This is a genomic window from Oceanobacillus damuensis, assembly GCF_001618145.1.
Taxonomy (GTDB): Bacteria; Bacillota; Bacilli; order Bacillales; family Amphibacillaceae; genus Oceanobacillus; species Oceanobacillus damuensis.
In genome coordinates this window covers 1-82,529 of sequence record NZ_LQNF01000019.1, presented here as the reverse complement: position 1 = coordinate 82,529, position 82,529 = coordinate 1, and the positions used below count along the sequence as shown (strand labels likewise).

The window sequence follows — 82,529 nt, the reverse complement described above, 5'->3', positions numbered from 1 at the left end:
AGGGGACTTTTTTTATTCAATCCTCATTTTGCTTTGTTACAGGAATGCTTTCTTATCCTCCGAAATAAAGCTGCTATCTCCCAATCAGCAGGGTTAATAGCAGCTCGTCATGTTAATTATTTGGTTCCGAAAAGGCGGTCGCCGGCATCGCCCAGGCCAGGAACGATGTAACCATGGTCGTCCAGTTTTTCATCCATTGCAGCTAAGTAAATGTCTACGTCCGGATGTGCTTTTTTGATTACTTCAACGCCTTCTGGTGCCGCAATCAGGCACATGAGCCGAATATTTTTCGCTCCGCGTTTTTTCAGGGAGGCAATTGCATCATTTGCCGATCCGCCTGTCGCAAGCATTGGGTCGATCACAATCAGTTCACGTTCCTCGATGTCAGAAGGTAACTTGATATAGTACTCCACTGGTTTCAATGTCTCCGGGTCACGATATAGCCCAACATGTCCCACTTTTGCAGCGGGGATCAGTTTGCGCACACCGTCCACCATTCCAAGTCCGGCGCGTAAAATTGGAACGAGGCCAATTTTCTTCCCTGCCAGCTGTTTTGATTTGGATACCATTACTGGTGTTTCCACATCAACTTCTTGCAATGGCAGGTCCCTCGTAATTTCAAAGGCCATCAGCATTGCCACTTCGTCCACAAGTTCACGAAATTCTTTTGTCCCTGTATTTTTATCTCTTATGTACGTTAATTTATGTTGAATTAACGGATGATCGAATACGAATACGTTTCCCATTGTCAAATCACTCCTTCAGATTTGTCATATCTTTAAAATTGTACTGAAAAAAAGGCGAGTTTTCAAGTTTAGACAAAACTTGTTAGGAAAACGTAATAAGGATGCCCCCTATAAATGGGACATCCTCAGGTGTTTATGCATATAATGGAAATTTTTCAGTTAAAGCAATGACACGTTTTGCTGCTTCTTCCAATTTCGCTTCATCTTCATGGTTATGAAGTGTCAGGAAAATAATTGCTGCAATTTCCTTCATTTCTTGTTCACCGAAACCACGCGTGGTGACGGCTGCTGTACCGATTCGGATGCCGCTCGTCACGAAAGGACTTTCCGTATCAAATGGGATTGTATTTTTGTTTGTTGTAATGCCGATGTCATCCAAAGCCTTTTCCGCAACTTTTCCAGTCAGGTTCAGTGGCGTTACATCCAGCAATAGGAGGTGATTGTCTGTGCCGCCAGAAACAATGCGGACACCTTCTTTCGTTAGTGCCTCACCGAGAACTTTTGCATTGTGGACAATGTTTTTTGCGTACGTTTTAAAATCATCCGATAATGCCTCTTTAAATGACACTGCCTTTGCAGCGATCACATGCATTAATGGACCACCTTGGATTCCAGGGAAAATGGATTTGTCAATTTGCTTTGCATATTGTTCTTTGCAAAGAATCATTCCACCACGCGGCCCACGCAATGTTTTATGTGTCGTTGTTGTCACAAAGTCAGCATATGGCACTGGATTTGGGTGTTCACCAGTTGCAACAAGTCCGGCAATATGCGCCATGTCAACCATCAGATACGCATCCACGGCGTCAGCGATTTCGCGGAATTTGGCAAAATCGATGGTGCGGGAATACGCGCTTGCACCAGCAACAATCAATTTCGGTTGTACTTCTTTTGCCTTTGCAAGCACAGCTTCATAATCAAGCTGTTCTGTTTCTTTATCCACCCCATAGTCAACAAAGTTATAAAGTTTTCCACTGAAGTTGACAGGGCTGCCATGTGTTAGATGTCCACCATGGTTCAGGTTCATACCAAGTACTGTATCACCAGGCGCAAGCACGGAGAAATAGACCGCCATATTCGCCTGTGCACCGGAGTGTGGCTGCACATTGGCATGATCTGCACCGAATAGTTCCTTGGCGCGATCGCGGGCAAGGTTCTCTACGACATCGACATGTTCGCAACCACCATAATATCTTTTTGCCGGATATCCTTCTGCATATTTATTCGTTAAAATGGACCCCATTGCCTGCATAACTGCTTCTGACACAAAATTTTCCGATGCAATCAATTCGATTTTGTCCTGTTGACGCGTCTTTTCTGCCTGCATTGCATTGAATACTTCTAAATCTGCTTGTTGTACATGTTCCATTCGGAAATCCCCCTATGTATGAATGTTTGACAATAAGATATTTGATGGGACGATGTATGTCGGCCCAGAGTTCATTTAGTTACATGTGTCATTCAAACGTGTATCTTCATAATTTGCGCGACTCCCGCCAATCAGTTTTGGACGGGTACGTGCTGCAGCCAATCGGGCATTGCCTATATTCCGTTGTTTAAAACGAAGCGGAACCGCCACATGCTTCAGATGCATGCCTATCATTGTTTCACCGATATCCATCCCAGCATGTGCCCGGGATTGAATCGTTTCTACTACTACCGGATCTGTCATCTGCTTATATGCGTATGAAGCCATCGAACCACCTGCTTTAGGGACCGGTATGACGGATACCTCGTCAAGCATATATTCAGCAGCCGTTTCCCGTTCGACGACAAGTGCACGGTTTAAATGTTCACAGCATTGAAAGGCAAGCTGAACACCTGATTTTTCCTGTAATACTTTCATTTCATTAAAAATCACTGCAGCAATTTGTTCGCTGCCGGATGTCCCTATATGCTTGCCTGCAACTTCACTTGTCGAACAGCCTAGCACAAACAGTTCACCTTCCCGTAAATAGTCGCTCGACATCCATTGCTCTACAACCTGTTTCATATCGTGCTGTATAGTTTCATATGACATTATTTTTTCACCTGTCCTTGTATGATGTCAAGATTCTTTAGACCTACATTACATGAGAAGTGGGCATTTTTGCGAAATTCGGATATATATTCTAAATTTTAAATCGATTGATTTGTTTATTCAAGTTTTGTGCCTGTTCTTCCATTTTCTGTGCCAGCCTGTCCACCTGCTCCATCGTTGATACCTGCTCCTGGATGGCTGCATTTACCTCTTCTGTGCCAGCAGAAGTATGACTACTTCCCCCAGCTACTTCTTTATTTTTCTAATTAACAGATCGATGTTTTCGTCCAGCTCATCGAGTGATTCCTGGTAGGTTTCTAGATTTCCGCCAAACGGGTCGGAAATATCATAATTGATCAGGTCGGACTCAAGCCTTTGAATCACGGACAGATCTTCGCCCAAATGAAGTTCAAGCTGCTTGTGCAGTTCGGCAGCATCCAATTCTGACTGGTTTTCCCGAATGAAGGTCGAGCGTTTCACTTCATAATCTGCATAGGCTTTCCGTAATTCCTGCCACACTTTTTTATCTGATTCCGAAACAAATTCCTTAAGTGTATAATACTTTTCCTGATAATCCGGAAAATTGACAATCAGTGATTGCTTATGCTGTGTCGTCATTGTAAGCACAACATCAGCCCACTGCAGCAAGCCGGAAGTTACCGGCTGGGATTGATGTTCGATTTTTATTCCACGTTCTTGAAGTACCTGAATAGCTTTTTCATTTGCACGGAGATTTTTGCTTGCATATATTCCGGCTGATTGCACGTTGGCCTCAGGCATTTTTTTCTTTAATAAAGCCTCTGCCATCGGGCTTCTGCACGTGTTCCCTGTACAAACAAATAAAATATTCATGATGAAACCTCCGATTTTTAATTATGTGACAAATATACCATATTCATTGAAAGAAAAGAAAGAAATTTCCGGTCGAACCGGAAATCTCCTCACCCAAACAGGATATATAATCCAAACCCGCATAATATGCTTCCACCGAGCAATTCACTGTATGTTCCAAGATAGCCCTGTACCTTCCTCCCGATCAGCATGGCCGTACAAGTGAGAAAGCAGCTTACTGCGCCAAACATCATCAACACGAGAAATGTTTTAACACCGGAAATTCCAAGGCTCAATCCGACGGTAAAGCTGTCTATGCTCACACTGAAGGCAATCAGAAGCAGACCGGCACCTACCGGAGATACCCTGCTTTTGACCTCATGATTAAATGCGGAGAAAAACATCTGGGCACCTAGAACGAACAGCAGGGCACCACCGACAAGTGACGTTAAATTCCCAATTTGGGACGAGATTGCCGTCCCGATCAATATCCCGGCAAGCGGCATCGCAATATGAAAAATCCCTACCGTCATTCCGATAAGTGCAATCCTTTTTAGACGCAGCTTGAGCATTCCCAATCCGAGACTTACAGAAAAAGCATCCATCCCAAGTGCTATCGCCAAAAATAATATAGATATAAATTCACCAGAAAAAGACATCCATTATCCCCCTTGGACATGCTTATTAACTATATGCATGTGGATTGGGACATATGAATGCCATTTTAAAGTCGTTAAATATTGATGGAATCCTTAAACAATATACTCTGCAGCCTTTTTCAACCGGTTCATTACAGCCTGGCCGATTCCTTCTTCTGAAAAAGATTCACAGATAATCAGGTCGACGTCACCTTGCTTAAATTTTCTCAGGCCATCATAGAGATGGGTTGCGATTTCACCAATATTTTCACCAAGTGCGATAATTTCATCTGCCTGTATCTTTCCCGCAGTAGTATTGCTTGCCAGGACACCGATACGATTCCCGTTAGTCTTTTCCCTGTCTATAATGGCTTGTATGTTTTCCGCTCGTCCTGCAACAAGCCATAAGGGGACTTCAGGAGAATAATGCCTATATTTCATTCCGGGTGATTTTGGCTTTTCCTTTTTATTTGCAAGCCCCGGATCAAGCATAACTGTACCGACAACTTCTTCCAGCTGCTCCTTTGTGATTCCGCCTGGTCTTAAAATAATGGGAATTTCCTGGGTACAATCAATTACCGTCGATTCCAGTCCGACGCCTGTTGCTCCACCGTCCAGCAGCCCTGCGATTTTTCCTTGGAGATCCTCCCAAACATGATCGGCAGCCGTTGGACTCGGCTTACCGGAAAGATTGGCACTTGGCGCGGCAACAGGTACATCTGCTGCCTTCAATAAAGCCTGTGCAACCGGATGGTCTGGAATCCGGACGCCAATGCTGGATAATCCGGCAGTGACATTGGCTGAGCATGTTCCATTGCTTGGCAATACAAGCGTCAATGGACCTGGTGAAAATGCCTGCAGTAATTTTTCTGCATAGGCCGGTAAGTTATCCACAAGCCGCCTCAGCTGATCGATAGTTGCAACATGGGCAATCAGCGGATTGTCCTGGGGGCGCCCCTTCGCCTGAAAAATCTTAGCAACCGCAGCACCATCTGTTGCATCCGCCCCAAGCCCATAAACTGTCTCGGTAGGAAACGCAACAGTCTCCCCCCGCTTTATTAGTTGTGCCGCTTCATAGATTGCCTGATTATTATAGGTTTCATCATTTTGTATGTTCCAGCGTTTCGTATCTGTCATTATTGCTACCTCATTTCTATCCTATATTTTAGAGGATAGAAACGATTTACGCAAAATGTGGATAACCATCATTTTTCCGTCCTGTTCATTCACAGAAAGATGAAGGTTATCCACATTTTGTTGATTTTATTAACATCTTATCCCGATTTATACACAGCTTATTGTGTATAATGTTAGTAACTTTTATGAAACGTTGTATGCCCACCAGCTCCCCTTTGTTACCGGATATTTATCCTCAAACATTTTTTCCTTTTGTGGGTGGAATTGCAATGCCTCAAGCAAAATATCCACAACCGGCTGGTGACTGTGCACATAGACACTTTTTGCTTTGCGCTGTTTGGCCAAGGTTAAAATTGCTTCCAGCAGAAATGGAAGCCTGCCTGCCTCAGACTGGGTAATATAAAGCTGCTTCAGCCAAAAATTATCATTCTCCACCTGATCCAGTATAAAGCACCCTTCAATTTCCCCTTTAATTTCCACTACATAGCCATTATGATAGACACTCTGCTTATCCACATTCCTATTTTTCCTGAAAAACCCTTCAAGCTGAACGTAGGACGCTTCTTTCGCAACCATTATTTTCATTGGATTCACCTCTATTAGTGACTTTGATAGAAATATGATGCACCTTTTCTTTTATCCTATGCATTTAGGAGAGAAACTATGACCATCCGAACCATTCAAAAAGGAAAAATTTTACTTCTGTTTCTTCGCCTTCTTCTGGGGTTTCCATCTCATCCTCGACAGTATCGGCTTCCGCTACCGAGGTACCGTTAAAAAAATCAAGGAAACATAATGGCGGAAACAGGACACACCACCAGTTTGCACCTTTGCCCTCCCCAATGGTAATCAAGATTGCCTCATATTCACCTGCCGGGTATAAAAAAGAACCATAAAGCTTTGTAGGAAATGTCACGTTTTTGCCGTATTCCACATTGTATTCATTATCCCTGCCAGCTTTCTCAATCGTTTCCTCTACAATCACTTCCAGTTCATCTATTCGGGACTCTATCAATTTCCTGGCTTCCTCGATATCCGTTATATGCTGCACCCATTCGGTGACCTGTTCATTGACATTGTCACGGACCATACGCTTCAATTCCTGATCGGCTTCATCATCACTATTTGCCAATATTCTCAGACGAATTGCTTCGTCAGGAATAACCTGATAATCTGCCTCGGTTGACAGTTGCTTCCCCACTCCATTTGTCGGCATCGCTAAAAATAAGATAAAAAATACAAGTACAATAAATAATAGCTTTCTCATTAAAAATTCCCCTTTCCAACTGTTTAATTGCCAGTATGGACAGGAGAATTTATTTTTAAACTAGTATTCTAGCAATTTATCATTTTTCTTGGCAGTTAGGAAAGTATAAACTTGCCAGCCTGCATAAGTGCAACTGAGGTTGGTACTGAAATGCTTAGTGATAGCCAAGTTTTCTTATAGTCCAGTTGGGCATGATTGAGCGGGCGGATTGTGTGATCCGGCCGGCCCGCCGCATAGCTAATGCTTGAATCGGAGCTTCTCATTTCCATGACGAAAGATTTTCATTGCTTCGGAAAAGCCAATTTATCACATCCAACCGGCGGGAAGTTTGCTGCAATACGTTAAATTTTCACTGACACGATGCGATTCTTTTTATGGATATCCTTAATCGTTTTAACGTTGCTATCCGGAAAGGTTTGATGGATGATTGCGTGCAGTGCTTCACTTTGCTTATGCCCAATTTCAAATGCGAGCAGTGCCTTTGGCTGTAGGGCTGCTGGTGCCTGGTCAACTATTTTCTCATAAGCAGCCAAACCATTGTTCTCGGCAAATAGCGCAAGCTCCGGATCGAAATCTTTCACCGTATCTGATATGGACAGAGCTTCTGATTTGGCAATGTAAGGTGGATTGGATACGATGATATGCGCCCTGATTTTTTCATCGATTACCGGCTGCAGAAAATCCCCCTTTAGAAATGTAACATCTGCATGTAATTGCGCGGCATTTTGTCTGGCAACTGCAAGCGCATCATCGGAAATGTCTGTTGCATACACCTGTGAATAAGGCAATTCCAGTGCAAGTGTAATAGCGATGATCCCGCTGCCCGTCCCAATATCCACGATTGTCAATTGTTCGGCTTCGATATCCTTAGCAGACTCGATCACATGCAGGACAAGCTCCTCGGTTTCTGGTCTTGGGATCAGCACATGCTTATTCACGGTAAAATCCCTGCCATAAAATGTTTCATACCCCATTAGATGCTGGACAGGAACACCTGTCAGCACGTGTGCTTCAATATCCTTTTTGAATCGGTCGGCAACATCCGTCGGGACCTGATCCTGCATAAGCATGAAAAATTGCGATCGCGAAACGCCGAGGTGATGCTGCAGAAGGATTTCCGCAACCCTCGATTCGCGATCATGTTTTTCTAAAAAAAGAGAAGCCCAGCGAAGGACTTCGAATTGTTTTTGTTCGGCCATCTTATTCACCAATCTGTTCGAGTTTTTTAGCCTGCTCTTCCATAATTAATGCATCCACAAATTCATCCAATTTTCCTTGCATGATTTGATCAAGCTTTTGAATGGTCAAGCCAATGCGGTGATCCGTTACACGGTTTTGCGGGTAGTTGTACGTACGGATACGCTCTGATCGATCCCCTGTGCCTACCGCTGATTTTCTGTTCTCATCATATTCGGCCTGCGCTTCTTGCTGAAACTTATCATACACACGGGCACGTAAGACCTTCATTGCTTTTTCCTTATTTTTGATCTGGGATTTTTCATCCTGAATGGACACAACCGTTCCTGTCGGTTCGTGTGTTAGACGGACTGCAGACATTGTCGTGTTTACACTTTGCCCGCCAGGTCCACTGGAGGCGAATGTATCCACCCGAATATCTTTTTCATGGATGTCAACTTCCACCTCTTCTGCTTCAGGCAATACGGCAACCGTTGCAGTAGACGTATGAATCCGGCCGCCCGACTCTGTTTCCGGTACACGTTGCACACGATGCGCCCCATTTTCATATTTCAGTTTGGAATACACATCACTTCCGTTGATCATAAAGATGATTTCCTTATAGCCACCGACACCTGTTGAGCTTGCTTCCATCACTTCAATTTTCCAGCCCTGTTGCTCTGCATACCTGGAGTACATACGATAAAGGTCACCGGCAAATAGAGCAGCCTCATCTCCACCAGCTGCACCGCGTATTTCCATAATGACATTCTTATCATCGTTAGGATCTTTCGGAAGCAGGAGGATCCTCATTCGTTCTTCCAATTCCTTTTTGGATTCGGTAAGCTCCTCGATTTCAAGCTTCACCATTTCCTGCATTTCTGAATCCAATTTATCGTTCAGCATTTCCTTTGCATCTTTTAACTGGCCAGTTACATCTTTATATTCACGATAAGCCTGAACCACGTCCTCCAAGCCGGACTGTTCCTTCGAGTATTCACGCAATTTTTTTGTATCACTGATAATTTCAGGGTCACTCAGCATCTCATTCAATTTATTGTAACGATCTTCCAATGTTTGTAAACGATCTAACATCACGTACACCTCTTTCTGATTAACAGTCTAATTATAGTATATAGGGGGTGCGGTGGTCAATGCGTGGTTCGGGAGCTGGGTGCGTGTTTGAGTGCTGGTCTGCAGGGTGCGGGCGTGTGGAGCGGGGGCGGTCCGTAAGATGGGCGTGGTGCTTACAGGAGCATAATATGCACGAGGACTGCGGGCGGCAAAGCGAGCGCGGAACAAGGACGCGGGTCCGTGCACAGCTATTGCGCAGTTTATCGGCGGTTTTGTTAATTTTATCGGCGATTCCCGCTTATTTATCGGCGCTATTTCAGTTTTAACGGCGAATTCGGGTTTTTATCGGCGAATCGGTAAATCCTGCCTTTTTTATTGCCAATTTGGATCAGATTTTCACTTTGTAAGATTCTTTTTGCAGCATATGGTGACTCCACCAATAAAAATTCCCGTGCCTGCTTATTTGTAATCGTATTTCCAATTAACAACTGATAATCCTCGAGTGCAGCGCGGTGGGCGCATCGGGAAAAAGCTCCGCATTTGGTGCAGGTCCATTTATACTTAGACCTTATCATCGGTATGAACTGGCATTCCGGGCAGAAAACACCTTTTATTAATTCCGAATGGTCGAGCCTATATTTTTGGAGAAGGTTACTCTTAGTGGGTGTATGCTGTTCTAATAATTTTTGTGCCACTTCACGAAGGATGGCGATGGAAGTTTGGTGGTTGTATGGCTTTTTTTCCAATTCCAGTATTTTGAAATGGATTTGATTGTTAAGGATTACTTGTTCGGGGATCCGGGTCCCAGGATGTGCAGATTTAACAATTGTACTGGGAAAGGCGATGACGATGAAGGATTCGATTTCCATTTCGGGGAAGCTGTGTTTCCTTAACCATTTTCGGAGGCGGAATGTTTGGGTTTTCACTTGGGGAATTGGGTTTGGAAAACCTTCTTCCTCCTCGTTACTGCGTTTGCGGATAACCTGGCCGTTGTCATCGAATATGACTGTTCCTTGCCAATTTTTCACTTCAAGTATCAAATAAAATTTCGAAGCAAGCACCAATGTATCAATTTGAAAATAGCCATTCTCATCCTTAAGCCTAATATTGTGAAGGATAAGATACTTCTCCGAATCAAGAAAACCAAGTGGGTAGTCCAGTTCTTTTTCGCCAGCTACTTCGGATTTTTTCTTTTTAAGATCACGTACTACCATTTCTTTTTTTGGGTGGTGGGTCGGGACTCGGCTTTCTAATGCCTTAAGACGCATTACCTCTATTTGCTTATCGTATAGCTTAAAAAACATCTTATCATATCACACTCCTTTTGTTTCATTATTATTTCTATCACGCATGACAATTTCCCTTCTTTTTTGCCAATTTTTTTAGAAAACTTGGTTGTCACTAAGCCTTTCGGTTACAGCCTTAGTTGCACTTATGCAGATACAAAAGTATCTGCCAAAAAGAAGCACCCCCTGTTGGATGCTTCTTTTTATTTTACGGTATTAATTAAATTATTGATCACATTGCTGGCTGGTTTATTCGGCACCTCATGATGATGGCGGCATCTTGGTTCATAGGATTCGGATGCACCGACAAGGATAATTGGATCATCATAGGATGCTGGTTCTCCGTTGATCAAGCGCTGTGTACGGCTTGCGGGGGAGCCGCATACCGGGCAGATTGCGTTCAGTTTAGTTACAGATTCACTGAGTGCCATTAGTTTTGGCATTGGTCCGAATGGTTCTCCGCGAAAATCGGTATCCAGTCCTGCAGCAATGACACGGATGCCTCTGTTTGCGAGTTCTTCTGCGATTTCAACTACATCTTCATCGAAAAATTGAACTTCATCTATTCCGACAATGTCTACATTGTTATCGATATGTTCAAGAATTTCTACGGATTTATTAATTGGTCGGGCAATCGTGGACGAGCCGTTGTGGGAGACGACGGCTGTATCATCATAGCGGTCATCGATGGCCGGCTTGAAGACGCGAACCGACAAATTGGCATAGGTTGCCCTGCGCACGCGGCGAATGAGTTCTTCTGATTTTCCGGAAAACATGCTGCCGCATATCACTTCCACCCAGCCGCTTTGTTTCATTACATACATGTTGTAAACCCCTCTCGTCGCGGATAATTAATCATTATGTATAGTGATTAGTTTACCACTAATTTCGACATAATTAACATGTTTTATCATTATATTAGAAAGCTTTACTGTCACCAAGCATTGCGTCCACAGCCTTAGCTGTACTTATGCAGTTCGGTTGGTTTATGCTCCTGCCGGCTTAGAAAACTCGGCATTCGTGATCAGCTGCATTTATGTTTTAAAAAAACATGGATCTTTACTGCAAAGTAAAAAAACAGGCAAAATATAGACATTTTGCCTGTCCTTTTTAAGTTGATCAAACGTTTGATCAAGAGAGCGAAGTCGCCCAGCTGCGCGGTCATAAGCAGTAGACACTCCGAGTGGGAAAACCACGCACTCTACGGTCGCCTGCTTATGCATCCGCTCCTAACCGGTCGACTCCACTTTCTTACATAGTCCAGCTTCGGCTCCTAGAAGCTGCGGTCATAAGCAATTCACACTACAACGCCAAAACCTTAGCGTTTCCGGTGCCTTGCTTATGCCGCCGCTTCTGGTCAGTCGCCTCAGCCTTCTTATTTCATATTATATTTTTTCTTGAATCGGTCTACACGGCCGCCGACTTTGTCTGCTTTTTGTTTACCTGTGTAGAATGGGTGTGAATCAGAGCTGATCTCAACTTTGATCAATGGGTATGTGTTACCATCTTCCCATTCGATTGTTTCGTTGGATCCTCTAGTTGATCCGCTCAAGAATTTGTAATCTGAACTAGTATCAAGAAAAACTACTTTTCTGTACTCCGGATGAATATCCTTTTTCATGTTCTTCCACTCCTTTTTGCCCTGAGTCCTGAGAAACAGAGTTATTGTAAGAGCCGTCATAGGTGATGATCACCTTATCTAAACTCACATAGAAAGATTATAACAGTCTGGTGTTGCGAATGCAATAGGGGGCAAACTTATTTTCCCAAAAGTTAAGGGTAATGGTTTGTTTTTGCTCGTCCCTATTTGGACATGCCTTTGCGCTTCATTTCCTCATCCATTGCCTGCAAAAATTCTTCGTTGCTCTTTGAAGCCTTCAAACGTTTCAGGAAACGTTCGAGGAAGTCGTGGGAATCCTGCATCGTTTTGCGGATGGCCCACATTTTGTCCAAATGTCCCTTGTCAACAAGCAATTCTTCTTTTCGAGTTCCAGAACGTAAAATGTCGATTGCAGGGAAAATTCTTCGTTCCGCCAGGCTGCGGGCCAAATGCAGTTCCATATTCCCTGTACCCTTGAATTCCTCGTAAATAACGTCATCCATTCGTGATCCTGTTTCAATCAATGCTGTTGCCAAAATCGTGAAGCTTCCGCCTTCTTCAATGTTTCTTGCTGCCCCGAAGAAGCGTTTCGGACGATGGAATGCAGCTGGGTCAATACCACCGGAGAGCGTACGTCCACTTGGTGGGATGACCAGGTTATATGCACGGGCCAGGCGTGTAATACTGTCCATCAGCACGATCACGTCACGCTTATGTTCAACAAGGCGCATCGCGCGTTCGAGTACAAGCTCGGACACTTTAATATGGCTTTCCGGCACCTCATCAAAAGTCGAGCTGACTACATCAACATCAGGTGCAACAGAACGCTCGATATCCGTTACTTCTTCCGGACGCTCATCAACAAGCAGGATGATCAGCTTTGCCTCCGGATGGTTTTTTGAAATGCTGTTTGCAATTTCTTTAATCAGCATTGTTTTACCAGCTTTTGGTGGCGCAACGATAAGTCCACGCTGGCCAAAACCGACCGGTGTCATCAGATCCATAATTCTGGTTGAAAGCTTGTTTGCTTCTGTTTCCAGTTTAATTGCACGGTCTGGATATAGAGCCGTCAATCCAGGAAAATGCACACGTTCCTTGGAGGAATCGGGGTCCTCATCGTTAACTGCATCGACATGCAATAAACCGTAATAGCGTTCATTTTCTTTAGGTGGACGTACTTTACCGGATACTTTATCCCCATTTCTTAAATCGAAACGGCGGATTTGGGAAGCGGAAATGTATATATCTTCAGCACTTGGTGAATAGTTGATCGGTCTCAGAAAACCGAAGCCCTCCGAGGGAATGATTTCCAGCACTCCATTCATAAACAGGAAGCCATCCTTTTCTGCCTGTGCTTTTAAAATTGCAAAGATTAGTTCTTTTTTAGTCAGTTTAGAATAATAGGATACTTTATATTCTTTTGCCAACGCATAGATTTCTTTTAATGTCATTGTCTCTAAGTTCGAGATTGTTAATGTCTCCACTCAATCACCACGCCTATTCCTTATAATCTTTTGTCAGGTAGGTTTAATTTATTGCGGAAAAAATTGCTGTGTGGCTATTTATTACCGCCTAATTAACCAGATTTAATAAGTATAAAATTTTAAAAAATTGCTGTATATTGATTTGATAATGCCACTTCTTATGGAAGGGTGTCCTCGAAGAAATGCAGAGTTTAACAGAAGCTATAGATAGAAGTCTTAAGATCCTCTTTGCCGTCATTTGTATGGTTTTTCCCGTGTACAAACAGATTAGCCAAGATATGCCTTTATTAAACATATATTATATTACTCTTTTAGAAGGTATTATTCAATATCATTTTTATAATTAGCGAATATTATTGCTGTATCCATGTTACATTAAACTTTTTCATAGTATAATATAATGCTAGAAAAGGAAGCCAAGTTATATTTGGCTTCCTTTATTCATTTAGCTTAAGACTTTATAACAAGGTTCGGTTTTTTCTTCAGGCTGTGTTCTCCGTCAACAAATCTGACAGTCCCACTTTTTGCACGCATGACAAGTGACTGTGTAGTCGCTTTGGAGCCTTTGAATTGGACCCCTTTTAAAAGCTCCCCATCGGTCACTCCTGTAGCGGCGAAAATTGCATCATCACCACTGCAGAAATCATCCATATAAAACACTTTATTCAAGTCAGTGATGCCCATTTTTTCACAACGCTCTGTTTCCTCTTCATTGGATGGCAATAGCTTCCCCTGAAGTTCACCACCGAGACACTTAAGTGCCGCTGCTGCAATAACCCCTTCAGGAGCGCCACCGGAGCCTAGTAAAATGTCAACACCGGTATTTTCGAATGCTGTATTGATAGCAGCTGCCACGTCTCCCGCAGGAATCAATTTGATTCTCGCTCCTGAATTGCGGATCTCTGCGATTAATTTAGCATGACGAGGCCGATCAAGTACTGTAGCAACAACATCTTCTATATTTTTGTTTTTTGCTTTCGCAACTGCTCTCAGATTATCGATGACAGGGGCATTAATATCTATCATACCGACTGCTTCCGGGCCGACCGCAATTTTGTCCATATACATGTCGGGTGCATGAAGCAGCGTACCTTTGTCGGCAATCGCTATAACGGTCAATGCATTCCATGTCCCCTGTGCAACAATTTCAGTTCCTTCGAGCGGATCTACTGCTACGTCAACTCCCGGACCATCACCAGTTCCCAGTTCTTCACCGATATACAGCATTGGGGCTTCATCCATTTCGCCCTCACCAATTACAACTGTACCCTTCATCGGGATAGTGTCAAAGACGGAGCGCATTGCAGTCGTTGCTGCATCATCCGCTTCGTCTTTGACACCTCTTCCCATCCATCGGGCTGATTCCAATGCCGCTGCCTCTGTTACACGTACCAATTCCATTGATAAACTTCTTTCCATGTTTTCCATCTCCTTTTAAAAAATATACTCATCCCAAAAGAATATATTTATAAGAGCTGGTCATGGTTATAAAAGTCATTTCCCCAAACGGTCGAATCGCTTCGTCAGGAGTTTTGGAACTGTATGATTTCCTGTTCGGTCATTTCTTCGCGCCAGATATTGGCTCCGAGGTTTGTCAGTTTCTCTGTAATCTTTTCATAACCCCGGTCAATATGCTCAAGGCCGGTAACTTCCGTAATCCCGTTGGCAATCAGTCCGGCAATGACCAGTGCTGCACCAGCGCGGAGGTCGGAAGCTTTCACTCTTGCTCCTTCCAATTGCGTTGGTCCAGAAACAATCACAGAACCGCCTTCCACCTTGATTACTGCATTCATTCTTCGTAATTCATCGATATGCTTCAAACGAGCGGAATAGATTGTATCCGTAATGACGCCTGTACCGGTTGCCTTCGTTAGCAAGGAAGTGAATGGCTGCTGAAGGTCTGTCGCAAACCCTGGATAAACCAGTGTCTTTACATCAACGCTTTTTAAAGGACCTTTTCTGGCGATGTAAAGCTGTTCATCACTTTCCTCCACAGTGACATTCATTTCCCGTAATTTCGCGATAAGTGACTCCAGATGCTGGGAAATAACATTATCAATAATAACTTCTTTCCCTTGGGCTGCTGCTGCAATGGCATATGTTCCAGCCTCGATACGATCGGGAATGATTGTATGCTTGCAGCCGTGCAATGCCGAAACACCCTCGATACGGATCACATCTGTCCCGACACCTTTAATCTTTGCTCCCATATTGGTGAGCAATGTGGCAACATCGATTATTTCCGGCTCTTTCGCCGCATTCTCAATTACCGTTTTACCCTTTGCCTTAACAGCCGCAAGCATGATATTGATCGTTGCACCGACACTGACAACATCCAAATAAATTCTGGCACCTCTCAGCTCTTTTGCACGCAGGTATATGGCGCCTTGTTCATTTGTAACTTCAGCTCCAAGTGCTTCAAATCCTTTAATATGCTGATCGATAGGACGCGGACCGAGATAGCAGCCCCCCGGGAGTCCAATAACAGCCTTGTTGAACTTACCAAGCATTGCTCCCATAAAATAATAGGAAGCGCGCAGCTTTTTCACCTTTCCATTTGGCAATGGCATTGCTACCATGTTTTCAGGATTGATGGTCATATCCCGGCCCTTTAAGGAGACACTGCCACCTATTTCCTCCAGCAGATCACCTAGTGTCTGAACATCTGAAATTTCCGGTAGTCCTTCAATGGTAACTTCTGAATCCGCCAGTATAGATGCCGGAAGCAATGCTACAGCACTGTTCTTTGCTCCGCTGATACGAACCTCGCCATTCAGTTCATGGCCACCTTCAACTAACAATTTCTGCATTTGAATACCTCGTTCCTGAGAGGTTGTCCAAAAAATAATTGAACACACAGTGTTTCCTGTTGTATTTTTTGGCCCTGATAATACCAAAACCTCTTTAATAATCAAGTAATTTCGCTGTTATTATTACTTTCCTATTTTACCAATTTCATGCAATTATTATTGATTGTTCCAGTCTGCCAGGAATTTTTCAATACCTTGGTCTGTCAATGGGTGTTTTACAAGAGAGGACAACACCTTATAAGGAATGGTTGCAATATGTGCTCCATTCACAGCTGCATCCGTTACATGTAATGGATGGCGGATTGATGCTGCAATAATTTCTGTGCTGACGTTGTGACGGTCGAAAATTTCAGCAATGGTTGCGATCAACGTCATTCCATCCTGTCCGATATCATCCAGACGTCCAAGGAATGGAGAGACATATGTCGCGCCGGCACGTGCAGCAAGCAATGCCTGATTAGCGTTGAAAATCAAGGTAACATTTGTTTTGATATTCAGGTCGCTGAAGGCTTTAACTGCTTTCAGCCCTTCCAATGTCATCGGTACCTTTACTGTGATGTTTGGGGCGATTGCAGCCAGTTCCTTACCTTCTTCAATCATGCCTTGTGCATCTTCAGCGATAACTTCTGCACTTACGGAGCCTTCTGTTACTTCCGCAGTAATCTCGCGAAGACGGTCATGAAAAGATACTCCTTCTTTCACTACAAGACTTGGGTTTGTCGTAACTCCTGCCAATACGCCCAGTTCATTTGCCTGACGGATTTCCTCTATGTTTGCTGTATCGATAAAAAATTTCATTAAATGTACACCTTCACTTTCCATGTCTTTTTCTCTGGCGAAAAGCTGAACCAGCAGGAACAGCTTTTCTGTTGTAATATTTCCTCTTTATTTATTGCGCTTGTTGGGATGAACCGAATTCGCGCATTTTACCTTTTACAGTTTCTTTGATCGCTTCTGTACCAGGTCCTAAGTATTTACGTGGATCATAAAGCTTTGGTTTTGCGTCCAGTGTTTCACGAACTGCTTTTGTTTGTGCAAGTTGGTTTTCTGTGTTTACATTGATTTTAGCAGTTCCTAGTGAAATTGCTTTTTGAATGTCTTTTGTCGGGATTCCCGTACCACCATGAAGCACAAGAGGAACTTGGACAAGATTCAGGATTTCTTCCATTTCTGCAAATCCCAGGTTTGGTTCTCCATCATATTCGCCATGAACAGACCCTAATGCCGGTGCAAGACAGTCAATGCCAGCTTCTGTAACGAGCTGTTTACATTCATCTTTATCTGCATACATTACGCCACCGATTACTCCGTCTTCTTCTCCACCTACTGTTCCAACTTCGGCTTCAACAGATACACCATGAATATGTGCAAGTTCTACAACCTTTTTCGTCAATGCAACATTTTCTTCTATCGGTGAATGTGAAGCATCAATCATTACAGAAGTGAATCCTGCATGAATAGCTTGTGCACATTTTTCAAAACTTGAACCATGATCTAGATGGATTGCAACCGGCACTGTTGTACCATAGGATTCCATCAATGATTTTACCATTGCAACGACAACGTTAAAACCACCCATATATTTGCCTGCACCTTCAGAAACACCTAGAATAACTGGTGACTTTTCTTCTTCGGCAGCTTGCAGGATCGCCTGAATATATTCGAGGTTGTTGATGTTGAACTGTCCTACTGCATATCCATTTCCTTTACCTTTTTCAAGCATTTCTTTCATAGACACTAATGGCATTAAAAATCCTCCTTCTTGCTTTTCTATAAACAAGTATTTATGCTGATTTTACTTACAGTATAAGAATACCAACTACAACTGATTGGCGCAACAAGTAAGGAATGCCCAAACAAGCTGCTTACAGGAGAATTTCTTCAACATGTGCACAAAAATCCTTTATATTAAAAGGCTTTGCGATTATTCTCCTTACCATTTTTATTTTTTCAATTTCTTGTTTAATATTTTCGGCCATACCACTCATTAATATGACTGAGATATCTCTTTCTTCTTTTTCCAATATTTCCAATATCTCTTTGCCGTCAACGATCGGCAGTTTATAATCCAGAATGATTAAATCGTATGATTCCTTATTAATTTTATCTAACGCTTCCTTGCCTGTACTTGCTAAGGAAACATGATAGCCTTCGCTGGTCAAAATATCTGTCAAAAGCAAACGGATTCCAGGCTGATCATCTACAACTAATATCTCCTTTGGCATAAGTTCTAATTTCCCCCCTTATTCAATTCTATAAATCTTTACATAATCCTTCTTTATTTTAAAAAAGTGCCTGTCACTCCCCGAATTTTGTCGAAATATCTGGGTATTTTGCGTTGCTCGGAAATGCCGTCAATTCAACGTTTGCAAGCAAAAAACCACTCTGTGATTTTAGTCAGAGTGGTTTTAAATTAAAATTAGTTCATTTCGCTTTTCTGCTCGATAGATGCACCGATAAAGCCTTTAAATAAGCTTTGTGCTCTTGTTGGACGTGATGTGAATTCTGGATGAAATTGGCAGGCTACAAACCAAGGATGATTTTCAATCTCGATTGTTTCAACCAATCTGCCGTCAGGGCTTGTACCTGAGAAGATAAAACCTTGCTCAGCCATTTGTTCACGGTAATCATTGTTAAATTCATAACGGTGACGATGGCGTTCTTCAATTGTATCTGCCCCGTTGTAAGCTGCTTTCGTTTTTGTTCCATCCTTTAATTTGCAAGGGTATGATCCAAGTCTCAATGTACCGCCAAGATCTTCAATATCTTTTTGTTCAGGCAGCAAATCAATGATTGGATGTGGTGTTTTCGGATCAATTTCTGCTGAATGCGCACCATCCAATCCTACCACATTACGGGCAAATTCTACAGATGCAAGCTGCATGCCAAGGCAAATTCCGAAGAAAGGAATATTATTTTCGCGTGCATAACGGATGGCTTCAATTTTACCTTCAATACCACGATCACCAAATCCGCCTGGAACGAGGATTCCATCCACCTGTGAAAGTTCTGCTTCAATGGCTGTTTTATCCAGAGATTCGGAATTGATCCAATGGATATTGATATCTGCATCGAAATCATATCCGGCATGTTTCAATGATTCCACAACAGATAAATATGCATCCGGCAATTCTACGTATTTACCTACTAAACCGATGTCGACTGTTTTGGAAAGATTTCTCACCTTGGAGACGAGTTTTTTCCATTCTTTCATGTCCGCTTCTCCGCAATCCAAACCAAAATGATCACAGGTCAATTGGTCAAGCTTTTGCTCCTGAAGGGCGATTGGCACTTGATACAATGTGTCTGCATCACGCATTTCAATAACCGCTTTTTCGTTGATATCACAGAACAATGCAATTTTCTCTTTTGACTCTTTACTGATGGGGAGTTCTGTTCGCAACACAATTACATCCGGCTGAATGCCCAATGAACGCAGCTCTTTTACACTGTGCTGGGTAGGTTTTGTTTTCATTTCGCCTGCTACTTTAATATACGGTACAAGTGTACAATGCACATACAGCACACTATCGCGGCCTACATCGCTCTTGATCTGACGAATTGCTTCCAGGAATGGCAATGATTCAATATCACCAACTGTACCACCGATCTCCGTAATAACGACATCTGCCCCTGTCGCTTCACCTGCACGAAAAACCTGATCCTTAATCTCATTTGTGATATGCGGAATAACCTGTACGGTACCGCCAAGATAGTCTCCGCGTCGCTCTTTTCTGATCACACTGGAATAAACTTTTCCTGTTGTGATATTGCTGAACTTATTTAAATTGATGTCGATAAAACGTTCATAATGGCCTAAGTCCAGATCTGTTTCTGCCCCATCAGTCGTAACAAAAACTTCTCCATGCTGATACGGACTCATCGTGCCTGGATCCACGTTGATATATGGGTCAAATTTCTGGATTGTAACTTTTAAGCCTCGATTTTTTAATAAACGACCAAGTGAAGCAGCTGTAATCCCCTTACCTAAAGAAGACACTACTCCACCGGTGACAAAGATATATTTAGTCACTATTCTTCCTTCTTTCTATCCAATTTCTTAAATGATGTTCAATCAGCCGATAAAAAGGACAAAATCGATATTTCCAGCTGTATATACAGTCTGCACCAGCCCGTCACTCAAAGATATACTTCCTTAAAATGTATGAGCTGAGAGAATATGCCAGTTATATGATCGTGCTGCGCAAAGTTTATCGATGGAGCTATTAACCGCAGCTCCAGGACGTTGCACTTAGCCCACTGTCCTTTTTATCCTCCTGTTAAACCCGCATTTATCTTATTATGCTTAATTTGAAAAAAATAAGAAAAGCGTTTCCCCAGTATTGCCCGGGGAAACGCTTTGTTTTTAAATTCAAAGAGCCCAATAAAAATTGTACTCATACTCCATTAAAAAGTCAAGCAACCCTTTTAATTCTTTTCCTCATCCAAATCTTCATCGACATCTTCATCCAGATCTTCTTCAATGTCGTCATCAAAGTCATCATCGAAACCGTCATCTTCCAGATCATCGTCAAGATCATCAAAGTCATCGACCACATCAGCAATATCATCATCAACGATATCAAGTGCTTCGACATCTTCCACAACTGCTTTTTTCTTCTTTTTGACTTTCTTCTTTTTCGGTACTTCTGTAATCTCTTCTTCAGCTTGTTCCACAGGATACCAGCGTTTGAGACCCCACATGCCGGAACCTAGTGTCAGAAACCGTCCGTCCACATTCATATCTGTATAAAACTGGGAAATATTGTCTTCCTTCTGTTTTTTGGAAAAACCTTTAATCTCTGCGATTTTATCAAATAGTTCTCTGTAATTGATTGCTTTCTTTTCTTCAAATAAAATTTTACTTGCGACTTCAATCATCGACATATCCTGTATTTCTTCGTGGCTAAAATTTTCCAAGCTCACGGTCATGCACTCCCTTTACTAAAATATTGAAGGCTTTTCTAAGGCCAATTTATAATCATCCATTTTCACGTACTTAAAATACATAATTAACTATACCATTTTATTTAGAATAAACATATATTACATTATAATCAATGATATATGCAAGACACCAGAATAAAAACATTGTTCAAGAAGTCCGGAAAAGATGATACGCCGTATTTTGAAAGGGAATGCTTGGATTTTGCGGCTTGAAAAAGAATGCACTTTTCTCGTTTGCTCTCGCTAAAACAATCAGGGAACTTTTACATTAAACGGCAGACCCCGTGGACAACGCAGCAGTGACCACAGTCTTAGGAATCCGGTAAGGGGACTGCGCCGCCTCGAACTGTTATCCTCCTTTTTGCACAATCAATAAAAGCATGAAAAAGTTGAGAATGCATTCATTCATCAATCTTCCATGCTTTTTTATTGCTTCGTGGCCGCATCCGTTTTCCGATCAGCAGCTCCAGCGGGTACGGTGTTCAGCTTTCCCGATTACATATTTCTTCGGTACTGACCTCCAACTTCATAAAGGGCCGTTGTAATCTGACCGAGACTTGCCACCTTAACGGTTTCCAGAAGCTCTGCGAAAATGTTTCCACCGGTTGCCGCAACATGCTTCAACCGTTTCAGCGCTTCCTCGGTTTTATCTTTATGCAAATTCTGGAACTTCCGCAATTCCGTTATCTGATGTTCTTTTTCTTCCTTTGATGCACGTGCCAGTTCCATCGAATCTATTTTTTCATCAGAAGGCGGGTTTGGGTTTAAGTACGTATTGACACCGACAATCGGTAGCTCTCCTGAATGCTTTTTCCCTTCATAGTAGAGGGATTCTTCCTGAATTTTCCCCCGCTGGTATTGCCGCTCCATCGCACCGAGCACCCCACCGCGGTCATTCATTTTCTCAAATTCCTGTAAGACTGCTTCCTCCACCAGATCTGTAAGTTCATCGACAATGAACGATCCTTGCAGGGAATTTTCGTTTTTGGTGAGCCCAAATTCTTTGTTAATGATCATTTGGATGGCCATTGCGCGCCGGACCGATTCCTCCGTCGGCGTCGTAATTGCTTCATCGTATGCATTGGTATGCAGGGAGTTCGTGTTATCCTGTATGGCCAATAATGCCTGCAATGTTGTACGGATATCATTGAAATCGATTTCCTGTGCATGCAGGGAACGGCCGGATGTCTGTACATGGTATTTCAGCTTCTGGCTGCGTTCGTTCGCACCGTATTTATCCCGCATTGTAATTGCCCAAATCCGTCTTGCCACCCGGCCAATAACCGTATATTCCGGATCAAGTCCATTGGAAAAGAAGAAGGAAAGGTTCTGTGCAAATTTGTTTACGTCCATCCCCCTGCTCAAATAGTACTCGACATACGTAAATCCGTTAGCCAATGTGAAGGCAAGCTGTGTGATCGGATTCGCCCCCGCTTCGGCAATATGATAGCCCGAGATGGAAACGGAATAATAATTACGGACATTTTTCTCAATAAAGTATTCCTGAATATCGCCCATCATGCGCAACGCGAATTCCGTTGAGAAGATACACGTATTTTGCCCCTGATCCTCTTTTAAAATATCTGCCTGTACGGTTCCGCGAATGACAGCTATTGTTTTGTCCTTCAAATCGTTATATTCCTCTTCGTTTGGCTCGCGGCTGTTTTCGGCCTTGAATTTCTCGACCTGCTGATCAATTGCCGTGTTGAAATACATCGCCAAAATAATTGGTGCCGGTCCATTGATTGTCATGGAAACCGATGTAAGCGGATCCGTCAGATCAAAGCCTGCATACAGTTTTTTCATATCCTCCAATGTACAGATGTTCACACCACTTTCACCGACTTTCCCGTAGATATCCGGCCGTTCAGCAGGATCCTCACCATACAGTGTTACCGAGTCAAATGCCGTTGAAAGCCTTTTGGCCTCATCATTTTTAGACAGATAGTGAAAACGGCGATTCGTCCGCTCTGGCGTTCCTTCTCCAGCAAATTGTCTTGTCGGATCCTCGCCTTTTCTCTTAAATGGAAAAACACCTGCTGTAAATGGAAATGCTCCAGGCACATTTTCCTTCATCAGCCATGCCAGTTGCTCGCCCCAATCCCGATATTTCGGGAAGGCCACTTTTGGAATTTTTAGGCCTGCCAATGATTCTGTCGTAATATCCATTTCGATTTCCTTATCCCTGACTGTAAACGTAATCGTGTCCCCGCTATAGCTTTCTTTGAGTGATTCCCAGGAATGAAGGAGTTTTTTGGCTACTGGTTCGAGCTGATCCTGGTATTGATCAATCGTTTGATCAATACTTTGAACTACCTCAGCATCCTCAAGAACTTCCTTTGTCCCTTCAAGCTGGTATAGCTTTGTTGCGATAGTGCTCTGTTTCTCGACACGCTGATGATAGCTGCGAATATGGCCGGCAATTTCCCTGAGATAATGTCTGCGGTCATTTGTAATGATGCTGTTCTGTTTTTCTGAAATAATATTGCGGTCAAAGGTTATTTCTTCATTCCAGCTGTATTTCTCGTTCAATGTGTCGATCAGCGATGCAAACAATGCATTTGTCCCTGCATCATTAAACTGACTTGCAATTGTTCCGAACACAGGAAATTTACTTTTGTCCTCATGAAAGAGCATATGGCTTCTCTCATATTGTTTCCGCACCTGATTCAATGCGTCCTCTGAACCTTTTTGTTCAAATTTATTTATGACGATGAAGTCTGCGTAGTCAATCATATCGATTTTTTCCAGCTGTGTCGGTGCACCGAATTCCGCTGTCATGATATACATGGAAAGGTCCGTGATTTCCGTGATTGCCGCATCCCCCTGACCAATCCCGCTTGTTTCGACAATAATGAAATCATATCCGGAGGCACGCACGACATCGATCACTTCCTGAATCGCTTTCGACAGCTCCGACCGTGAGTCCCTTGTTGCCATAGACCGCATGTATACCCGGTCTGAGAAAATCGCATTCATGCGAATACGGTCACCAAGCAGGGCGCCACCTGTTTTCTTTTTCGTCGGGTCAATCGAAATGATCGCTATTTTCCTCTCTGAAATTTCATTCATAAAACGACGGATCAGCTCATCTGTCAGAGAGCTTTTCCCGGCCCCGCCTGTCCCTGTGATGCCGAGCACAGGAATATCTTTATTGCCGCTGTCACGAAGAGCTTTTATCACCTTTTGCTTATCATCCGGATTGGTTTGATCACTTTCAACAAAAGTTATAAACTTCGCGATTGCTGTCCGGTCGCCTTGGCTGAGCTTTTCCAGGTCTTTTTCCAGATTGATCGGAGGGATATAATCACATTGCTCAAGCATCCGGTTAATCATTCCTTGCAGACCGTATTTCCGACCGTCCTCCGGTGAAAAAATCCATGCTACCCCATAGTCATGAAGTTCCTTGATTTCACGAGGAATAATTGTTCCGCCCCCGCCGCCGAATACTTTGATGTGCCCTGCACCTAATTCCTTCAGCAGATCGACCATGTATTTAAAATATTCCACATGGCCGCCTTGATAGGATGACATCGCGATACCCTGGACGTCTTCCTGAATTGCCGCGTGGACAACTTCCTCCACAGATCTGTTGTGTCCCAAATGAATGACCTCTGCACCACTTGCCTGCAGGATTCTTCGCATTATGTTGATGGATGCATCATGTCCATCAAACAAACTGGATGCCGTCACAAACCGGACCGGATTTTTCGGTGAATAGATTTCAACCTGTTCCATCACTTATCCTCCTCTCGGGAATTCAAACGATTCTACTTTTTAACCGCATAATTAATCAGGTTCATCTGCATGTCAACATATTCTTCTAGAGAAAACTGCTTTTGCAAAATCCATCTGCGAAAGCCCCACATATGCCCTCCAACAACAATGTTATTTGCCAGCAATTTAACCTCTTTATCTTGGAGTTTATCTTTCAGGCAGGCTGTAATAACACTTTCGACAAGCCCGACCATCTCCCGCTCTTTTTGGAGGACATAATCCCTTGTTTCCTTTTTCAGTGATTTTACTTCCTGATAGAGAATGACAATCCCGTCCTGCATTTCATCCATTAAGTAAAAAAAGGAACGGATAGCCTTTTGCATATTTGGAATGGAAGGATATGCCAGATCCACAGCCCGTGCAATCCGCTCCCGCACTTGTTCATGGATGGAATCGCAGACAAGAAATAATACATCTTCCTTCGTCCGAATATATTCATAGAGCGTTCCGATACTGAATCCGGATTCTTTTGCTATTTCTCTTGTTGTTGTACGATGAAATCCCTTCTCTTTAAAAAGCTTGATTGCACCCTTGATAATTTGATCCCTCCGTATTTTCACCAGTTCACGGTCTTTGACGGAGGAGAGAATTTTCTCCTCGCTCATTCTGCAATCCCACCTTCCTTTTTCCATTTTACAAACACGTCTTTTGCCAGCTGATATGGGTCTGTATTTGCTTCAATTGCTGGAAGGTCATCTCGTTTTTCGATAAAGGTTTTTACGTCCCGCCATATTTCCTCGCGTATTAGCTCGTATACTTCAAGTTCCAGTTGCTTGGCACGCTGCTTTTTTCCAGATTGTGTTGTATACAAATAGTCATGATGTTCGTTAATTTTTTCCCACAGTTCCTCGGTTCCTTTGTTTTCGGTCGTAATCGTCTTTATGATCGGTGTCATATGATCCTCTGTTGCCGACATCATTACAAGCTCCCGTAAAAGTGCCTTCAGCTTTCCGACACCATGAAGATCTGCTTTATTGATGACAAAGAGATCTGCGATTTCCATTATGCCCGCCTTGAAAATCTGAAGAACGTCCCCACTGTTCGGTGTCAGTATAACCGCTGTCGTGTCGACCACTTTCATAATGTCGAGCTCAGACTGTCCGACGCCTACCGTTTCAACAATTACGACATCAAAACCATAAGCATCACAAATTCTGATTGCATCCTTTGTTGCACGGGAGAGCCCGCCGAGACTTCCCCTTGTTGCCATGCTTCGAATGTAGACGCCATCATCGGTGAAATGCTGATTCATACGCACGCGGTCGCCAAGCAACGCTCCACCGCTGAATGGACTGGTGGGATCAACGGCAAGGACTGCAACGGTTTTACCCGCTTCACGTATATGGGTAATCAGCCGGTTGACGAGCGAACTTTTCCCGGCACCGGGGGATCCGGTCAGCCCGACATAGATGGCATGTTTATCCAACGAAAATACATCACTGAGCAGTTCAAGCTTATCGGGGTGGTCGTTCTCAACCATCGTTATTGCCCTTGCCAGAGCACGTACATCCTTCCGTTTCATCCGTTCAACGATTTCATGCATATGGTACTTCCTTTCTGTGAGTTGCTGCTATTACATGTATGTTCTTTTATTAGCGAATGCTGGTTTGCGAATGCTGGTTTGTTATCGGTGGTTTTTTATCGGCGGTTTTCCTGGATTTAACGGCGATATTTTCTATTTATCGGCGACTTTCTGGATTTAACGGCGATATATTTTGTTTATCAGCGATTTCCCCAAATTTATCGGCGAATCACCTTTTTGGTTCTATTTCGTCAGCATTCTGCCTATAACAAGGCGCTGTATTTCATTTGTTCCTTCGTAAATCTGTGTAATTTTTGCATCGCGCATGTAGCGTTCTACGGGGTAGTCTTTCGTATAGCCATAGCCGCCAAACACTTGGACCGCTTCCACCGTGATGCGCATCGCTGCGTCACCTGCGTACAGTTTGGACATTGCCGATGCTTTTCCATATGGGAGGCCTTCTGATTCAAGCCATGCAGCCTGATAGGTTAATAGCCGGGCCGCTTCAATTTCCGTTGCCATGTCTGCCAGTTTGAAAGAGATTCCTTGATTAGTTGCGATTGGCTTACCGAATTGCTCGCGTCCTTTCGCATATTCCACCGCAGCATCCAATGCACCCTGTGCAATACCGAGTGCTTGTGCAGCGATTCCGTTCCTGCCTCCATCTAATGTTGTCATGGCGACTTTAAAACCTTCCCCTTCGTTACCAAGCATGTTTTCTTTCGGAATGCGGCAGTTTTCAAAGATTAATTCTGTTGTTGGTGAGGAGCGAATTCCGAGTTTCTTTTCCTTTTTACCAAAAGAGAATCCTTCCGTGCCTTTTTCCACAATGAATGCACTGATTCCCTTATGCTTTGCATCGGCATCAGTTTTGGCGAACACAATATAGATATCCGCAACGCCGCCGTTTGTGATCCATACTTTGTTCCCGTTAAGGATATAACGGTCGCCATCCTCCTTGGCCGTTGTTTTCATGGATACGACATCACTCCCTGCACCCGGTTCTGATAAAGCGTAAGCACCCAATGCATCGCCAGTTGCCAGGCGTGTGAGGAAGTTTTTCTTCTGTTCTTCATTCCCGTATTTATAGATGGGCCAGCTTGCGAGCGATAGGTGGGCCGAAAGTGTCACACCGGTCGATGCGCAAACCCTGGATAACTCCTCCACAGCGATACAATAGCTTACAAAATCGGCACCAATTCCACCGTACTCCTCTGGCCAAGGTATTCCTGTCAATCCGAGTTCAGCCATCTTATCGAAAATTTCCCGATCGAATCGTTCCTCTTCGTCCCGCTCGGCTGCTGTTGGCTGGACTTCCTTTTCCGCAAAGTCACGCACCATTTTTCGAAGCATTTCCTGTTCTTCGGTCAATTTAAAATTCATCCTAATCTCCCCTTAGTTCTTTAATAGATGCTTGGCAATTACGATATGTTGAATTTCATTTGTTCCTTCATAAATTTCCGTCACTTTCGCATCGCGGAACAGCCGCTCGACAGGATACTCCTCGGTATATCCGTAGCCTCCGAAAATCTGTACCGCTTCAATCGCATTGGTCATCGCTGCTTTCGTTGCGGCCATTTTTGCCATCGATGTTTCTTTGCCGCATGAAATGCCTTTTTCGATAAGGTCTGCTGCATGGTAGGTCAATAGTTTTGCAGCTTCCACAGCTGTTGCCATCTCTGCCAGCTTGAAAGATATTCCTTGATTGGCTGCAATCGGTTTGCCGAACTGTTCCCGCTCCTTCGCGTAGGCAACAGCATAATCAAGTGCGGCTTCAGCGATACCAAGACCCTGTGCTGCAATTCCGATTCTCCCGATATTCAAATTGGCCATCGCAATATTAAATCCCTTTCCTTCTTCGCCAAGCAGATTCCCTTTTGGAACGACACAATGATCGAAAGTCAGCTGGACCGTGTTCGATCCATGGAGTCCCATCTTCTTTTCTTTTTTACCAATGACAAGGCCTGGAGCGTTTTTCTCGACGATAAAGGCGCTGATATCCTTGGCATTTTTGCCTGTTCTGGCAAACGTGATGTATGTATCCGCCACACCTCCATTGGTAATGAAAACCTTTGAGCCATTTAAAATGTAGTTGTCACCATCTTTTTTCGCATTCGTTTTCAAACTTCCAGCATCTGAACCCGCACTCGGCTCTGTCAGTGCAAAGGCACCCAAGTATTGTCCAGTCGCGAGCTTTGGTATGAATCGCTTTTTCTGTTCTTCATTTCCGAAATATAAAATCGGATTGGTACCGACAGATGTGTGAACAGATAAAATAACACCGACGGTAGCGCTTACTTTTGAAAGCTCGTGAATAGTACTGATGTAGGCAGTGAAATCCATCCCACCGCCGCCATATTCCTCGGGGATCGGTATACCCATTAACCCAAGCTCTCCCATTCTCTTTACAATTTCAATCGGAAAACGGTCCTCTGTCTCCATTCGTTCGATTTCGCCGGCAACTTCCTTTTGGGCAAAATCACGGACCATTTTCCGTACCATGTTTTGTTCTTCGGTAAAATTAAAAACCATCCTCAAGCACCTCTCTTCGGTGTGTCATTTCCTAGCTATATTGATAGAATCCCCTGCCAGACTTTTTACCGAGCCAGCCTGCTTTTACATATTGCCTGAGCAACGGACATGGCCGGTATTTGCTATCCCCGAACCCATCATGGAGAACTTCCATGATGTACAGGCATGTGTCAAGTCCGATAAAATCTGCCAGTGTGAGCGGGCCCATCGGATGATTCATTCCGAGCTTCATGACGTGATCGACATCTTCCGGTGATGCGACCCCTTCATATACGGTATAAATTGCTTCGTTGATCATTGGCATAAGAATACGGTTCGATACAAAGCCAGGGAAATCTTTTACCTCTACTGGTGTCTTGCTCAGAACAACTGTCATTTTTTTAATCGATTCATAGGTTTCGTCACTTGTCTGCAGTCCACGAATGATTTCAACAAGCTTCATGACTGGGACCGGGTTCATAAAATGCATGCCGATCACCTGATTCGGGCGTTCTGTCACTGCTGCAATTTCCGTGATTGGTAATGATGAGGTGTTGGAGGCAAGGATGGCATGTTCCGGAGCAACTTGATCAAGTTCACGGAAAACCGCTTCCTTTACATCCATATTTTCCACCACTGCTTCGATAACCAAATCGCATGCTGCAGCATCTTTCAGTTCGCTTGAAGGAGATATGCGGCTCATTGTCGCTGATTTATCTTCTTCGGTGATTTTTCCTTTTTCCACATTACGCTCAAGCAATTTTTCAATTTGGTGCAGACCTTTTTGGAGCGCTTCTTCATTCATGTCATTGAGCAGCACTTCAAATCCGGATTGTGCACAGACTTGAGCTATCCCTGAACCCATTTGACCTGCTCCAACAACCATTACCTTTTTAATAGCCATTGCCGTGACTCCTCCTTTATTCTATAGTGTAAAATTTCAATCAGGGACGGGTTTTCTGGCCGTTACCTGCGGGATAAAATGTCAGGCTTTCGGAACTTCGATTAAAACGGCATCGCCTTGGCCACCGCCACTGCAGATTGCTGCGATTCCGAGGCCGCCGCCACGGCGTTTCAGTTCGTGAATCAATGTTAAGATAATACGCGCTCCACTTGCACCGATCGGATGGCCCAAAGCTACTGCTCCGCCATTTACGTTTACTTTCTCATTATCGATGCCTGCGATTTTCCCGCTTGCAAGGGAAACCGCTGCAAAAGCCTCGTTTATTTCAAATAAATCGATATCCTCTTTTTTATGTCCTGTTTTTTCAAGCAGTTTATTGATGACCAGTCCCGGTGTCTGCGGAAAATCCTTTGCTTGCACAGCTACTTCCGCATGGCCTAGAACCGTTGCCATCGGCGTTTTTCCAAGCTCTTCCGCTTTCTGATCCGACATCACGACAAAGGCACATGCCCCGTCATTGACGCCAGGCGCATTACCCGCTGTAATCGTGCCGTTTTTATCGAAAGCCGGACGCAGGCGTGCCAGTTTTTCAACGGTTGTACCTTTGCGTGGTGCTTCATCGGTATCCACAACAATCGGCTCCCCTTTACGTACCGGTACCTCGACTGGAACAATTTCTTCCGCAAATTTTCCATCCTCGATAGCCTTGGTTGCCCGTTGATGGCTGCGGTAGGACCATTCATCCTGGGCTTCCCTTGAGAGCTCGAGTTCCTCTGCTGTGGAATTCCCGTAATTGCCCATGTGAACCCCTGTAAATGTACATGTCAGCCCATCATGAACCATCATATCGACGACGCTTTTGTCGCCCATGCGGTTACCCCAACGTGCATCTGGAAGAAAGTAGGGAGCATTGCTCATGCTTTCCATTCCGCCAGCTACGATAATGTCCTCATCGCCAAGACGAATCAGCTGATCGGCAAGTGTTACGCTCCGCAAGCCGGATGCACATACTTTATTGATTGTCTCTGTCTTCACTTCCCAAGGGATTCCAGCTTCACGTGCAGCCTGACGGGAAGGAATCTGCCCCTGGCCACCCTGCAGCACGGCTCCCATAATCACTTCATCCACTTCAGAACCATCCATGCCAGCGCGATTCAACGCTTCCTTGATTACCTTTCCCCCAAGCTGTGAAGCGGTTAACGGTTTTAATCCTCCACCAAATTTTCCAAATGGTGTACGTGCTCCTGAAACGATTACTGTTTTTCTCATCGCTATCCATCCCTTCTTGATTTGGTTTTATCGCATACATTTGCTTCTATAAAATTTGAACTATGGCATTTTTATTGTGAACTATGGCTATTTTCATCTGAACTACGGCATTTTTCGCGAATCTTTGGCATTTCCCAGCAAATCATCGGCATTTCCGATCCAGCCGGTAATTTTTATCCGATTGAACGCTCGCTCACCTTCCTTCCCAAAGAATAGAGGGGTATTCTTAGCGAGCCCCTCTATCCGTTTTCATCCTATGCCGTTTTCATCTGTTCTTCCGCAAACACGGATAATGCAAGGATCTCTGCAACATCCATTGTGCTGATATCTTCATCAACCTCTTTTGCTTTTGTTCCATCGCTTAGCATTGTCAGGCAATATGGACATGCACTGGAAATCATGGACGGCTGAACAGCCATTGCCTGTTCGGTACGGGCCACATTAATCCGGTTACCCGTTGTTTCCTCTGTCCACATTAGTCCACCCCCTGCACCACAGCACATTCCATTTTCACGGCTTCTGTCCATCTCGACTAACTCCAGTCCAGGGATCGCTGTCAGGATTTCCCTTGGCGGATCATAAACTCCGTTATATCTGCCCAGATAGCAGGAATCATGGTAGGTTAGCCGTTCGTTTATGGCACGCTGCGGTTGAAGCTTGCCTGTTTTCACAAGATCATAAAGCAGCTGTGTGTGGTGATATACTTCCGCTTCAAATCCGAAATCCGGATATTCGTTTTTGAAAATATTATAGGCATGCGGGTCAATCGTTACTATTTTCGTTACCCCATTTTTCTCGAATTGCTTGATGTTTTTCTCCGCTATTTCCTGGAACAAAAATTCATTTCCGATCCGTCTTGCCGTATCTCCTGAGTTTGCTTCCGTATTGCCTAAAATTGCGAAGCTCACGCCAGCTTGATTCATTAACTTTGCGAAAGCAAGAGCAATTTTTTGGCTGCGGCTGTCAAATGACCCCATGGAGCTTACCCAGAAAAGGTATTCAAATTCTTTATCCTCTTTTTTCAGCTCTTTAACTGTTGGGATGTGAATGGATTCATCTTCATCACGCCATTTAATCCGATCTTTTTTGGAAAGTCCCCATGGATTACCCTGGCGTTCGATATTTGTCACTGCACGCTGGATATCCGAGTCCATTTTCCCTTCTGTCATGACAAGGTATCTGCGCATATCTATGATTGTTCCAACATGTTCATTATTTACCGGACAAGCATCTTCACAATTTCGGCATGTCGTGCATCCGGAAAGCTCTTCGGCTGTAATGACATCACCGATCAAGATTGCTTGCTGGACGGTCGCTGCCGCTTCATTGCTGGCACTTGCCACATTTCCTGGTGCATTTGAAAAAGCATATGCCGGAACCCATGCAGATTTCCCTGTAACAGCAGCACCTTTTTCTGTCAGATGATCACGAACCTTGATCATGATATCCATCGGAGACAGCATTTTTCCTGTGCCTGATGCAGGACAGACATCTGTACAGCGTCCACATTCCACACATGCATAGAAATCAAGCATCTGATGCTGCTCAAAGTCTTCCACTTTTCCGACACCGAAAGCAATTTCTTCTTCAGCTTCTTCACTGTCTTCATCCAGCTCGAAATCTACCTTTTTCAGTTTTCCAGGAACTTGCTTGCTTAGGAAAACATTGATCGGAGCGGCGATCAAGTGGGCGTGTTTGGATTGTGGTACATAAACCAGGAATGTAAGCAGGGTAATGGTATGTACCCACCAGGCCACGTAGAACAGGACCATCGCTGCCGCAGGGGAAAGCCACCCAAATGCCATTGCTATCAAACTGGCAACAGGCTCTGTCCAAGTCACTTCATGTCCATGCCAGAGCATCGACATACCATTGCCGAATAATACGGACAGCATCAATGTACCGATAAAAATAAGCACCAGACCTGCTTTAAATCCCCGCTTCAAACGGACAAGCTTTTCCATGTAGCGACGGTAGAAGGCCCATGCGACGGCTACGAGAATCATCAATGTGACTAATTCCTGAAAAAATACAAATCCGGGATAAAACATTCCAAACGGCAAATGGTTTCCCGGCGAAAGTCCTTTCACGAACATATCGATGGCACCGAACTGAACGAGCAGGAATCCATAGAACATCATCACATGAATCGTTCCGGATTTTTTATCCTTCAGCAGCTTCGATTGTCCGAATACAATCTTCCAGACTCGTTGCAAACGCAATTTGATTTCACCATCAAACTCGGATTTCTTCCCCAATCTTATGTAGGCAATCCGTGTTGAGACGACTTTTACAAATAGATAAAGTGCATAAAATGTAATAAGAAGAAATGCGATCCAGTTAATCACCATAAAAGTTTCCACTTCCAAGCGCCCCTTTTTTATATTCTGCATACAATGATAACGATTTCATTTTTCGGAATTTACAGTCTACCAAATCCTTACTATATACTTTAAACGTGAATGAGCATTCAGTCAACCGATTCATATAAAAAATTTAGAATATTTGTATAGAAAAAACCCCTGTTCTTTCCGTTAGGTAAGAACAGGGGTTTTTGAAAATGTTAGGTATTCGGCGATTCGCCGACATAAAGGGGAAAAGCGCTGATAAAACTGAGAATTCGCCGTTAAAATTGGGAAAGCGCCGATAAAAGTGTAGTTTCGCCGTTAAATCAGGGAAAACCGCCGATATCGCATATCCTGCGCACTGTCCGGTCCGAGGCTAGAGTGCCCCGCTCCTAAACAGCTTTGTTTCTACATTTTCTCCGGTGCAGTTACGCCGATCAAGCCCATCGCGTTAGCCAACGTAAGGCGGACAGCTTTCATTAGAGCAATCCGTGCATTCGTTCTTTCCGGATTTTCCGAATCGAGTACTTTTTCTGCGTTATAGAAGCTATGCAGCAAGGTTGCCAAGTCGAAAACATACTGGGTTACTTTGTGTGGAGTATGTTTTTCTGCAGCATCTGCCACTGTCTGTGGGAATTCCCCCAGTTTTTTCAGCAGATCCAGTTCTTTTTCAGCAGTAAGCAATGATGCGTCAACTTCTCCACCGTCTGCAAATCCTTTATTTTTCGCCTGTTCGAGCATGGTACAAATTCGTGCATGTGCATACTGAACATAGAAAATAGGGTTGTCGTTGGACTGGGATCGAGCAAGGTCCATATCGAAATCAAGCTGGGAGTCATTTGAGCGTGTGACAAAATAGTAACGAACCGCATCAACGCCAACTTCTTCCATTAACTCTCTTAGCGATACAGCTTTTCCTGTACGTTTGCTCATTTTCACTTTTTCTCCGCCTTCAAACAGGTTAACCATTTGAATGATTTTCACATCAAATTTTTCGACCGGGTATCCAAGCGCCTGTATCGCTGCCCGCATTCTCGGAATGTAACCATGGTGGTCTGCGCCCCATACATTAATGATCTGGTCAAAACCACGATCCAATTTGTTTTTATGGTAGGCAATATCAGGAGTCAAATAGGTGTAGCTGCCATCCTGCTTGATAAGCACGCGGTCTTTGTCATCCCCAAGATCGGTTGTCTTGAACCACATTGCCCCATCCTTTTCGTACGTAAAATTTCCTTCTTCTAGCGTATTTAATGCATCTGTAATTTTTTCGTTTTTATAAAGGGAGCGTTCTGAGAACCAGCTGTCAAACTCCACGCGAAAGTCTTTTAAATCTTTTTCGATGTTTTCAAGGGAGGTTTTCAGACCGAATTCTTTAAAGAATGCCAACCGCTCTGATTTTTCTTTGAATGTCCATTCATTTCCATGTTCAGCCACGATTTTTTTGGCAATATCAATAATCGCCTGTCCGTGATATCCGTCCTCAGGCATTTGGACATCTTCACCGAGCTCCTGGAAATAGCGTGCTTCTACAGAAAGGCCGAGGTTGTCTATTTGATTGCCGGCATCATTTATATAATATTCACGTTCCACTTGATAACCAGCAGCCGTAAGTACATTGCAAAGAACATCACCGAAGGCAGCATTTCGTGCGTGTCCTAAGTGAAGGTCACCGGTCGGGTTTACGGAAACAAATTCTACCTGTACACGTTCGCCATTGCCGGCATTTGTTTTACCATAGTTCTCCCCTGCTTCCAATATCGTCGGGATAATTTCTCCGAGAAAATCATTTTTCATAAAGAAGTTAATGAAACCCGGTCCTGCAATTTCCACTTTTTCGATGGATGCCTTTGTCTGGTCCAGATTTGCCACGATATCATCGGCAATTTGACGTGGTGCTTTTTTGGCAATACGTGCCAGCTGCATAGCGATATTTGAAGCGAAATCTCCATGTGCTTTATCTTTCGGTTTTTCCAGAATAATCGCTGGCAGTTCTTCTTCGGTTGCAAGGCTTGCCTTGATGACAGCCGCTGCGATTTCCTGTTTCAATGTGTTTTCTGTTTGTTCCAAAACGTTCATTGAACTTCCTCCTCTTTATATGTCAGCCTTAATGTATGTTTTCGTTTGTCCTGACCATTCAATTTCACGGTATAGTTGATGGTCATGTCACCTTCAACGGACTCGCTTGATTTGCTGTACCCAATAGTTTTCGTAAATGTCTCCATATGTAATTTGCCATGGGCGTGATGATATACATTTTCCGTGATCTGTCCGGCAAGGAATTTTTGATTCATCGAAACGGCACCAGATCTATTGATGCTGACCTTGTTTTTTTGGATGGTAATTAGATTTTTTACAACCGAACCGTCATCCATCTTCTCCTCAAAGATCAGGACATCCAAATCCTTTTTACGGAAATAACTGCCCGCGAGCAGCTGCTCGTTATGTTCCTTTTGACCACCATCATTAATAATGGTACGGAGTTTGATCATTACATTTTTTTGGAAAGAATCCATCCTATCGCCTCTAACTAATTGAAAATCTATAATGTCCCTATTATAGCGATAAACAGCATGGATAATCAATATTTATATTTTCTTTGTCAGAACCTCCCCAACCCTCGTCCCATAAATGGATAAAGTGAAGGAAATTTCAGCTTTTCCGTTTATATCCAGCTACATTTTACCATAATGAAGGATACTAACATTTTTCTATTGGAGATTACTATGATGCGATTTTGGCCAAAAAAGTTTTTTAATAAGATGGTATTTGCTTTTATTGTTACTGGTATTCTATCCCTGGCTTTCATTTACTTGCTCGCTTTTCTGATGGGACCGCCAAAACTTGCAGGTGACCAGTCCACCATCATCTATGACCAGTCAGGGGAAATTATTGGTGAAGAGCGTGGAATCGAGACAAGACACTGGCTGAAGCTGGATGAGATATCACCTGTCGTCATTGCAGCGACCATCGCGACGGAAGACCAGCACTTTTTCGATCACAATGGATTTGACTATCGCCGTATTGCAGCTGCCGTTCTGAAGAATATTACGACAACCTCTTTAAAGGAGGGTGCAAGTACAGTGACACAGCAATATGCGAGAAATTTGTTTTTGTCACCGGAAAAAACGTGGACACGTAAAATTAAAGAGGCATTTTATACGGTTCGCCTGGAAATGTTCTATTCGAAAGAGGAGATTCTCGAAGGTTATTTAAATACGATTTACTATGGTCATGGAGCATATGGTATTGAAGCGGCAAGCAACTATTTCTTCAATAAATCGGCTCTCGACCTAACCGTCGCAGAAGCGTCCATGCTTGCTGGAATTCCTAAAGGCCCAACCTATTACTCGCCATTGAACGATGAGGATAGCGCTAAACAAAGACAGCGTCTCATCTTGCAAAATTTGCTTGACCAACACATCATAACGGAGGCAGAACAGCTGGCTGCTGTACAGGAAGAACTTATTTATTCGATAACACCCGAGGAATCCGGTCCGGCACCATACTTCCGGAACCAAGCTTTACAGGAAGCTTCTTCCCTGCTGAATCTTTCACCGGATGCCATACGTACAGGCGGGTATCAGATTCATACAACATTAGACAGTGATTTACAGCGAATGCTCGAGGCGAATATTGATGAAACCATCCAGCCTGACAGCGAGCTTGAAGCAGCAGCACTCGCATTGGAACCTTCTTCAGGAGCGATTGCTGCAATGGTCGGTGGTAAAGATTACAGACAGAGCACATATAATCGGGCAGTTGATGCAAAAAGGATGTCAGGCTCCACGTTAAAGCCACTTTTATATTATACTGCCTTGCATCATGGCTACACGGCAAGCACACAGTTGATGAGCAAACCGACCGCTTTTGAGACGGAGGATGGAAAAGTCTATCAGCCAAGCAATTTCAATGGTTACTACGCCAATGAACCGATCACGCTGGCACAGGCACTCGCACTATCTGATAATGTCTACGCCGTGAAAACAAATATGTACCTCGGTCCTGAAAAGTTAATTGATACCGTGGAGCAATTCGGCCTTAAGGGCGATTTCCAAGCCGTACCTGCCTTGGCTCTCGGAACGGCATCCGTTTCAGTGAAGGATATGACCGTGGCCTATGGAATGCTTGCCAATAATGGAAGAAAAATTTCCGGCTATACGGTTGAAAAAATCCTGGATCGGAATGGAAAAACAGTTTATGAAAGGAAACAAGGTGAAGCGGAGCAAGTGCTCGATCCTAAGACAGCATTTATTCTAACCCATCTGATGACAGGGATGTTCGATGTGGAGTTGAATGGATATACAGCTGTCACAGGCTCAAGTATCTCTGATCAGCTGACAAGGGTTTATGCAGGAAAATCCGGAACCACAAATTCCGACAGCTGGATGATCGGTTACAGTCCATCCCTCGTCACCACCATATGGACAGGCTATGATGATAACCGACCCATGCAGATTGTTTCCGAGACCTCCTATGCAAAAGAAATTTGGGCAGCATTTATGGAGGAAGCACATGAAGGACAGGCCCAGGATGTATTCGCAATGCCATCCGGTGTTGTCGGTCTTCCGATTGACCCCGTATCAGGCAAACGCGCGACACCAGATTGCGGGCAAAGCAGAATAATGTATTTTGAAAAAGGTACAGAACCCCGTGACTATTGCTCCGAACATGATTTAGACGAAGCGGACAATGTAAATGAAGATGACAGAGGCATGTTTGAAAAATGGTTTGATGTGTTCTTTTGATGGAGGGTTAAGGGAGTGTTCGTGGGGTTGGGCTGTTTCTTTAGGGTAGGATGTCTTGGAAGGGGGAGTGGTGTTCTGGATATCGATGTTGTTGCGGCCCGGGTTGGGGATACTGTGTGCCGAGATGGCGGGGGTCTCGCCCAAGTTAGTGCGTTCCTCTCCCGGATGAATGGAGGGCTCTACCGAGTTAGTGTGCTTCTCTCCCGGGTGAACAGAAGGGTCGCCCGAGTTAGTGTGCTCCTCTCCCGGACAGGTGTGGTTCTGGCCCAGGTTGCCGTGTTCCTGTCCCGAGTCAGCGGGCTTCTCTCCCGTCCAACGCACTCCTCTCCCGGGTGAACTAGCTCTCTCCCGGACTAAAGGGCACAATCAATTCCCAGCCAACTATAAAACTGCAAAAAAACAGCCAACTGTCAGTGTAAGTCCGTCTTACCTGAGTGTTGGCTGCTTTTTTGTCCTAGTAAACATGAGTTAGCCCATGTATTCATAGTTTACAAATATTTATCTTAAAGTACAACAATTTCTGCAATTATTCACCATTCATTCACAAAATTGACATATTTGCTCCGGAGCGAATAGCGCCTTGCCGTGACGTATGGAATGCTACCCAACAAGACGGTGAGGGAGTTCCACAGACACTGGACACGGCTGTTTCAATGCTCCAAAACATAGCATGAAAATATGGGCCTGACTTGAAAGTTTATTCCTAAAGCGATTCTTTTAATTCACTAGTGGAGTTATTCCACATGTCTTCATTAAAATCGACGAGGAAATCTTTCAGAAGTTGTTTGGAATGTTCATCCATATGCTCGACAATGATTTTCCCTTTGAGTGATTTCTCCATACGTGTCACATGCTCTGCCATCGATTTATATGCCCGCTTGGCTTCACGGTCCACTCGAATTTCACAGCCCGTTACTCCGGCATAATATGGGCCATTTTCACCGCGCTCCACGTTTACCCAAACGATCCAGTATAATTTTCCATTCGGGACTTCACTGCGATCTGGAAGCAATTTGACCCGGCGTTCCACATCACTGCGCGCATGCATCGCACCCATATCAACATATGCTTTATTTTCATTTGGATCTACGATTACCGATGACATATTTTCCAGGCTGATGGTACCGGCACCATAGCCGCCATGACCGTCAGTGGAATCATCTTTAATGATTGTAAAGGAATTCTTCTTTTTATCTGAACTCATAATTTCATTCCTCCTATTATTACTAATGGTAATTGTAGCATAGGTAGTACCTGCTTTTTAGTTATTTGTCTTCGTCCTTCAGTTTTTTTATGAAAGTGACAGCTTCCTGAATTTCCTCATGACTGTAATTTTGCTTCGGCTTTACCGTATGCACTTTTTCAATATTTTCCTCAAGGGGCAGATCATCGAAATAAAACATGGTGGAAACAAGCTCCAAAAAACGCGAGCTCCTTTCTTTAAGCATACCCACTTTTGTCGTCATATCAGGCATATCGAGCAAAAACTGATCCAAAAAATCTTCGCCTGTAGATGTTATCTTATAATTATATTGATAATAATTGCTTTTATCCTCTTTTTCTTCCTGTAAAAAACCAAGATTGCAGAGCTCTTCCACCCGGAGTGTCAATTCTTCGGAGTACGGCCCATAGAAATGGAACTGGTATTTTTCTTCAAATGGCACATTGCATTTCTGCAAGATGTATATCATTTTCTGCAGCTTCTTACGTCCTGTCACTCCATCTGCTACGGAAAAAAACTGCATTAATTTTGCGTGATTATTCAACATCCTCTTTCGCTCCTTGCCCATACAAAATTTCCTTCATGCGTGTTTTGACTGCTTCATCCTGCAATTCGTTCAATTTATCTTTCGGAAAATACAATTTATGGTCTGTTCGCTTCTTACCCGAAATCGACTCAACAATATCCGAATGTCTGGAAAGCTCCTTCAGATTTCCGTCAGGCATCAACAGATGAATCGGCAAACGCTCCTCTTCCTCGCCAGGACGATAGAAATCATACGGAAGATCTGAAGAAGAATCAACGACAAGGTAGTATTCCGGATCGATCCCTGCCTGCTGGAACAGCTTATAAAGCTCCATCCATTCATTCATTTGCAGATTCGGATTGAATTCGACATATTTAAAAAGCCGGCGGTTCATGAACCGTTCGCATAAATCTCTTAGTATTTCATCATCTTCATCCTGCCACAGCTGGAAATAGTAGTGGACAATCATTTCATCCAGCTTCAGATAATCTTTTAAATCAACATTTTCTTCAAAAAAGGAAAGGAAATGCGTCGGCTTCAGCTTAAAGGTAAATTCATTTGTTTCATATAAGTACTTGGCACGGTGTAGTATTTTCGAAAGAATTACCTCGGCGCTTCTTGTTACCGGGTGGAAATATACTTGCCAGTACATTTGATAACGGCTCATAATATAATCTTCGACAGCATGCATCCCTGTAGATTTAATGACAACCTGATCATCAATCGGGCGCATCACCCTCAAAATTCTCTCCATATCAAAATGGCCATAGCTTACACCGGTAAAATAAGCGTCACGCTGCAGGTAATCCATCCGGTCTGCATCAATCTGGCTGGAAATCAAGCTCACTACCAGTTTGTCCTCATACGTTTTGGCGATGACATCTGCAACCTTTTGAGAAAAACCTGGACCTACCCGTTCAAGTATTTCGTTTACTTTTGTGTCTCCAATTATAATTTGCTGGGTAAAATATTCATGATCGAGTTTAAATACCTTTTCAAAGGAATGTGAAAACGGGCCATGCCCCAGATCATGCAGCAATGCCGCACAGAGGCAAAGCAATCGTTCCTCGTTATTCCAGTGTGGGCGGTCCTGGAAATTGTTAATGATCCTTCTCACAATCTCATAGACCCCAAGTGAATGGTTGAAGCGGCTGTGTTCTGCACCGTGAAAGGTCAGGTTCGTTGTTCCAAGCTGTTTAATCCGGCGCAAACGCTGAAACTCCGGTGCCGCGATTAAATCCCATATCGCCCGGTCTTTTACATGTACATATCGGTGGACAGGATCTTTAAATACTTTTTCTTCCGACAGTTGTTCATCTCTATATGTCATTTCGTTTCCCCATCCGATCTTTTTCGACGATTTTAGTTTATTATATAATAGTTAATCATAGGATTAAAGAGTAAGGAGGCAATTATGAAAAACTGGAAAGATATAATCAGTCATTCGACATTTCGATATATCGATCACTCCAATGAAACATATTTCAATGAAAGACCATACACAGCGCTGGCTTCGTTTGCGGTTGATGATGCACTTGCAATGTCTGTCAGCAATGGTGACTCCCCGCCAGCAATCAGGCTATGGGTTCATCCACCGACCATCGTACTCGGTATTCCCGATGCAAGGCTTCCCTATTTAGAAGAAGGTGTACGGTTTTTAAAAGCTGAAAAGTACCATGTTGTCGTGAGAAATTCTGGCGGGCTTGCGGTAGCACTTGATGACGGCGTTCTGAATATTTCACTCGTCATCCCCGGTGTCAAGCATTTGTCCATCCAGGACTGCTACGAAGCAATGGTATTTTTTGTCCAATACATGCTGCGGGACTTGACGGACGCCATTAAAGCATATGAGATTGTCGGTTCCTATTGTCCCGGTGATTATGATCTGAGTATTGGCGGCAGAAAATTTGCAGGAATCTCCCAGCGCCGGGTAAAAGAAGGTGCAGCCGTGCAAATCTACCTTGATGTGGAAGGAAACAGTAAAGAAAGAGCTACCCTCATCAGGCATTTTTACAATGTCAGCAAAAAGAACGAAGCGACAAAATTTGACTATCCGGCAGTGGACCCGGAAGTGATGGCTTCTTTATCCGAATTACTCGGTGTGAAGCTGACAGTTGATGAGATGAAGAAAAGAGTCCATGCTGCGCTGGATGATTTTAGTGAGGAAATAGTGGAAATAGATTTTTCTGCCGAAGAGCTAGCTGTTTTTGATAAAAGATATGCACAGATGGTGAAACGAAATGAGATTGTGGCGACGTTGCAAGATTAAGCGGTTAAGCTGCAACCGTCGATTTATCGGATATTTGGTGGAATTGCTGAATTCGGGAGGTAGTTTGTCGGAATCAGCATCCTATTTGCCGAATTGACCTTTGTTATTGTCGGATTAACCATGCTTTTTCTAGGATAGCCATTGTCCTCCCACTTCGGAAACTGGGATTAAAAAATCCTGCATCATATCCGATGCAGGATTTTTTCGATTTACTCTGCTGCTGCCTGTGCTGCAGTAATGATTGCTAAGTTATAGACATCTTCTGAGCTGCAGCCGCGGGACAGATCATTTACTGGTTTATTCAACCCTTGTAAAATCGGTCCTACCGCTTCAAATCCACCGAGGCGCTGTGCAATCTTGTATCCGATGTTACCTGATTCCAGGCTTGGAAAGATAAATACATTTGCATCTCCTTTTAGGACGGAATCCGGAGCTTTTTTCTCGGCGACACTCGGTACAAAAGCAGCATCAAATTGGAATTCTCCATCGATTATCAAATCGGCATCTTTTTCTTTTGCGATGTTCAATGCCTCAACAACTCTTTCGGTTTCCTCTGATTTAGCGGAACCTTTGGTAGAGAAGCTTAGCATCGCAACACGTGGATCTACATCAAACAGGCGGGCTGTGACCGCACTTTCCACAGCAATTTCAGCAAGATCCTGACTGTCTGGCGCAATGTTGATTGCACAATCCGCAAAAACGTATTTTTCATCATTGCGAACCATGATGAAGACGCCGGATGTTTTTTTGATGCCTTCTTTGGTTTTGATGATCTGTAATGCCGGGCGAACAGTATCAGCAGTCGAATGCGCTGCACCACTTACAAGTCCATCTGCTTTGTTGAGATATACAAGCATCGTTCCAAAGTAGTTTTCATCAAGCAATATTTTTCTTGCATCCTCTTCCGTCGCTTTTCCTTTGCGTCGTTCAACAAAAGCCTGTACCATTTCTTCAATTTCTGCATAATCATTTGGATCAAGAATTGTGCAGGAAGATACATCAATACCGATTTCTTCTGCCTTTTTGCTGATGCTGTCTTTATTTCCGATCAGTATCGGAGTCAAGACACCAGCAGAGCCTAACTGACTTGCCGCAGTCAGAATGCGTTCGTCTAACCCTTCCGGAAAAACGATTTTTTTATCGGCCGATGATACTTTTTCTGTTAATTGATCAAATAATGTACTCATTAAAACCCTCCGTCATCTAAATTGCAGTTTGTGCACTCTTTAACAATAATATACGAAATACAGGCTCAGATAAAGAAGCGATCATCCAACTTTTATAATTTTTGACAAACAATTGACAATATAGGAGACCACCTGAAATTGTTTTACCTTTCATATGATTAGAATACCCTTATTGTGCTATAGTAAAAACATAACATGTTATTTTAGCAGCTGGGAAGGGATATATTTACCAACCTGCATAAATGGCTGTCACTGAAAGGGTAGGTGACAACCAAGTTTTCTAAGAAGGAGAGAAGGAAAATGGCTGAAGCAGTAGTAACAGTGGACGGCTGGTCCGCATTGCATGATACCCGTACATTTGACTGGGCATCCTGGAAGATGACTTCTCCAGAAGAGCGGGCAGCAGCAGTAAAGGAATTTAAAGAATTAATTGAGAAGTGGGAATCTGTTGAAGAGGCTAAGGACGGTAGTCATGGTGTTTATAAAGTTGTCGGCAATAAAGCTGATTTAATGTTCGTTTTTCTGCGCGAAACGATGGACGAATTGGAAGAAATCAAAACGGAAATCAATAAATCTAAAATTGGGGATTATCTCATTCCTGGGTATTCTTATGTGTCCATCATCGAAATGACAATGCATAATCCAATGGATGAAGGAAAGGATCGCGAGCTTTCTCCATATGTGAAGGACCGCTTAAGACCAATTATGCCTAAATGGGAGCATGCATGTTTCTATCCAATGGGACGTCGTCGCTGGGAAGAGGCAAACTGGTTTGCCATTGATAAAGAAGAAAGAACAAGATTGCTTTATGAGCATGGCATGACCGGCAGAAAATATGCTGGAAAAGTGAAAGAGATCATTACCGGTTCCATCGGATTGGACGAATGGGAGTGGGGCGTAACGCTTTTTGCCCATGATCCGTTACAATTCAAAAAAATCGTTTACGAAATGCGTTTTGACGAAGTGACTACAAAATACGCTGAGTTTGGTGACTTTATTGTAGGTAACTACTTGCCAAAAGAAAATGTAGAAGCTTATTTCGCTCTATAATCGCTGCCTATAGTTCCGACTACATAAAAGATTTTCCATCGTTCGCCGATGGGAAGTCTTTTTTTGTTGTCATCATCTTCAATTTTTGGGCATACACATATTTAGTGAGTTGAGCATCAGGTTCAGACGGAAATGAACAATGGTATTTTTGGCTAACGTCACTAAGGGAGCTGGCGTTACCCTTCTGGCCAGACTGTTGCATATAGCTTCCGGCACTAACACATGATGGATTTTTATGCCGGCAGGATATTGTCCTGCACCGTAGTATGACCAACGGAATTCAGTCAGGGGCAAATCCCGCTGCTTCTATACATCGAAAGCCCGGGATTGCCCATGAGACCACAGATAGGCGAAGATGCGCAGGCTCCGCTTGCCTTGTGCAGTCAGTCAATTTTGTATTACCAGGGGAAAATTCCTTCCCTGAATAATACTGTGAGAAATCAACAGGAGGTTTTGTTATGAGTGAAAATCAGAACAACGTCAATCCGCAATATCCACCGCACAGTCAGGCTGGCCCATACTACTATTATCCTTCAAGTTCACCAGCTTATTATCCGATGTATAACACGAGGCAGTTTCAGCCAGCACCACCACAATCCCAGCAAATACAGCAGCAGGCTCCGGATATACCAGGAATGCTCCCTTTGCAGCAGTCATACATTGAAAATATTTTGCGATTGAATCGGGGTAAACTTGTTACCGTTTATATGACGTTTGAAAACAATACCCAATGGAACGCGATGACTTTTACCGGGATTATAGAAGCAGCCGGCAGAGACCATATTATCCTAAGTCAGCCGGAAACAGGAAGACGGGTTCTTTTACTTATGATTTATTTGGATTATGTAACATTTGATGAGGAAATCAATTATGAGTATCCCTTAGCGAATGGATCCCAGCAGATGGCAACCTTCCCCCCGAGGTAGAGAACAAAAGTTAAAGCGGCCGATTAGCGACATACCTTGCGCACCCATACGGACTTGGAGCAGGCAACCCACGGGAGTCGGATGTGGCTGAACCAATTGCCGCTCACGCTTTGGTGCTTATAACTGAAAAAGGATGACACCGAATAATCCGGGTCATCCTTTATTCCATTTGCTTCACCTGAGAGAGGCGATTAATCCTATGAGACATCCCTACAGAAAGTTAATACAAATGGAATTTATTTCTCTATTATTTGCTCTGTTGATCGGATTTTCTGCTTTGATTACAGGGTATATAATTATCCTGTTTCTATCAATCTATCTGATTGTCCTGAGTCTTGTTTGTGATGCGATGATCTTATTGTATACACGTCATCCGGTCGAAGCTGGAAAACAAGCTGTCCGTGGAATCATGTTATTTTTGTTTACCACTTATTTCATATTTCAATTATAGATTTTTCATAACTGCAATACCGACCAGGACCCAGCCTATGAGAAAAGCCACTCCGCCAATCGGGGTAATCATGGCAAATGTTTTTATCGAAGTTACGGCGTAGATATACAGACTTCCTGAAAATAAGATAATCCCAGCAAAAAACATCCATCCACTGGTTGCCAATAGACCGTCTCCTTGAAATCTGGCTAATAATATTGCTGTAACGAGCAAGGCCATTGTATGAAACATTTGGTAAGTAACTGCCTTTTCCCATGTAGCAATGGCCTTTTCCGATATTCTCCCTTCCAGACCATGTGCACCAAATGCACCTAGTGCTACCGCCAAAAATCCATTAATCGCTCCAAAAATCAAAAATAACTTCATATATGTACCTCTTTTCCTAAGTTAAAAATCAAAAATGGATTCCCCATTTGCTTCTTCATGATTGGTTGTTCGTTTTGTTGTCTGCTTGGGTGCAGCGGTTTTGCTGCCCGATTGAGCACCAATCATCGCCTTGAGCTCTTCTGCACTGAATTCTGTTTCACGTTCAACGGCTTCCGTGTTATCCTCTTCCAGAAACAGGTCACATAACAGACGTACGTTTGCAATATGGGCAACTACCTTTTCCTCGGACTGCGAATTTTCCTTTGCCTCATATAATTCATGAATCATCTTTTTTATGATTCTCTCATTTGTTATTGCCATTTTATCGCTCCTTACATTGCAGATGCTATTATTATAGCACGGCCAATCTGCATCAGTGAAACTAGACATTTGCCAAGTATTCTTGCCACATAAAAAAAGCCCTGGACCACCAAAGCTTCAAATTATGAGTTCATTGTATGTAAATGATTTTCCTTTTGTTTTGATTCAGCTTCCAGTTCTTCTTCGGTGTAGCGTTTGTACATCCATTGCAGAAAACGGATTTCTTCTTCCCGCAACTTTCTTCCAAGCTTATCGGTCGTGCCATGACATAATAGATAAAAGCTTTTCATACCGCACCAACACTCCCCTTATACTGTTCACTGAAGTTTTATGTCCATATTATAACGCTTACATATAAAGTTATCAACCAAAAGGTAGTTATTTTCCAGAATTTACTGATTAATTTTTCCTTTCAACAAATAGACAAAAAAAGTGAACCCGCAAATTCAGGTTCACTCTCTGGTTAATTCGGCTGATTTAATCTATCTTCAAGCTCTGTGAGTCGAGCCCTCAGTTCATGAATATCTTCTTTTGTCGCAATTCCATATTCATTGGCCAGTTTCTGCATTTGTTCGCTGTTTTTGACATCCCATTCCTTTTTCTTCAGGTCGCCTTTATCAACGAAATTTTGCATAACGGTTTTGGCCTGTTCCTGTGTCAATTCATTTTTGTCAACGAGTTCTTTCAGCTTTTGACTCAATTTCTCTTTGCCGCTGACTGCAGCACCCAAACCGAGTAAAAAACCCTTTTTTAAATAGTCACTCATTATCAACACCCCCTTACTTTCTGGATCGGATCATCCTGTAATGCTTTACGAAAATCAGGTTCAGTGTAAATAAAAACACCACAGTGAGTACAAGCCCAATGATTGCCATCGTATTCACCTGGATACTGAAACCCCATATCGATACGGCAATCCCTGTTACTACCATCATAAAGGAAATGACCTCAAGTAGTAAATAAAATTGGTGCTTCATCTGGATATAGTGCTTTTCTTTATCCCACTTCCTATCCTTTTCCCCACTTTCAAGAAAATTTAACAATGCTCTTGGATAGGAAAGTACTGGTTCGGTCAAATTCTTTGTATATTGCTTTGTTACTGATTCCACAATACTTCTTCTTCCAAACCATTTTTTAATTCTTGGAATTGCCCATTTTTTAATATCCATATCAGGATGAATTGCGAATAAAATTCCTATTACAATGGATACAGCTCTTAATAAGTAGGCGTAATCTGCAGGCATTTGAATCGGCTGATCTTTAATGATTATGCCGATATCTTCGCTTAATTGATTCATAATTTCCGAGTCAATATTTTTAAGAGAGCCATCCGAGTAGATATCGACCGTTTCTTTAATTACTTTTTTCAATTTCTTTTTATCGGCGTTTGGCAGAATAAAGTTCATTTTATCAAGGGCCGATATTACCATATCGTAATTATCTATGATAATTCCCTGCACAAGTAATTTAAATTGCTCTGTATCCTCTTTTTTAATTTCACCAACCATGCCAAAGTCGATGATCGCTATTGTTCCGTCCTTTTGAATCAGAATATTTCCTGAATGTGGATCGGCATGAAATTTGCCTGGGTTCAAAAACTGGGTAATATAGTGATCAAAGAGGCTTTTTGTTGTCTTCTCTATATCTATATTATGTTGCTGGATAAAGGAAATGTCTGTTATTTTCGCTCCCCTCACCCACTCCATAACGAGAACCTTTTCCGTGCAGAGATAATGATAATATTTCGGAATATGAATCGCAGTATCCTCTTTAAAACGTTCTCTGAAATACTCACCATATTTCAGTTCCTGCTCATAATCGAGTTCACGGTTCATAACGAGCACAAGTTCTTTATATAAAGCATTCAGATCTGCCTTTTTTCCAAAGGAAGTAAAAACTCTCAATATCCAAAAAACAATTCGTAAAGCAACAAAGTCCTTATGGAAAACTTCTTCGATCCGGTGGCGCCTTACCTTGATGGCAACCTCACTTCCATCTTTAAGTTTGGCTCGATAAACATCTCCGATCGATGCGGATGCTGTAGCAGAATCCTCGATTTCCGACAGGTGATGAAAAAGATCTGTTGCCCACTCTTTTTCAATAGAAGAAATTGCTGTTTCATGGGGCATTGGCGGGACATGATCGACTAATTCATCCAGCTCGCGTATAAATACATCCGGCATAAAATCGGTCCTCGTGCTCAAAAATTGGCCGACCTTGATCAGCACGCCACCGAGATGTTCCGCTTTTTTCCGGTATTCCATTGCCATTTCATATAGCATGTTGTCCCATTTTTCAACTGTTTTCTTATCCCATACCTTGTTTTTAAAATTGAAGTAGTAAATTTTTATGATGAATTTTACTGCCATCCAAACGATAATTATACTGCGATAAAGTATATTATATTTAAATAGTTTCCCCACATGCAACACCTCATCATTGTATACCCTAAATAGGCGTCTTCTAATACATTGGCTTGTTTCTTTACTTATCACACTGAAAAAATTGCTGTTATTGGCACAAAATCCGTAAAGTACGACGCTGGATAAGTTGCTTCGGCGACCGCTCGGGGAAATACACTGCGCTTTCCACGGGCGGCTGGTGAGCCCCTTCATGCTACGCATTTCAGTGTCTCACCTATGCCTCTCTTCCCGTTGGAGTCTCCGTGTATTTCCCCAAGCTGGTTGGAAAATTGCTGACAATTAACTGTATTTTTAGTAGCTATAATAACTCATTATCCATCCTCACTCCGACTTGGAAAGCTTAGTACGAATAATTCATTGTCACTTCTTACAGCTTGATGTAAAAAAATGATGAATGCACTGGAAATCGATTCAAAAGTATTGGCCTTCGCTCCTATTAAACTTCTGTTATAGAAATCTCCCTACCTGCAGCCCTTAGGTACACAAAGTGTAAGCGGACGGGCTGGCTGCCTGAGAAACTATTTTCCATTATCCGTGCATAAAAAGAAGTTGGTCGCAGTATATATCCACTACGAGAACAAAACTTGCCGAAAATACCACTCTACACATTTAACGATATAGGATGCTGATTTGTTTGTACAGGTTGAACGTTGGCATTGGTTTCGAACTGTTTTTACTGGTTAGGATTCGACAAAACCTTACAATTTTCACCTATTGAATATATTCTCATTTGGTTGTATAATCATACAGTTAGATTTAGCGGAATCCTATTTGATAATTCGACTGTTGGAGGTTAAGATATGAAGAATTATAGTATTATAGATCATTTAAAATTTATAATCCCATCGCTGATTGGTATTTTCATGTTTATGATACCGATTGGAACTGCTGATGGGGTAACGATCCCTATTGCGATTTTGGCTGATTGGGTTCAGGAGTTGCTCGCTGCCCAGCTGTCAGCTATCATGATGATTATCATCGTGATAACGGCAATAATGACTTTATTTGCCAAGTTTGCCGGTAAAGAGGCATTCTCCAGAACGCCATTTTTCCAGCAACTGTTCTACACGAGTAATTTTTGGACAGTAACCCGTATCATTGCTGCCATATTTGCAGTGATGGTTTACTTCCAGTTAGGTCCGGAAGCAGTTTATAGTGAAGATACTGGTGGACTGCTATTGGACGGACTGCTTCATGTCCTGTTTGCTGTCTTTCTCTTTGCAGGGCTGTTTTTGCCATTGCTTATGAACTTTGGTTTATTGGAATTGTTCGGCACATTGATGACGAAAATCATGCGCCCTTTATTCCGGCTGCCAGGCAGGTCTTCTGTAGATGCACTGGCATCCTGGGTTGGTGACGGGACGATAGGTGTTTTGCTGACAAGCAAACAATATGAGGAAGGATACTATTCAAAGCGTGAAGCGGCTGTCATTGGTACTACGTTCTCCATTGTATCCATTACGTTTTCTCTCGTTGTGCTCTCAGAGGTAGGTCTTGCACATATGTTTGTACCTTTCTATCTGACTGTGGCTTTTGCAGGTTTTATAGCAGCATTGATCATGCCGCGTATTCCACCTTTATCAAGGAAAGCAGATACTTTTATCAGTGACGATTCCAAGGGGATCAATGAGGCAATACCTGCTGGAGATAATGTTCTTTCATTTGGTTACAAAAATGCCCTGGATCGTGCAAAAAAAGAAAAGAGTGTATACAAGTTCTTTAAAGAAGGAGCACAAAACATTCTTGACATGTGGATGGGTGTTGCACCAGTCGTCATGGCCTTTGGACTTGCAGCACTGATTATTGCTGAATATACACCTTTGTTCACATGGCTCGGTGCACCGTTCATACCGTTACTCGAGCTCATGCAGGTCCCTTATGCTGCAGAAGCATCCGAAACGATACTGATTGGTTTCGCGGATATGTTCCTGCCGGCAATTATCGGCTCATCCATTGAGGCTGAAATTACCCGCTTCATTATTGCAGCACTCTCTGTGACACAGTTAATTTACATGTCAGAAGTCGGGGGATTATTATTAGGGTCCAAGGTTCCCGTATCATTTAAAGACCTGGTCGTAATCTTCCTGTTGCGTACCATTATCACCCTTCCTATCATTACGTTAATCGCGCATATGATATTTTAAGGATAAAAAAAGACAAAAGCAGGCGATCCAAATTTCTGGATCGCCTGCTTTCTTTTTAAAAAAGGGGGGTTACATGATTATACGTTTTACCTTCCCGGAATGTTTCATCTCTTTTAAAATAAGAAAGACTTGCTAACTTGCAGAAGTGCAGTTAAGGATTTTTTCGAAAGCCTCGTAACAAGCCTTCGTTTTCTAATAAAAACTTATGTTTACGCAGATTCTTTTTTGTCGTTACCCTTCAGAACGCTTTTGACAATGGAAGCCTTCCCTTCGATAAATGGTTGCCATAGTCCGAGTATCGGTTTGCTTGAAAGAATGACAACGATAAAAGCTGAGATTGCTGCAAGCCCAAATAGATCTATTACACTATTAACCTCAAATAAATCGTATTGACGGAAAAACTGTACGAAAAATCCATGTAATAGATAGACATACAACGTTCGTCTGCCAAGGTCTGTCAACCAACCCAGATTCTTTTTGGGAACCCATGCAAGTACACTGGCCACCATAACGGCTGCTGTGATATAAACAAGCAGTCTCGCTATACCACCAAATTGCGCCATCCCTAAATCACTATAGGACTTGGAAGCCAGCAGCCAGCCGGAATTAATATCGGGCAGGTAATAAATGGCAGTGGCTAAACCTGTCATCACAAAAACAGAAATGATTTTTACAGCTCTGTGCTTTACCCACATGATATGTTTTTCCGTCAGCCAATAACCGATCAGGAAAAATGGGAAAAACACAAATGTACGGGACAGGCTGAATGTGTGGCCAATTTCACCAAAGTAACCAACAATCAGTCCAATCATTACTGCAATGGAAATGCTCCATACAGCAGGAATCTTCTTAAACCAATAGAGAAGGATATGCCAGCTGAATAAACTTATAAGAAACCATAATGACCAGTGCGGATAGAAGATTCCTGTTTGCCAGCCTGGCTTTCCAATATAAAAGTAGTAGATTGTATACAGAACCTGAAAAATAAGATATGGTACAAGTAATTTTTTCATCAAATTAAGGATATAGTCTTTATTACCTGAACCTTTTGCGAAAAATCCTGCCAGCAGGATAAACGCCGGCATATGGAATGTGTAAATCCACATATATAAAGTGTTCATGCCTGTCGAGCCATCAACGAATGGTTGGATGATATGGCCAAATACAACGAAGAAAATCAGCAGAACTTTAGCATTGTCAAAAAATGAATTCCTTTTCATAGATACTCATCCCTCTTATGTTGTCTGTTTCATGTAGTACACACTTTACCCCTTTTTTATGAAAAAATCTTTTAAAATGATGCGAATTCATCATTTTGTAATTATTTTGTTAGAGGGATGACAAAATGATGCGGGATTGTAATAATGCTGGTTTTTGTTGAACGGCAATTAAAATCCTTCTTGTTCCAACCCTTGTTCACCCAATAGATTTTCTAATTTCCCTTCTGCCAAAAAAAATGCCTCCATATCGGAGACATTTTAGGTTGCAGTCTTTTTCTTCTGGGCGGCTGTTTTCGTTTTCCGTTTTGGCTGTTTTGGTTTTGGCTTGTCTTTTTTCGCTCTTTCTAAAGACGCCTGAAGGGCATCCATCAGATTGGTTACATTATCCGGTACTGGTTTGTCTTTGGCAGTAGCTGTCTGTTCGTTGTTTTTCTTTTCTTCAATTAAATCGAGCAATGCGGTTCGGTATTCATCCTTATATTTTTCCGGTTCGAATTCTGCCGTGAGCTGCTCAATCAACATTTTTGCAGTATCCAGTTCCTTCTTCACAATTTTAACTTCCTCCGGGATATTCGGGACATCCTGCACACTACGCACTTCATCAGGATAATGAATCGTTTCAACGACCAATGTGTTTTCATAAACTCGAATCACCGCAAGCTGCTCTTTGGAACGAATCATCATTTTGGCAATACCGATTTTACCAGTATCGTTCAACGCACTTCTGAGCAATCCGTAGGCTTTACCTCCTCCCTCATTCGGGGACAGATAATAGCTTTTCTCAAAATAAATCGGATCAATATTCTCCAGTTTCACAAAGTCGACAATTTCTACGGCTTTGTCCTCCTGCTCTTTCTTTAAAGCTTCCAATTCTTCCTCATCTAAAATCACAAATTTATTTTTGGCATATTCGTAGGCTTTGACAATATCTTCGTTTTTAATCTCTTCTTCGCAAACTGGGCATGTTTTTTCATACTTAATCGGAGATTTACATTCTTTATGGAGCTGTCTTAGTTTTACATCCTTGTTTTCGGTTGCGGCATGCATTTTTACAGGGATATTTACAAGTCCGAAGCTTATCGTGCCTTTCCACATGGTATGCATGGAATAACCTCCTTTTCTTTAGTGTGCTGCCTCTCACTTAATTTTATTCTGTCCGGTTATTATCTCCGAAACAAGCCATTTTAAAAGTAAGGAGTTGTATGTGGATGGATATCATGAAGCCAGTTGCAAGTTCGGAAATTCCAGAAGGCGACGGATGGGTGTATGAAGTGAAATATGACGGTTTCCGTTGTGTGCTGACGTGGGAAAAAGAAGGCAACATTCGTCTGACAAGTAAAAATAATAAAGATCTTACTGCAAGCTTTCCGGAGATTGCAGCTTTTTGTGAGGAACATTATTCTGAGGTCAAACCCTTTCTGCCATTAAAATTGGACGGTGAGCTTGTTGTTTTGAATCATACTTTTCAGGCTAATTTTGCATGGATTCAAAAGCGGGGAAGATTAAAGAATTTGGAATCGATCCGAAATGCAGCCAGTTCCAGACCAGCTGTATTGATGGTGTTTGATTTATTGGAGATGAAAGGGACCTCATGCAGAGACCTGAAATTGACACTCAGAAAAAAAAAATTGAAGACCCTTTTCGGCAAACTGAAAACCCAAGACCGTATCCGGTTGGTGGAGTCTTTCAGCAATCCGCGTGAGGTTCTGGATGTGGTCTTCCATGCTATGGGAGAAGGCATTGTCGCCAAGCGTAAAGCAGGCAGCTACATATCCGGAAAAAGCCACCGTGATTGGTTTAAGGTCAAAAACTGGCGCGCGATTCAAGGATTCTTGACATCATACGATCTGGAAAACGGTTATTTTACTGTGGGCGTTTTTGATGACGAGCACATAAAAACTGTGGGGAAATGCAAGCATGGGCTTGATTCTGAATCGTTCCAGACACTGAAGCAGCTATTTTTGACCGATGGAAAGAAGGATGGCGATGTTTATTCGCTCCCCCCTGCAGTCTGTGCTGCAATTCATACACTTGATTTATATAAAAACGAGCTGCGGGAACCAGAATTCGCCAGGCTTCTGCCAACTGTCAAACCTGAAGAATGTACAGCAGATAAACTAAAGGCAGACCTCTCTATGTTGCCTGAAAATATTAATTTGACAAATACAGATAAAATTCTCTGGCCAAAGGTCCATTATACAAAGGGAGATCTTCTAACTTATATTCGTGAAATTTCATCATATATGCTCCCCTTTCTGCAAAACAGGCTGTTAACCGTTATAAGATGTCCGGACGGGATTGATGGGGAGCATTTCTTCCAAAAGCATCTGCCGGATTATGCTCCTGATTTTATTACTGCCGTACCTGCAGGAAATGACAAGGCGATTGTATGTGACAATCTCGAATCCCTTGTCTGGTTTGCAAATCAGGCTGCAGTGGAATATCATGTTCCTTTTCAAAAGGTTTATCGTTCCATACCGGCAGAAATTGTATTTGATCTCGATCCGCCTGACAGAAACCACTTTCACCTAGCGATCAAGGCAGCAAACCTGATTAAAACATTGCTTGATGACCTGCAGCTGATATCTTTCGTGAAAACCTCCGGCAACAAAGGGCTGCAGATTCATATACCCATCAGGGAAGGGAGCATGACCTATGAAGAAACGGCAACCTTCACCCAGGCCATTGCATGGACAGTCGAGAACAGCTATCCGGATCTATTTACTACCGAACGAATGAAGAAAAAGAGAAATGACAGATTGTATATTGATTATGTACAGCACGGAAAGGATAAAACGATCATCGCTCCCTATTCACCTCGGATGACCAAGGAAGGGACAATAGCCACTCCATTATTTTGGAGTGAAGTCGAGGAGGGACTGCTTCCCACCCAATTCACTCTTGAACATGGAATAGACCGCGTTCAGGAGCTTGGATGCCCGTTTGCAGATTATTTTAAGATAGCGGCCGTGCAGAACATGGATAAGGTGCTGCGGTTAGTGCGAGATTAGGATTAGTGATGTTTGGCTTAGTGGGTAAATAAGTTAATTTTGGGAATTTGTCTCTTTCCTATATTCGGCTTTCTTTTTGCCATACTTGGCAGAGGTTGGAAGAAATGGGTGTTAGCTGCAGGTAACGTTTTCTTCTTTATTGTTTTCATTCTTATCGTTTCATAAACCGTAATGAGGTACTTACCGTAGTAATTTCGAACATTAGGGAGCATTAGGGAATCCTGCCCCCACCTGTTTCTTTTTTTTGCTGTCAAATGCTTATAATAAACCTAGACTCATGTTACTTCTCCCTTTTTTCCTCCCATAGTCGTTTACGCTCTTCAAAGCTCACTTCTTTGAATACTTGGTGCAGCATCCATATATAACCAAAGGGGTCCATAAATATGGCATTCGATACTCCGTAGTCAGGTATTTCCGTCACGGCTTGCACCTCTTTACAACCTAAATCCTTCGCCTTTACATAGGTATCCTCAATCTCTGGAACGGTAATATTGAACCAGATTGTTTTAGGATCATCAGGGGTTGGTGCAATCAAGTGGAATTCTTTGTTTTCATCCAACATATGAAAGTGAACACCGTAAAGGGTGAAGACTACCTCATTTTCGCCGCGGGGAAAGTCTGTTACCTCAACTCGTTCGATTTCAAATATTTTCTCATATAATTCCAATGCTTTTAAGCTGTCTTTCACAACCATATCAATTTCTACGCCAGCCACTATGAACACTCCTTTAAAATTGCCATAGCCTTAATTCTATAAAGCTATGGCTAGTCTATATGATTTTTCACTATTATCCACGTCACTTGAATTGCCAATTTGAGTGGCATTCTGGCATTTTTTAGCTGTGCAACGCAAAACGGAGCCATTTTACTCATCTAAGCGTCCTTCAAACTAGTTTAAATTTGCCTGAAGTTCCACTTCGACATTCCCTTGAATGGCCCGGGAGATCATGCAGCTTTTTTCAGCTTTTTCGACAAGCTTCTTTAATTTACTGTGCTCCTTCTCCGTTGCATTTTCTTTTAAGGAGACGGTTGGTCGATGAATGATCTTTTTATATGTAAAGACACCCTTAGTTACATCGACAATGCCTTCTGACTCCAGTGACATTTCATGGAGTGGCAGGCCTGCCCGCTCAATCATGGCTGCCAGCGTGATAATATAGCAGGTTGCAGCCGCTCCGAGCAGCATCTCATCAGGGTTTGTGCCGACACCAGGCCCATCCATCTCTGGTGGTATGGAAATTTTCGTTTTTAAATTACCTGCTTCGATAAATCCTTCACTATTTCGGCCACCAGGCCAGTCTGCTTTTAAATGAAAATGATGTTCCGCCATTTTGATCACCTCTTAATGTCATTTTAGCGCAACTGACATTTAAACGAAAACAAAAGCGATTATTTCTCCCAGTAATACACCGATAATAACAATCATCCATGCAGGTTTTTTCCAGAAATACATTAAGGCAAAAAGGATTGCCGCCATTGCAAAGTGTGCGCCATTTTCAACGGAGCTTGTAAAAACTGGGTCATAGAATGCAGCAAGCAAAATACCGACAACCGCGGCATTTACCCCTGTCAGGATTCCCTGAAAACTGGATCTGTTCCTTAGTTCATTCAAAAATGGCAAAGCTCCAATTACGAGCAGGAACGATGGTAAGAACATGGCAATCGTAGCAACAATACCACCTGCAACTCCTGCCATCATTGTTCCCAAATAACTGGCAAACGTAAAAAGTGGTCCTGGAACCGCCTGTGCCATTCCGTAGCCGGCCAGAAACTCCCCGCTCGTTACAAGCCCATTCGGAACAACTTCCTGTTCTAGGAGCGGCAATACGACATGTCCGCCACCAAAGACGATCGCCCCAACGCGAAAGAAGATATCAAAGATCGTTATGTACTCATTTGTCACAACCTGTGATACGATCGGCAGACCAATGAGAAGAACTGCCAGAATCGATAAGGATATTACACCTTGTGTTTTCGTTACTGTAACACGAAACGGATTTACCTTTGTTTCTGTTTGTTTGGAAAACATAAAATAACCTAAGATTGCAGCGACTATAATGATTCCAATCTGAATAAATGCTGAAGGAAACAGCAGCATAACCGAAGCGCCAGCGAGTGCGATTGCAATTCGCGGTCTGTCAGGCGTGAGGTTTTTTCCCATCCCTATAATTGCATGGGCGACGACAGCTACTGCAACTATTTTCAGACTGGATATCCATGTTGCATCCCCTAAAGAAAATGACTGATATAATAGTGCAAATGCGATTAAGACAATAATGGATGGAACGGTAAAACCAAACCAGGATATGATCCCTCCCAATAGTCCGCCCCGAAGCATACCGATTGCAATACCTACCTGACTGCTTGCAGGTCCTGGGAGAAATTGGCAAAGTGCGATAATATCTGCGTACATTTTATCATCCAGCCACTTCTTCTTATCCACATATTCATCCTTAAAATATCCAAGATGTGCAATCGGCCCGCCAAAAGAAGTCAGTCCGAGCTTTAAAGACGTAGCCAAAATTTCGATTAATGATTTGTTCTTTCCCATAGTTGCCTCCTTCTATACAGTCTCCTTTCAAAATTACCACATATCTTCATTTTCGGCATTGAAATTTACACAAAATTTACAGTTCATTTGATCACACATTTTAATTGCTCAACTGTCTGGCGAAAACGACTCCGTTAGCTGAAGGCATCCGAAAAATAAAACGGAAAAGGCAACCCTGTTCCACACCGGAATGGGTTGCCTTTTAATATGATAACTCAACTTTCGCAGAAGGAAATGGATAAATAAGCCTTGGCAGAATTAGGATGGCGTGAGTTGCACTGAGCATCCTGGATACACCTGGACCACATCGTTCTTTTTAGTTTCACAGCTTTTTATTCACAGTTTCTGTAAAATGCGAATAAACTTATATTTAATATGTGTGCTTCTGCTGCCGTCCGTGGAAAGCGCAGTGTATTTCCCAGAGCGGTAGCCGAAGTAACTTGCTTCCATTATTCGCGCCAAGCTTTAACAGCACAAATAGTAGTTACTTAGCATTTTATATCAACTATGCAATAATTTAAAAGCAAACCATCTTGTAAATAGCCTTATTTTCATCAGGTTTGCAAGGGGATTATTGGAGACATTCCAAGTTTAACCCAGTTAACTGTTTAAGCTAATTTTCTAGGTGCGAAAGTTGAGTGATAAGAATTAATTACATTAGCTTTTGGACCTGCAAAAACAGCTGCGTTCAACTACAATGTTCTAGCCGTATTCGTGTCTTAAGCCATCTTTTCTTTTCCACCTTTTGTACCGGATGCAAACCAGCCGACAACCGCAATCAGCACTAATACAACATAGAAAATTGTTTTCCATATGGTGGAATGCGGAAATTCATGTGGCAACCAGGCAATCTCAGGGTGGGCCATAACGAGAACTGCCAGTTTTACACCTACCCAGCCCACAATGAGAAATGCTGCTACTTCAAGGCCTGGACGGTCATGAAGCAAGCCTACAAATATATTGGCTGCAAACCTCATAATAATAAGACCAATCATGCCACCTGCAAATATAACTGCAAACTGGCCGGCATCAAGACTTCCGACTGTTCCAAGCCCTGTTGGGGGAAGTGCAACTGCCAGCGCAACCGCCGCCAGGATAGAATCGACAGCAAATGCCAGGTCAGCAAATTCAACCTTGAGAACCGTAAGCCAGAACTCCTTTTTAGAAGCCTGTGGCTCATCTCCGTGCCTGATTGGCTGCTTAACTTTTTCCACATCATCTTCAACTTGAGGTTTAAATCTGGCATATAAGTTTTTGATCGATATGAATAGCAGATATGCTGCACCCAACGCCTGAACCTGCCACATCTCCACAAGGAATGAAATAACAAATAAGGACCCGAACCGAAGTACAAAAGCCCCTGCCAATCCATAAAACAAGGCTCTTTTCCGCTGTTTCTCCGGAAGATGCCGTACCATTATCGCTAAAACAAGCGCATTATCTGCAGCCAATAGTCCTTCAAGTCCAATCAGAACGACCAAGACCCATAAATACTCCAATATTAATTCTGTTCCCATGTGTACTCTCCTTAAAAATAATGTCTCACTAGCAGATAAGAGCACAAAAAGAGACCTTTACCCGCTAGTGGTAAAGGTCTCGCTAACAACACGCACGTTGCCAATCAAGCCGGAGATATACTCTCGTAATGACGACTTTAATTGTACAGCTACTCCCCTTTAGGAAATACTAATCTATTAATCATTAAATACCTTTTATGCTTCTTTGTCAAATTTTTTTCGGACAGACAGGACGGTCAATAATGTTATTTTACGATCTCGGAAATTCTCTGATCCATCTTTTCCTTCAGTGAGGACAATAATCTCTTGCTGTCCTCGTGACTGTTTCCACGAACACCATAATAGCATTTTATTTTAGGCTCCGTACCTGATGGGCGAAGACACACCCAGCCATCCTGTTCCAAAATAAATTTCATCATGTTTTCCTGTGGAAGCTCAATTACCTCTTTATCATTCGTTGCTGCAATTACACGTTCACTTGTTAAGTAGTCTTCTACCTTTTCCACCTTAATCCCAGCAATTTCCTGATATGGATCAGTTCGTATCTCATCCATGATTTTGGCAATTTTCGCGGACCCCTCTTTGCCTTTAAGCGTCAGTGATGACATTCCTTCCAGGTAAAACCCGTGTTTCGCATACAGGACATCCAGGGCCTCGAGTAATGTTTTCCCTTGCTGTTTCCAGTAATAAGCCATTTCGGTTGCCATCATCGCAGCCTGGACAGCGTCTTTATCGCGGACAAAGCTGCTGATCAGATAACCATAGCTTTCCTCAAATCCGAAAATAAATGTTTCGCCAGTCGAATCGAAGTTGGCAATCTTTTCACCAATAAACTTAAATCCTGTTAACGTATCGATCGTTTTCACATGATATGCATTTGCTATCGCTTTTCCAAGTTCGGTAGTCACTACTGTCTTAATCATTCTTGAATTTTGGAAAATATGCGGATCGCTATGGGTCAATATATAATCCAGAAGTAATGATCCTAGCTGATTACCGGTCAGAACTTGATATTCCCCATCCTTATTCTTGACTGCTACACCCAGCCTGTCTGCATCAGGGTCGGTTCCAAGCAGAATATCCGCGTCATTTGTTTTCCCAAGCTCGATTGCCATTTTAAATGCCTGATGTTCTTCCGGATTTGGGGACTCGACAGTGGAAAATTCCGGATCCGGTTTTGCCTGTTCCTCAACAATGGAAACATTAGGAAAATGAAGCTGCTTCAACCCCTTTGTAACAAGGTTATAAGCTGTGCCATGCAACGGTGTGAAGACGATTCGCAAGTCTTTCTCCATCAATTGCACTTCTGGACTCATCTTCGTAATTTGATCCAGACGTTCCAAATACGCATTGTCCACTTCATTCCCAAGCCAATTCAGAAGGCTTTGTTCTTCCAATTCTGCTTTTTCCATATAAGGTACTGTCAATTCATCTTCTGTCTGTCCAATAGCCTCAATGATCTGGGAAGCCTCTTCGGGTATAATTTGTCCTCCGGTTTCGTTATATACTTTGAAGCCATTATATTCAGGGGGGTTGTGACTTGCTGTAATCATAATGCCTGCAGCAGTGCTTAAATAGCGAACTGCAAATGAAAGCAGTGGTGTAGGCCGCAGTGTCTCAAAGATATGTGTTTTGATTCCATAGAAACCGAGCACTTTTGCGGATTCCAGCGCAAATTCAGGTGACATATACCTCGAATCATAGGCAATGACCACCCCTCTGTCTCTGACATTGACCTTGTTTGCCAAAAGGTAGCTGGCCAGGCCATTTACTGCTTTTCTGACCGTATAGATGTTCATCCGGTTGATTCCAGGTCCAAGCACACCCCTCATACCACCTGTGCCAAAGGTCAATTCCCTATAAAAGGCATCCTCTAATGCTGCTTTATTATCCTTACTTTTATGTAGTTCTGTTTTCAAAGAATCATCCAGCGTTTTAAATGAATTCCACTTTTCATAAATTTGTTCCCATTTACCCATTAACATCGCCCCCCAATACATTTGTATGCCAAAATTTTAGCATACTTTCGTCTTTTATACTACAACCCTCGTTTAGTTGAGCAGGTTTATGGAAATAATCCTACTAGATGTACAGACTTTCTATTATTGCTTTTTGAATGTAATATATATTTATAGAAAAAAATAGTGAAAGAAGGGATTTTATTGGTGCAAAAACGATGGTTTCAGATTTTGGTTTTCTTTATTCTTTTCTTTTTGCTCGTTCTATTGATTTCTGAGACCACATTCATATTTTTTCCAGTCATAAAAGTGCTTGGCGCTGTGGCATTTCCAATTATTGGTGCAGGTATTTTGTATTACTTAACAAAACCTGTCATGCATTTTCTGGAACGACATAACGTTCCACGTATCCTCTCTATCATTCTCGTATTTCTGCTTATCATTCTGGTGCTATTCTTATTTGTGATATTTATCTGGCCAATTGCCAGGGATCAGATTGCTAATTTTGTAGAGAGTATTCCATCCATGGTTAAGATGGTGGAGGATTTTATTGATTATTGGCAAAGAAATGTGACAGATATTCCCGATCAGGTAGTCACTGCAATCAATGATTTCACTAATAATCTGCCGAACATCATTGAGGGCTCATTGGAATATTTATTCGGCTTTATTGGCGGGTTTATCGGACAGGTCATCAGCATCGTTGCTGGAATTGTCCTGATTCCGTTCTTCCTGTTTTTCATGTTAAAAGATGGAGAAAAACTGATACCATTTATTACACAGACTTTTTCAAAGAAAAAAGCACAGAATATCCGGAGTCTACTGACTAAAGTCGATCATGTTCTTTCATCCTTTATTCAGGGGCAGCTCATTGTAAGCTTTGCTGTCGGTGTCCTGCTTTTGATCGGATATCTTATTATCGGTCTTGACTATGCGCTTGCACTTTCCCTATTCGGTATGCTGACGAATGTCATCCCTTATTTGGGACCATTTATAGCGGTTACGCCAGCCCTTATCATAGGAGTGTTTCAGGATCCTATGAATCTCATCTGGGTATCGATTATCATGTTGACGGCACAGCAGATTGAAAGTAATCTGATTTCTCCAAATGTCATGGGACAGGCACTGAATCTGCATCCGCTTACGATCATTACTGTGATTCTCGCGGCAGGAAGCATCGCTGGGTTCATTGGTATCCTATTCGCTGTACCATTCTATGCGGTACTTCGAACAATTATTGTACACTTTTACGGTACCTATGTTGATTCAAAAAAGAATAAAGATGATGCTTTGATTTAAATCTTTCTAATCAACCAAGGGGGGGAAATATTTATGACAAAACAGGAATTACAGGCCAAACTTGATGAACTAAAATCGGATTATGTCCGTATCCAAAGTGACTTGGATAAGCTGGAATATGTTAAAGGAAGAGTATCCTCAGCGGAAGGACAGCTGATCCGGCTTGAAGAGGAAATCGCCGAAGTAAACCGTCAGCTGGAAGTGTTGGAGGAAGACTAATCTTCTCCTGGCACTTCCTGACAGTATCGGTAAAAGCTTTTGGTCGGACTATGGTGCTGCTGGATGAGTCAAATTTTCACTTTAAATTTTCCATGCTTTTTTCATTTACGAAAAGGAGTAACCTAATGAGAGATTACTCCTTTTTTTCATTTTATTGGATTCGGTTTCCATCCAGCTTCGCCTGAACTTTTGATTTTTCTTTGTTTGGTGGTGTCAAGCTTACAATCGTATCTCCTGCTGCCGGTACGGTCCGCATTTCCTCAGAGAACAGCTTCAGCTTCCCGGAAGGCTTCAGCAAATACAGGAATACTGTTGAAGGATCCTTGTCCACCTTATAATCCTCCAGGCTGTATTGCTCCGTCAGTGTTGTCTTGCGTATTACAAAACCACTTTCCACTTTTCCGTTTAAATCTTTTAATGAAAACTTTTTATCAAAAAGGATTCTTCCGCCAACCTTGGAAACGACCCCGCTTGAATGTCCTTCTTCAAAAAATGGGTATGGACTGGCCTTAAAAACATTTGTCCTGCCATATTCCGGTAAGAATGTCGTACAAATCAATGAATTATATGCCGGGTCATCTGTCAGGGCAAGCATATAGTCATAAGGAATCGTATCGAGCTGATGTTCCGTCTGTTCGGAAAGCATGTTTCCGCGGAAACATGGCACTCCTGATTTTCTCGCCAAACTTAATTTTGCATAGGAAGAGTCGACAATGATAACTGGTATATTTGAACCCATTAGAGATTTCGCTAATTCGATCGTAAAAGGATTACTGCCGATAATTAATGCGCCTGGGTTCCCTTCCATCGAAAGATTTAACTTCTTCGCTAACCAGCCAATGGAAAAACCGTGTGCCATAACCGTGAAGATGACCAATGCAAATGTAAGTGTCGTCAAAATGGAAGCATCTTCGTACCCTGCTTGTCCCATTACATTGGCAAAGTAGCCTGATACTGTCAAAGCAACAATACCCCGAGGTGCAATCCATCCAAGCAAGGCTTTTTCATTCAGGGATAATCCTGTCCCGATTGTCGATAAAAAGATGGACAATGGGCGTACAGCGAACATCATAAGCAAGACATAGCCAATGATATTCGGATTGAATATCCTAATGATTGTTTCCATTTCCAATGAAGCTGTCAGCATAATAAAAATGGTCGAGATGAGCAAGACAGAAATATTTTCCTTAAAATGACGCATATCCGATATAGAACTAATTCCCATATTAGCAAGGGTGATTCCCATCGCTGTAACCGATAGGAGCCCGGTCTCATGCATGATTTCATCCGCTGCCGTGAAACAGAGAAGAACAACGACAACGACGGATGAAGACTTCAAAAACTCAGGCATGTGACCTGTTTCAAACATCCAGCCTAGTCCTTTTCCAAGTGCCCAGCCGAGAATAACGGCGAATATGGAAGCCGCAAAGAAGAGCACAAGCTGGGTCGCATCGGGATTATCAGCAGTGATGAACGTAATAATTTCAAATGCAAACACGGCAAGCAATGCACCAATAGGATCAACAATGATCCCTTCCCATTTCAAGATTTTTGCTGGGCGTGCTTTTAATTTGGACTGTCGGAGCAAAGGCATAATTACTGTAGGTCCTGTCACGATGAACAACCCACCGATTACAAATGCCACTGCCCAGGATAAACCAGCAATATAATGCGCTGTAAGCGAACCTAAAATCCAAGCGATAAACGCACCAATTGTAGATATCCTAAAAATCGGTTTTCCCACACCACGCAGCTCACTGAAACTCAGATTCAAGCTTCCCTCAAAAAGAATGATCGCCACTGCAGCAGAAATCAGGGGGCTGTATAAAGGTCCAAAATCCTGCTCCGGGTTTATAACACCAAAAACAGGTCCAATCAAAAGCCCCGCAAACGCCATCACAACGATTGCAGGCAGACGATAACGCCATGCTACCCATTGTGAACCTATCCCGAGTAAAACAATTATCGTAATTTCCAACAATAAAGAAGTAACCATGCCAAAACCCCTCAAATCAAATTTGGCCATGCCTGTACACAACGTTATACATTCATTGCAATCGGTCCGTGTTTCAACTTGCAGCTTTCTGATACATATCCTAAAAAGTCTAACTTGTTATATCTATCTGAACAAGCATCTCTTCATGATGATATATGGTTATTTTAAAGACCCTTTAACGGAAAGTAAATTAATTGCGCGTCAAATTCAGGGTGATTTTACCAGCAATCTGGAAAAATAGTTTACTATAAGCATGCGAAAATCTTATTTTCAACCATTTTCGTCCATACTCGAAAAAATATGTTAGGATTATCTTATACCATATAAGGAGGCACTGTTGCATGTTAGTGAAAGAGAAAAAAATCCTGCACACTTATTTTGGCTACGAAACTTTTCGTCCAGGACAACAGGATACGATAAACCATATTTTACAGCTGAATAATACCCTTGCTGTGATGCCGACCGGTGGCGGTAAATCACTATGTTACCAGATTCCGGGACTTTCCATAGACGGAACCGCAATCATCATATCCCCATTAATCTCTCTTATGAAGGACCAGGTAGATGCACTGCAAGCTTTGGGTATCCCCGCAACCTTCATCAACAGCTCACTTTCAACTGGTGAACAGCAGTCCCGAATGCGGGATGTAGAAAAAGGTCGTTATAAATTTGTTTATGTTGCTCCTGAACGCTTTGAATCAGCTTCTTTTGTAAATGTGATCAAACGTATCCCACTTGCACTCGTCGCCTTTGATGAAGCACATTGTATATCGCAATGGGGCCATGATTTCCGACCTAGCTACCGGTCGATCGTTCCAAACTTGAAACGCCTGAACAATATCCCTGTCTTTGTTGCACTGACAGCCACAGCTACAGAGGAAGTGATCTCCGACATTCAGGAATTATTGCATATTGCAGACAGCAATGTTGTCAATACCGGTTTTGAGCGGGAAAATTTATCATTTCATATTGTAAAAGGAAAAGATAAACCATCGTACATAAGGTCATTTTTGGAAGAGCATAAAGAGGAGTCCGGAATTATTTATACCGCTACAAGAAAACAGGCTGATGCATTGTATGACCAGCTTTCAAAACGAGGGATTACGGTTGCCAAATATCATGCCGGATTGCCTGAAGAAGAACGCAAGCGTGCACAGTCCGCTTTCATTCATGACGAAAAATCGATCATGATTGCTACGAATGCTTTTGGAATGGGAATCGATAAATCCAATGTTCGCTATGTCATTCATTATGCGATGCCAATGAATATTGAATCTTACTACCAAGAAGCCGGAAGAGCGGGTCGTGACGGTGAACCGAGTGACTGTATATTGCTCTTTTCCCCGCAGGATGTGCAGTTGCAGAAATTTTTAATCGAGCAATCCCAAATGGATGAGGCATCCAAGCAAAATGAGTATCGCAAACTGCAGTCCATGATTAACTATTGCCATACGCATGGCTGTCTTACATCATTTATTTTGGATTATTTCGATGACACAATAACAAAGACCATATGCGGACGCTGCAGCAACTGTGTCGAACGACAGGAAAAAATTGATATTACAGAAGAGGCACAAATGATTTTGTCCTGTGTGAAACGAATGGATGAGCGTTTCGGCGTTGGGATGACAGCCAAGGTTCTGAAAGGGTCCAAAGATAAGAAAATCAAGGATTTCCGACTCGATAAAATCTCCACATACGGGATATTGTCGGCCTATACCGAAAAGGAGCTGACAGAACGCATCCATTTCCTTGTCGCTGAGCAACTGCTCGGAATGGATGAAGGACAGTTTCCGACCCTTCGCCTGAACAAGAACTCTGTTGAGGTACTGAAAGGAAAACGTCCCGTGGAAATGTACACCGCTCCTATCCCTACCAGTGATGAGGCCGATTACCATGAAGATCTGTTTACCGAGCTTCGTGCTTTACGGAAACAACTTGCCGACGAGAAAAACTTACCGCCGTATGTGCTTTTTTCCGATGCCACACTGAAGGAACTAAGCAGATATTTCCCTACAACAAAAGCGGATATGCTGGAAATCAAAGGGGTCGGCGAAAAGAAATACGAACAGTTTGGGGATGAATTTTTGGCTGTCATTAAAGAATGGCGTGCCAATAATCAGGATGTGAAGCAGAAAATTCGCATTGGAGATTCTGCTTCACACAGACCCAAAGTGAAGAAAACTGACGATGATCGTCCAAGTCATATAATCAGTTACCAAATGTTTCAATCAGGCAAGTCCATCAAAGAGATTGCTGCAATCCGGGAGTTTTCCAAAATGACGATTGAAAACCACATTTTCAAAGCTTTCAAGGACGGTTACCCGCTCTCTTGGGAAATCTTTTTTAATGAAAAAGAAGAAACCACAGTTCTCGAAGCCCACGGACAGCTTGAGGAACCAAAACTGAAGCCGCTGAAAGAAGCTCTTCCGGAAGAATACGATTATACAAAAATTAAAGCAGTATTGCTTAAACACGAATTGATGTAGATAAAAGATTCATTCCTGGAGCTGTTAGTACCAGGAACGGATTTTTTCATAATGAAGCGGTACATCCCAAAGAGATGTACCGCTTATTACTCATTCATTATTCACCTTTTACATTCAACGCCCATGTGCCATTGCGGAAAACAGCTTCCGTCGTGCCATCCGCTTTTAAGCCATCGATGTCCATCTTTTCTGAACCAATCATGAAATCTACATGAATGAGGCTGTCGTTCACCCCATGCTTGTCGAGCTCGTCAAGGTTCATTGCCGAGCCGCCATCCAGATTCGTAGGGTAGGCTTTTCCCAATGCGATATGACAGGATGCATTTTCATCAAATAATGTATTGTAGAATATCAGACCTGATTGGGAAACAGGTGATTCGTGCGGTACCAATGCAATCTCACCCAGTCTGCGGGCACCTTCATCCGATTCAAGCAGATGCTTTAAGACTTCTTCTCCCTGCTTGGCTTTGAAGTCGACCACCTTCCCGTCTTTGAAAGTGAGACTGAATTGATCTATAAGGCTTCCACCATAGTTAAGTGGTTTTGTACTTGCCACTGTGCCATTTACACCGTTTTTATGAGGCATTGAAAAGACTTCTTCTGTCGGCATGTTCGGGTTAAAGGTAACACCGGTTTCCGCAACAGCAGATCCGCCCCTCCATATATGGCCTTCAGGCAGTTCCATTTCCAAATCAGTTCCTGGCGCTTTGAAAATGAGCTTTTTATAGTTTCTGTCATTCAGTACTTCGCGTGCTGTTTTTAATGTTGCATTATGTGCTTCCCAAGCTGCGATGGGATCGGACTGATCGACACGCACGATTTTCAGAATTGCTTCCCACAGACTGTCAACCGCATCCTCTTGTGATTTATCCGGGAAAATTTTCTGTGCCCAGTCACCTGATGGTATGGAAATGATTGACCAGGGTATCTTGTCATTCATTGTATACTTGCGGAAATTCACCATGGCTTCTGCAGCAGCTTTATTTGCTTTTGCAACGCGTGATGGGTCAATATCCTTTAATAAGTCAGGGTTTGTCGAGCGGATGTTCAATACTGCCGCACCATCCTCTGCGAATGTGTCATGAAGCTTCACTTTCCATTCCGGATAATTTGTAATTACTTCATCCGGGGAGTTCTCATATTTCAATAGGGTCAATTCGTCATCAACCCAGTTAATATGCACATCTTTTGCACCTAATTCATATGCCTTACGTACGACAATCTTTGTGAAATCTGCTCCTTCAATCGGAGCATTGATCATCAATGCCTGTCCTTTTTGCAAATTAACCCCTGTACGCAGCGCTAATTCAGCATATTTTTCCTGAGTTTGTTGGTTCACCATAATCTTACCTCCAAAAAGATAGTTCGTTTAATGTATGAATCCTAATGGTCCCTATTACTGATCAGCCGACTCAAATCATCGATAAATATATTATTTCATATTCAACGGAAAATTGCCAAAATTTATTTTCATTTACGAAATATTTTTGTGTTAGATTGTCCTAAATCAGGCAATCCTATTTACGATTCACCAAGAATGTGGTAATATAACAGTAAGTTACTTTTTGTAATCAATGTAGTGAACACTACTTAATTTATATGAATAACGATATTCTGTAGAGTGAGGTGATCTTTATGGAGAACTTATGCCCACGATTTGAAAAGGCTATGGGTCTTCTTAGTACACGCTGGGTCGGTTTAATACTTTTTGAACTGTTAAACGGTACAAAGCGTTTTTCCGAGATGGAGGCAGATTTACCTATAAGTGGCAGACTGCTCTCTGATCGATTAAAATTACTCGAAAAGGAAGGTATCGTTGAGCGTAATATATATTCTGAATTCCCTGTTCGCATCGAATACTCCCTATCTGAAAAAGGGAGACATCTGGAACCGGTAATTAAGGAAATTCAACGTTGGGCCAACGACCACATTACACCGGAAGAAGTCGAAATCCAAGAGATGTAAGAAGAGAACAAAAGCGAAGGTGACTGTTCAGAAACTCGACGCTAGCAAGGGACTGGAAAGCGGATGGTTTTCGCGCTTGGAATGTCCATTGCTTATGACGGGAGTTTCTAGGAACCGTAGCTGGACGTGGCTGTTTATGTGCAAGAATGAATTGCTGCCAAAATTATATACTTTATCTTTCAAAAAGAGACCGGCAAAAGTTGTTTAGTTACAGGAAAATCCGAACTATGATTCAAATTCTTCAGTCAGAATTCGAATCGGTTCGGATTTTTCTTTTTTGGCAAATAAGAAAATATAAACTTTCTTACTTGCATAAGTGCAACTAAGGCATTTGCCCAAAGGCTTGGCGTATGCCAAGTTTTCTAAAAGCTTTCTTATCTGAAATCATTTGTCTTTAGTAATGGGGTTTTTTGTTAGGTCCCAGCCACTTTCCATTTTGCAACTATTCCATTACATATTTTGTGCCGAATGTTTTGGCTAGTTCCTTTGAGTTGCCTCTTCTTTCCTGGCGGCGCTGCGCTCTTAATGGGGCACTTTCATGGAGCATTTTTTCGTGCTCTGATTCAGGGTACACTGGTGGCACCGCTATTGGTCTACCATTTGAGTCAATCGCTACGAAAGTCATAAAGGAAGTGGTACATACTTCTCTTTCTCCTGTTCGAATATCTTCTGTAATTGCTTTTGCAAAAACTTCCATCGAGGTGTGATGTGTCCATGTCACAAATGCCTCAATCGAGATATAATGACCAACTTTTACCGGCGCAAGAAAATCCACCGAATCTGTTGAAGCTGTTACTACTGGATTTTTCGCGTGTTTTACTGCAGCAATTCCTGCAATATCATCTAAGTGTGCCATCAGCTTCCCACCGAACAGTGTTCCATATGCATTGGTATCCGGCGGCAGGACATGTGTCGTCTTTAGTGCCAATGACTTTGAGCAAGGTTTAGCTTCCATCTGTAATCCTCCTTAGAAAACTTGGCAAATGCTTAAACATTTTTATGTATACACTTTTGTTGCACTTATACAGAGAGGAAAGTTTATAACTCCCCTGCTAAAATAGCTATAGCACTGGAGAAATCAATCTCGAAATTGACTCCTTAAAGCGTACTCCAAGTGTTCTTTTTTCATATAATTTTTTTGTCATCTGTGTTGATAATGTAATATCCTTACTGAAGTCTTCAACCATTTTTCCGGCTAAATCGGCGTCATATAAAAATGCGTTTACTTCGAAATTGAGCCTGAAGCTCCGCACATCTATATTTGCAGTCCCTACAGATGCAATTTCCCCATCTACCACAATCGACTTTGCATGAAGGAAGCCATTCTGATAAATGAATATTTCTGCTCCTGCATTTAGTAAATCCCCGGCACTGGACAATGTTGCCCAATAGACGAAAGGATGGTCAGGCTTATTCGGTATCATGATTTTCACTTCTACACCCGATAGTACGGCGATTCGTAAAGCATCACGAAGACTTTCATCCGGGATGAAATAAGGTGTTTGAATGTAAATGTATTTTTTGGCTGACATAATCATTTTAATATAGCCATTTTTGATTTGCTCCCACTCCGAATCAGGGCCGCTCGATACGATTTGCACACCAACATCACCGCTGTCACTCGTATTATAGTATCGGTCATCATAATGGATAACATTCTGGGAAGCCTGATTCCAATCCAGAATAAAACGGGTCTGCATATTCTGGACAGCATCCCCCATTACCCGTAAATGTGTATCACGCCAGTAACCGAATTTCCTGTTTTTACCAAGGTATTCGTCACCTACATTAAACCCTCCAACATACCCGGTCTTCCCATCAATAATTGTCAATTTACGGTGATTCCTGTAGTTGATTTTAAAATTGAATATGAATTTGGAAGGGAAAAATGCCTCCACCATGACACCCGCGTTTTTCAAACGATTGATATAGCTTCTTTTCAGTGAACGTGAGCCCATGGCATCGTATAACAGACGTACATCCACACCTTCATTTGCCTTTTTGATCAAAACCTCAGCAATCCGCTGACCAAGCTCATCACTGCGCATGATATAATATTGCATATGAATATGATCTGTAGCTTTTTGCATATCGAGAATCAGTGCGTTGAATTTTTCTTCTCCATCGGTCAAAATTTCCACATTATTATTTTGCGTAAAAATGGCATCATCATTCCGTAAATGCAAGTATATTAAGTCTTTGTACCGGTTAAGACCTTCGTGCCTGAAAGCAAGCCCACCTTCTTCGATCGCCCTGAGCTGGGCTTGTACCGCAGTTTTCACTCCAAGTCTGCTTTTGTTGTCCCAAAGGAAAATCCTGCCTTTGCTTATTGGTTTTCCAAAGATTAAATAAAGCAAAAAACCTGCTATAGGAATGAACAGAAGGACCATCAGCCAAGCCCAGGAAGAAGTAGGATCTTTTCGTTCCAGGAATACAATAGAAATACCCAGAGCAATATTTAAGATAATAATAAGTCCTAATAAGTAAGACAATATTCCCATATTGAAATGGTCCTCCTCTTAACAGATATGTTCTACGCTACTTTATAATATAGCACAGAAATATATTCCAGGATAATGAAGAAAAGTTAATGATTGATAAGCGAGTTTCTGATTTGAATAAATTCTCTGCACTCATGATAAGAAAACACGCCGCACCAGTTTTTTCGGTACAGGCGTGCAGATAGATTCAATATATGCACAGAATAAAAACAACCTATATTTTGTCCAGGGCCTGCTTCAAATCGGACCAGATATCCTGCCACGCCTCAATTCCTACTGAAAGGCGAATAAGCTGATCAGTTATCCCCATTTGCTTACGGGTATCCTCCGGAATGACAGCATGCGTCATTGTAGCAGGATGCTGGATCAATGATTCCGTATCTCCAAGACTTACAGCAATCTTTACAAAGGATAAATGATTCAATACTTGCTGTGCTGACTTTTTATCTCCCTTAATTTCAAACGAAATGACTCCGCCGCCACGTATCATCTGTTTTTTCATAATCGGATAGTCAGGGTTATCATGATCACTTGGGTAGTATATGTGAGATACCTTGGGATGATTCGTCAGTTTTTCAACAATTTTCTCAGCGTTGTCACAATGCCGATCCATTCTGACAGGCAGCGTTTTCAGGCCCCGAAGCAATAGCCAGGCATCGAATGGTGACATCACTCCGCCTATATCTTTTTGCGTCGTTACAGCAATGGAATTCAAAAATGCCTCCTTACCTACAACGAGCCCGGCAATTACATCTCCATGTCCTCCAAGATATTTTGTAGCACTATGAATAACTACATCACATCCATCCTCCAATGGACGCTGTAAATAAGGCGTTGAGAACGTATTATCGACCACTACGGGGATATTATATTCCTTTGCAACTTCAGCGACCATTTGCAGATCGATCAGCTTCATTGTTGGATTGACCGGTGTCTCCACATAAATGACCGCAGTTTCAGGTTTAATGTTCTTTTGAAGTTCCGCCTTTGATTTCATGTCTGTATAATTGGTCGTGATATTATATTTTTCCTCCATCATGGTCAACAAGCCAAATGTGCAGCCATATAATCCCGACGAACAGATGATATGGTCATTTGCTTTTGTCAATGCAATCAGAACTGCAGAGACTGCAGCCATGCCTGAGCCAAATGCAAGTCCCTTTTCACCTTTTTCCAGAGCTGCAATGCGATCTTCCAGTACTCGAACAGTTGGATTGCCAAGCCTTGAATAGATATACCCTTCTTCTTCACCGGCGAAACGGCGTTCTCCCTGCTCAGCGGTTTCAAATGTATAGGTTGATGTTTGAAATATTGGCGGGGTAAGACTTCCAAGCATATCTTTCGTGTCATATCCCTCACGAATCACTGCAGTTTCAAAATAGCCTTGTTCCTTCATCCCAAAATGACTCCCTTCGTAATCATTTTCTAACTCTATATTTCTATCATAAAGGAAACTCACAGTTTAAGGAAGCGGTTTCTAAACTGTTTGAAGACGGGGATATTGCTTTATTGAACCATTCAATCTACTATTATTATCATATGGTTATCTTGAAAAGGAGAAATACAGATGGATCGTCGACAAATCAAAATTGGTATTCTTTATACATTCAGTGCCTATTTATTATGGGGTTTTCTAACCTTGTACTGGAAGCAAATCGATTATGTTCCAGCAGGGCAAATACTTGCCCACCGCATTGTATGGTCATGTGTTTTCATGCTTCTTCTTGTGATTGCGTTAGGCAAATGGCAAGCCTTCATCAAGGAATGTCATGCAATACTTAAGGATAAAAGAAGATTATTTGGAATTACGGCTGCCGCGATTGTAATCAGTATGAATTGGTTTCTGTTTATATGGGCAGTTGTCAGTGGACATGTATTGCAAGCAAGTCTCGGTTATTACATTAACCCTCTGATTAGTATTTTACTTGGAATCGTTATCCTGAAGGAGTCCGTTTCCAAAGGCCAGATTATTTCTTTTATACTTGCAGGAGCAGGTGTGCTTTATCTTACTGTCAGCTATGGCGTTTTTCCATGGGTATCTCTCCTTCTGGCAGCGACATTTGCCCTATATGGTTTGCTTAAAAAAACGGTTAATATCGGAGCAATATTTGGATTAACGATTGAAACACTAATCATGGTCCCTCTTGCCCTTATTTACTTAGGTATGGTCTCTGAAAATTCATTTACAATTCAACCAATGTTCACAATGACAAACTTATACTTAATTGGTGCCGGAATTGCAACGGCCGTACCACTTTTGCTGTTTTCCAGCGGGGCGAAGCAAATACCTCTGGCAATGGTCGGTTTCCTGCAGTACATCACACCGACAATGATGCTTGTTTTAGGGGTGTTTCTATTTCATGAACCATTCACACAGGCACATTTGATCACGTTCATCCTTATATGGACTGCCTTGTTTATTTATATGGCTTCGGTTTACAGAAGGCCAAAAAGGAAAATAAATAAATAAATATATTTAGAAAGGCCATTGACAATTGTTCGAATAGGTTATATAATCGCACTAATTCAATAAAGCAATCTCTTATCAAGAGCGGTGGAGGGAATAGGCCCTATGAAACCCGGCAACCATGGAACAGAATTGTTCTGTTTTTAAGGTGCTAAATCCTACAGGTCATGATCGATCTGGAAGATAAGAGGAGGTCCGGTTACTACATACGCCCTCTTCTTAGGAAGAGGGCTTTTTCTATGGTCCTCTTCCTCCAGATATTTTAAAAAACAAGAATAGAAGGAGGAATTTTTTATGTCAACATTTAATTTCCAAAATCCAGAAACGTTATTACTTCACGGTGGTCAGCAGCCTGACCCGTCTACAGGTGCACGTGCAGTTCCAATCTACCAAACTACTTCCTATGTATTTCGTGATACGGAGCATGCACAAAATCTGTTCGGTCTGGCAGAACCGGGAAATATCTATTCCCGAATTATGAATCCTACCGTTGATGCGTTCGAACAGCGAGTTGCCCAGCTTGAAGATGGAATCGGTGCAGTGGCGACTTCATCAGGAATGGCGGCAATCACTCTCGCCATTCTTAATGTTGCAGGTTCCGGAGATGAAATTATTGCAGACAGTAACCTTTATGGTGGTACATACAATCTTTTCGCTACGACACTGCCACGCTATGGAATAACTGTAAAATTTGTTGATGGTACAAATCCAGATGAGATTGAGGCTGCCATCACGAGTAAAACGAAAGCTGTCTTTGGTGAAATCATAACAAACCCGAGTCTGTACGTATTTGACGTTGAAAAAGTCGCTGATATTGCTCATGCACATGGTATTCCTTTAATTATCGACAATACCTTTGCAACACCATATATCGCAAAACCTCTTACATGGGGTGCTGACATTGTTGTACATTCGGCAACTAAATGGATCGGCGGTCATGGAACAACAATTGGAGGTATCGTCGTTGATGGTGGAAGATTCAACTGGAATAATGAACGCTTCCCGGGCTTCACCGAACCCGACGAGAGCTATAATGGGTTGAAATATATTGATCTTGGCGCTGCTGCATTCAGTACAAAATTGCGTGTTCAGCTACTGCGCGATATTGGCGCCAGCCTGAGTCCGCAAAATGCATTCCTGCTCCTGCAAGGTCTGGAAACACTGCACTTGCGCATTGAAAGACATGCAGAAAACGCAGTGAAGGTAGCAGAATATTTACAAGGGCACCCTTCTGTTGAATGGGTCAGTTTCCCTGGATTAAATGAACATCCTTCCCACAACCTTGCGAAGAAATACTTTAAATTCGGTTATGGATCCATTATTACATTTGGAATCAAAGGCGGACGCGATGCCGGCAGAAAACTGATTGATAGTGTGAACCTTTGGTCTCATGTAGCCAATGTGGGAGATGCAAAATCACTGATCATCCATCCTGCTTCAACGACACATCAGCAGCTAAGTGCCGATGATTTGAAGAAAAGCGGTGTAACCGAAGAACTGGTTCGTTTATCGGTTGGTCTTGAGTCTGTTGATGACATTCTGGCGGACCTGGATCAGGCAATTGAAACTGCAACCGGCCAAACTGGGTTAACAAATGCCACCACAGAAGATGCGGCAATCAAGTGGCTGCTCTCTTCCCCATTCGATCGAAGCAATGGAGTCCGTCAAAAAGTTATTGCAAGTATCGGTATTGACCATTCTGCTAGCAAGCCATTGGAAAAACTCGGTTATCAGGTGATTCCGGTCGGAGATAGTGAAAATGCTGCATACAAAGAGTTAACCGATTTGCCATCCACGATTGATGCATTATGGGTCAACGGCAGTGAGCTCCCTTCTTCCCTTATTGAACAGCTGATAAATAAAGAGGGGAAAATCGTAATTGCAGAGCAAAAGGATGATACACAAACATTACAAAATGCTGAAGCTGCTGGAATCGTGGTTATTACGGATAGAAACCCAGCTGCGGAAGCCTTGGCTATCCGAAACAATTCCGAACAGGAAACCATCCATGTATAAAAAACAGTCATCTCTAAAAATCTAGTTTATTTGCAGCCTATTTAGGGAAGTTAATACAATACCAAGAAAATCACCTTCTTTTCAAAGAAGGTGATTTTTTTCATTTGAGGATGGCTGAGTTTAACTTTTTATTTAATTGATTACACTAAGGACAATGGTCTAATCGTACGCATCGGTGCTGTATGTTGCTGTTTACACAGGAGCGGGGCGGTTAGTTACTTATCTTGTCAAAAAATGCTGTATTTGTCTTTAAATATGTAGGCTCCCTAGTGTGAACAATCACTTTGCTCCAACCGAATAAGCTGGCAAATTTTTAATCTTGTTCATTTAGGGTATATAATTAGATGATGATTGACGAATAAGTTATAAAAATGGACAAATAGCCTTTCCTATTCATAATATATAACAGATAACTGCTTAGGTGTGATGACATGAAGAAAAAAAGATTATATATTATTTCAGCGATAATTCTCATTTTCACAGCAATTATCCTTTTTGTGACACAACAGAATTCAAGCTTGGTTCAGCCTGATTTACCACCCGCAAAAGAGGAAAAAGAATCTGCCCTGGAAGAGCGAGTTGAAGTTGAAGAAGAGGAAGAGGAAGAAGTTGACGAGGGTGAAGCGGAAGAACGAACATTTCCCCAGATTATAGCCGAGACAGTACAAAGTACAGTAGACTTCTTTACGGGGCAGGAAACCCATATTGTTGCGATTGGGGATTCCCTCACACAGGGTGTTGGAGATGAAACGGGACAAAATGGGTATGTAGGAATATTGGATCGAACATTCAATGAAAACGAGCAAACTGTCCAGATTGATAACTATGGAAAGCGCGGGAACCGGACAGATCAGTTATTAATGCGTTTGGAGGACGAGGAAATTTCCCAGGCGATCAGTGATTCCGATATTGTTTTGATAACCATCGGCGCCAACGATATTATGCAGGTGGCGAAAGAAAATTTCACTAATTTGGTAATGCAGGATTTTGTTTTTGAAATGGAAGGTTATGAGGACAGACTACGCCAGATCTTTGATGAAATTCGCAGACTGAATCCTGATACAGAAATCTATCTGCTCGGTTTTTATAATCCCTTCAAACAATACTTTGAGGATATCGAAGAACTGGATTTAATTGTGGAAACCTGGAATAATACCGGAAATGATATTGCAGACGACTATGAAAACATAACATTTATACCAACGGAGGATTTATTTGATGACCCAAATGCCGAACTTTTCGCAGAGGATAATTTTCATCCAAACTATGAAGGATATTATCGAATTGCTGAGCGGGTCCTTGAATATATTACGATTAGATAAGGATGGACGCCATGTCAGATAGAAAAGAGCGTTTAAAGAATAAAAACAAATGGAAAAAACTGTTCTATGGATTGCTGGTATCCAATATAATTGTAGTTCTACTCCTTCTTGCACTGATTTTTTGGCCTGTAACGGAGAATGAAGTACCCAGCACTTCCGAACAACCTGAACAGGACAGCTCGGAATTTGTCATCCGTACAACTAAACAGAACTTGAATAACCTCGTCAATGCCTATATCGTAAAGCTTCTCGGAGATACCAATCATCATTACCGTATTTCCCTAGAAGACGATGTCCATCTAATTGGTGAGCTGCCCGTTTTTAGCACCACCGTTCCGCTATCCGTGCATTTTGAACCTTTAGTACAGGAGAATGGTGATCTTATTTTAAAACAAAAATCCATTTCGATTGGACTGCTGGAATTACCGAATCAAAAAATTATGGAATATATGGACAGATATTTGCCTATGCCCGAATGGGTAACCGTCAACCCAAAGGATCAGGAAATCTATGTGGCAGTGACAGATATGGATATTCAAAGTAACTTTCAGGTTGCTGTCGAAACAATAGATTTGGAAGCAAATAACCTCGCCTTTAAGTTAAAAGTTCCCTATGAAACTCTCGGTATACGAATGCTGAGCGATTAGCATACAGAGAGGTGCATTCCGATGCAGCCTCTCTTCATAGTTTCCTATTCGTACACTTCCATCATCCGTGTAATTTGACCTTTCACACGGCTGACCAAATCTTCCGGTGCAAGCACTTTGGCTTTATTTCCCCACGTGAGTATCCAATTTATTAATCCATCCGATAGTTTCGCCTTTGTTTTCAATATAAAATGGTCTTCATCAAGCTCTTTGATATCGGCTTCCAGACCAAACCGATCAAGCACCACATTTATAAGGTCTTTGTGAAACTGAATTTTAATCCATATTTCTTTCCCAGCAAACATGTGAAAACTCTGGCCGACATAGTCCTGCAAATTAAAATCATTTTTGACAAAACGTTCCTCGGTAATTTCAATATTACGTATCCGATCAAGCCGGTAATGCCTCATCTCCCCATTCTGCCGAAATCGGCCAATCAGATAATAATAATCATTTTGCCAAATGAGTGCATATGGTTCCACTAAATATCTATCGCCATTCCGGTTATATTCAAACTGTTTATGTATATTGTATTTTCCATACTGATAGGAAAGCAATCGTTTTTCTGATATAGCATGATGTACAAAATCGATATTCAGTTTCACCAGCTCATAATCCATGCTTGATGATTGGCTGAACAAGATCGGCTCCGGCAATGTCTTGGCAATACGTTTGCTCGTCAGCATCTTCACTTTATCGATCAGGTTATTCTTTTCCTTCTCTGTAATGAAACGTGCCGATAAGATCGCATCGATGATTAACCGCAGTTCATATGTTTCAAAAAGGCGTGCCTGATGACTATATAAAATCTTCCCGAACTTTCCTGTGTTGCGTACAATTTCAAAGTCTGTCTCATCCAATATTTCCAAGTCCCGTTTGATTGTTCGTTTGTCAAAAGTCGTATCCGGTATTTCCCGCTGCAGACTTTCAATAATTTCCTGGATCCCCATTTCATTCTGTTCGTCCGTTTTTTCAAACAAGATTTTCCTTAATACCAATAAGCGGAAATTACTTTCACGCTCCATACATTCATCCCCCTATTCATTTACAACTATAGCAAGTAGGAAAAAGAACCATCTACATTGTATATGGTTCTTCATTTTATGACCGAGCGTTTAAATCGATTGGATAAAATAAAAATAAATGATTGCTTTGGCAAATTTTGCTCTTCCATTATATTTTGCTGCTGTTTCTGGTAATTTTCAAGTATTCCTCGATAAACTAATTGCATCCCTGGGTAGTTCCGAATATCTTCAGGTGTAATAAAGCAAGCTGGTTTTTCGAATTGAAACTTATCCAGACCCCTTAACACGGTTGCGACAAACTGCGAACAAAAGAGAGCAGATTTACGTTCGATTTCAATATCCAGCATGACACCGAACAAACCAATGAAATTATATTTGTATTGTTTTTTCCTTGCCTCTATTTCTTTGATATTAGTAATGATTGATTGGTAGTCTTTATTTGAAACAGAAAAACTGTATATCTCACAGGAGGATTTCTTTAAAAACTCACTTTCGACATCCTCGTTAATAAATCCTCCTATAAAAGGGTTTTTTGGTTGCTTCCTCCCGAAGCTGTACAGTTCCTTCAATTGTGGATCAAAACCGATGGAAACATGATTCAGCGACTTTTTCGTGTAATAATTAATCGCTTTGGATAAATAGCTTCCCGTATCGGTAAAAAGGAAATAGATCGTCCTCTCACCCATATCTTTCCCCCCTCCCAATGATTGGGTGATGATGTAAATTCTTTTTAGAGATTATTCAAAAAGTACGTAAAGACGACACATCGAATTTCATATGCATGCTTGCTATTCCTGCGTGCGAGACCGTTTGCTCACGCTTGAACAGTCTCTGAGCTTCTCCATCTTATTTACGCTCCTTTTTGAAATGCAAAAATATCGCCCTTTGTACTACTATTACAAAAAATCAGCAAATACACAAGATTTTTTTTGCCAACCTGAAAAATATCTTCCTATTATAACTTATGATATGTTTTAGAATCGGAAACGGTAAATATCTCTTGTTTCCAGTAACATTTTACCAGGATATCTTGCAATGTTACGCCAAATAACGTAAGCTTACGTTGATTACTATTTATTTTATTGGAGGAAAAACCAAGAATGATAACAGTTAATAATGTTAGTTTACGATATGGGGATAAAAAGCTGTTTGAGGATGTAAATCTCAAGTTTACTCCTGGAAACTGCTATGGGGTTATTGGTGCAAATGGTGCAGGAAAATCGACTTTCCTTAAAATACTGTCCGGTGAGATCGAGCCACAGACTGGTAACGTGTCCATGTCTCCCGGGGAACGTCTTACTGTATTAAAACAGGACCATTTTGCTTTTGAAGAACACGATGTCATCGATACGGTACTCATGGGTCATGAGAAATTATATAAAGTAAAACAGGAAAAAGATGCTATCTATATGAAAGCTGACTTTTCCGAGGAAGACGGTATGCGTGCAGCTGAACTTGAAGGGGAGTTCGCTGAAATGAACGGTTGGGAAGCTGAATCTGATGCCGCAGTGCTGTTGAAGGGTCTTGGAATTGAGGAGTCGCTTCATTCCATGAAGATGGCGGAACTATCAGGCGATCTGAAGGTAAAAGTATTGCTTGCTCAAGCTTTATTCGGCAGTCCCGATATTCTGCTTCTCGATGAGCCTACAAACGGACTTGATATTCAAGCTATCCAATGGCTTGAGGAATTTCTGATTAACTTTGAAAATACGGTCATTGTTGTTTCCCATGACAGACACTTCTTAAATAAAGTTTGTACACATATTGCAGATGTTGATTTTGGAAAAATCCAGGTATATATCGGAAACTATGATTTCTGGTATGAATCAAGTCAGCTTGCAACACAAATGGCACAGGATGCAAATAAAAAGAAAGAAGAAAAAATAAAAGAACTGCAAGCCTTCATCGCCAGGTTCAGTGCCAATGCATCCAAGTCAAAACAGGCAACGTCGCGTAAGAAGATGCTTGATAACATTTCTTTGGATGACATTAAACCTTCATCACGCAAGTACCCATATATCGCATTCACTCCGGAACGTGAAATCGGAAATGATTTACTTCGTGTGGAAGGTCTGACGAAAACGATTGGGGATGTCAAAGTTCTTGATAATGTCAGCTTTATTATGAACAAAGATGACAAAATTGCATTTGTTGGCAAAGATGATATCGCCAATACGACGTTAATGAAAATTTTAGCCGGCGAAATGGAACCTGATTCCGGAACATATAAATGGGGAGTAACCACTTCACAGTCCTATTTCCCTAAAGATAACTCGAAGTATTTTGAGAATGGAGATCTGACACTTGTCGATTGGCTTCGTCAGTATTCCCCTGAGGATGAGACCGAAACCTTCCTGCGTGGATTTTTGGGAAGAATGCTGTTTTCAGGTGAAGAAGCTAAGAAAAAAGCCAATGTGCTATCCGGTGGAGAAAAGGTACGCTGCATGCTCTCCAAAATGATGCTTTCACATGCAAATGTGCTCATACTTGATGAGCCGACAAACCATTTGGATCTCGAATCCATCCAATCGCTGAACAATGGTCTGATTAAGTTTAAAGGGTCTATCCTGTTTACTTCCCATGACCATCAGTTCATCAACAGTATTGCAAATCGACTGATCGAAATTACACCAACCGGTATTATTGATAAAGAAATGAGCTATGACGAATATGTGCAGGATCGCAAGCTGCAAAAGCAAATTAGCGGAATGTACGCATCTTAAAATGTAAATCTAAAGCGGAGGCGGCCTATTGATGGCGTCTCCGCTTGTTTTTGTCCCGAAATTACTGCTGATTTCCTTCCGTAAATTCAGCTTATTACTCAACTTTCGCAGAATGAAATGGATAAATAATCCTTGGGAGAATTAGGATGGCGTGAGTTGCACTGAGCAGCCTGGATACACTTGGACCCCATCGTTCTTTTAGTTTTACAGCTTTTTATTCGCAGTTTGTGTAAGATGCACGTAACTTAATAATTACAATTGGACATGAATAAGCTGTGACGCGCGATAGGTATCTTCGGCGACCGCTCGGGGAAATACACTGCGCTTTCCACGGGCGGCTGGTGAGCCCCTTCATGCTAACGCATCTCAGTGTCTCACCTATGCCTCTCTTCCCGTAGGAGTCTCCGTGTATTTCCCCGAGCTGGATAGAAGATTGCTGTGATTTACTGTACTTTTAACAGCTAATGGTGACGGAGGAATCTTTTGTTATAAAAATGCCTAATGCACTGAAGCTAAATCAAATGTATTGTTTTTCTTGCGCAGAGTCTTTTTTGTAAAAACACCTTATAAGCAGCCCGTATACACGTAGACTCCAGCGGGAGGAAAGGCATAGGTGAGACACCGCA

General features: G+C 42.3%; 70 protein-coding genes and 1 riboswitch. Of the genes, 16 read left to right on the top strand and 54 right to left on the bottom strand.

The window, feature by feature from the left end:
• Nucleotides 1-116: 116 nt before the first annotated feature.
• The 31 genes from upp to A4245_RS12645 all read right to left on the bottom strand — a co-directional run bounded on the left by upp (nucleotide 117) and on the right by A4245_RS12645 (nucleotide 35,860).
• On the bottom strand, nucleotides 117-746 hold the full coding sequence (upp, locus tag A4245_RS12795; protein ID WP_067728515.1) for a uracil phosphoribosyltransferase: 630 nt from the start codon (nucleotides 744-746) through the stop codon (nucleotides 117-119).
• 133 nt (nucleotides 747-879) lie between these two features.
• A complete protein-coding gene (locus A4245_RS12790) occupies nucleotides 880-2,115 on the bottom strand; it encodes a serine hydroxymethyltransferase (protein ID WP_067728514.1) in 1,236 nt (411 codons plus the stop codon).
• A 75-nt stretch (nucleotides 2,116-2,190) separates the two neighbouring features.
• The gene (locus A4245_RS12785) at nucleotides 2,191-2,766 is read right to left on the bottom strand and encodes a TIGR01440 family protein (RefSeq protein ID WP_067728512.1); all 576 of its coding nucleotides are present in this window, start codon (nucleotides 2,764-2,766) and stop codon (nucleotides 2,191-2,193) included.
• A gap of 246 nt (nucleotides 2,767-3,012) precedes the next feature.
• A complete protein-coding gene (locus A4245_RS12780) occupies nucleotides 3,013-3,618 on the bottom strand; it encodes a low molecular weight protein arginine phosphatase (protein WP_067728510.1) in 606 nt (201 codons plus the stop codon).
• Nucleotides 3,619-3,707: 89 nt separating this feature from the next.
• Complete coding sequence (locus tag A4245_RS12775; protein ID WP_067728508.1) at nucleotides 3,708-4,256, bottom strand: manganese efflux pump MntP; 549 nt, start codon at nucleotides 4,254-4,256, stop codon at nucleotides 3,708-3,710.
• Between the two features lie 93 nt (nucleotides 4,257-4,349).
• Entirely contained in the window at nucleotides 4,350-5,372 is a 1,023-nt protein-coding gene (locus tag A4245_RS12770; protein WP_067728506.1) for an L-threonylcarbamoyladenylate synthase, read from the bottom strand.
• Nucleotides 5,373-5,555: 183 nt separating this feature from the next.
• The gene (locus A4245_RS12765) at nucleotides 5,556-5,957 is read right to left on the bottom strand and encodes a GNAT family N-acetyltransferase (protein ID WP_067728504.1); all 402 of its coding nucleotides are present in this window, start codon (nucleotides 5,955-5,957) and stop codon (nucleotides 5,556-5,558) included.
• A gap of 76 nt (nucleotides 5,958-6,033) precedes the next feature.
• Entirely contained in the window at nucleotides 6,034-6,639 is a 606-nt protein-coding gene (gene spoIIR, locus A4245_RS12760) for a stage II sporulation protein R (RefSeq protein ID WP_067728502.1), read from the bottom strand.
• A gap of 341 nt (nucleotides 6,640-6,980) precedes the next feature.
• A complete protein-coding gene (gene prmC, locus A4245_RS12755; RefSeq protein ID WP_067728499.1) occupies nucleotides 6,981-7,838 on the bottom strand; it encodes a peptide chain release factor N(5)-glutamine methyltransferase in 858 nt (285 codons plus the stop codon).
• Nucleotide 7,839: 1 nt separating this feature from the next.
• On the bottom strand, nucleotides 7,840-8,910 hold the full coding sequence (gene prfA, locus A4245_RS12750; RefSeq protein ID WP_067728497.1) for a peptide chain release factor 1: 1,071 nt from the start codon (nucleotides 8,908-8,910) through the stop codon (nucleotides 7,840-7,842).
• A gap of 290 nt (nucleotides 8,911-9,200) precedes the next feature.
• Complete coding sequence (locus tag A4245_RS12745; protein ID WP_067728495.1) at nucleotides 9,201-10,193, bottom strand: nuclease-related domain-containing protein; 993 nt, start codon at nucleotides 10,191-10,193, stop codon at nucleotides 9,201-9,203.
• A gap of 185 nt (nucleotides 10,194-10,378) precedes the next feature.
• Nucleotides 10,379-10,999 (bottom strand): thymidine kinase, encoded by a 621-nt coding sequence (locus A4245_RS12740; protein WP_067728493.1) that lies wholly within the window; start codon nucleotides 10,997-10,999, stop codon nucleotides 10,379-10,381.
• 551 nt (nucleotides 11,000-11,550) lie between these two features.
• Nucleotides 11,551-11,796, bottom strand: coding sequence for a type B 50S ribosomal protein L31 (locus A4245_RS12735; protein ID WP_010648391.1), 246 nt, complete (start codon nucleotides 11,794-11,796; stop codon nucleotides 11,551-11,553).
• Between the two features lie 182 nt (nucleotides 11,797-11,978).
• Entirely contained in the window at nucleotides 11,979-13,259 is a 1,281-nt protein-coding gene (gene rho, locus A4245_RS12730) for a transcription termination factor Rho (protein ID WP_067728491.1), read from the bottom strand.
• A gap of 450 nt (nucleotides 13,260-13,709) precedes the next feature.
• Nucleotides 13,710-14,678, bottom strand: coding sequence for a class II fructose-bisphosphatase (gene glpX / locus A4245_RS12725; RefSeq protein WP_067728489.1), 969 nt, complete (start codon nucleotides 14,676-14,678; stop codon nucleotides 13,710-13,712).
• A 104-nt stretch (nucleotides 14,679-14,782) separates the two neighbouring features.
• Nucleotides 14,783-16,069: a UDP-N-acetylglucosamine 1-carboxyvinyltransferase gene (locus A4245_RS12720; protein ID WP_067728487.1), complete on the bottom strand. Its 1,287-nt coding sequence runs from the start codon at nucleotides 16,067-16,069 to the stop codon at nucleotides 14,783-14,785.
• Between the two features lie 156 nt (nucleotides 16,070-16,225).
• On the bottom strand, nucleotides 16,226-16,867 hold the full coding sequence (fsa, locus tag A4245_RS12715) for a fructose-6-phosphate aldolase (protein WP_067728518.1): 642 nt from the start codon (nucleotides 16,865-16,867) through the stop codon (nucleotides 16,226-16,228).
• Nucleotides 16,868-16,958: 91 nt separating this feature from the next.
• On the bottom strand, nucleotides 16,959-17,816 hold the full coding sequence (gene fba / locus A4245_RS12710; protein ID WP_067728486.1) for a class II fructose-1,6-bisphosphate aldolase: 858 nt from the start codon (nucleotides 17,814-17,816) through the stop codon (nucleotides 16,959-16,961).
• Nucleotides 17,817-17,934: 118 nt separating this feature from the next.
• Nucleotides 17,935-18,294, bottom strand: coding sequence for a response regulator (locus A4245_RS12705; protein WP_067728484.1), 360 nt, complete (start codon nucleotides 18,292-18,294; stop codon nucleotides 17,935-17,937).
• 194 nt (nucleotides 18,295-18,488) lie between these two features.
• On the bottom strand, nucleotides 18,489-20,102 hold the full coding sequence (locus A4245_RS12700) for a CTP synthase (RefSeq protein WP_067728482.1): 1,614 nt from the start codon (nucleotides 20,100-20,102) through the stop codon (nucleotides 18,489-18,491).
• 395 nt (nucleotides 20,103-20,497) lie between these two features.
• Nucleotides 20,498-20,995, bottom strand: coding sequence for a DNA-directed RNA polymerase subunit delta (rpoE, locus tag A4245_RS12695; protein ID WP_067728480.1), 498 nt, complete (start codon nucleotides 20,993-20,995; stop codon nucleotides 20,498-20,500).
• Nucleotides 20,996-21,511: 516 nt separating this feature from the next.
• Nucleotides 21,512-24,754, bottom strand: a complete 3,243-nt coding sequence (gene icmF, locus A4245_RS12690; protein WP_067728478.1) for a fused isobutyryl-CoA mutase/GTPase IcmF — start codon at nucleotides 24,752-24,754, stop codon at nucleotides 21,512-21,514.
• 32 nt (nucleotides 24,755-24,786) lie between these two features.
• Nucleotides 24,787-25,398 carry a TetR/AcrR family transcriptional regulator gene (locus A4245_RS12685; RefSeq protein WP_067728476.1) on the bottom strand — a complete coding sequence of 204 codons (612 nt, stop codon included), beginning with the start codon at nucleotides 25,396-25,398 and terminating at the stop codon, nucleotides 24,787-24,789.
• On the bottom strand, nucleotides 25,395-26,336 hold the full coding sequence (gene meaB / locus A4245_RS12680; RefSeq protein WP_067728474.1) for a methylmalonyl Co-A mutase-associated GTPase MeaB: 942 nt from the start codon (nucleotides 26,334-26,336) through the stop codon (nucleotides 25,395-25,397). Before meaB ends, A4245_RS12685 begins: the two co-directional genes overlap by 4 nt.
• A gap of 222 nt (nucleotides 26,337-26,558) precedes the next feature.
• Complete coding sequence (locus A4245_RS12675) at nucleotides 26,559-27,698, bottom strand: acyl-CoA dehydrogenase (RefSeq protein ID WP_067728472.1); 1,140 nt, start codon at nucleotides 27,696-27,698, stop codon at nucleotides 26,559-26,561.
• Between the two features lie 12 nt (nucleotides 27,699-27,710).
• Entirely contained in the window at nucleotides 27,711-28,847 is a 1,137-nt protein-coding gene (locus tag A4245_RS12670) for an acyl-CoA dehydrogenase (RefSeq protein ID WP_067728470.1), read from the bottom strand.
• 31 nt (nucleotides 28,848-28,878) lie between these two features.
• On the bottom strand, nucleotides 28,879-29,730 hold the full coding sequence (locus tag A4245_RS12665) for a 3-hydroxybutyryl-CoA dehydrogenase (protein ID WP_067728468.1): 852 nt from the start codon (nucleotides 29,728-29,730) through the stop codon (nucleotides 28,879-28,881).
• 81 nt (nucleotides 29,731-29,811) lie between these two features.
• Entirely contained in the window at nucleotides 29,812-30,999 is a 1,188-nt protein-coding gene (locus tag A4245_RS12660) for an acetyl-CoA C-acetyltransferase (protein ID WP_067728466.1), read from the bottom strand.
• Between the two features lie 254 nt (nucleotides 31,000-31,253).
• Nucleotides 31,254-33,362, bottom strand: a complete 2,109-nt coding sequence (locus tag A4245_RS12655) for a (Fe-S)-binding protein (RefSeq protein WP_084268788.1) — start codon at nucleotides 33,360-33,362, stop codon at nucleotides 31,254-31,256.
• A gap of 390 nt (nucleotides 33,363-33,752) precedes the next feature.
• Nucleotides 33,753-35,423 (bottom strand): arginine--tRNA ligase, encoded by a 1,671-nt coding sequence (argS, locus tag A4245_RS12650; RefSeq protein ID WP_067728462.1) that lies wholly within the window; start codon nucleotides 35,421-35,423, stop codon nucleotides 33,753-33,755.
• Nucleotides 35,420-35,860 carry a YwiB family protein gene (locus tag A4245_RS12645; protein ID WP_067728460.1) on the bottom strand — a complete coding sequence of 147 codons (441 nt, stop codon included), beginning with the start codon at nucleotides 35,858-35,860 and terminating at the stop codon, nucleotides 35,420-35,422. The genes argS and A4245_RS12645 overlap by 4 nt, the downstream gene beginning before the upstream one ends.
• A gap of 213 nt (nucleotides 35,861-36,073) precedes the next feature.
• Here A4245_RS12645 and A4245_RS12640 point away from each other — a divergent pair, with 213 nt between their 5' ends.
• Nucleotides 36,074-38,092, top strand: a complete 2,019-nt coding sequence (locus A4245_RS12640; RefSeq protein WP_084268787.1) for a transglycosylase domain-containing protein — start codon at nucleotides 36,074-36,076, stop codon at nucleotides 38,090-38,092.
• Between the two features lie 703 nt (nucleotides 38,093-38,795).
• Here the strand turns inward: A4245_RS12640 and A4245_RS12630 are convergent.
• From A4245_RS12630 to A4245_RS12620, 3 genes are all read right to left on the bottom strand, one after another.
• The gene (locus A4245_RS12630) at nucleotides 38,796-39,296 is read right to left on the bottom strand and encodes a YwhD family protein (RefSeq protein ID WP_067728454.1); all 501 of its coding nucleotides are present in this window, start codon (nucleotides 39,294-39,296) and stop codon (nucleotides 38,796-38,798) included.
• A 61-nt stretch (nucleotides 39,297-39,357) separates the two neighbouring features.
• Nucleotides 39,358-39,861: a YwgA family protein gene (locus A4245_RS12625; RefSeq protein ID WP_067728452.1), complete on the bottom strand. Its 504-nt coding sequence runs from the start codon at nucleotides 39,859-39,861 to the stop codon at nucleotides 39,358-39,360.
• Nucleotides 39,851-41,170, bottom strand: coding sequence for an HD domain-containing protein (locus A4245_RS12620; protein WP_067728450.1), 1,320 nt, complete (start codon nucleotides 41,168-41,170; stop codon nucleotides 39,851-39,853). Before A4245_RS12620 ends, A4245_RS12625 begins: the two co-directional genes overlap by 11 nt.
• 84 nt (nucleotides 41,171-41,254) lie before the next feature.
• On the opposite strand from A4245_RS12620, the gene A4245_RS12615 reads away from it, so the two are divergent.
• Entirely contained in the window at nucleotides 41,255-42,109 is an 855-nt protein-coding gene (locus A4245_RS12615) for a lipoate--protein ligase family protein (RefSeq protein WP_067728448.1), read from the top strand.
• Between the two features lie 209 nt (nucleotides 42,110-42,318).
• Here A4245_RS12615 and pta read toward each other — a convergent pair whose 3' ends face one another.
• Entirely contained in the window at nucleotides 42,319-43,296 is a 978-nt protein-coding gene (gene pta, locus A4245_RS12610; protein ID WP_067728446.1) for a phosphate acetyltransferase, read from the bottom strand.
• Nucleotides 43,297-43,596: 300 nt separating this feature from the next.
• On the opposite strand from pta, the gene hemQ reads away from it, so the two are divergent.
• The 3 genes from hemQ to A4245_RS12590 all read left to right on the top strand — a co-directional run bounded on the left by hemQ (nucleotide 43,597) and on the right by A4245_RS12590 (nucleotide 45,723).
• Nucleotides 43,597-44,346: a hydrogen peroxide-dependent heme synthase gene (gene hemQ / locus A4245_RS12605; RefSeq protein ID WP_067728444.1), complete on the top strand. Its 750-nt coding sequence runs from the start codon at nucleotides 43,597-43,599 to the stop codon at nucleotides 44,344-44,346.
• Nucleotides 44,347-44,804: 458 nt separating this feature from the next.
• A complete protein-coding gene (gerQ, locus tag A4245_RS12595; RefSeq protein WP_067728440.1) occupies nucleotides 44,805-45,272 on the top strand; it encodes a spore coat protein GerQ in 468 nt (155 codons plus the stop codon).
• A gap of 199 nt (nucleotides 45,273-45,471) precedes the next feature.
• On the top strand, nucleotides 45,472-45,723 hold the full coding sequence (locus tag A4245_RS12590) for a hypothetical protein (RefSeq protein WP_067728438.1): 252 nt from the start codon (nucleotides 45,472-45,474) through the stop codon (nucleotides 45,721-45,723).
• Here A4245_RS12590 and A4245_RS12585 read toward each other — a convergent pair.
• From A4245_RS12585 to A4245_RS12570, 5 genes are all read right to left on the bottom strand, one after another.
• Nucleotides 45,718-46,089, bottom strand: coding sequence for a DUF423 domain-containing protein (locus tag A4245_RS12585; protein ID WP_067728436.1), 372 nt, complete (start codon nucleotides 46,087-46,089; stop codon nucleotides 45,718-45,720). The genes A4245_RS12590 and A4245_RS12585 overlap by 6 nt on opposite strands.
• A gap of 21 nt (nucleotides 46,090-46,110) precedes the next feature.
• A complete protein-coding gene (locus tag A4245_RS12580) occupies nucleotides 46,111-46,410 on the bottom strand; it encodes a YwdI family protein (RefSeq protein WP_067728434.1) in 300 nt (99 codons plus the stop codon).
• 122 nt (nucleotides 46,411-46,532) lie between these two features.
• Nucleotides 46,533-46,700: a hypothetical protein gene (locus tag A4245_RS20385; protein ID WP_199860683.1), complete on the bottom strand. Its 168-nt coding sequence runs from the start codon at nucleotides 46,698-46,700 to the stop codon at nucleotides 46,533-46,535.
• Between the two features lie 173 nt (nucleotides 46,701-46,873).
• Complete coding sequence (locus A4245_RS12575; protein WP_067728432.1) at nucleotides 46,874-47,176, bottom strand: phasin family protein; 303 nt, start codon at nucleotides 47,174-47,176, stop codon at nucleotides 46,874-46,876.
• 13 nt (nucleotides 47,177-47,189) lie between these two features.
• Nucleotides 47,190-48,833, bottom strand: coding sequence for an ABC1 kinase family protein (locus tag A4245_RS12570; protein ID WP_067728430.1), 1,644 nt, complete (start codon nucleotides 48,831-48,833; stop codon nucleotides 47,190-47,192).
• 800 nt (nucleotides 48,834-49,633) lie between these two features.
• Here A4245_RS12570 and A4245_RS12565 point away from each other — a divergent pair.
• On the top strand, nucleotides 49,634-50,977 hold the full coding sequence (locus A4245_RS12565; protein ID WP_067728428.1) for a YjiH family protein: 1,344 nt from the start codon (nucleotides 49,634-49,636) through the stop codon (nucleotides 50,975-50,977).
• A 209-nt stretch (nucleotides 50,978-51,186) separates the two neighbouring features.
• On the opposite strand, the gene A4245_RS12560 is transcribed toward A4245_RS12565, so the two are convergent.
• Both A4245_RS12560 and ku read right to left on the bottom strand, forming a co-directional pair.
• A complete protein-coding gene (locus tag A4245_RS12560) occupies nucleotides 51,187-52,197 on the bottom strand; it encodes an acyltransferase family protein (RefSeq protein ID WP_067728426.1) in 1,011 nt (336 codons plus the stop codon).
• A 258-nt stretch (nucleotides 52,198-52,455) separates the two neighbouring features.
• The gene (gene ku / locus A4245_RS12555; protein ID WP_067728424.1) at nucleotides 52,456-53,301 is read right to left on the bottom strand and encodes a non-homologous end joining protein Ku; all 846 of its coding nucleotides are present in this window, start codon (nucleotides 53,299-53,301) and stop codon (nucleotides 52,456-52,458) included.
• A 104-nt stretch (nucleotides 53,302-53,405) separates the two neighbouring features.
• On the opposite strand from ku, the gene A4245_RS12550 reads away from it, so the two are divergent.
• Nucleotides 53,406-55,208 (top strand): DNA ligase D, encoded by a 1,803-nt coding sequence (locus A4245_RS12550; RefSeq protein ID WP_067728421.1) that lies wholly within the window; start codon nucleotides 53,406-53,408, stop codon nucleotides 55,206-55,208.
• A 280-nt stretch (nucleotides 55,209-55,488) separates the two neighbouring features.
• Here A4245_RS12550 and A4245_RS12540 read toward each other — a convergent pair whose 3' ends face one another.
• From A4245_RS12540 to A4245_RS12520, 5 genes are all read right to left on the bottom strand, one after another.
• Nucleotides 55,489-55,923, bottom strand: coding sequence for a VOC family protein (locus A4245_RS12540; RefSeq protein WP_067728417.1), 435 nt, complete (start codon nucleotides 55,921-55,923; stop codon nucleotides 55,489-55,491).
• Between the two features lie 174 nt (nucleotides 55,924-56,097).
• Nucleotides 56,098-56,538, bottom strand: a complete 441-nt coding sequence (locus A4245_RS12535; RefSeq protein WP_067728415.1) for an OsmC family protein — start codon at nucleotides 56,536-56,538, stop codon at nucleotides 56,098-56,100.
• A 39-nt stretch (nucleotides 56,539-56,577) separates the two neighbouring features.
• Nucleotides 56,578-57,759, bottom strand: a complete 1,182-nt coding sequence (gene chrA, locus A4245_RS12530) for a chromate efflux transporter (protein ID WP_067728413.1) — start codon at nucleotides 57,757-57,759, stop codon at nucleotides 56,578-56,580.
• 719 nt (nucleotides 57,760-58,478) lie between these two features.
• Nucleotides 58,479-59,276: a TerC family protein gene (locus tag A4245_RS12525; RefSeq protein ID WP_067728411.1), complete on the bottom strand. Its 798-nt coding sequence runs from the start codon at nucleotides 59,274-59,276 to the stop codon at nucleotides 58,479-58,481.
• Nucleotides 59,277-59,521: 245 nt separating this feature from the next.
• Complete coding sequence (locus A4245_RS12520; RefSeq protein WP_067728409.1) at nucleotides 59,522-61,255, bottom strand: phospho-sugar mutase; 1,734 nt, start codon at nucleotides 61,253-61,255, stop codon at nucleotides 59,522-59,524.
• 186 nt (nucleotides 61,256-61,441) lie between these two features.
• Between A4245_RS12520 and A4245_RS12515 the strand changes: the two genes are divergently transcribed.
• Together A4245_RS12515 and A4245_RS12510 are read left to right on the top strand one after the other, a co-directional pair.
• On the top strand, nucleotides 61,442-62,533 hold the full coding sequence (locus A4245_RS12515) for an AI-2E family transporter (protein WP_407668386.1): 1,092 nt from the start codon (nucleotides 61,442-61,444) through the stop codon (nucleotides 62,531-62,533).
• 33 nt (nucleotides 62,534-62,566) lie between these two features.
• Nucleotides 62,567-62,752, top strand: a complete 186-nt coding sequence (locus tag A4245_RS12510; protein ID WP_067728405.1) for an SE1832 family protein — start codon at nucleotides 62,567-62,569, stop codon at nucleotides 62,750-62,752.
• Between the two features lie 151 nt (nucleotides 62,753-62,903).
• Here A4245_RS12510 and A4245_RS12505 read toward each other — a convergent pair whose 3' ends face one another.
• The gene (locus A4245_RS12505) at nucleotides 62,904-64,748 is read right to left on the bottom strand and encodes a cation:proton antiporter (RefSeq protein ID WP_067728403.1); all 1,845 of its coding nucleotides are present in this window, start codon (nucleotides 64,746-64,748) and stop codon (nucleotides 62,904-62,906) included.
• Nucleotides 64,749-65,089: 341 nt separating this feature from the next.
• Between A4245_RS12505 and recQ the strand changes: the two genes are divergently transcribed.
• Entirely contained in the window at nucleotides 65,090-67,237 is a 2,148-nt protein-coding gene (gene recQ, locus A4245_RS12500) for a DNA helicase RecQ (protein ID WP_067728401.1), read from the top strand.
• 97 nt (nucleotides 67,238-67,334) lie between these two features.
• Here recQ and A4245_RS12495 read toward each other — a convergent pair whose 3' ends face one another.
• Complete coding sequence (locus tag A4245_RS12495) at nucleotides 67,335-68,579, bottom strand: aminopeptidase (protein ID WP_067728399.1); 1,245 nt, start codon at nucleotides 68,577-68,579, stop codon at nucleotides 67,335-67,337.
• 293 nt (nucleotides 68,580-68,872) lie between these two features.
• Between A4245_RS12495 and A4245_RS12490 the strand changes: the two genes are divergently transcribed.
• Nucleotides 68,873-69,202: a winged helix-turn-helix transcriptional regulator gene (locus A4245_RS12490; protein WP_067728397.1), complete on the top strand. Its 330-nt coding sequence runs from the start codon at nucleotides 68,873-68,875 to the stop codon at nucleotides 69,200-69,202.
• Between the two features lie 442 nt (nucleotides 69,203-69,644).
• Here the strand turns inward: A4245_RS12490 and A4245_RS12485 are convergent, their stop codons facing one another.
• The 3 genes from A4245_RS12485 to megL form a co-directional block, all read right to left on the bottom strand.
• On the bottom strand, nucleotides 69,645-70,157 hold the full coding sequence (locus A4245_RS12485) for an acyl-CoA thioesterase (RefSeq protein WP_067728395.1): 513 nt from the start codon (nucleotides 70,155-70,157) through the stop codon (nucleotides 69,645-69,647).
• A gap of 106 nt (nucleotides 70,158-70,263) precedes the next feature.
• A complete protein-coding gene (gene cls / locus A4245_RS12480) occupies nucleotides 70,264-71,703 on the bottom strand; it encodes a cardiolipin synthase (protein ID WP_067728393.1) in 1,440 nt (479 codons plus the stop codon).
• Between the two features lie 214 nt (nucleotides 71,704-71,917).
• Nucleotides 71,918-73,099 (bottom strand): methionine gamma-lyase, encoded by a 1,182-nt coding sequence (megL, locus tag A4245_RS12475; protein WP_067728391.1) that lies wholly within the window; start codon nucleotides 73,097-73,099, stop codon nucleotides 71,918-71,920.
• A gap of 171 nt (nucleotides 73,100-73,270) precedes the next feature.
• On the opposite strand from megL, the gene rarD reads away from it, so the two are divergent.
• The 4 genes from rarD to A4245_RS12455 all read left to right on the top strand — a co-directional run bounded on the left by rarD (nucleotide 73,271) and on the right by A4245_RS12455 (nucleotide 78,155).
• Entirely contained in the window at nucleotides 73,271-74,173 is a 903-nt protein-coding gene (gene rarD / locus A4245_RS12470; protein ID WP_067728389.1) for an EamA family transporter RarD, read from the top strand.
• A 69-nt stretch (nucleotides 74,174-74,242) separates the two neighbouring features.
• A riboswitch (SAM riboswitch) is annotated at nucleotides 74,243-74,360 on the top strand.
• Nucleotides 74,361-74,464: 104 nt separating this feature from the next.
• The gene (locus A4245_RS12465) at nucleotides 74,465-76,186 is read left to right on the top strand and encodes a PLP-dependent aspartate aminotransferase family protein (protein WP_067728387.1); all 1,722 of its coding nucleotides are present in this window, start codon (nucleotides 74,465-74,467) and stop codon (nucleotides 76,184-76,186) included.
• A gap of 431 nt (nucleotides 76,187-76,617) precedes the next feature.
• Nucleotides 76,618-77,508, top strand: a complete 891-nt coding sequence (locus A4245_RS12460) for an SGNH/GDSL hydrolase family protein (RefSeq protein WP_067728385.1) — start codon at nucleotides 76,618-76,620, stop codon at nucleotides 77,506-77,508.
• A gap of 11 nt (nucleotides 77,509-77,519) precedes the next feature.
• On the top strand, nucleotides 77,520-78,155 hold the full coding sequence (locus A4245_RS12455; protein WP_067728383.1) for a YpmS family protein: 636 nt from the start codon (nucleotides 77,520-77,522) through the stop codon (nucleotides 78,153-78,155).
• 44 nt (nucleotides 78,156-78,199) lie between these two features.
• Here A4245_RS12455 and A4245_RS12450 read toward each other — a convergent pair whose 3' ends face one another.
• Together A4245_RS12450 and A4245_RS12445 are read right to left on the bottom strand one after the other, a co-directional pair.
• Entirely contained in the window at nucleotides 78,200-79,180 is a 981-nt protein-coding gene (locus A4245_RS12450) for a helix-turn-helix transcriptional regulator (RefSeq protein WP_067728381.1), read from the bottom strand.
• Between the two features lie 71 nt (nucleotides 79,181-79,251).
• Nucleotides 79,252-79,866 (bottom strand): hypothetical protein, encoded by a 615-nt coding sequence (locus tag A4245_RS12445; RefSeq protein WP_067728379.1) that lies wholly within the window; start codon nucleotides 79,864-79,866, stop codon nucleotides 79,252-79,254.
• Between the two features lie 414 nt (nucleotides 79,867-80,280).
• Between A4245_RS12445 and A4245_RS12440 the strand changes: the two genes are divergently transcribed.
• A complete protein-coding gene (locus A4245_RS12440) occupies nucleotides 80,281-81,903 on the top strand; it encodes an ABC-F family ATP-binding cassette domain-containing protein (protein ID WP_067728377.1) in 1,623 nt (540 codons plus the stop codon).
• Nucleotides 81,904-82,529: the final 626 nt, after the last annotated feature.

What these genes read in the sequence shown, in the direction of transcription:
- upp (WP_067728515.1), bottom strand. Translation starts at nt 746, where the DNA reads ATGGGAAACGTATTCGTATTCGATCATCCGTTAATTCAACATAAATTA.
- A4245_RS12790 (WP_067728514.1), bottom strand. Translation starts at nt 2,115, where the DNA reads ATGGAACATGTACAACAAGCAGATTTAGAAGTATTCAATGCAATGCAG.
- A4245_RS12785 (WP_067728512.1), bottom strand. Translation starts at nt 2,766, where the DNA reads ATGTCATATGAAACTATACAGCACGATATGAAACAGGTTGTAGAGCAA.
- A4245_RS12780 (WP_067728510.1), bottom strand. Translation starts at nt 3,618, where the DNA reads ATGAATATTTTATTTGTTTGTACAGGGAACACGTGCAGAAGCCCGATG.
- A4245_RS12775 (WP_067728508.1), bottom strand. Translation starts at nt 4,256, where the DNA reads ATGTCTTTTTCTGGTGAATTTATATCTATATTATTTTTGGCGATAGCA.
- A4245_RS12770 (WP_067728506.1), bottom strand. Translation starts at nt 5,372, where the DNA reads ATGACAGATACGAAACGCTGGAACATACAAAATGATGAAACCTATAAT.
- A4245_RS12765 (WP_067728504.1), bottom strand. Translation starts at nt 5,957, where the DNA reads ATGAAAATAATGGTTGCGAAAGAAGCGTCCTACGTTCAGCTTGAAGGG.
- spoIIR (WP_067728502.1), bottom strand. Translation starts at nt 6,639, where the DNA reads ATGAGAAAGCTATTATTTATTGTACTTGTATTTTTTATCTTATTTTTA.
- prmC (WP_067728499.1), bottom strand. Translation starts at nt 7,838, where the DNA reads ATGGCCGAACAAAAACAATTCGAAGTCCTTCGCTGGGCTTCTCTTTTT.
- prfA (WP_067728497.1), bottom strand. Translation starts at nt 8,910, where the DNA reads ATGTTAGATCGTTTACAAACATTGGAAGATCGTTACAATAAATTGAAT.
- A4245_RS12745 (WP_067728495.1), bottom strand. Translation starts at nt 10,193, where the DNA reads ATGTTTTTTAAGCTATACGATAAGCAAATAGAGGTAATGCGTCTTAAG.
- A4245_RS12740 (WP_067728493.1), bottom strand. Translation starts at nt 10,999, where the DNA reads ATGTATGTAATGAAACAAAGCGGCTGGGTGGAAGTGATATGCGGCAGC.
- A4245_RS12735 (WP_010648391.1), bottom strand. Translation starts at nt 11,796, where the DNA reads ATGAAAAAGGATATTCATCCGGAGTACAGAAAAGTAGTTTTTCTTGAT.
- glpX (WP_067728489.1), bottom strand. Translation starts at nt 14,678, where the DNA reads ATGGAAAGAAGTTTATCAATGGAATTGGTACGTGTAACAGAGGCAGCG.
- A4245_RS12720 (WP_067728487.1), bottom strand. Translation starts at nt 16,069, where the DNA reads ATGCAGAAATTGTTAGTTGAAGGTGGCCATGAACTGAATGGCGAGGTT.
- fsa (WP_067728518.1), bottom strand. Translation starts at nt 16,867, where the DNA reads ATGAAATTTTTTATCGATACAGCAAACATAGAGGAAATCCGTCAGGCA.
- fba (WP_067728486.1), bottom strand. Translation starts at nt 17,816, where the DNA reads ATGCCATTAGTGTCTATGAAAGAAATGCTTGAAAAAGGTAAAGGAAAT.
- A4245_RS12705 (WP_067728484.1), bottom strand. Translation starts at nt 18,294, where the DNA reads ATGCCAAAGGAGATATTAGTTGTAGATGATCAGCCTGGAATCCGTTTG.
- icmF (WP_067728478.1), bottom strand. Translation starts at nt 24,754, where the DNA reads ATGGAACAGGTTGAAATCTATTCACCGAAAAATCCGGTCCGGTTTGTG.
- A4245_RS12685 (WP_067728476.1), bottom strand. Translation starts at nt 25,398, where the DNA reads ATGAGCGAGGAGAAAATTCTCTCCTCCGTCAAAGACCGTGAACTGGTG.
- meaB (WP_067728474.1), bottom strand. Translation starts at nt 26,336, where the DNA reads ATGCATGAAATCGTTGAACGGATGAAACGGAAGGATGTACGTGCTCTG.
- A4245_RS12675 (WP_067728472.1), bottom strand. Translation starts at nt 27,698, where the DNA reads ATGAATTTTAAATTGACCGAAGAACAGGAAATGCTTCGAAAAATGGTG.
- A4245_RS12670 (WP_067728470.1), bottom strand. Translation starts at nt 28,847, where the DNA reads ATGGTTTTTAATTTTACCGAAGAACAAAACATGGTACGGAAAATGGTC.
- A4245_RS12665 (WP_067728468.1), bottom strand. Translation starts at nt 29,730, where the DNA reads ATGGCTATTAAAAAGGTAATGGTTGTTGGAGCAGGTCAAATGGGTTCA.
- A4245_RS12660 (WP_067728466.1), bottom strand. Translation starts at nt 30,999, where the DNA reads ATGAGAAAAACAGTAATCGTTTCAGGAGCACGTACACCATTTGGAAAA.
- argS (WP_067728462.1), bottom strand. Translation starts at nt 35,423, where the DNA reads ATGAACGTTTTGGAACAAACAGAAAACACATTGAAACAGGAAATCGCA.
- A4245_RS12645 (WP_067728460.1), bottom strand. Translation starts at nt 35,860, where the DNA reads ATGGATTCTTTCCAAAAAAATGTAATGATCAAACTCCGTACCATTATT.
- A4245_RS12640 (WP_084268787.1), top strand. Translation starts at nt 36,074, where the DNA reads ATGCGATTTTGGCCAAAAAAGTTTTTTAATAAGATGGTATTTGCTTTT.
- A4245_RS12630 (WP_067728454.1), bottom strand. Translation starts at nt 39,296, where the DNA reads ATGAGTTCAGATAAAAAGAAGAATTCCTTTACAATCATTAAAGATGAT.
- A4245_RS12625 (WP_067728452.1), bottom strand. Translation starts at nt 39,861, where the DNA reads ATGTTGAATAATCACGCAAAATTAATGCAGTTTTTTTCCGTAGCAGAT.
- A4245_RS12620 (WP_067728450.1), bottom strand. Translation starts at nt 41,170, where the DNA reads ATGACATATAGAGATGAACAACTGTCGGAAGAAAAAGTATTTAAAGAT.
- A4245_RS12615 (WP_067728448.1), top strand. Translation starts at nt 41,255, where the DNA reads ATGAAAAACTGGAAAGATATAATCAGTCATTCGACATTTCGATATATC.
- pta (WP_067728446.1), bottom strand. Translation starts at nt 43,296, where the DNA reads ATGAGTACATTATTTGATCAATTAACAGAAAAAGTATCATCGGCCGAT.
- hemQ (WP_067728444.1), top strand. Translation starts at nt 43,597, where the DNA reads ATGGCTGAAGCAGTAGTAACAGTGGACGGCTGGTCCGCATTGCATGAT.
- gerQ (WP_067728440.1), top strand. Translation starts at nt 44,805, where the DNA reads ATGAGTGAAAATCAGAACAACGTCAATCCGCAATATCCACCGCACAGT.
- A4245_RS12590 (WP_067728438.1), top strand. Translation starts at nt 45,472, where the DNA reads ATGAGACATCCCTACAGAAAGTTAATACAAATGGAATTTATTTCTCTA.
- A4245_RS12585 (WP_067728436.1), bottom strand. Translation starts at nt 46,089, where the DNA reads ATGAAGTTATTTTTGATTTTTGGAGCGATTAATGGATTTTTGGCGGTA.
- A4245_RS12580 (WP_067728434.1), bottom strand. Translation starts at nt 46,410, where the DNA reads ATGGCAATAACAAATGAGAGAATCATAAAAAAGATGATTCATGAATTA.
- A4245_RS20385 (WP_199860683.1), bottom strand. Translation starts at nt 46,700, where the DNA reads ATGAAAAGCTTTTATCTATTATGTCATGGCACGACCGATAAGCTTGGA.
- A4245_RS12575 (WP_067728432.1), bottom strand. Translation starts at nt 47,176, where the DNA reads ATGAGTGACTATTTAAAAAAGGGTTTTTTACTCGGTTTGGGTGCTGCA.
- A4245_RS12565 (WP_067728428.1), top strand. Translation starts at nt 49,634, where the DNA reads ATGAAGAATTATAGTATTATAGATCATTTAAAATTTATAATCCCATCG.
- A4245_RS12560 (WP_067728426.1), bottom strand. Translation starts at nt 52,197, where the DNA reads ATGAAAAGGAATTCATTTTTTGACAATGCTAAAGTTCTGCTGATTTTC.
- ku (WP_067728424.1), bottom strand. Translation starts at nt 53,301, where the DNA reads ATGCATACCATGTGGAAAGGCACGATAAGCTTCGGACTTGTAAATATC.
- A4245_RS12550 (WP_067728421.1), top strand. Translation starts at nt 53,406, where the DNA reads ATGGATATCATGAAGCCAGTTGCAAGTTCGGAAATTCCAGAAGGCGAC.
- A4245_RS12535 (WP_067728415.1), bottom strand. Translation starts at nt 56,538, where the DNA reads ATGGCGGAACATCATTTTCATTTAAAAGCAGACTGGCCTGGTGGCCGA.
- chrA (WP_067728413.1), bottom strand. Translation starts at nt 57,759, where the DNA reads ATGGGAAAGAACAAATCATTAATCGAAATTTTGGCTACGTCTTTAAAG.
- A4245_RS12525 (WP_067728411.1), bottom strand. Translation starts at nt 59,276, where the DNA reads ATGGGAACAGAATTAATATTGGAGTATTTATGGGTCTTGGTCGTTCTG.
- A4245_RS12520 (WP_067728409.1), bottom strand. Translation starts at nt 61,255, where the DNA reads ATGGGTAAATGGGAACAAATTTATGAAAAGTGGAATTCATTTAAAACG.
- A4245_RS12510 (WP_067728405.1), top strand. Translation starts at nt 62,567, where the DNA reads ATGACAAAACAGGAATTACAGGCCAAACTTGATGAACTAAAATCGGAT.
- A4245_RS12505 (WP_067728403.1), bottom strand. Translation starts at nt 64,748, where the DNA reads ATGGTTACTTCTTTATTGTTGGAAATTACGATAATTGTTTTACTCGGG.
- recQ (WP_067728401.1), top strand. Translation starts at nt 65,090, where the DNA reads ATGTTAGTGAAAGAGAAAAAAATCCTGCACACTTATTTTGGCTACGAA.
- A4245_RS12495 (WP_067728399.1), bottom strand. Translation starts at nt 68,579, where the DNA reads ATGGTGAACCAACAAACTCAGGAAAAATATGCTGAATTAGCGCTGCGT.
- A4245_RS12490 (WP_067728397.1), top strand. Translation starts at nt 68,873, where the DNA reads ATGGAGAACTTATGCCCACGATTTGAAAAGGCTATGGGTCTTCTTAGT.
- A4245_RS12485 (WP_067728395.1), bottom strand. Translation starts at nt 70,157, where the DNA reads ATGGAAGCTAAACCTTGCTCAAAGTCATTGGCACTAAAGACGACACAT.
- cls (WP_067728393.1), bottom strand. Translation starts at nt 71,703, where the DNA reads ATGGGAATATTGTCTTACTTATTAGGACTTATTATTATCTTAAATATT.
- megL (WP_067728391.1), bottom strand. Translation starts at nt 73,099, where the DNA reads ATGAAGGAACAAGGCTATTTTGAAACTGCAGTGATTCGTGAGGGATAT.
- rarD (WP_067728389.1), top strand. Translation starts at nt 73,271, where the DNA reads ATGGATCGTCGACAAATCAAAATTGGTATTCTTTATACATTCAGTGCC.
- A4245_RS12465 (WP_067728387.1), top strand. Translation starts at nt 74,465, where the DNA reads ATGTCAACATTTAATTTCCAAAATCCAGAAACGTTATTACTTCACGGT.
- A4245_RS12460 (WP_067728385.1), top strand. Translation starts at nt 76,618, where the DNA reads ATGAAGAAAAAAAGATTATATATTATTTCAGCGATAATTCTCATTTTC.
- A4245_RS12455 (WP_067728383.1), top strand. Translation starts at nt 77,520, where the DNA reads ATGTCAGATAGAAAAGAGCGTTTAAAGAATAAAAACAAATGGAAAAAA.
- A4245_RS12450 (WP_067728381.1), bottom strand. Translation starts at nt 79,180, where the DNA reads ATGGAGCGTGAAAGTAATTTCCGCTTATTGGTATTAAGGAAAATCTTG.
- A4245_RS12445 (WP_067728379.1), bottom strand. Translation starts at nt 79,866, where the DNA reads ATGGGTGAGAGGACGATCTATTTCCTTTTTACCGATACGGGAAGCTAT.
- A4245_RS12440 (WP_067728377.1), top strand. Translation starts at nt 80,281, where the DNA reads ATGATAACAGTTAATAATGTTAGTTTACGATATGGGGATAAAAAGCTG.